This is a genomic window from Ligilactobacillus sp. JN-6 (Y).1, assembly GCF_058111525.1.
The window spans coordinates 1,672,473-1,787,815 of record NZ_CM176599.1; the positions used below are offsets into that span (position 1 = coordinate 1,672,473).

Annotated in this window: 100 protein-coding genes, 6 tRNA genes, 3 rRNA genes, 1 other RNA gene and 2 pseudogenes (2 of these 112 cut by a window edge); 98 read left to right on the top strand and 14 right to left on the bottom strand. The window is 39.8% G+C overall.

Annotation, left to right across the window (positions count from 1 at the left end):
* The 7 genes from AC3XNE_RS07685 to AC3XNE_RS07715 all read left to right on the top strand — a co-directional run.
* Positions 1–496, top strand: partial view of an IpaB/EvcA family protein gene (locus AC3XNE_RS07685; RefSeq protein WP_489831509.1) — the 3' portion only. It extends 458 nt beyond the left edge of the window; the window shows 496 of its 954 coding nt (coding positions 459–954); its start codon lies off the left edge, out of view; its stop codon occupies positions 494–496.
* A gap of 24 nt (positions 497–520) precedes the next feature.
* Positions 521–1,225, top strand: a complete 705-nt coding sequence (locus tag AC3XNE_RS07690) for an NAD-dependent protein deacylase (protein WP_489831510.1) — start codon at positions 521–523, stop codon at positions 1,223–1,225.
* Between the two features lie 162 nt (positions 1,226–1,387).
* A complete protein-coding gene (gene metG / locus AC3XNE_RS07695) occupies positions 1,388–3,403 on the top strand; it encodes a methionine--tRNA ligase (protein ID WP_489831511.1) in 2,016 nt (671 codons plus the stop codon).
* Positions 3,404–3,870: 467 nt separating this feature from the next.
* Entirely contained in the window at positions 3,871–4,638 is a 768-nt protein-coding gene (locus AC3XNE_RS07700; protein ID WP_489831512.1) for a TatD family hydrolase, read from the top strand.
* An 8-nt stretch (positions 4,639–4,646) separates the two neighbouring features.
* A complete protein-coding gene (gene rnmV, locus AC3XNE_RS07705; protein WP_489833393.1) occupies positions 4,647–5,210 on the top strand; it encodes a ribonuclease M5 in 564 nt (187 codons plus the stop codon).
* Complete coding sequence (gene rsmA, locus AC3XNE_RS07710; RefSeq protein ID WP_489831513.1) at positions 5,203–6,102, top strand: 16S rRNA (adenine(1518)-N(6)/adenine(1519)-N(6))-dimethyltransferase RsmA; 900 nt, start codon at positions 5,203–5,205, stop codon at positions 6,100–6,102. Before rnmV ends, rsmA begins: the two co-directional genes overlap by 8 nt.
* A 116-nt stretch (positions 6,103–6,218) precedes the next feature.
* Positions 6,219–6,458: a Veg family protein gene (locus tag AC3XNE_RS07715; RefSeq protein WP_489831514.1), complete on the top strand. Its 240-nt coding sequence runs from the start codon at positions 6,219–6,221 to the stop codon at positions 6,456–6,458.
* 89 nt (positions 6,459–6,547) lie between these two features.
* Here the strand turns inward: AC3XNE_RS07715 and ispE are convergent, their stop codons facing one another.
* Entirely contained in the window at positions 6,548–7,432 is an 885-nt protein-coding gene (gene ispE, locus AC3XNE_RS07720; RefSeq protein ID WP_489831515.1) for a 4-(cytidine 5'-diphospho)-2-C-methyl-D-erythritol kinase, read from the bottom strand.
* A 387-nt stretch (positions 7,433–7,819) separates the two neighbouring features.
* On the opposite strand from ispE, the gene purR reads away from it, so the two are divergent.
* From purR to AC3XNE_RS07740, 4 genes are all read left to right on the top strand, one after another.
* Positions 7,820–8,650 carry a pur operon repressor gene (purR, locus tag AC3XNE_RS07725; RefSeq protein WP_489831516.1) on the top strand — a complete coding sequence of 277 codons (831 nt, stop codon included), beginning with the start codon at positions 7,820–7,822 and terminating at the stop codon, positions 8,648–8,650.
* A gap of 543 nt (positions 8,651–9,193) precedes the next feature.
* Positions 9,194–10,048: a helix-turn-helix domain-containing protein gene (locus tag AC3XNE_RS07730; RefSeq protein ID WP_489831518.1), complete on the top strand. Its 855-nt coding sequence runs from the start codon at positions 9,194–9,196 to the stop codon at positions 10,046–10,048.
* A 325-nt stretch (positions 10,049–10,373) separates the two neighbouring features.
* Positions 10,374–11,783, top strand: coding sequence for a bifunctional UDP-N-acetylglucosamine diphosphorylase/glucosamine-1-phosphate N-acetyltransferase GlmU (glmU, locus tag AC3XNE_RS07735; protein ID WP_489831519.1), 1,410 nt, complete (start codon positions 10,374–10,376; stop codon positions 11,781–11,783).
* Between the two features lie 93 nt (positions 11,784–11,876).
* Positions 11,877–12,854, top strand: coding sequence for a ribose-phosphate diphosphokinase (locus AC3XNE_RS07740; RefSeq protein WP_489831520.1), 978 nt, complete (start codon positions 11,877–11,879; stop codon positions 12,852–12,854).
* 108 nt (positions 12,855–12,962) lie between these two features.
* Here AC3XNE_RS07740 and AC3XNE_RS07745 read toward each other — a convergent pair whose 3' ends face one another.
* On the bottom strand, positions 12,963–13,190 hold the full coding sequence (locus AC3XNE_RS07745) for a hypothetical protein (RefSeq protein ID WP_489831521.1): 228 nt from the start codon (positions 13,188–13,190) through the stop codon (positions 12,963–12,965).
* Between the two features lie 82 nt (positions 13,191–13,272).
* Positions 13,273–14,250: a biotin--[acetyl-CoA-carboxylase] ligase gene (locus AC3XNE_RS07750; RefSeq protein WP_489831522.1), complete on the bottom strand. Its 978-nt coding sequence runs from the start codon at positions 14,248–14,250 to the stop codon at positions 13,273–13,275.
* A gap of 162 nt (positions 14,251–14,412) precedes the next feature.
* Here AC3XNE_RS07750 and AC3XNE_RS07755 point away from each other — a divergent pair, with 162 nt between their 5' ends.
* The 3 genes from AC3XNE_RS07755 (at position 14,413) to AC3XNE_RS07765 (ending at position 16,795) form a co-directional block, all read left to right on the top strand.
* A complete protein-coding gene (locus AC3XNE_RS07755; RefSeq protein WP_489831523.1) occupies positions 14,413–15,525 on the top strand; it encodes a YibE/F family protein in 1,113 nt (370 codons plus the stop codon).
* The gene (locus AC3XNE_RS07760; protein WP_489831524.1) at positions 15,512–16,270 is read left to right on the top strand and encodes a YibE/F family protein; all 759 of its coding nucleotides are present in this window, start codon (positions 15,512–15,514) and stop codon (positions 16,268–16,270) included. Before AC3XNE_RS07755 ends, AC3XNE_RS07760 begins: the two co-directional genes overlap by 14 nt.
* Positions 16,271–16,429: 159 nt before the next feature.
* A complete protein-coding gene (locus AC3XNE_RS07765; protein ID WP_489831525.1) occupies positions 16,430–16,795 on the top strand; it encodes a hypothetical protein in 366 nt (121 codons plus the stop codon).
* A gap of 45 nt (positions 16,796–16,840) precedes the next feature.
* Here the strand turns inward: AC3XNE_RS07765 and AC3XNE_RS07770 are convergent, their stop codons facing one another.
* Entirely contained in the window at positions 16,841–18,166 is a 1,326-nt protein-coding gene (locus AC3XNE_RS07770; protein ID WP_489831526.1) for an HD domain-containing protein, read from the bottom strand.
* A gap of 571 nt (positions 18,167–18,737) precedes the next feature.
* Here AC3XNE_RS07770 and AC3XNE_RS07775 point away from each other — a divergent pair.
* The 8 genes from AC3XNE_RS07775 to AC3XNE_RS07810 all read left to right on the top strand — a co-directional run bounded on the left by AC3XNE_RS07775 (position 18,738) and on the right by AC3XNE_RS07810 (position 26,002).
* Positions 18,738–19,148: a YwiB family protein gene (locus tag AC3XNE_RS07775; protein WP_489831527.1), complete on the top strand. Its 411-nt coding sequence runs from the start codon at positions 18,738–18,740 to the stop codon at positions 19,146–19,148.
* Positions 19,149–19,192: 44 nt separating this feature from the next.
* A complete protein-coding gene (gene rpoE / locus AC3XNE_RS07780) occupies positions 19,193–19,774 on the top strand; it encodes a DNA-directed RNA polymerase subunit delta (protein WP_489831528.1) in 582 nt (193 codons plus the stop codon).
* A 205-nt stretch (positions 19,775–19,979) separates the two neighbouring features.
* Complete coding sequence (pyrG, locus tag AC3XNE_RS07785; RefSeq protein ID WP_489831529.1) at positions 19,980–21,575, top strand: CTP synthase; 1,596 nt, start codon at positions 19,980–19,982, stop codon at positions 21,573–21,575.
* 178 nt (positions 21,576–21,753) lie between these two features.
* Complete coding sequence (locus tag AC3XNE_RS07790; protein WP_489831530.1) at positions 21,754–21,960, top strand: LBP_cg2779 family protein; 207 nt, start codon at positions 21,754–21,756, stop codon at positions 21,958–21,960.
* A 190-nt stretch (positions 21,961–22,150) separates the two neighbouring features.
* On the top strand, positions 22,151–23,434 hold the full coding sequence (gene murA, locus AC3XNE_RS07795; RefSeq protein ID WP_489831531.1) for a UDP-N-acetylglucosamine 1-carboxyvinyltransferase: 1,284 nt from the start codon (positions 22,151–22,153) through the stop codon (positions 23,432–23,434).
* Between the two features lie 13 nt (positions 23,435–23,447).
* Entirely contained in the window at positions 23,448–24,740 is a 1,293-nt protein-coding gene (gene rho, locus AC3XNE_RS07800) for a transcription termination factor Rho (protein ID WP_489831532.1), read from the top strand.
* A gap of 149 nt (positions 24,741–24,889) precedes the next feature.
* Positions 24,890–25,138: a type B 50S ribosomal protein L31 gene (locus AC3XNE_RS07805; protein ID WP_489831533.1), complete on the top strand. Its 249-nt coding sequence runs from the start codon at positions 24,890–24,892 to the stop codon at positions 25,136–25,138.
* A 180-nt stretch (positions 25,139–25,318) separates the two neighbouring features.
* Positions 25,319–26,002 carry a DUF2238 domain-containing protein gene (locus tag AC3XNE_RS07810; protein ID WP_489831534.1) on the top strand — a complete coding sequence of 228 codons (684 nt, stop codon included), beginning with the start codon at positions 25,319–25,321 and terminating at the stop codon, positions 26,000–26,002.
* Between the two features lie 76 nt (positions 26,003–26,078).
* On the opposite strand, the gene AC3XNE_RS07815 is transcribed toward AC3XNE_RS07810, so the two are convergent.
* Positions 26,079–28,448, bottom strand: coding sequence for a helicase C-terminal domain-containing protein (locus tag AC3XNE_RS07815; protein ID WP_489831535.1), 2,370 nt, complete (start codon positions 28,446–28,448; stop codon positions 26,079–26,081).
* Positions 28,449–28,762: 314 nt separating this feature from the next.
* On the opposite strand from AC3XNE_RS07815, the gene AC3XNE_RS07820 reads away from it, so the two are divergent.
* From AC3XNE_RS07820 to cbpA, 12 genes are all read left to right on the top strand, one after another.
* Positions 28,763–30,073, top strand: coding sequence for an NCS2 family permease (locus tag AC3XNE_RS07820; RefSeq protein WP_489831536.1), 1,311 nt, complete (start codon positions 28,763–28,765; stop codon positions 30,071–30,073).
* Between the two features lie 192 nt (positions 30,074–30,265).
* Positions 30,266–30,796 (top strand): dihydrofolate reductase family protein, encoded by a 531-nt coding sequence (locus AC3XNE_RS07825; RefSeq protein ID WP_489831537.1) that lies wholly within the window; start codon positions 30,266–30,268, stop codon positions 30,794–30,796.
* A complete protein-coding gene (locus AC3XNE_RS07830; RefSeq protein ID WP_489831538.1) occupies positions 30,781–31,590 on the top strand; it encodes a TIGR02452 family protein in 810 nt (269 codons plus the stop codon). The genes AC3XNE_RS07825 and AC3XNE_RS07830 overlap by 16 nt, the downstream gene beginning before the upstream one ends.
* Before the next feature lie 101 nt (positions 31,591–31,691).
* Entirely contained in the window at positions 31,692–32,126 is a 435-nt protein-coding gene (locus AC3XNE_RS07835) for a GNAT family N-acetyltransferase (protein ID WP_489831539.1), read from the top strand.
* Positions 32,127–32,527: 401 nt separating this feature from the next.
* Positions 32,528–33,901, top strand: coding sequence for a UDP-N-acetylmuramoyl-tripeptide--D-alanyl-D-alanine ligase (locus tag AC3XNE_RS07840; protein ID WP_489831540.1), 1,374 nt, complete (start codon positions 32,528–32,530; stop codon positions 33,899–33,901).
* Positions 33,902–34,066: 165 nt separating this feature from the next.
* Positions 34,067–35,575, top strand: coding sequence for a degradosome RNA helicase CshA (gene cshA, locus AC3XNE_RS07845; RefSeq protein ID WP_489831541.1), 1,509 nt, complete (start codon positions 34,067–34,069; stop codon positions 35,573–35,575).
* A gap of 176 nt (positions 35,576–35,751) precedes the next feature.
* Positions 35,752–36,111 carry a holo-ACP synthase gene (gene acpS, locus AC3XNE_RS07850; protein WP_489831542.1) on the top strand — a complete coding sequence of 120 codons (360 nt, stop codon included), beginning with the start codon at positions 35,752–35,754 and terminating at the stop codon, positions 36,109–36,111.
* Positions 36,112–36,128: 17 nt separating this feature from the next.
* Positions 36,129–37,256 (top strand): alanine racemase, encoded by a 1,128-nt coding sequence (gene alr / locus AC3XNE_RS07855; RefSeq protein WP_489831543.1) that lies wholly within the window; start codon positions 36,129–36,131, stop codon positions 37,254–37,256.
* A 70-nt stretch (positions 37,257–37,326) separates the two neighbouring features.
* Positions 37,327–37,572 carry a hypothetical protein gene (locus tag AC3XNE_RS07860; protein ID WP_489831544.1) on the top strand — a complete coding sequence of 82 codons (246 nt, stop codon included), beginning with the start codon at positions 37,327–37,329 and terminating at the stop codon, positions 37,570–37,572.
* Positions 37,573–37,609: 37 nt separating this feature from the next.
* Entirely contained in the window at positions 37,610–37,987 is a 378-nt protein-coding gene (locus tag AC3XNE_RS07865; protein WP_489831545.1) for a type II toxin-antitoxin system PemK/MazF family toxin, read from the top strand.
* 102 nt (positions 37,988–38,089) lie between these two features.
* Complete coding sequence (locus AC3XNE_RS07870; protein ID WP_489831546.1) at positions 38,090–38,311, top strand: hypothetical protein; 222 nt, start codon at positions 38,090–38,092, stop codon at positions 38,309–38,311.
* 247 nt (positions 38,312–38,558) lie between these two features.
* Positions 38,559–39,194 (top strand): cyclic di-AMP binding protein CbpA, encoded by a 636-nt coding sequence (cbpA, locus tag AC3XNE_RS07875; RefSeq protein WP_489831547.1) that lies wholly within the window; start codon positions 38,559–38,561, stop codon positions 39,192–39,194.
* Positions 39,195–39,426: 232 nt separating this feature from the next.
* Here the strand turns inward: cbpA and AC3XNE_RS07880 are convergent, their stop codons facing one another.
* The gene (locus AC3XNE_RS07880) at positions 39,427–40,401 is read right to left on the bottom strand and encodes an L-lactate dehydrogenase (protein WP_489831548.1); all 975 of its coding nucleotides are present in this window, start codon (positions 40,399–40,401) and stop codon (positions 39,427–39,429) included.
* A gap of 281 nt (positions 40,402–40,682) precedes the next feature.
* Between AC3XNE_RS07880 and pth the strand changes: the two genes are divergently transcribed.
* The 28 genes and pseudogenes from pth to AC3XNE_RS08020 all read left to right on the top strand — a co-directional run bounded on the left by pth (position 40,683) and on the right by AC3XNE_RS08020 (position 72,466).
* On the top strand, positions 40,683–41,240 hold the full coding sequence (gene pth, locus AC3XNE_RS07885) for an aminoacyl-tRNA hydrolase (RefSeq protein WP_489831549.1): 558 nt from the start codon (positions 40,683–40,685) through the stop codon (positions 41,238–41,240).
* Positions 41,241–41,254: 14 nt separating this feature from the next.
* Positions 41,255–44,785, top strand: coding sequence for a transcription-repair coupling factor (gene mfd, locus AC3XNE_RS07890; protein WP_489831550.1), 3,531 nt, complete (start codon positions 41,255–41,257; stop codon positions 44,783–44,785).
* 26 nt (positions 44,786–44,811) lie between these two features.
* Positions 44,812–46,355, top strand: a pseudogene (locus AC3XNE_RS07895) (putative polysaccharide biosynthesis protein).
* Between the two features lie 37 nt (positions 46,356–46,392).
* Positions 46,393–46,662: an RNA-binding S4 domain-containing protein gene (locus AC3XNE_RS07900; protein WP_489831551.1), complete on the top strand. Its 270-nt coding sequence runs from the start codon at positions 46,393–46,395 to the stop codon at positions 46,660–46,662.
* Between the two features lie 172 nt (positions 46,663–46,834).
* Positions 46,835–47,239 carry an FtsB family cell division protein gene (locus tag AC3XNE_RS07905; protein ID WP_489831552.1) on the top strand — a complete coding sequence of 135 codons (405 nt, stop codon included), beginning with the start codon at positions 46,835–46,837 and terminating at the stop codon, positions 47,237–47,239.
* Between the two features lie 146 nt (positions 47,240–47,385).
* Positions 47,386–47,892 carry a S1 domain-containing RNA-binding protein gene (locus tag AC3XNE_RS07910; protein WP_489831553.1) on the top strand — a complete coding sequence of 169 codons (507 nt, stop codon included), beginning with the start codon at positions 47,386–47,388 and terminating at the stop codon, positions 47,890–47,892.
* Between the two features lie 111 nt (positions 47,893–48,003).
* Complete coding sequence (tilS, locus tag AC3XNE_RS07915) at positions 48,004–49,368, top strand: tRNA lysidine(34) synthetase TilS (protein ID WP_489831554.1); 1,365 nt, start codon at positions 48,004–48,006, stop codon at positions 49,366–49,368.
* 4 nt (positions 49,369–49,372) lie between these two features.
* Positions 49,373–49,915 (top strand): hypoxanthine phosphoribosyltransferase, encoded by a 543-nt coding sequence (gene hpt, locus AC3XNE_RS07920; RefSeq protein ID WP_489831555.1) that lies wholly within the window; start codon positions 49,373–49,375, stop codon positions 49,913–49,915.
* A 90-nt stretch (positions 49,916–50,005) separates the two neighbouring features.
* The gene (ftsH, locus tag AC3XNE_RS07925) at positions 50,006–52,087 is read left to right on the top strand and encodes an ATP-dependent zinc metalloprotease FtsH (protein WP_489831556.1); all 2,082 of its coding nucleotides are present in this window, start codon (positions 50,006–50,008) and stop codon (positions 52,085–52,087) included.
* A 228-nt stretch (positions 52,088–52,315) separates the two neighbouring features.
* The gene (gene hslO / locus AC3XNE_RS07930) at positions 52,316–53,203 is read left to right on the top strand and encodes an Hsp33 family molecular chaperone HslO (RefSeq protein WP_489831557.1); all 888 of its coding nucleotides are present in this window, start codon (positions 52,316–52,318) and stop codon (positions 53,201–53,203) included.
* A gap of 153 nt (positions 53,204–53,356) precedes the next feature.
* Positions 53,357–54,853, top strand: a complete 1,497-nt coding sequence (lysS, locus tag AC3XNE_RS07935; RefSeq protein WP_489831558.1) for a lysine--tRNA ligase — start codon at positions 53,357–53,359, stop codon at positions 54,851–54,853.
* 541 nt (positions 54,854–55,394) lie between these two features.
* Positions 55,395–56,959 (top strand): 16S ribosomal RNA (locus tag AC3XNE_RS07940).
* A 75-nt stretch (positions 56,960–57,034) separates the two neighbouring features.
* Positions 57,035–57,107, top strand: a tRNA-Ala gene (locus AC3XNE_RS07945).
* Positions 57,108–57,278: 171 nt separating this feature from the next.
* Positions 57,279–60,202, top strand: a 23S ribosomal RNA gene (locus tag AC3XNE_RS07950).
* A gap of 90 nt (positions 60,203–60,292) precedes the next feature.
* Positions 60,293–60,409: ribosomal RNA gene (gene rrf / locus AC3XNE_RS07955) — 5S ribosomal RNA — on the top strand.
* The 16S, 23S and 5S rRNA genes sit together here with 4 tRNA genes alongside, the layout of an rRNA operon.
* 9 nt (positions 60,410–60,418) lie before the next feature.
* Positions 60,419–60,491: transfer RNA gene (locus tag AC3XNE_RS07960), tRNA-Asn, on the top strand.
* Positions 60,492–60,522: 31 nt separating this feature from the next.
* A tRNA-Glu gene (locus AC3XNE_RS07965) sits at positions 60,523–60,594 on the top strand.
* A gap of 19 nt (positions 60,595–60,613) precedes the next feature.
* A tRNA-Thr gene (locus AC3XNE_RS07970) sits at positions 60,614–60,686 on the top strand.
* Between the two features lie 239 nt (positions 60,687–60,925).
* Positions 60,926–62,167: an ISL3 family transposase gene (locus AC3XNE_RS07975; protein ID WP_489831559.1), complete on the top strand. Its 1,242-nt coding sequence runs from the start codon at positions 60,926–60,928 to the stop codon at positions 62,165–62,167.
* A 749-nt stretch (positions 62,168–62,916) separates the two neighbouring features.
* Positions 62,917–63,810 (top strand): IS982 family transposase, encoded by an 894-nt coding sequence (locus AC3XNE_RS07980; protein WP_489831357.1) that lies wholly within the window; start codon positions 62,917–62,919, stop codon positions 63,808–63,810.
* Between the two features lie 82 nt (positions 63,811–63,892).
* On the top strand, positions 63,893–65,953 hold the full coding sequence (locus AC3XNE_RS07985; RefSeq protein WP_489831560.1) for a KUP/HAK/KT family potassium transporter: 2,061 nt from the start codon (positions 63,893–63,895) through the stop codon (positions 65,951–65,953).
* A gap of 578 nt (positions 65,954–66,531) precedes the next feature.
* Positions 66,532–67,998 (top strand): peptide MFS transporter, encoded by a 1,467-nt coding sequence (locus tag AC3XNE_RS07990; RefSeq protein WP_489831561.1) that lies wholly within the window; start codon positions 66,532–66,534, stop codon positions 67,996–67,998.
* Positions 67,999–68,303: 305 nt separating this feature from the next.
* Positions 68,304–68,558 (top strand): Gfo/Idh/MocA family oxidoreductase, encoded by a 255-nt coding sequence (locus AC3XNE_RS07995; protein ID WP_489831562.1) that lies wholly within the window; start codon positions 68,304–68,306, stop codon positions 68,556–68,558.
* Positions 68,559–69,247: 689 nt separating this feature from the next.
* A tRNA-Tyr gene (locus AC3XNE_RS08000) sits at positions 69,248–69,333 on the top strand.
* A 4-nt stretch (positions 69,334–69,337) separates the two neighbouring features.
* Positions 69,338–69,409, top strand: a tRNA-Gln gene (locus tag AC3XNE_RS08005).
* A gap of 284 nt (positions 69,410–69,693) precedes the next feature.
* Entirely contained in the window at positions 69,694–70,491 is a 798-nt protein-coding gene (gene proC, locus AC3XNE_RS08010; RefSeq protein ID WP_489831563.1) for a pyrroline-5-carboxylate reductase, read from the top strand.
* Positions 70,492–70,581: 90 nt separating this feature from the next.
* The gene (nagA, locus tag AC3XNE_RS08015) at positions 70,582–71,718 is read left to right on the top strand and encodes an N-acetylglucosamine-6-phosphate deacetylase (protein ID WP_489831564.1); all 1,137 of its coding nucleotides are present in this window, start codon (positions 70,582–70,584) and stop codon (positions 71,716–71,718) included.
* 46 nt (positions 71,719–71,764) lie between these two features.
* Positions 71,765–72,466 carry a GntR family transcriptional regulator gene (locus AC3XNE_RS08020; protein ID WP_489831565.1) on the top strand — a complete coding sequence of 234 codons (702 nt, stop codon included), beginning with the start codon at positions 71,765–71,767 and terminating at the stop codon, positions 72,464–72,466.
* Between the two features lie 121 nt (positions 72,467–72,587).
* On the opposite strand, the gene nrdF is transcribed toward AC3XNE_RS08020, so the two are convergent.
* The 4 genes from nrdF to nrdH form a co-directional block, all read right to left on the bottom strand.
* Positions 72,588–73,550 carry a class 1b ribonucleoside-diphosphate reductase subunit beta gene (gene nrdF / locus AC3XNE_RS08025; RefSeq protein WP_489831566.1) on the bottom strand — a complete coding sequence of 321 codons (963 nt, stop codon included), beginning with the start codon at positions 73,548–73,550 and terminating at the stop codon, positions 72,588–72,590.
* A gap of 106 nt (positions 73,551–73,656) precedes the next feature.
* Entirely contained in the window at positions 73,657–75,828 is a 2,172-nt protein-coding gene (nrdE, locus tag AC3XNE_RS08030) for a class 1b ribonucleoside-diphosphate reductase subunit alpha (RefSeq protein ID WP_489831567.1), read from the bottom strand.
* The gene (nrdI, locus tag AC3XNE_RS08035) at positions 75,818–76,189 is read right to left on the bottom strand and encodes a class Ib ribonucleoside-diphosphate reductase assembly flavoprotein NrdI (RefSeq protein WP_489831568.1); all 372 of its coding nucleotides are present in this window, start codon (positions 76,187–76,189) and stop codon (positions 75,818–75,820) included. Before nrdI ends, nrdE begins: the two co-directional genes overlap by 11 nt.
* Positions 76,186–76,416, bottom strand: coding sequence for a glutaredoxin-like protein NrdH (nrdH, locus tag AC3XNE_RS08040; protein WP_489831569.1), 231 nt, complete (start codon positions 76,414–76,416; stop codon positions 76,186–76,188). The genes nrdI and nrdH overlap by 4 nt, the downstream gene beginning before the upstream one ends.
* Before the next feature lie 277 nt (positions 76,417–76,693).
* Between nrdH and AC3XNE_RS08045 the strand changes: the two are divergent.
* The 13 genes and pseudogenes from AC3XNE_RS08045 (at position 76,694) to AC3XNE_RS08105 (ending at position 85,306) form a co-directional block, all read left to right on the top strand.
* Positions 76,694–77,297 (top strand): annotated as a pseudogene (locus AC3XNE_RS08045) (class I SAM-dependent methyltransferase).
* A gap of 1 nt (position 77,298) precedes the next feature.
* Positions 77,299–77,781, top strand: coding sequence for a tRNA adenosine(34) deaminase TadA (gene tadA, locus AC3XNE_RS08050; RefSeq protein ID WP_489831570.1), 483 nt, complete (start codon positions 77,299–77,301; stop codon positions 77,779–77,781).
* A 35-nt stretch (positions 77,782–77,816) separates the two neighbouring features.
* An RNA gene (gene ffs, locus AC3XNE_RS08055) (signal recognition particle sRNA small type) lies at positions 77,817–77,914 on the top strand.
* A gap of 178 nt (positions 77,915–78,092) precedes the next feature.
* Positions 78,093–79,901: a DNA polymerase III subunit gamma/tau gene (dnaX, locus tag AC3XNE_RS08060; RefSeq protein WP_489831571.1), complete on the top strand. Its 1,809-nt coding sequence runs from the start codon at positions 78,093–78,095 to the stop codon at positions 79,899–79,901.
* Between the two features lie 20 nt (positions 79,902–79,921).
* Positions 79,922–80,230, top strand: a complete 309-nt coding sequence (locus tag AC3XNE_RS08065) for a YbaB/EbfC family nucleoid-associated protein (RefSeq protein WP_489831572.1) — start codon at positions 79,922–79,924, stop codon at positions 80,228–80,230.
* 24 nt (positions 80,231–80,254) lie between these two features.
* A complete protein-coding gene (recR, locus tag AC3XNE_RS08070) occupies positions 80,255–80,854 on the top strand; it encodes a recombination mediator RecR (protein WP_489831573.1) in 600 nt (199 codons plus the stop codon).
* A gap of 16 nt (positions 80,855–80,870) precedes the next feature.
* Complete coding sequence (locus AC3XNE_RS08075; RefSeq protein ID WP_489831574.1) at positions 80,871–81,110, top strand: YaaL family protein; 240 nt, start codon at positions 80,871–80,873, stop codon at positions 81,108–81,110.
* A 93-nt stretch (positions 81,111–81,203) separates the two neighbouring features.
* Positions 81,204–81,833, top strand: a complete 630-nt coding sequence (gene tmk / locus AC3XNE_RS08080; RefSeq protein WP_489831575.1) for a dTMP kinase — start codon at positions 81,204–81,206, stop codon at positions 81,831–81,833.
* Positions 81,834–81,881: 48 nt separating this feature from the next.
* Positions 81,882–82,211 (top strand): cyclic di-AMP receptor DarA, encoded by a 330-nt coding sequence (gene darA, locus AC3XNE_RS08085; protein WP_489831576.1) that lies wholly within the window; start codon positions 81,882–81,884, stop codon positions 82,209–82,211.
* Positions 82,212–82,223: 12 nt separating this feature from the next.
* Positions 82,224–83,210: a DNA polymerase III subunit delta' gene (gene holB, locus AC3XNE_RS08090; protein ID WP_489831577.1), complete on the top strand. Its 987-nt coding sequence runs from the start codon at positions 82,224–82,226 to the stop codon at positions 83,208–83,210.
* A 16-nt stretch (positions 83,211–83,226) separates the two neighbouring features.
* Positions 83,227–83,571: a DNA replication initiation control protein YabA gene (locus tag AC3XNE_RS08095; protein ID WP_489831578.1), complete on the top strand. Its 345-nt coding sequence runs from the start codon at positions 83,227–83,229 to the stop codon at positions 83,569–83,571.
* The gene (rsmI, locus tag AC3XNE_RS08100) at positions 83,571–84,449 is read left to right on the top strand and encodes a 16S rRNA (cytidine(1402)-2'-O)-methyltransferase (protein ID WP_489831579.1); all 879 of its coding nucleotides are present in this window, start codon (positions 83,571–83,573) and stop codon (positions 84,447–84,449) included. Before AC3XNE_RS08095 ends, rsmI begins: the two co-directional genes overlap by 1 nt.
* Positions 84,450–84,565: 116 nt before the next feature.
* Entirely contained in the window at positions 84,566–85,306 is a 741-nt protein-coding gene (locus AC3XNE_RS08105; RefSeq protein WP_489831580.1) for an acyl-[acyl-carrier-protein] thioesterase, read from the top strand.
* Between the two features lie 452 nt (positions 85,307–85,758).
* Here the strand turns inward: AC3XNE_RS08105 and AC3XNE_RS08110 are convergent, their stop codons facing one another.
* Positions 85,759–86,733, bottom strand: coding sequence for an asparaginase (locus AC3XNE_RS08110; RefSeq protein ID WP_489831581.1), 975 nt, complete (start codon positions 86,731–86,733; stop codon positions 85,759–85,761).
* 201 nt (positions 86,734–86,934) lie between these two features.
* Between AC3XNE_RS08110 and tsaB the strand changes: the two genes are divergently transcribed.
* The 3 genes from tsaB to tsaD are packed head-to-tail and all read left to right on the top strand — an operon-like array spanning position 86,935 to position 89,249.
* The gene (gene tsaB, locus AC3XNE_RS08115) at positions 86,935–87,663 is read left to right on the top strand and encodes a tRNA (adenosine(37)-N6)-threonylcarbamoyltransferase complex dimerization subunit type 1 TsaB (RefSeq protein WP_489831582.1); all 729 of its coding nucleotides are present in this window, start codon (positions 86,935–86,937) and stop codon (positions 87,661–87,663) included.
* Complete coding sequence (locus tag AC3XNE_RS08120) at positions 87,638–88,225, top strand: GNAT family N-acetyltransferase (RefSeq protein ID WP_489831583.1); 588 nt, start codon at positions 87,638–87,640, stop codon at positions 88,223–88,225. Before tsaB ends, AC3XNE_RS08120 begins: the two co-directional genes overlap by 26 nt.
* Positions 88,218–89,249 (top strand): tRNA (adenosine(37)-N6)-threonylcarbamoyltransferase complex transferase subunit TsaD, encoded by a 1,032-nt coding sequence (gene tsaD, locus AC3XNE_RS08125; RefSeq protein WP_489831584.1) that lies wholly within the window; start codon positions 88,218–88,220, stop codon positions 89,247–89,249. The genes AC3XNE_RS08120 and tsaD overlap by 8 nt, the downstream gene beginning before the upstream one ends.
* 107 nt (positions 89,250–89,356) lie before the next feature.
* Here the strand turns inward: tsaD and AC3XNE_RS08130 are convergent, their stop codons facing one another.
* Positions 89,357–91,312 carry an ABC-F family ATP-binding cassette domain-containing protein gene (locus AC3XNE_RS08130; RefSeq protein ID WP_489831585.1) on the bottom strand — a complete coding sequence of 652 codons (1,956 nt, stop codon included), beginning with the start codon at positions 91,310–91,312 and terminating at the stop codon, positions 89,357–89,359.
* A 174-nt stretch (positions 91,313–91,486) separates the two neighbouring features.
* On the opposite strand from AC3XNE_RS08130, the gene AC3XNE_RS08135 reads away from it, so the two are divergent.
* A complete protein-coding gene (locus tag AC3XNE_RS08135) occupies positions 91,487–92,119 on the top strand; it encodes a redox-sensing transcriptional repressor Rex (protein ID WP_489831586.1) in 633 nt (210 codons plus the stop codon).
* 83 nt (positions 92,120–92,202) lie between these two features.
* Here AC3XNE_RS08135 and AC3XNE_RS08140 read toward each other — a convergent pair whose 3' ends face one another.
* Entirely contained in the window at positions 92,203–92,829 is a 627-nt protein-coding gene (locus tag AC3XNE_RS08140; protein WP_489831587.1) for a CPBP family intramembrane glutamic endopeptidase, read from the bottom strand.
* 181 nt (positions 92,830–93,010) lie between these two features.
* Between AC3XNE_RS08140 and groES the strand changes: the two genes are divergently transcribed.
* The 3 genes from groES (at position 93,011) to AC3XNE_RS08155 (ending at position 97,094) form a co-directional block, all read left to right on the top strand.
* Positions 93,011–93,295 carry a co-chaperone GroES gene (gene groES / locus AC3XNE_RS08145; protein ID WP_489831588.1) on the top strand — a complete coding sequence of 95 codons (285 nt, stop codon included), beginning with the start codon at positions 93,011–93,013 and terminating at the stop codon, positions 93,293–93,295.
* 47 nt (positions 93,296–93,342) lie between these two features.
* Positions 93,343–94,971, top strand: a complete 1,629-nt coding sequence (groL, locus tag AC3XNE_RS08150) for a chaperonin GroEL (protein ID WP_489831589.1) — start codon at positions 93,343–93,345, stop codon at positions 94,969–94,971.
* Positions 94,972–95,261: 290 nt separating this feature from the next.
* Positions 95,262–97,094 carry an APC family permease gene (locus AC3XNE_RS08155; RefSeq protein ID WP_489831590.1) on the top strand — a complete coding sequence of 611 codons (1,833 nt, stop codon included), beginning with the start codon at positions 95,262–95,264 and terminating at the stop codon, positions 97,092–97,094.
* Positions 97,095–97,156: 62 nt separating this feature from the next.
* Here AC3XNE_RS08155 and AC3XNE_RS08160 read toward each other — a convergent pair whose 3' ends face one another.
* Positions 97,157–97,813: a YigZ family protein gene (locus AC3XNE_RS08160; RefSeq protein WP_489831591.1), complete on the bottom strand. Its 657-nt coding sequence runs from the start codon at positions 97,811–97,813 to the stop codon at positions 97,157–97,159.
* Positions 97,814–97,871: 58 nt separating this feature from the next.
* Between AC3XNE_RS08160 and AC3XNE_RS08165 the strand changes: the two genes are divergently transcribed.
* From AC3XNE_RS08165 to AC3XNE_RS08240, 16 genes are all read left to right on the top strand, one after another.
* Positions 97,872–99,206: an ATP-dependent helicase ComFA gene (locus AC3XNE_RS08165; RefSeq protein ID WP_489831592.1), complete on the top strand. Its 1,335-nt coding sequence runs from the start codon at positions 97,872–97,874 to the stop codon at positions 99,204–99,206.
* Complete coding sequence (locus tag AC3XNE_RS08170) at positions 99,199–99,891, top strand: ComF family protein (RefSeq protein ID WP_489831593.1); 693 nt, start codon at positions 99,199–99,201, stop codon at positions 99,889–99,891. The genes AC3XNE_RS08165 and AC3XNE_RS08170 overlap by 8 nt, the downstream gene beginning before the upstream one ends.
* Before the next feature lie 230 nt (positions 99,892–100,121).
* A complete protein-coding gene (gene hpf / locus AC3XNE_RS08175; RefSeq protein ID WP_489831594.1) occupies positions 100,122–100,673 on the top strand; it encodes a ribosome hibernation-promoting factor, HPF/YfiA family in 552 nt (183 codons plus the stop codon).
* Positions 100,674–101,296: 623 nt separating this feature from the next.
* Positions 101,297–103,660 (top strand): preprotein translocase subunit SecA, encoded by a 2,364-nt coding sequence (secA, locus tag AC3XNE_RS08180; RefSeq protein WP_489831595.1) that lies wholly within the window; start codon positions 101,297–101,299, stop codon positions 103,658–103,660.
* A 121-nt stretch (positions 103,661–103,781) separates the two neighbouring features.
* Positions 103,782–104,901, top strand: a protein-coding gene (gene prfB / locus AC3XNE_RS08185) for a peptide chain release factor 2 (RefSeq protein ID WP_489831596.1) whose coding sequence is annotated in 2 segments (ribosomal slippage) — positions 103,782–103,853 and positions 103,855–104,901 — 1,119 coding nt in all. Because the reading frame shifts where the segments join, the coding sequence is not laid out codon by codon here.
* Positions 104,902–105,047: 146 nt separating this feature from the next.
* Complete coding sequence (ftsE, locus tag AC3XNE_RS08190; RefSeq protein WP_489831597.1) at positions 105,048–105,731, top strand: cell division ATP-binding protein FtsE; 684 nt, start codon at positions 105,048–105,050, stop codon at positions 105,729–105,731.
* Positions 105,724–106,617 carry a permease-like cell division protein FtsX gene (ftsX, locus tag AC3XNE_RS08195; RefSeq protein ID WP_489831598.1) on the top strand — a complete coding sequence of 298 codons (894 nt, stop codon included), beginning with the start codon at positions 105,724–105,726 and terminating at the stop codon, positions 106,615–106,617. The genes ftsE and ftsX overlap by 8 nt, the downstream gene beginning before the upstream one ends.
* A 316-nt stretch (positions 106,618–106,933) precedes the next feature.
* Positions 106,934–108,016, top strand: a complete 1,083-nt coding sequence (locus tag AC3XNE_RS08200) for a PDZ domain-containing protein (RefSeq protein WP_489831599.1) — start codon at positions 106,934–106,936, stop codon at positions 108,014–108,016.
* A 15-nt stretch (positions 108,017–108,031) separates the two neighbouring features.
* Positions 108,032–108,754, top strand: coding sequence for a response regulator transcription factor (locus AC3XNE_RS08205; protein WP_489831600.1), 723 nt, complete (start codon positions 108,032–108,034; stop codon positions 108,752–108,754).
* On the top strand, positions 108,732–110,123 hold the full coding sequence (gene pnpS / locus AC3XNE_RS08210; RefSeq protein ID WP_489831601.1) for a two-component system histidine kinase PnpS: 1,392 nt from the start codon (positions 108,732–108,734) through the stop codon (positions 110,121–110,123). The genes AC3XNE_RS08205 and pnpS overlap by 23 nt, the downstream gene beginning before the upstream one ends.
* Before the next feature lie 166 nt (positions 110,124–110,289).
* Positions 110,290–110,628 carry a PspC domain-containing protein gene (locus AC3XNE_RS08215; protein ID WP_489831602.1) on the top strand — a complete coding sequence of 113 codons (339 nt, stop codon included), beginning with the start codon at positions 110,290–110,292 and terminating at the stop codon, positions 110,626–110,628.
* Positions 110,625–110,972: a phage holin family protein gene (locus AC3XNE_RS08220; RefSeq protein WP_489831603.1), complete on the top strand. Its 348-nt coding sequence runs from the start codon at positions 110,625–110,627 to the stop codon at positions 110,970–110,972. Before AC3XNE_RS08215 ends, AC3XNE_RS08220 begins: the two co-directional genes overlap by 4 nt.
* A gap of 91 nt (positions 110,973–111,063) precedes the next feature.
* Entirely contained in the window at positions 111,064–112,020 is a 957-nt protein-coding gene (gene hprK / locus AC3XNE_RS08225) for an HPr(Ser) kinase/phosphatase (protein ID WP_489831604.1), read from the top strand.
* A gap of 94 nt (positions 112,021–112,114) precedes the next feature.
* Complete coding sequence (gene lgt / locus AC3XNE_RS08230) at positions 112,115–112,972, top strand: prolipoprotein diacylglyceryl transferase (protein WP_489831605.1); 858 nt, start codon at positions 112,115–112,117, stop codon at positions 112,970–112,972.
* A 76-nt stretch (positions 112,973–113,048) separates the two neighbouring features.
* The gene (trxB, locus tag AC3XNE_RS08235; protein ID WP_489831606.1) at positions 113,049–113,993 is read left to right on the top strand and encodes a thioredoxin-disulfide reductase; all 945 of its coding nucleotides are present in this window, start codon (positions 113,049–113,051) and stop codon (positions 113,991–113,993) included.
* A gap of 300 nt (positions 113,994–114,293) precedes the next feature.
* On the top strand, positions 114,294–115,343 hold the 5' portion of the coding sequence (locus AC3XNE_RS08240; RefSeq protein ID WP_489831607.1) for a phospho-sugar mutase. The gene runs 678 nt beyond the window's last position; only the first 1,050 of its 1,728 coding nucleotides appear in the window; the start codon lies at positions 114,294–114,296; its stop codon lies off the right edge, out of view.

Consider the following 115,343-nt stretch of genomic DNA (forward strand, 5'->3'; position numbering starts at 1 on the left):
GCGGACCGTTAAATTAGTTGATGCTTTAGTTTTGTTTGCAGGCGGACAAGCGGATGCTGAAAAAAGATTGCAGCAACTATATCCCCAAAGTTTTAAAGCCGCTCAAAAACTATACAAAACACTGACGGAAAAGAAAGTAGAAGGTCCGCAAAAAATTAGAGCTGCCATCGTTAAATTATGGCGCGGATTCGATGAACAACTAGAGAACTGGGGGCTTGCACCACTTGGCCTAAATGATTTTACTAGTCTGGAGCCGGTATTGAGCGAGCGGCAGATCCGCTTAGAGATCTCGCAGTTATTTGAAGTATATCACTCATCATTACAAGATAATCTTCACTTTAAACCAGCTTATATCGTGCGTTATAAGCCGGATCGGCAAAATTCTTTTGTGCTCCCAGAGCCAAAGCATGATAAAGAAAAGACCTTCCGTGGGTTTTATGCATCTAAAATCGGGGATATTTTACGACAGATGAATGTTGAATATTTGATAAGGTAAACACTTTAGGAAAGGAAGAAGAGAATGACTGAACTCAATGATTTATTAAATGGAGCACAGCATGTTGTATTTATGACTGGTGCAGGGGTTTCGACGGCTTCCGGCATACCAGATTATCGTTCTAAGAATGGACTTTATGCTGGGCGAGAGGCACCGGAATATTTATTAAGTGAAGAGTGCTTGCAAGAAGAGCCGCAAAAACACTATGATTTTGTGACGAAAAGTATGATCTATCCAGATGCTAAGCCTAATATTGTCCATGAAAAAATGGCAGAACTTGCGCAAAGGAAAGGTGCTACGGTCATCACTCAAAATATCGATGGTTTGCACGCTCAAGCGGGTACACCTACGGACAAGCTGGTAGAGTTTCATGGTAATTTGACCAATGTTTACTGCCAAAAATGCGGCAAATCAGCGACTTTGACGGAATATCAAAAAAGTATGTACCATCAGGGCTGTGGCGGCATACTGCGGACAGGGATCGTTTTATATGGCGAACAGATCAATGAAGATAATTTGCGCCGTTCATTAACTGCGATCGCAAATGCAGATCTGTTAGTTGTAGTTGGGACTTCATTTGTAGTCTATCCGTTTGCTGGTTTGATCTCTTATCGTTCACCACAGGCCAAATTGGTGGCGGTTAATAAACAACAGATCACTATCCCAGATAATGGGCTGATGATCCAAAATGATGCTACTGCAGAATTTTCTGCTGTCAATGTTGAATAGGCTAAAAAGCATGGGGTGAACCTCATGTTTTTGTTGTTTTCATGTTTAAATTGTTTGGAGCTAGTGAGAACATTGGCTTTAGTATGCTATAATATAAAGCATCGAAATTAAAAGTTTATAAAAAAAACCAACTTATATATGAAAAAAGGGGACAGAATTTATATGGCTGATAAACCAACCTTTTATATCACAACACCGATTTATTATCCATCAGGTAAATTGCATATCGGTAATGCTTATACGACTATCGCCTGTGATGTATTAGCCCGCTATAAGAGATTACAAAATTTTGACGTTTTTTTCCTTACGGGTACAGATGAACATGGACAAAAAATTGAAAAAAAAGCTGAAGATCTGGGGATGGACCCACAAGCTTACGTTGATCAGATGGTAGATGGCATCAAGGATCTTTGGCAAACACTAGAAATTTCTAACGATAAATTTATCCGAACAACAGATGATTATCATGAAAAAGCGATTCAGAAAATTTTCCAGAAACTACTTGATCAAGGGGATATCTATTTAGGGAAATATAAAGGCTGGTATTCCGTTTCAGACGAGGAATTTTTTACTGAATCACAGTTAGCTGAAGTTTATCGTGACGATCAGGGAAATATTACTGGAGGTAAAGCACCATCTGGACACGAGGTATCGTTGGTCGAAGAAGAAAGCTATTTCTTTAAGATGGGTAAGTACGCTAGTCGCTTAGTTAAATATTACGACGAGCATCCTGATTTCATTATTCCACAGACACGCAAAAATGAGATGCTAAATAATTTCATTAAACCAGGTCTTGAAGACCTAGCTATCACAAGAACTAGTTTCAATTGGGGCGTTAAAGTTCCAAATGATCCTAAACATGTTGTTTATGTTTGGATCGATGCTTTATGTAATTATATTACTGCTTTAGGTTATGGCTCAGATGATCCAACCTTGTTCAATAAATACTGGCCTGCTGATGTGCATATGGCGGGTAAAGAGATCGTCCGTTTCCACACGATCTATTGGCCGATTATTTTGATGGCGTTAGATCTGCCTTTGCCAAAACATATCGTGGGGCATGGTTGGCTTTTAATGAAAGACGGAAAAATGTCGAAGTCTAAGGGTAATGTCGTTTACCCGGAAATGTTGGTTGAACGTTATGGGCTTGACGCTTTACGTTATTATTTGATGCGTGCTGTGCCGTTTGGAAATGACGGAGTCTTTACACCTGAAGACTTTATTAATAAAGTTAACTATGACCTAGCTAATGATCTTGGTAACTTATTGAACCGGACGGTCGCTATGATCAATAAGTATCGCAAAGGAAAGATACCTGCACTGGTTAGTGACGTTACTGAATTTGATAAGGAATTGGAAGAAAGTGCGCAAGTCGCTGTCAAAGAGTTTGAAGAAGAAATGGATAACATGCATTTCTCTAATGCTTTAAGTGCTTTATGGAAATTTGTTTCGCGGAGTAATAAATATATCGACCAGACAGAACCATGGATGTTAGCTAAAGATGATGCTAAGACAAAAGAATTGGACAGTGTATTAGCTCATTTGGCAGCTTCTTTGCGAGTGATCGCGATTTTGTTACAGCCTGTTTTAACGCATGCTCCAAAAGAGATCTTTACTCAATTGGGCTTTGAAGCAGAAGATATGCAGATCAATAATGTTTCTTTCTTTGACCTCCCTGAAAATAGTCAGGTAGTCAAAAAAGGTACACCTCTTTTCCCTCGTTTAGATACTGATGAAGAAGTGGAATATATTAAATCTAAGATGACGAAAAATGAGAAAGCCAAGGGGCGTAAAGCGATGGCCGATAAAAATAATGAAGCTAAAGAAAATACTTTAACTTTGAATAAAAAAGAGATCCGTTTTGATAAATTTGACAAGGTTGAGCTGCGCGTTGCTTTGATCAAAGAAGTTAGTCGAGTTGAAGGTGCGGACAAACTTTTGAAATTTAGTTTGGATGCAGGTGATGAAGGTCCACGTCAGATTTTATCAGGGATAGCAGAATGGTACCCAGAGCCAGAAAAACTAGTTGGTAAAAAAGTGATCGCAGTAGTTAACCTACAGCCACGTAAAATGCGGGGTGAGACCAGCCAAGGTATGCTGCTCTCAGCTGAATATGGGGATCAGGTCCAACTGATCACTGTGCCGGATAACATTCCAGAAGGTTCAAGTATCAGCTAATGAATAAAAGAAAGAGGTTCGAGAAGAAAAACTTCTCGAGCTTTTTTAAAAACAGAGCGGAAACAAGCGGGAAGAAGTGAGCATCATCGAGCTCTGGCATTAGATCGCGTTTCTTAGCGAGGTGATGTCAGAGCTCGATGGGCGGAACTTCCTGCTTGTTGGAGCTCGACTACAAAAACAGAGCAGAGCAAGCCGGTTAGGTCTCGAGTATTATCCGAGTCAGAAACTATACGTCCTTTTCAACGGTGTAGCCCCTGGTTTGGATAAGCGGAAAGGCTTGGCATGCGCAGCGCGACTATAAACACAGAGAGCGGAATTTCTTGCCTCACGAAACTTCACTAAGAAATGGGTAAGACCGTGACACTTAGGAGCTCATCACCTCCAGACTTTATAGTCTTGACTTATTTTTTAATAACCGAGGCATTGAGTAAAGTTTGTTTTTAGCAGATTAGCAGAAAGGAAAAAACATGCAAATTTTTGATTCACATACACATATTAATTCTCCCGAATTTGATAACGATAGAGAAGATGCGGTCGAACGGGCAAAGGCTTTTGATGTTGGTTCAATGTTAGTCATTGGATATGACGGGCCAAGTACAAGCAAATTGAATTTTTTGCTGGAAAAATACTCGAATATTTATGGAGCTGTTGGCTGTCATCCAGAAGATAGTGCCAAATATGATTTAGAATTAGAAAATACAATGCGTGCTTTTTTAGGTAAAGAAAAAATGGTCGCGGTCGGTGAGATCGGTCTTGATTACCATTGTGATGTTGACCATGGCTTGCAAAAAGAGGTCTTTAAAAAACAGATCGCATTAGCACAGTCGCTTAAGATGCCCATTAGCGTGCATAACCGGGATGCCTTTGAGGATTGTTATACGATCCTCAAAGAAGCTGATGTCGAACGTTATGGAGGTATTATGCATAGCTTTAACGGGAACTGGCAGTGGGCACAAAAGTTTTTAGATCTGGGAATGGAACTTTCATATAGCGGTGTGGTAACATTTAATAATGCTAAAGAGGTTCAAGAGGCGGCGGTCAAAACACCACTTGATCATATGTTAGTTGAAACTGACGCGCCATATTTGACGCCAGTGCCTTACCGAGGTCAACAAAACGAACCAGCAATGACACGCTACACAGCAGAATTTATCGCCGCAACAAGGAAGATGTCTGTTTTTGATTTAGCGGTAGCTACTCATCAAAATACGAGAAGGGTTTTACAGATCGGATGAATAAAAAAATGAAGATCAAAGAAGTGGTCGTAGTTGAAGGAAAAGATGATACTAAACGGATCAAAATGGTCGTCAATGCCGATACGATCGAGACGCGGGGCTCAGCGATCAGCGAAGAAGTCTTGCAACAAATAAATGAATTAAATCAGCTAAGAGGAGTTATTGTCTTTACAGACCCTGATTTTTCTGGAGAAAAAATCAGAAAAACGATCCAGGCAGCAGTTCCGGGCGTCAAACACGCTTTTTTAAAGAAAAAAGATGCTGTACCTCATGGTCAAGGGAGCTTAGGTGTTGAGCATGCTAGCCCAGAAACTATTAGGGATGCTTTGCGTCATTTGTATACTGAAGTCCCTGAAGCAAAACCGATGATCACACAGACTGATTTACTGGCGGCTAAGCTGATTTCTGGTCCGAATGCCAAAAAGAGGCGAGAAAAGTTATGCGAATTTTTACGGATCGGCTATGTAAATGGCAAGCAATTATATAAAAGATTAAATTTATTTCAAATCACTCCAAATGAATTTAAGGAAGCTTTACTGCACGTTGAGAAGGTGGAAAAAAACAATGGGTGATAACAAAAGACCAGAAATTGGTTCTAGTACACGGACCAGAGCTATTATGGAAACTTATGGCCTGACATTCAAAAAAAGTTTGGGGCAAAATTTTCTGACGGATTTGGATGTACTGCAAAAAATCGTGTCCGCTGCGCAGGTCAGCATGGACGATGATGTCATTGAAATTGGGCCTGGGATCGGGGCTTTGACCGAACAGTTAGCAAAAAAAGCACATCATGTACTTGCTTTAGAGATCGATGAACGTTTGATACCTGTTTTAGGGGAAACGCTGGAAGATTATTCAAATATTACTGTTTTACACGGTGATATTTTGCAAACTCAATTATCACTTCTGATCAAAGAACACTTGGACGGTCAACATCCGGTCAAGATCGTTGCTAATTTACCGTATTATATTACGACTCCGATCGTTTTACATTTGTTGGATGAAGGGGCTGATTTTAAGTCGATCACTATTATGATGCAAAAAGAAGTTGCCCAACGTTTGACGGCTCGACCAGGAATGAAAGATTATGGTTCTTTGACAATTGGAGTAGCATATTCTACTGATAGTCAGATAGTTTTTAATGTCCCAAAAACAGTTTTCGTTCCTAGCCCTAAGGTTGATTCGGCGATCGTTTTAATGAAAAAAAGACAGCAAAAAATATACCGGCCACAAAGTGAAAGTGGTTTTAAAAAATTGGTTCGTGGAAGCTTTATGCATAAACGGAAAAGTTTGTGGAATAATTTATTGGGGTTCTATGGTAAGGAAGACGAAATTAAGAACAAATTAACTCATGCTTTGAAAAATTCACAAATCGATCCGGGGATCAGGGCAGAAAGGCTTAGTGTCGCGGATTTTGTCAGGCTCAGTGACAGTATGGAAGACCAAGGGCTGTTACCTAAGTAAAGACTAAATAAACGATAAAAAAATTATTATTTTTGTTGATGTCGAATTATTGCTGTGGTATAACTGCGGTTTTTGCGAAAAAGTGTTATTATTGTAGTTCAGAAGGAGTGGATCAAATGCCTGTTACTATAGCTACAATAAAAACCAAGTTAGATGACCAAATCGGCAATAATTTAACGGTCACGACTCAAGTCGGACGGAAAAAAGTTACTACAAGACATGGAAATTTACGTGAGACATTTCCTGCTGTATTCGTGGTTGATTTAGACCAAGATGAAAATGCGGTCAAACGTGTTTCTTTTAGTTATACGGACGTATTGACTAAAAATATTGAGTTAAATTTTGATAATGATTAAAATGCGCTTTGGTGTGAATAACATCAAAGGGCTTTTTTTAACAAAATGATCTTGCTCATTTTGAAAGATACTTTCAAGAATGAGCAAGATCATTTTGTTGTGTGTGTGTTTAAACCTTTCAAAGTGATCGATTTAACCAGATAGACTTCTTCACAAAAGCCGCGAAGACTGTTGTAAACACGTGCGGCTCGAGAATAATTTTGACAAACACCAAAAACGGTTGGTCCAGTCCCACTCATCAGAGCGGCTGAAGTTCCAAATTTCAACATTTTATGCTTGATCCGTGTTATTTCTGGATAACGTTTTGCTGAAATTGGTTCTAAGACATTTTTCATATTACTAGTAATCAAATCAAAATCCTGCTGATCTATCCCTGAAACAAGCAGTTCAACATTTAAATGTTGCAACTTATCGTAATTTATCTGTTTAAGGATAAAGGGCGTGGACACACTTGTGGGCGGCTTGGCAATAACAAACCACATCGCAGGTAATTCTCTTAAAGGTTTAATTATGTCACCTTGCCCCGTAACGAGTGCTGTTTGGCTATAAACACAAAAGGGAACATCAGAATCGATAGACAGTCCAAAATGAGCAAGCTCATCCGGGGATCGATCCAAGTTCCATAGTTTATTTAGTGCCCGTAAAACGGCGGCGGCATCAGCAGATCCACCACCCATCCCAGCAGCGACTGGAATATTCTTTTTGATCGTGATTTTAAGGCCAGTTTTAATTCCAAAATGATGTTTAACTTTTTTCGCAGCCTGATAGGTTAAGTTGCGCTGGTCACAAGGTAAAAAGCTGCTGTCTGTTTTAACTACGATTTTTTCGCTTTCGGGAACCGTTTCAATATGCACATAATCTGCCAGATCGATCGCCGTCATTACCATTTTCCATTCGAAGCTCCCATCTGAATGTCGAAATGGGGTATCTAAACACAAATTTAATTTGGCCGGGGCCTTTTCCGTGATCTCCAAGGTCTCACCTTATTTCTAAACGTTTATTAAAGTTAATTATATCTATAAAAATACAATTTTAAAAGCCTAACGGGCCAACTAAAAAGGTTAGCTTAGGATCGACCTGGAGTAGATGACCCATGACTGGCGTAAAGTTGTGGTTTGTGTGACGCAAAAAATTGACGTGAGTGTTTAAAAGTGGTACATTGATTTTTGCTGCTTTGTAATATGCGAACGTTAATTTGTTTTGTCGTAGACTGCGAAAATCCTTTGTTTTAAGAGCTTATTTTTTGCAAATGCGAACATTAATGCTGAAATACATAAAAAAACTACTAAATTTACTAAAGTTAGCGTATAATAACCAAGTGAAATTCAATTATAAGATAATTTGCTGGTGGAGGTTGAAATTTGAAAACAAGAAGAAGCGATCGTTTGATCGATATGACTAATTATTTAATGGAAAGGCCGCATACATTGATCTCTTTGACCTTTTTTGCGGATAGGTATGAATCTGCTAAGTCATCTATCTCAGAAGATCTAGCAATTATTAAGCGCACTTTTCAAAATAGAGGGATCGGCATCTTAGAAACGATTCCTGGTGCAGCGGGCGGCGCACGTTTTATTCCTTCGATGGATGAAGATGAAGCACGCGGGTTTATTAGTGAGATGGTTAAAGAAATGTCTTCAGAAACTCGTTTGTTGCCTGGAGGGTATGTATATCTATCTGATCTATTGGGTCGACCGGATGTATTACGTCGTGTTGGTCGCGTGATCGCTCGTCAGTACATTGATAAACAGATCGATGCTGTGATGACAGTTGCAACTAAGGGTGTGCCGATAGCCCAAAGTGTTTCTGAGTATCTGAATGTTCCATTTGTGATCGTACGCCGTGATTCTAAAATCACTGAAGGAGCGACTGTTTCGGTCAATTATGTTTCCGGCTCCAGTGAAAGGATCGAAAAGATGGAGTTATCTAAACGGAGTCTGAAGCAAGGGTCGCATGTGTTGGTCGTCGATGATTTTATGAAGGGCGGCGGCACGGTTAATGGTATGAAGTCTATGATCGAGGAATTTGATTCTGAATTAGTCGGAATAACTGTCTTTGCAGAGGGTTCATTTGCAGGGCAAAGAATGGTGGATGATTACACCTCGTTATTAAAAGTTGATCAAGTTAACGCTGAAGATAAGACGATCCATGTCGATGCCGGCAACTACCTGGAGAGGGTTTTTGAAAAATAAGTATCATTTTTACTGGAATGACAATATTGTTGTTCCAGTTTTTTGAAATTAACAGAGAAATATTATTTAGTAGAAAACTTACTTTGTTAAAAAGAAAAAAGTTTAAATTATTCAGCTTAAAATTTAGTTTCCTTGTTAAGCTAGACTGAGTTGCGAAAATGTATTTGTTTAGCAAAAGTAATGTGGCATAGTGGAAAAATATCCGAGCGTAATTTGATAATGCTTACAAGTTATTATTAAGCCGAGAATGTTTTACTTGACAATTACGTGATATTTAAAGAAAATTAAGCTAATGTTTAGGAGTGAAACGTAAAGTAGTTAATAATTTAGAATAGTTAAAAAGCAGAAGGTCAGATTTATAGATCTTATTCATTGCAATTTATCTAAAAATTGTTTAAACTTTTTAAGTATAGTAGTCATACTATTTGACAAATAGCTATAAACTATCTATTTTATAAAGTAGTGCTAGCTAAAAGTTTTAATTCAGCATTAAACTGTAATTAATAACTTAGAAAATGTACCTATTTAAGAGGGGAAATCGTTATGATAGATGGCCAAAAAATTAAAGATACACGAAAAAAGTTAGGTATCTCTCAGCAAGATCTGGCAAAAGGGATCACAACTCAAGGAACGATCAGTTTACTTGAAAGAAATTCTACTTCTCCTAGAGGGGATATTTTAGCGAAGATCATTGCACGTTTGGGTTTGAAACTCGAGGATGTTGTAGTTGACAATGAAGTTTTGACAGCACAGCGCTTTTTGGATGAGGCAGACAAATTTAGCATGAACAATGAGTATGAGCGAGCATTAGAAACGCTTGATCAGGTCGATGAGTTGAGCGATAATGAACAAGAGGCTCACTATCTTTTCTTAAAGACGAATGCCAAAATGTGGCAGACACGCGACTTTGAAGATGCACTGTTTGGATTTAATCGGATATTACAGATGCGTAACAAACAGGTCGATATTTTTACAGTGTTAGCTACCTGTGAACTTGGTGTAGTCTATTTGGAGAGAAAGGAAACGGATAAAGCCAGCTTTTATTTTGAGCAGGTCCCAGACTTGTTAGAAAATATCAAGCTTGATGATCATGTTTTCTGGACACTCTTTATTTGGAAAAACTTAACCGTGTATTATTATCGCATGATGGATTTTGACAAGTGTGCTGAGATCTTGGATCAGGCTGAGGAATTTTCGAACAGACACTTTACCCCAGTCTTTATTGATTCGTTGTATTACACAAATGCTTTAGTTCTTCATGATAAAAAAGGTGAGTGGACAAAGAACAGTATCAAATATTTGTTGAAATCTTGGGCCTTTGCTACGTTCACTGATAATAAGGAAAACATTAAAAAGGCAAGTAAGATTTTGACAGAATTAGGGTATTTACCACAATAGTTTCTTTAAGCTAGAATTTTGTTAAATTATAAGCTTCTTTAGTTGCTAGTTAGCTAGAGAGGCTTTTTTCTTTCCAAAATATAATCACATTACATCAAAACGAAATTATGTGATACTTTACTTAGGGTCAGAGCCATAGCTGGTTGCATACTGGCAAAAACTGGGTTATTATTCAAAAGAAGGCTTAATCTAAAAATTTATTATCTTGGAGCAAATCCCAATAATAGTGAAATTTTTTAGAACATTAACAGCCAATGGATCAGGCAATTTGGTTTAGCAAATCTAGTTGCTTGTTCGTTAATTTCAAAATAGAGGAGTAATATTGATGACTTCAAAATATGCTGTGATTTTGGCTGCAGGGCAAGGAACACGCATGAAATCTAAACTGTATAAAGTTCTGCATCCAGTATGTGGTAAACCTATGGTCGATCACGTGTTAACTCAGATCGAAAGAAATGATATGGACCAGATCGTGACCGTCATTGGCCATGGTGCTGAGATGGTCAAGAAAACTTTAAAAGAGCGGACAAATTATGTGGTCCAATCCGAACAACTTGGTACTGGACATGCAGTAATGCAGGCTGAAAAATTGCTAGGTGATAAAGATGGGATCACTTTGATCGCATGTGGAGATACTCCGTTATTTACTGCGGAAACTTTTTCTGAGCTATTTCAGTATCATCAGTCTAAGGGTGCCGTGGCAACTGTTCTTACAGCACACACTGATGAACCATTTGGTTATGGCAGGATCATTCGTAACGATCTAGGTATTGTTGAACGGATCGTAGAACAAAAGGATGCAACTAAAGAAGAAGAAGCAGTTCAAGAAATAAATACGGGTGTCTATTGCTTTAATAACCGTGAATTATTTGAAGCCTTGCATAAGATCAACAATGATAATGTCCAAGGTGAATATTACTTAACAGATGTAATGGAAGTTTTCCAAAAAGAGGGTAAAGTCATTGCTGCATACCAAATGAAAGATCTTGAAGAATCAATGGGTGTCAATGATCGGGTCGCTTTAGCCAATGCAGCAAAAATCATGCAGTTGCGGATCAACAAGGAACATATGCAAAATGGTGTGACGATCGTCGATCCAGATAATACTTATATCGACACAGATGTGCAGATCGGTTCAGATACTGTTATTGAACCTGGAGTCAGTATAAAAGGACAAACAACGATTGGCTCCGACTGTGTGATCGGCTCTCATTCTGAGATCATAGATTCAACTATTGGCAATTTTGTGAAGGTAACTTCATCTACGGTCGAACAGTCTGTGATGCATGATAACTCAGATATTGGTCCTTACAGTCATTTACGTCCCCAAGCAGACATCGGGGAATCCGCACATATTGGTAACTTTGTTGAAGTTAAGAAAGCAATTGTCGGCAAAAATACCAAGGTCGGCCATTTAACATATGTTGGCGACGCGACTCTTGGTCAAGAGATCAATGTTGGCTGTGGGACTGTTTTTGTAAATTATGATGGTATAAATAAACACCATACTGATGTTGGAGACTATTCCTTTATCGGTAGTGGCAGCAATGTTGTGGGTCCAATAGAGATAGGTGACCATGCTTACATTGCTGCTGGTTCAACAGTGACACAAGATGTCAAGCCGCATGATATGGCTATTGCTCGTGGTAGACAGGTAAATAAAGATGGGTACTATGATCGTTATCCGGTTGCAGAAGCAGCTAAAAAAACTGAAGCAGCTAAGAAAAATAATTAACAGTTTGAATAGCAAGGCTTGCTTTTAAGGCGGTAAATGCTTTAGTATTAATGTGAGAGGTAATAAGAATATTAAGGACTGATGGAGGCTGTTATGTCTGAACAATATAACGATTCAAAGTTAAGGATCTTTGCTTTGAATTCAAATAAACCGTTAGCACAGAAAATTGCCGATGCTGTTGGTGTACCGTTAGGAAAAACATCTGTTGATCGTTTTAGCGATGGTGAGATCAGGATCAACATTGAAGAGAGTATTCGCGGATGCGATATTTTTATCGTTCAATCGACTTCTGCTCCAGTCAATGATAATTTAATGGAGTTGTTGATCATGGTCGATGCTTTACGTCGTGCTAGTGCCCACACGATCAATGCCGTGATACCTTATTATGGTTATGCAAGGCAAGATCGCAAAGCACGTTCACGTGAGCCGATCACTGCAAAATTGGTCGCAGATATGCTCGTTAAGGCTGGTTGTGATCGTGTGATCGTATTAGATCTGCATGCAGCACAGATCCAAGGATTCTTTGACATCCCAGTTGACCATTTGATGGGTGCACCATTATTGGCTGACTATTTTATGAACAAGGGTGTCGATAAAGATGCTGTTGTTGTTTCACCTGATCATGGTGGGGTGACGCGCGCGCGCAAATTAGCAGAGTTTTTGAAGGCACCGATCGCTATCATTGATAAGAGACGCCCGAAGGCAAATGTTGCAGAAATTATGAATATTATCGGTTCGGTTGAAGGAAAGAAATGTATTTTGGTCGATGATATGATAGATACTGCAGGGACGATCACCTTAGCGGCACAGGCATTGATGGATGCAGGAGCCACTGAGGTATATGCTTCAGCAACTCATCCGGTTTTGTCTGGTCCTGCTATCGAAAGGATCGAAAAATCGCCGATCAAAGAATTGGTCGTGACAGATTCGATCAATTTACCTAAAGAAAAGCAAATCGACAAACTTGTTCAAATTTCCGTGGGTCCATTGATCGGTGATGCAATTAAGCGGATCCACGAAAACAAACCTGTTAGTCCATTATTTAAGAATCGTTTTCACTCGGATAATTAAGTTCAGACTCTTGAAAAAAGAAAAAGCAAAGCAATGATACTTCACATATCTTGCTTTGCTTTTTTATTGTTGGAAAATCATCAGAATTGTAGGACACTATCCAGCTAGTCAGTCGTCAACTCTTTTGATGATCGAATATTCAGAATTTTTATCTTCTTTCGTCGGTTGCACTGTTTGTTCATCAAAAATCAAGTAGGGCTGGCCATCCTTTTCTTGAACAACGACAACAGGCTTCTTAGATTTATCGTGATAAATTTTAGCAGCTACATAAGCTTTATCAAAATCATAATCACTGGAAACGGATTGTCCAGGGTTAAAAAATACATTTTCACTCATTACATCCACCTCGCAATTTTGTAATCGACATTCGTCTATATTTTAACATGGTAAGTGATCTATCAAAAGAAATTAGGATTTTTCAAGCTTTGTCGACCTCACTTCTGACTTTAGTGATCTCTCCTGAAGAAAATATTCTTCCATCGGATAAAACCAGCTCTCCGTTAGCGGTGATATTTTGAGCTGTGCCCATTGTGGCCTGCTTTCCTTGAGTAATTGTTACGTTTTTACCAAGTGTTGTACAATAGTTGCGATAATCTTGGATAAAAGAAGCACTGCTAAAGTCAGGGTACAAAATAAAAAATTCATCTAAAAATGCAGCAATAAAAGCATTTCTTGACATATTTTTATCTAAAACTGCTGGACGTAAAGATATCGCACGCTTTTGTAATTCTGGCGAAAAAGACTTAAGTTCGGTAAGATAGTTGATCCCGACACCGACTACGATCTGTTTGAGATCGCCTGTTTCCATATCGGTGATACCCTCAGTTAAGATCCCACTGAGCTTCTTATTTTTCCAGAGAACATCGTTGACCCATTTGATCCCTGGTTTGATCTTCAGTTTCTTTTCAATAGCACGACATAGCGCTGTTGCTGTAGCCGTCGTTAGTAAGCCGGCATTGAAATTTTTCTGCTCGTTTTGTAACAATATACTTAAATAGATCCCGGTGTTTTTAGGGGAACTGAAAGAGCGCCCATAACGACCGTAGCCCTTAGTTTGTTGATCACTAATTATGATCTGCGGTTCTTTAGTTTGGGGTAAGGCACCTAATTCCTTAGCCCGGGTATTAGTTGACTCCAAATTGTCATGAAGTTCAAATTTTAACGGGACTTTGGTCGTTAAATTTCTTTTGATAAAGGTTTCAGACAACATTGGTGGATCTAATAAAAGATAGCCGACATGCGGTTTGCTTTCAATTTCATTGCCATCTTCCTGTAAAGTTTTGATGGCTTTCCAAATAGCGGTCCGTGAGACATGTAAAGTATCAGCGAGTTGCTGCCCTGAAAGGTGAGTAGTATTACCTTCGAGCAATTTTAAGACTTTTTCAGTTGTTTTCATAGTTTATTATCATCCTTTTTATCTTTCACATAGATTATATCGTAAACTAAAACTTAAATCTATGTTGACCTTATTAGGTAAAAAGATATTTAAATCGTAAGAGTTATCTTTAAGTTATTAATACTTAGTGCTAAGCTTAAATAATCGAAAGAGAGTGATCAAATGTCTAGTAAAAATATGAGAAATTTGCTGACGATCCTGATATTGATCTTTGTGGGTCTTTTTCTTTACATATTTACAACACATGATGCTTTTATGTATGAGCGTGACATTGGTGAGATATCTCAAGTCAAAGACGGTGGATCTAAGAAAACGGAAGATGAGTTTAAAAATGTAGATAGACAACATTCACAAAAGCTTTCTATGGTTGTTAAAAACGGTAAATATAAGGGTCAAAAAGCATTTGCTACTAACACTTGGACAAATTCAGGGGCGTTTGACCAGAAATTTCATAAAGGACAGCAGGCATTTGTTGATCTGCAAAAAAAGAGTGGTCACCTTTCTGCTCAGATCTCAGATTATAAACGGGATACTTATTTAGTAATGCTGGGTTGGCTCGTAATTTCTTTGTTAGTTTTGACTATGAAATTTAAGGGACTTAAGACTTTATTTAGCGTTGCTCTAAATTTTGTAGTGTTTTTGATTTTTGTCGACTTAGATGTGACCTTGAACCTAACTAATTTCTTCTGGCTTTTTGTATTGAGTGCGGTTATCTTTACGGCTTTGTCGCTGGTGATCGTGATTGGTTGGAACAAACAATGTGCGGTAACTTTCGGGGCGATCGTCGCTGGTACGGCAGCCGGGTTGGTGATCGGCATTTTAGTTCTCAATTATACTGGTGATGATTTGCACTACGAGGCGTTAGATTTTGCGACCCAATCTCCTAAACAACTGTTTTTATCTGCTACAGTGATCGGTCTACTAGGCGCTGTGATGGATGCGGCCACGGATATCGTTTCAACTGTCTTTGAGATCCGCCGTGCTCATCCCCAGCTTGCTCAAAAACAGCTTTTTTCTTCGGGATTGGACGTTGGTCGTTCGATTTTAGGGCCATTGATAAATGTGTTGTTACTGATTTTTTTTGCAGAGACATTTTCAATGGGCGTTTTATTTTTTAGAACGGGCAATAGCATTGGATATACGTTTGAATGGACAATGTCACTAGGGATCGTTCAATCTTTGATCAGTGGGATAGGGATCGCCCTTGTTGTTCCCGCTGCAAGTGGGCTTGCCTCATTGTCCTTCAAAAGGAGGGGTAAAGTTGGAAACGATTAGTATTTTGACTGTGATCCTTGCTGTCTTGATGAGTTTGGTAGGTGGCAAACAAGGTTTTTCAGCTTTCTTTTCCATTCTGTTAAATTTTTGCTTGTTGTTTTTGACCATTATTTTGATCTCATCCGGTTTTCCACCTTTGTGGATCTCTCTTTTTAGTGGGGTCTGTATTCTGGCGATTACGATCTATATGGGAACTTCTGACGAAAGTTCTGCCAACGTTGCCTTTTTGGCGACGCTGTGTGTGATGATCGTCATGCTTCTCTTGATCATTCCCTTTGATCATTTGGTACAAGTCAAAGGCTTTGCCAACGAACAATCTGAAGAGATCGAGGCCTTCAATTTAATGATCGGTGTTGACTTTGAAAAAATCGCGATATCCACAACTATCCTGAGTACACTGGGAGCAATTGCTGAAGCAGCAATTGCTATTGCCAGCGGTTTAAACGAAGTGATTGAGCAAGACCCGCAGATCGACCAAGCTAGTCTGTATCAAAGTGGACAAAATATTGGTTTTCAAATAATGGGCATGACGTTTAACACCTTGTTTTTTGGTATGTTTGGTGGAGACCTTGCTCTTTTTATCTTACTGAATAAGCTCCATAATAGTTTTGGTTATTATTTAAATTCCAAGATATTTGTCAGTGAATGTATGTTGGTGTTATATTCTGCCATTTCTGTGATCATGGTGATCTTAGTCACTACTTGGCTAATGGGCAAAAAACTAGCTACCAAACAAAACAAATAAATATTTAGTTCTTTGGTTATATTTTTGATAAAAAGGACTAGGTGATCTAGCGGGTGAAAAATGTATTCGAATAATGGTATAATCTTAAATGAATTAAATTTAAGGCTGTGAGCATCGTTTTGACAGCCTCAATTTTGAAAAATGTGGTGTAAAAAATAAATGGCAAATTTTAAGAGTAAGATCATGACCAAGTTCGATCTATCTACGATTGGTATTACGATAATTATTGCGATAATTGGTTACTTATTGAAACAAACTATATTGATCTCTGATGTATTTTTTATGACCGGGTTACTTTTGCTGTGTTTGTCGATCGCAGATATTTTACTGCACGCTAGTTTAATGTCTGGTTGGTTTCAACATAAACACAAGGGTGAAACGGATGAAGAATATCAAGCAAGAAAGATCGATGTTCATGAAGTGGCTGATAAGAAAAATCAGCCGATCCACTTTGATCGTTTTTCTGTAAATAGCTTAATGATCTCTTTGTGGTTGATCGTTTGTGCTGTGTTGATCACAGGATAAATAGACAGAAAAAAGACAGCGTTCTTGTCCAAGATTGCTATCTTTTTATTTGGGAGTAACTACCTGATCATTATGAATATAACGTGCAAATTCAGCGTAGACAGGTAAAAAAAGATCGGTTTGCTTATTTTTGAGGAGCATTTCTTTAGGGAAAAAGAGCCTTTCATCACCTGAAACCTTGCCGGTGATCGATTTTACAAGCGGGCTAATGGTTGATAATTCTACTAAACTATGATCGTTTTGCATTAGTTCGATCTGAGTGCGTGGCTTTTGTGAACTTGGGTCATAAGCATCGTAAGGCAGATCATAACTATCATTAGTGTCCATATAATATTCAGCAAAATACCCTGCTTGAGTTACCAGTCTTTCCAGGGTAGGAATATACTTTCTGGTGCCTGGAGACAGACGGACAGACTTTAGTGGATGCCGGTCTAAAAAGCGACGCGCTAGGTCACTTAATATTTCATCACTTGAATCACGCCAAACTGCAAAACATGTGTTTAGTACGCCGTCGTCAAGGTTTAAATAATCATTCAAGCTATAATTTCCTGTTAGAAAAGGAACTAATAGGTCAGTAGCTCCGTTTAACTGAAGTTTATTAACGTTGTAAAGATACATAGCACGTTTTAAGAGACGGCTTAAAATAACTTCCATCGAACGGGAAACAGGGTGAAAGTATACTTGCTGATACATTTGAAAGCGACTGACGATGTAGTCTTCGACTGCATGCATTCCTGAAATATCAAACGTGATACCTGCTTGGTAAGGACGCATGACACGTAAGATCCTAGTTAAATCAAAATTTCCATACTTAGTCCCGGTGAAATAGGAATCACGCAGTAAATAGTCCATTCGATCAGCGTCGATTTGACTTGATATCATCTGGACGACTTGAGGATCAGGGTATGTTTTTTGAATTACACTTGCTACTTTTTCTGGAAAATCCGGGCCTACTTTTTGCAAGACCTGGTTCACTTCAGTTTGAGGTGAAGTGATGATATCTGTAGTCATTTGTTCGTGATCAGTTGAAAAAATGTGTTCAAAAGTATGTGAATACGGCCCATGGCCTAGGTCATGAAGTAAAGCAGCACAAAGAGCTACTATCCGCTCATTATCATCCCAAAGGCCATCGTTGGCTCTTAGTCTGGGATAATTTCGTTCAAAAAGGTCACATATCTGTCGTGTGATCTCATAGACACCAACAGAGTGAGAGAAACGTGAATGTTCTGCCCCATGAAAGGTATAGCTAGTCGTTCCTAATTGCTTGATCCTACGAAGGCGTTGAAATTCTCTAGTATTGATCAACCCCAGGATCACTTGGTGCTGAATATAAATATGATTATGGATCGGATCACGAAGGACTTTTTCCATAGGTAATTTTTGGATATTATATTGGGTGATGAGTAAAAACCTCCTTTAAAAAGAGAGCGGAGCATGGTGTTCAGAAGGTGAGCACTAGCAGACTTCCACACCATATTGCGTTTTTGGCAATGTGGTGTGGAAGTTGGCTAGGCACAAGCTTCTGCCATGCGGAACTCGACTATAAAAACAGAGCGGAAACAAGCGGGAAGAAGCGAGCATTATCGAGCTTTGACGTTATAGCGCGCTTTTCAGCGGTGTAGTAACTGTCTGGGATAAGCGGAAAGGCTTGGTTCGTGCAGCTTGACTAATAAAATAGCCCCATTTAACTCTCTGTTCGGTATTATAAATATTAAATAGTAATATGTTAATTTTCGGATTTAATTATAACATAATTGGGGTGAAAGACTTTTGTGTCTGAGCTTAAAAATATATAATATTAATGTAGATTCATTTTGGGATTAAAAAGAGTCTTAGTTCAGTTAGCTTTCTTTTGGTTTAGGCTAACCAAGAGCCTAGAGTAAATGGCAAAATTTAATTTTGGAAGGGACAGATAAAAACGGCAACTGAAAAATCAAATGTAATGATCCATTTGCAAACGCAAAGTGTTCAAGATGGAGAGGTCAATAATTTAGTTCAAGATGTTCCAGGGCAATTTTTTAACATGGGAAAAACGATTTATTTACGCTATCAAGAAAAATTGAAAGATCAAGACCCTGCCATGGTCACTTTTAAGATCAATGCGGAAGGTGAGGTTCAGCTTACGCGTCAACAAGGTCAAAACAGGTCCAAGATGTTTTTTGTCGTAAATAAAATGTTGGAAGCTCGCTACCAGACACCATACGGTGTTGTTCCATTAGTCACTGTGACTCCGAAAATGAACGTTACGCTGTCTGAATATCCTGTTAGTGGAAAAGTTTTGATCGACTATAGTTTGGTCTCGGACGGACAAGAGCTGGGGCAATACAAAATACGATTGCATTTTACTGCTTGATATTGTATGATAGACAGTAAACTGTGGAAAGGACGTGTACCGGTTTGGAGCTAGAAAAGTTCAAAGGTGCGAATAAAAAAGAATTATCAATGATCGAAGTTGCGCGTGCTATTTTAAACCAAAAGGGCGATGTAATGGGCTTCGCAGATTTGACGAATGAAATTCAAAAATTTCTTGGTAAAAGCGATGAAGAGATCCGTGATCGTTTGCCACAATTTTATACGGATTTAAACATTGATGGTAGCTTCATTTCATTGGGGGATAGTCTATGGGGCTTGCGTTCCTGGTATCCATATGAATCTATCGATGAAGCACTTGTCCATTCTGACGATGAAGATGAAGAACGTCCGAAACGTAAAAGTCGTAAAAGGGTCAATGCTTTTCTTGACGACCAAAGTGATGACGATGATGTGATCGATTATGATGATGATGATCCTGAAGATCAGGATTTTGATGAAGATGAAGATACCGATGATGATGAAGAATCTGCTGAATTAAAAGAATACGGTAAAGATTTAAACGATATTGGCGAGTCGACCGATGATGAAGATGACGATGAGTTGCCTGATGGGATAGAAGGTCAACTTTCGGAACTTGATGACGATGAAGACGACGAAGAAGAATGATTTTGGACAATATTTTTTGCTGGCTTATGAAATTTAAGCTTGACGAAGGGCAAATTATTCTGTATTATACGTTCTGGGCGCTTCAGTTGAATGCTGGAAACAAATGAACGGTAAGAACAAGCTCTCTATTCATAATAATGGATAGGGAGCTTATTTCTTTTTTAATATTCCCCATCAAACTTAATTCAGAGGAGAGGCATTTGCAATGACCAAATATATTTTTGTAACTGGTGGAGTTGTATCGTCTTTAGGAAAGGGCATCGTTGCTGCTTCCTTGGGACGTTTGCTAAAAAATCGCGGCTTAAAATTAACTATTCAAAAGTTTGACCCATATATTAACGTTGATCCAGGTACAATGAGTCCATATCAGCACGGAGAGGTTTTTGTTACTGATGATGGGACTGAGACCGATCTAGACCTTGGACACTATGAACGCTTCATTGATATTCGCTTGAATAAGTATTCTAATGTAACGACTGGCAAGATCTATTCGGAAGTTATAAAAAAAGAACGCCGTGGGGATTATTTAGGTGGTACAGTTCAGGTGATCCCTCACATTACCAATATGATCAAGGAAAAGATCATGCGTGCTGGTACTTCGTCAGATGCAGATGTAGTTATCACTGAAGTGGGCGGCACTGTTGGTGATATTGAATCCTTGCCTTTCCTAGAAGCGTTACGTCAAATGCGCTCTGATGTTGGTCCAGATAATGTTTTATATATCCATACTACACTGGTCCCATATTTAAAAGCTGCTGGAGAGATGAAAACAAAACCTACCCAGCATAGTGTCAAGGAATTACGTGGTCTGGGGATCCAACCCAATATCTTAGTATTGCGGACAGAAGAGCCGATCTCGCAGGGGATGCGTAATAAGATCTCGAACTTTTGTGATGTGGAACCTGAGGCGGTCATTGAATCTTTGGATGTACCAACATTATATGAGATCCCAATGAACTTACAAAAACAACATATGGATGACATAGTTTGCGAAAAATTACAATTGGATAAACCAGCTGCTGATATGACTAAATGGCAGGAGCTTCTGACAACAGTCAATAATTTAACTGGACAAGTCAAGATCGCTTTGGTTGGTAAATATACATCATTGCCTGATGCTTACATTTCTGTTAATGAAGCTTTGAAACATGCTGGCTATCAAATAGGTAAAAAAGTTAAGATCGATTACTTTGATGCTGAAGAATTAGATAGTGCCAATGTAGCAGAATGTTTAGCTCCCTATGACGGTGTTATCGTACCAGGCGGCTTTGGCGATCGCGGACTTGAAGGAATGATCCAAGCAATTAGGTATGCCCGTGAAAAAGATGTGCCATTTTTAGGTATTTGTTTAGGGATGCAGTTGGCTTGTATCGAATTTGCTCGTGATGTTGCTGGCTTAGAAGACAGTAATTCCACCGAAGTTGATCCACATTGCAAAAATAATATTATTGATCTAATGGCAGATCAAGCAAACATTCAAGAAATGGGAGGTACTCAGCGTTTAGGGCTATATCCATGTAAATTACGTAAAAATACTAAAGCCTCTGCTGCTTATAATGGAGAAGACGTAATTCAGGAACGTCATCGTCATCGCTATGAATTTAATAATGCTTACCGTGAAGTTTTAGCGGATAAAGGACTGACTTTTGCTGGTACTTCTCCAGATAACCATTTGGTTGAAGTCGTTGAACTGACCGACCATAAATTCTTTGTTGCTTCACAATATCATCCGGAATTTTTATCACGGCCACAACGTCCAGAAGGACTCTTCGCTGATTTTGTTAAAGTAAGTGCTGAATAAGAATAATAGGCATTATTGCTGTTTGCTAATAAAACTTATTGTTTGTAGTAATATCCGTAGGCTCGAAATGAGTTTGCGGATATTTTTTGGTTTAAGTCGAGTTAAATTTGAGTAAAATAAACTATTTGTGATATGCTAAAAGTGATAAAGGCTTACTCGATCAGGAAGGATGATTTAAATGCAAAAATCTGAAGGTTTCGATAACATAGCTTTAAGGATTATCGATTACCAGGAAAAGCATCATATGACTGATGCTGAATTTGCTTTAGCAAGTCACTTTACCGTTGAAAAGATCCATGGATTTAAATCTATGACTGGCAGTGCTCCTACACAGGAGGAAGAAACTGCCTTAGACAGATTTATGCGTTCCAATATTCGTGCTTAAACGTTTAAAAAATATTTTTTTGCTAAATTTAAGATAAGTTGTCAAAATCAATTGAAACAATTATTAGTATCTTGTATTATGAAATGAGGCACTTCGTTGTGTCTCTGTACGCTGAAACTAATTGGTGATTAAGCGTGCTTTTTGATGATATTAGACTAATAATTGTTTTTATTTGGTGAGGACTTATAAAATGAAAAAAATGATCGTAAAAGGCGGACAGAAAATGTCAGGAGAAGTGACGATCGGCGGTGCTAAGAACAGTACTGTTGCTTTGATACCAGCCGCAATTTTGGCTGACACTTCTGTGACATTTGATTCTGTCCCAGATATTTTAGATGTGCATAATTTAATGTTGATTTTGAAATCAATGAATGTTGAGTCACAATTTGGACATGGAGTTTTGCAGATCGACCCGACGCATATTGAACCCAACCCATTACCAGGCGATGCTATTAGAAGTTTACGAGCTTCATATTATTTTATGGGAGCTCTTTTAGGAAAATTCGGCCATGCTGAAGTTGGTTTTCCCGGTGGCGACAATATTGGTCCACGGCCGATCGACCAACATATTAAGGGCTTCGAGGCATTAGGAGCACAAGTTAAGAAGAAGAAAAACTCAGTTGAGATCACAACCGGTCCAGAGGGCTTGCATGGGGCTAAGGTCTTTTTTGATTTGGCTTCAGTTGGAGCGACTATTAATGTCTTATTGGCCGCTGTTAAAGCAAAAGGTACGACAGTTATGGAAAACGTTGCTCGTGAACCGGAAATAATAGATTTAGCTACCTTTTTAAATAATATGGGGGCTCATATTCGTGGTGCTGGAACTAACGAGATCCGCGTTGAAGGTGTCGGTCACTTAGAGGCAAGAAATACACATACAATAATTCCTGATAGGATTGAAGCTGGTACTTATATAGCCTTTGCTGCTGCTATTGGGCGCGGTGTTTTGGTTAAAAATGTTATTACAGAACATTTGGACCCCTTCCTTGCAAAACTGAGAGAAATGGGTGTTTCTCTAGAGATTGACGAGGATAGTGTTTATATCCCAGGAAATGATCAGTTGGCGCCGATCACGATCAAGACATCACCTTTTCCGGGCTTTGCAACGGACTTGCAACAGCCGGTAACTCCGCTTCTTATGAAAGCGCGTGGAAAATCTACCATTATTGACACACTTTATCCTAAACGGATCAAGCATATTCCTGAAATGAGTCGAATGGGCGGTAATATCAAGAGTGAAAATGGTGTGATCACTGTCGGGCCATCAGGTAACTTAGTCGGTACCACTGTAGAAGCGGATGAGATCCGTGCCGGTGTTTCTTTAGTCGGCTTAGCGATCATGTCCGAAGGTGTAACCACTATCTTAAAAGCGGACAATATTTTACGCGGGTATGACAGGATAGTAGAGAAATTTCGGGGATTGCATATCGAACTAAAGGTTGTAACTGTGCCTGATCCTGTGGAAACAAAGTGAAGGAGCGCAAAAAATGCCAGAAAATTTAACTTTGGCTGATTTAGAAGGTAAGACTTTAAAAGAGATTTATAGCTTTGCTCGTCAATTAAAGATCCCTTATTATAGTCAGATGAATAAAAAGGAGTTATCCGTAGCTATAATACGAGCTCAGGCTCAAGAAGAGGGCTTTTACTATATGAATGGTGTCCTTGATGTTGTTTCGCATGAGGAAGGTTACGGATTTTTACGCCCGATAAATTATGGCCATTCACAAGAAGATATTTATGTATCTGCTTCACAGATCAGACGTTTTGGATTGAGAAGTGGGGATTTTGTGGCAGGGAAGGTTCGTGCGCCTAAAACAAATGAACGTTATTATGGTATGATGCATGTCGATTCGGTCAATGGCAAAGATCCAGAGATAGCTAAAGCACGACCGCATTTTCCGGCATTGACCCCCTTGTTTCCTAACAAGCAAATGCATTTGGAAACTACTGGCTCTAAGCTAGCGACCCGTGTGATAGACGCGTTTGCACCTATTGGCTTTGGTCAAAGAGGATTGATAGTTGCTCCGCCTAAAACAGGGAAGACTAATTTGCTGGCACAAATAGCTCAAGGGATCTCACATAATTATCCCCAGGCAAAATTGATCATGTTGTTGATCGATGAGCGACCTGAGGAAGTTACTGATATGGAACGGACGATCGATGGTGAAGTGGTCTATTCAACATTTGACCAAAAGCCAGAAAATCATGTCAGGGTGGCAGAACTTGTTTTGCAACGAGCTGAGAGGCTGGTCGAAGAAAAAGAAGATGTTGTGATCTTGTTGGATTCTTTGACTCGGTTAACTAGGTCGTATAACTTAGTAGAGCCTCCGAGTGGAAGGACACTTTCCGGCGGCATCGATCCAGGTGCTTTGTTCAAACCGAAAAGGTTTTTCGGTGCTGCTAGAAATATCGAAGAAGGTGGTAGTCTAACTATCTTGGCAACCGCCTTAGTCGATACTGGCAGTCGCATGGATGATTTTATTTTTGAAGAGTTTAAAGGGACAGGTAACCAAGAACTTCAGTTAGATCGCGGGTTGTCCCAGCGAAGAGTTTTTCCAGCTGTTGACCTTAAGCGTTCGAGTACAAGGAAAGAAGAGCTGTTATTACCTGCTGATGTTTTAAACAGTATTTGGAAGTTACGCAAAATAATGAGCAGTGAGCCTGAGAATGATACGCCGCAGATATTAAGTATGTTGTGCAAAACCAAAAATAATCAAGAGTTTTATGATGAAGCTGCCAAATGGGATCTAACACGAAAAAACAAGAATGAGCGACACTGATCTAGCGCTTGAATAAGCAGCTTTGGTTTAATAATTAATAATTGCGTGAGGCGTGCTTTCATGTTACTATGTTATGTGTTGTGAATAAGTACAATATAAATATCAACTCTGTCTCAGCAAATGACCCAGGGCAAAGGAGAGTAACAATAATGAAAAAGAATATCCATCCAGAATATCATCAAGTTGTCTTCATGGATTCAGCAACAGGCTATAAGTTTGTTTCTGGTTCAACGAAGAGCTCGAGTGAAACAGTTGAATTTGAAGGTGAGACATACCCATTGATCCGTGTTGAAATTTCTAGTGATTCACATCCGTTCTATACAGGACGTCAGAAATTCAACCAAGTCGATGGTCGTATCGATCGTTTCAATAAGAAATACGGTTTCACACAAGAATAATAATTGTAGAAAATGGCGCTTGGTTCATGATGGATCAAGCGTTTTTTCTATGCCCTAAATTTGAGGCAGCAATTATTTAAAATATTTTTACATGTCGGTTGCATATTACTTTAGCTTCAACGAAAATCACGCTATCATTAACTTGTTAAGAGTTAATTTGACGGGTGGTGAGAAAGAAAAATGGCAAAAAAACAAGGGAACCTTTCTATTGGGCTTGTTTTTCTAGCGGTTTATGAAGCTTTGATGATGCTTGCATTGATTTTTAGTATTAAAGATCTTTTAACTGACAGTACCAGGGGTGATCCATTTTTACTCGTAGTAGAGATCATAGCTGGGATGGTTGTCGGTTACTTACCAGTTTGGCTCGCTAAAAAAATGCAGGTCGAGTTACCTGAGGAGCTATTTGTACTTTTTGTAGCTTTTCTTTTTGGAGCAGTTTATTTAGGAACATTGCGTCATTTTTATAGTTTGCCTTTATGGGACAAAATGTTGCACTTAGTCAGTTCAAGTTTGGAAGTCTGCTTAGGCTTAGCTATTTTTGGCTTTTTAGTAGATCGTGAAGTTCAGGCAAAGGTCTCGCGTACTTTTGTGGTTATATATGCGTTTTGTTTCTCTGTTTTTTGTGGCGTTTTATGGGAATTTTATGAATTTACCTGCGATAGTTTTGGTATGAATTTGCAGAGATATCTGTCACATGGGCAGCCGCGAGTCGGACGTGCAGCTCTCATGGATACAATGACTGATTTGATCGCTGACGTGGTCGGAGCATTGATTTTTTGCTTATATTTGTATTTTAAGTTTAAAAAAGAGCCTCAGTCCTTAAAGAATTTCTTTTTCCATAAAAAGAAAGCTCAAAAACGTTAGAAATAAACTCATTGAAGACCTCTTTGTATAATAGCTTGTAATACTAAGTTATTTTACAAATGCTCCAATGAGTTTTTTAATTATCATCTTGCCAAAATTGTGCTAATTGATCTTGTAATTGTTTACTAGAATAGACGGGCTGATAGTTTTTCCAGTGGGGCGGATAAAGATTCGTGTACCGGCGTTGGTTGAACCTGGCGTCAACAAGCATGACCACGCCAGTGTCGCTTTCATCTCGGATCACCCGGCCAGCTGCCTGAAAAACGTTGTTGATACCTGGCAATTGATAAGCGTATTGAAAGCCATCCTTGCCTTGTTTTGAATAATAGTTTTTAAGTGCTTCTAATTCTGGCTCGTTAGGTGGAAGGCCAACGCTAATTATCGCTACTCCGCTTAAACGGTCGCCTTTGAGATCGATCCCTTCACTAAAAATACCTCCCAAAACTGCAAACCCAAGAACTGGTTCAGAAAGATCACTTTGAAAAATCTCTAGAAATTGTTCGCGTTGTTGAGCATCCATTTCGTTTTTTTGGACAACGATCTTTTGTTGTGGGAACTCATTGCTAAAGGCTGCTGCAATCGTTGTTAAATAAGAATATGATGGTAAAAATGCTAAGTAGTTTCCCTTTTTAGCGGAAGTCATGCTTCGTATAGCCTGTATAATATTTTCCTGGTTTGCTGACCGTTGCTTATAAGTGGTCTGAATGTAAGCAGGAACAATGATCTCTAAGTTAGCAGGTGAAAATGGCGTGGGGAGCCGATAAGCAAGACTATTGTCTTTTCCCCCAAGTATTTCTTGATAGTAACCAAGAGGGGATAAGGTTGCAGAAAATAAGACGCTGGCCCCGCCTAGTTGCATTTGCTGATCGAGTAGATCACTGGGATCTAAACAAAATATTTTGACCAGTAAGTCTTCTTCGTTTTTACCATAAGTCAGTTTTGTTTTAAATTCTGGTCCATAAAATTCACTTATTTTTAAGTAACTATGACATTGGAAAAAATAATCTAGTAGATCATCGCGAAGTTCATCATCAGGGTGTTCTTGTAACCAGTCATTTAAATAGTCTGTAAAATTCTGAAGTTTATCCCTAAAGCCTTCCAATTCTTCGTCAATGATCAGTGCTTTTTGGTGATAATTCAGCATTGGTTCCTTTAACTTGTTGAATTGAGCCTGCAAATTTGTCATTTTTTTAACCAGGCGACCATTTTTTTTAGAACTGGATGAACATGCTTTTATCAGCAAGTTTAGCTGACCGGATGACATTTCTTTGGTATACATTGCTCTGGCACGCTGAACCAAATTATGAGCTTCATCGATCAAAAAGATGTTGCCATCATCTTTTTCTGAAAAAAAGCGTTGCAAATAAACCAACGGGTCGAACAAATAATTGTAATCGCAAATTACTGTGTCACAAAACATGCTGACATCTAAGGAAAATTCAAAAGGATCGATGGTGTATTTACTTGCGTATTTTTCAATAACTTCTCTAGTTATCAATGTCTCGTTGGTCAAAATATCTTTCATTGCAGGTTTGAGCCGGTCATAGTAGCCTAAAAAGTACGGATTTTCTGTGCTATCTAAGTCTTTTTCAGCTGCAAAGGTTATCTGGTCTTTGGCAGTTAGTGTGATGGAATGCATGGTCAGGCCGTGATCTTGCAGCAAGGCACAAGTCTCTTCGGCAACATGTCGTGTACTTTGCTTGGCGGTAAAATAAAAAAGACGCTCTGCTTGTTCTTCACCAAGCGCTTTAATAGCCGGAAATAAAGTAGAAATAGTTTTACCGGTCCCAGTAGGCGCTTCTGCAAAAAGCCGTTTATGGGAGTAGATCGTTTTGTATACAGCGGCAGAAAGTTCATGCTGATTTTGTCGATATTGTGCAAATGGAAAGGATAGATCCTTACATGAGAGATTCCTGTTAGAACGCATTTCTAATTTAAATTTTACCCACCAAGTAAATTCTTTTAATAAGCCGTCAAAAAATGCACTAGCTTCAGCCCATGTGTAATCAATAGTTTTGACGGTCAATTTCTCTGTAGTGGTCTGAAAATAATACAGTGATAATTTTAAATGGTCCAAATTTTCTTGTTTCATCAAAATGTAGGCGTAAACTTTAGCTTGCCCAAAATAAAGAGTCAGAGTGTTTTTGCTTAGTTCTTCAAAGTTTAAAGCAGAAGTTTTGATCTCACGGATCTCATCATATTTGTCTTCTTTCAGGTGTAATGCATCAGCACGTCCGTGAAGGAGCCACTTTTCCTTGGCTATTTCGAATTCGGTTTTTAAATAAACTTCTTTTTTTGTAGTTGTTTTCCATCCTTTTTGCAGTTTTCGATGGATCCTTGCACCTTCTAGGGCTGTGTTTTGTGAACCAGAAGAAGTAGGATCAAGGTCTCCGCCACGTAAAACAAATTCAACCAGTTGTCTGATCCCGATTGATTTTCCGTCCATTAATGGTCACCTTTCACATTAGTATTATTTCACTCTAATAGGTTATCATTTTTGTTGGATCTTTGCAGATATTATTTTACGGATGAACACGAACGATTTTATTTCAAATATTGGACATTTACATTTATTAGCGGTTGATGTATAGTATATATTGTTTCTTAAAAAGGTTGATCTAATTAATGTTCGTGTTTACGCAAAAAAGAACAGGACGGCTGGTGTATAAATAAATGTTCTATTTTTAAATGTGTCATGTTCATGAAAAGATAACTTCGCTATTTTTTACTACATAATTTAAAAGGACAGGGAGTTTCAAAATGAAAAATTCTATTACTTCGTTTTTTGGTATTGATAAGTTAAATTCAACGATCAAAAGGGAAGTACTTGCTGGTTTTACAACGTTTATTTCTATGGCTTACATCTTGTTTGTTAATCCGTCGATCTTAGGAGACGCGGGTATGGATAAGGGGGCAGTTTTTACTGCCACGGCTTTAGCCAGTGCCATAGGCTGTGTGTTAATGGGTGTTTTGGCTAAGTACCCGATAGCTACTGCTCCAAGTTTAGGGATCAACGCATTTTTTGCATATTCAGTCTGTGTTGGGATGAAAGTTCCGTGGCAAACAGCACTGGCCGGTGTTTTTATTGCTGCGTTACTTTTTATATTGATCACGATCTTCAAATTGCGGGAAAAGATAATTGACTCGATCCCGGCTGATTTAAAATATGCAATTTCAGCTGGTATTGGACTCTTTATTGCCTTTATTGGTTTGCAAGGCGGTGGGATCGTTGGTGCTGACAAGTCAACTTTAGTTACTTTAGGGTCGCTTTCCGGGTCGACCTGGGTCACGATCTTCGGTTTAGTAGTAACAGTGATCTTAATGGTTTTAAACATTCCTGGAGGTATTTTTATTGGAATGTTTCTTTCAGCGATTTTTGGGATCACGACAGGGTTTATTCCCATGCCTCATTCTATCGTTGCTGGTATTCCCAGCATGGCTCCGACGTTTATGGTAGCGATCAAACATGTTGGAGATATCAATTCTTTGCAATTGATCGTCGTTGTACTGACATTTTTACTGGTCACTTTCTTTGATACAGCGGGTACCTTGGTTGGTTTGGCACAACAGGGTGGTTTCATGAAGAACAATAAAATGCCTCGGGTCGGTAAGGCTTTGATCTCTGATTCAACGGCCATGTTGGCTGGGTCGTTGTTTGGAACGTCACCAGTTGGCGCTTACGTTGAATCATCAGCGGGTATTGCGGTTGGTGGTCGCTCTGGGTTGACTACTGTTGTGACTGGATTTTTATTTATTGTGGGTATGTTCTTTTCGCCTTTGCTCGGGGTAGTTACTTCCCAGGTCACGGCGCCAGCCTTGATCATTGTGGGAGTCTTGATGGCGCAAAACATGGCCAAAATAGACTGGCAGCACTTAGAGATCGCAATTCCATCATTTTTGATCATCTCGGGTATGCCTCTGACATACAGTATCGCTGATGGTTTAGCTTTAGGCTTTATTGCCTACCCGATCACGATGATCGCAGCTAAACGTGGTAAAGAGGTTCCTGCGTTAATGTATGTGATGTTCTTTGTATTCTTACTATTCTTGTGGATCTTGAATGTGGAATAATTTCTTAAAAATAATTGAATAAATATATGGAAGATGTTGGTTGAGGCCGGCATTCTTTTTTTGACCTTATAACAAGAACTCCCTGTTTTGTGTTGCTCAGTATCTTTTAAGATTCGTTACTATTTTTTTCTTTTATCTAGTGTAAAATTAGAGTTGCTTTGAAGAATATTACATAATATGGAGAAGATCATAATGTCAAAGGAGAAGATCATACTGTCAGTAATGGTCAGTGTAGATGGTTACGTATCTGCGATCAACGGCAGTATTTCACTATTACAACAGTATTATCAAGAATTTATTCCAGCTGGAGTCGAACTGGTCTTTCCGGCAGACTGCGGTGCAGTTTTGATGGGGAGAAAAACTTATGAACGATATCCAAAAGAAGTTGAATCACTTTTAAAGCGGGACTTGAAGTTAATAGTGGCTTCTAGGCAGGATGCAACTCCACTTACTAATGCTATTCGGATCAAAGGAGATCTTTCGTTGGCTTTAAAAAAGGTCCAAGACCAGTTAAAATGTAATATTTGGATCGCAGGTGGGCCTGAGATCATAAATCAACTAACGAGTAGTGATAGCGTTGATGAGATCCGTTTAACGACCATACCGGTACAGTTAGGTGGAGGGAAGCCTCTTTTTGATACGGATCTAGAAGCACCTAATGTTTCATTAACGAAGTTTGAGCAATATGGGGGGTTGACATATTCAGTATGGCAGAAGGGATAGTTGAAACTGACAGTTCAGATGAAAGTTTAACTAATTTTCGGAAAGCATTAGGACATAAGGCGATGAACCTTTACCAAATAGAAATGAATAGCCTCAAGCAAGATTCGATGTTGATCACTGCTCGGCAAAGTGAATCAGCTCCATTAGGCTCTGAGCCTCCAAGGATCAAGGTACGTGCGGAAAATGTGTTGTATCGGATCGCACATTTTTCAGGCCAGCGTTCGTTAGGTGTAATGAATTTTGCTGATCCGCTCGAACCCGGCGGACGCTTTCAAGATGGTGTTAATGCTCAGGAACAAACGTTATGTCGTAATTCATTTTTGTATCCTGAATTATTAAAATTTGAACAAACGTATTACGCAGAAAATAAACGAAATGATAATGGGTTTTATTACAGTCGGTCTCTGATATATTCTCGGCATGTCAAAATCTTGCGTGATGAAAAAGAAAAAGGGCTGGCTAATAATTACAAGTACCCCGATATAGTTTCGATCTCGGCACCTAATATAGCTGCAATGAAGACGGCTGGTCTGCCAGTCAGCAAACAGCACGTTGAAATTGATCTGTTCGATAAGATCTTGCGTACCTTACGGGCATTTAAAAATGAAAGAGTGCGGAATTTAATTTTAGGTGCCTTTGGTTGCGGAAGATTTCAAAATGATCCTAGATCAACAGCTAAATTATTTCTTGATATTTTATCACGTGATGAATTTTTAGGAGTTTTTGATGAAGTTTATTTTGATATCTATCACGATTCAGATACCTTAAATGCTTTTCAAGATATTTTGGTTTAAGTTCAGGCCGCAGAGTAACTGTAGCACTTAATTGCCTGTGAAAATAAGATATTATTTTTGTTCAGCATGAGTTATAATTTATGCTATAAGAGGTGGGCCAAATGATTAAATTTAAACAAACTAGTGCACTTGACAGTGATGTTTACCGTGATGCATTAAATCTCAGAAAAGAAGTCTTTATTAGAGAGCAAAATGTTCCTGAGTCTAGAGAGGTTGCTGATGAGGCAGGGGCACTTTATTTTGTTGGTTACGATAATAGTCAACCACTTGTAACTGCGCGGGTCCAAAAAGAAGATAGTAAGACCTGGCATGTACAACGAGTTGCTGTTAAAAAGAGCGCTCGTGGACAGGGACTGGGGAGTCAGATACTCATGGAAGTTGAAGATAGTGCGAGAAGATCTGGGATCACCCTTTTAACTTTAGGCGCCCAGGATCAAGCGCAAGAATTTTATAGCAAGTTGGGATTTAAAGTTCAGGGAGCAGGTTTTCTTGATGCTGATATCAAGCACCATAGAATGGATAAAGAAATTTGCTGACTGTAATTTTACTTGAAAAGGAAAGAAAAACCGGGTACAGTATATGTATGCGATGAGTCGAGATATAGCCGGACAATTTTAATTGTTGCGCTGTGGCGCCTAGCGGTTTGATCGAAACGGGACACGTTTTACTGCCGGATGCAGTGTGTCTGAACTAAAACATTGTGGAGTGTTTTTAGTTCTGTTTATTTTTAATAAACACCGTATATAGTCCTGGGTGAAAGTTATCTTTTACTCAGGCTTTTTTATTATGTCTTCATGATATAGTGCAGTCAACTCTTTTTTGTTTGTCATGTCTTGACGGATTGTTTCATTAGTCATAAAAACTGTGATACAATTGCGGTTGGTAAAGAACCGTGATGACTGAAGGTCACGATGACTTGAAGGGAAGAAAATATATTATGAAAATGCAATTAGCTGAAATTGCACAAGCACTGGATATTGAGCCAGAAAATGGTTGGGATGATATTACGGTTACAAGTGTCAGCTTTGATTCCCGTAAAATTTCTGCAGGTGCCTTGTTTGTGCCATTAATAGACGAAAATGATGGTCATCAATATGTGGAACCTGCAAAAGACAATGGGGCAGTTGCTACTTTGTGGCAGGCGGATCATCCGTCGACACCGACTGATCTACCATTTTTGACTGTAGAAGACACTTTAAAAGCTTTACAAAAATTAGGGCGTTACTACCTGCAAAAAATTAACCCAAGTGTTGTAGCTATTACTGGTAGTAATGGGAAAACGACGACCAAAGATATGGTTGCTTCGATTTTGAGTACCCAATTTCATGTAAAAAAAACACCTGAAAACTTTAATAATGAGATCGGAGTCCCAATGACTTGTTTAACAATGGAACCTAATACGGAAGTTTTAGTTGCTGAACTTGGTATGGATCGTTTTGGTCAATTGGATTATTTGAGTCGTTTAGTTTCTCCTGACGTTGCGGTGATCACAATGATCGGTGAGGCGCATATTGAATTTTTCGGTACAAGAGACAAAATAGCTGACGCCAAGATGGAAATTGTTAATGGTCTGAAAGAGGATGGCTACTTTATTTATAATGGTGACGAACCTTTGCTAACAAAACGTGCTCAGGACAAAATAATCCCGCAACTGACGTTTGGCGACAAAGAAGATAATGATATTGTTGCCACAAACATTGAAGGGCATGAAAACTCAACTTCCTTTAAAGTTGCAGCTTATCCTGAAACTTCTTTTAAGATCCCAATGATCGGCACGTATAATGTCAATAATGCTTTGGCAGCTATTAGTGTTGGTCAGGTTTTTCAAATTTCTGTTGAAAACATGTGTCAAGCATTGAAAAATTTTGAGATCACAAGGAATCGGGCTGAATGGGTCACCGGTAAAAAAGGTGAAAAGATATTGAGTGATGTTTATAATTCAAATCCAACGGCTGCTAAGAAAGTGATCGAAGCTTTTAGCCAGGTCAAAACTTCTGGCAAAAGGATCATCGTCTTGGGTGACATGCTCGAGTTAGGTGCTGAAAGTAGGCCAATGCATGCCGAATTATCTGAAGTCATTGATCCCGAAAAAATCGACAGTGTTTTTTTGTGCGGTGATTTAATGGAAAGTTTGGCAGAAGCTTTACAAGGTAAATTGCCAAGCAGTCAGATCCATCACTATGATATGGAGGAAAAACTGCAGTTGTTTGCAGACTTGGATGAAGATTTAAATTCAGATGATCTGGTTATGATCAAAGGCAGCCACGGGATAGCTTTAGAAAAAGTACTGGCAATGTTGCTTGATGATTGATTTTTATGGTTAAAGGTGCTAGTATTTGAAGGTTATGTGTTTTAGAGAGGAAAACTTTGCAAGGCAGAAGAAGGGAAATTCCAACTGACTGTATTGTGAAGTAGGTTTGTCTATTATGACAAATCATGAACAACTGTGTAAATACAGTTTAGGAGGAAATGTTAGTTGAAATTTAGTGAATTAGGTTTGGATGCTGATATATTAAAAGCAATCAAACGAAGCGGTTTTGAGGAAGCTACTCCAATTCAGGAGCAAACTATTCCGCTTGTTTTAAAAAATAAGGATGTTATTGGGCAAGCCCAAACAGGAACAGGTAAAACTGCAGCTTTTGGCTTACCTATCATCCAAAATATTGATACTTCAATACGTCAGATCCAAGCAGTAGTGATCTCACCGACTCGTGAGTTGGCTATACAAACGCAGGAAGAATTGTTTCGTTTAAGCAAGGATAAACGTGGCAAAGTTCAGGTTGTATACGGCGGGGCTGATATCAGACGTCAGATCCAAAACTTGAAGAATGCACCTCAGATCTTGGTTGGGACACCAGGACGTTTGTTAGACCATATTCGGCGCAAAACTGTTGATCTGAGTCAAGTTCAGACTTTAGTCTTGGATGAAGCTGATGAAATGTTAGACATGGGATTTTTAGAAGATATCGAGTCCATTATTTCTTCAGTTCCAAAACAAAGACAGACTCTTTTGTTTTCCGCCACGATCCCTAAGCAGATCTTAAAGATCGGTGAGAAGTTTATGACAGATCCGGCAGTCGTTAAAATTAAGTCTAAGGAATTAACGACAGATCTAGTTGACCAATTTTATGTTAAAGCACGTGAATTTGAGAAATTTGATACGATGACTAAGATCATCGATGTTCAAGCGCCAGAATTAACAATTATCTTTGGTCGGACAAAACGGCGGGTCGATGAATTATCCAAGGGCCTTGAAGCTCGTGGATACAATGCAGCCGGCATCCATGGTGATTTGACACAACAACGTCGGATGAGTATCATGAATAAGTTTAAGGCGGGTAAACTGGATATTCTGGTAGCCACAGATGTCGCTGCCCGTGGTCTCGATATTTCTGGTGTAACGCACGTTTATAACTATGATATTCCCCAAGATCCCGAGAGTTATGTTCACCGGATCGGCCGGACAGGACGTGCAGGGCATCATGGTGTTTCAGTAACCTTCGTCACACCAAATGAGATGGATTATCTGCGTGTGATCGAACGGCTAACTAAAAAGCGGATGCTGCCAATGAAGCCGCCAACAGAAAAAGAAGCGTTTATTGGACAGGTGTCGTCAGCGTTTGATAATGTTCAAGAATTGATCGATGATCCTGAATCTGCCAAATATGAAGATCAGGCGGAACAATTGTTGGAAAAATATGATGCTAAGCAGATCGCAGCTGCTTTGTTGAATGATCTAACTAAAGACGATGCACAAAATGTGCCTGTTAAGATCACTCCGGAACGACCATTACCACATAAAAAGGGACGTCGTTCTTCCGGTGGTTATCATGGGCATGGCGGCAACTATCATGGTCGTCAGCAGCATTCCGGCCGTAAAGGCGGCAATGGTAATGGCAACCGCTATAACCACAAAGATCGTGGACGTAAAAAATACGACCGTGGCCAGTCTGCTAAACGGAGATATACGATCAGAAAGAAATAAATAATAGCTAATTAGAAAGCAAGCATTTTGTAAGGTACTTCAATTGTTTGCTTTCTTTTTATCTTAAAGTTAAATAGATCCAGTAATTAAGTTTCCATTATTTTTGATTGTTACTAAACATCCCGCTGATTATTTGATAAAATAGAGTAAATCTTTGTTGTAGGTGGAGGCTAAGTGTGATAGTTGGATTAGGCGTTGATATAACTGACCTTTCACGGATCAAACGAGCTCAAGAAAAAAGTAGTCATTTTGCTAGACGTGTATTGACAGCGAATGAAATGCAGGCTTATGAGACTCTATCCGCAAGAAGGCAACTTGAATTTTTGGGCGGTAGATATTCTGCTAAAGAAGCATATAGCAAAGCATACGGGACAGGAATCGGTTCCAAGCTATCTTTTCAAGATATCGAAATTTTAAATGAAGACTCTGGTCAGCCTCAGATAGTTGCTTCCCCGTTAGGAGAAAGTGTTACTAGTTTAATTTCGATATCACATACGGCAGAGCTCGTTTTAACTGAAGTGATACTGGAAAAATAAGGAAGTCTGGTGAGATCATGGTCGTAGGTAGACATCGAGAAACTAAAGCGGTCATTGACTTGGGCGCCATCTATCATAATGTTAGTGAAGAAAAAGCTCGACTAAAAGAAGGGCAGGACTTATTCGCTGTTGTAAAAGCAAATGCGTATGGTCACGGTATCGTACAAGTCGCTGGAGCAGCTAGACAGGCAGGCGCAAGCGGTTTTTGTGTGGCCGTGATAGATGAAGGCTTGGCATTACGTCAAGCTGGCTTTACTGAGCCTATCTTGATCTTGGGTGTCAATAGCCCGCTAGAAGCCGTTGTGATGGCGCAAAATGATCTGGCAGTGGCTGTTGGTGATGAGTCGTTTATAAAACAAGCTGCGCCTATTTTGCAACAGGCCGGCTTAAAATTAAAAGTGCATTTAGCTTTAGATACAGGCATGGGCAGGATCGGTTTTCGCAGCGCATCAGACTTAAAAAATGCTGCAGACCTTTTAAGGTCGTTGCGCGAGAAATTTATTTTTGAGGGTTTGTTTACGCATTTTGCTAGCGCTGATTCGAAGCAGACTTATTATTTTGAACACCAGGCTTCTATTTTAAGAAAGATGCTACAGGTTATATCTCCTAAACCACGGTATGTTCATTTTGCAAATACTGCAACTGCTATGTGGCACTCAGAATTAGCGGGAAATGTTGTCCGCTATGGGATCGGTATGTATGGCTTAAATCCATCTGGTACTGAATTAACAGAGCCCGGTAGTTTGTATCCTGCACTGGAATTGATCAGTCAATTAGTTGCGGTCAAGTATGTTCCGGTAGGCTCGCCTATTGGTTATGGTGAAACTTATATTACCCAAAAAGGGGAGTGGATCGGTACGGTCCCGATCGGTTATGCAGATGGATGGCCGCGCAAGATGCAAGGCTTTTCTGTTTTAGTGGACGGGGCCTATTGTGAAATAGTCGGACGGGTCTGTATGGATCAAATCATGGTCAGGCTGCCACAAAATTTTCGGCTCGGCACAAAGGTTACTTTGATCGGTACTAATAACGGGAAGACTATCACTGCGCAAGAGGTTGCCGATCATGCAAAAACCATTCATTATGAGATCGTGAGTGCCTTGACAGAAAGAGTTGAGCGTATCTATGTTTGGGGTGACAAATGATCAGCATAGTTTAAATTTGAGCGTTTTAGTGGTATGATTTAAGACACTTGAATAAAGGAATGTGGTGGCTATGGTACAAGATAAAAACTTTGGAAATTCGGACAGGTCAATGAATGAGCAAGAACTCAAGTTATTTTGTGATTATTTTTCGATCGAGCCGCAGACCTTGTTAAATGACCAAGCAGTTTTTGATTATGCGTTGAAGAAGCGTTCTGAACTGTATGATCTGATCATTGGTTATTGTGAAATGGCAGAACTGAATGAAGAGATCTGCCATGAATTTTTGTCTTGCGAGAGCGATTTTTCTAAGTTTTAAAAATAAACATTGATGGTACGAGAAGAGGTGGTAGTATATGTCTGAAAAAGAAATTAAACGTGGCGATATTTATTATGCCGATCTGTCACCGGTCGTTGGTTCCGAACAAGGTGGTATGCGTCCCGTTTTAGTCATTCAAAATAACATTGGTAATAAATTTAGTCCAACCGTGGTGATCGCCGCGATCACCTCAAAAATTGCAAAGCCTAAGATGCCGACACATGTCGGTTTGAAAAAAGCAAAGGGCGGGTTGGAAAGGGATTCTGTTGTTTTATTGGAACAGGTCAGAACGATCGATAAGCAGCGGTTACGTGAAAGAATTATGCATCTTGACCCACATAATATGGAATTAGTTGATCAGGCTCTCAAGGTCAGTGTTGGCTTGTCTGTTGTACATAAAAAAAAGCGCCATTAAATTGTGAACACAGAATTACATATTTTTACTGATGGAATAAAGAGGGCATTTAGGTGTTGATGTCGGCTATAAAAAGCAAAGTACAAAGAGGAGGAGTCAGTCATGTTTCGTGCACAAATTAATTCTAATGCTCCGATCGTTAAGGGGTCCGGTAAAATGATGGTGGAGCTTCCATTTGTGCCTCATGTTGGTGATAATTTGATGCTTGGAGATAACCAGTCATTGTGGCAAGTTGTTAAGGTCACTTATATAATTCATGATGAATTTCATCCAAAAAGAGATTTTGTTGATCTGGTAGTTGAGGTTATTCAGTCTGAAAAATAGGCTGGTCTTGTTGAGCAAATTAAAATTGATTTTAATGAGAAAAAGTTTAACAAGTACTTTAAATTTGAACTTCTTTTTTATTGAATAGTTGGTTCCACAAAGCTTGTGAAGCCCACTAAATGTTCCCGTTACTTTCTTTGTTTGGCGGTTTTAAGTGGTGGCGATGGTATGTTTTATAGTGTTTTAGTTTAGTAATATGTTATCATTGATTTATAATAAATTATTTTTATAAAAGCGAGGAAATCATATGTTACTCAAGACTTTAATCAAACCAAAAAACGAATTAACTACTGTTCAAGAAGATTTTACCCTCCAACAAGCTCTGGATGTCCTTGAAGACTCTGGTTATCGTTGTGTGCCCATTTTAGATAAGACAGGTAAAATTTTCCGGGGAAATATCTACAAAATGCACATTTATCGTCATAAATCTCGTGGCGGAGATATGTCTTTACCGGTGACAAATTTGTTGAAAAATGCATCAAAATTTATTTCTCTGGATTCCGCTTTCTTTAGTGTTTTCTTTACTATCCGTGATCTTCCTTATATTACTGTTCTTGATGAAAAAAACAATTTTTATGGCATCCTGACTCATAACAGATTACTGGAAATGCTTTCACAATCATGGAACGTCAATATTGGTAGCTATGTACTAACTGTTGTTTCAAGTGATGAGCGTGGTGATTTGGTCGATATGGCAAGAATTATTACTAAGTATACATCGATCTCAAGCTGTATCACCTTAGACGTCCAAGCTGGTGAACTTGTGCATCGGACAATGTTTACTCTTCCTGCCGACGTTAGTCATGAGAAGTTAGATAAGATCGTTGCCAACTTGGAACGTAAGAACTTTAAAGTCTCAGAAATTGAGGATCTTCAGTCCTAAATTTTCTATAGTGGTATGGAGCATACGTTTTCCAAATTGTTAGACTTATAGTTGATGCAACAAATATACATTCTAAGAACCCTATTGGATAATCAACTCAAGAATTTAGCCTTCTGGTGTGAAACCAGGAGGCTGTTTGTGCTTGGAAGGCGTAACGTATAATATTTGGTTATAAAAAAGCAATGATCCGATTTGAATTGAGCGAATCATTGCTGATTAATTATTGTTTGATTTACTTCTTTTGGCTTTCCTCTAAGTTAGCAAAACCAGTTGTTAAGATCTCTCTCAGTGTTTTAGCAGAAGAAGTCATTTGATCGTGCTCTTTTTTGCTAAGGGGGACTTCAACGATTTGAACGACGCCACTTGCATTAACAACGGCTGGTGTTCCGATATAAATGTCATTTAAACCATATTGACCGTCCATGCACACAGAAACTGGCAAGACTGTATCTTCATCACGCAAAATGGCCCGTGAAATACGTGACAAAGCAGTAGCAACACCGTAGAAAGTAGCACCTTTCTTTTGAATGATCGTGTATGCCTTGTTACGGACGTCTTCTTCCATCTTATCTAATGTTTCTTGCGAGATGTTGTGTTCATTTGCCCAGTCTAAGAATGGGACACCACCAATAGTTGCGGAAGAATAAGCAGCGAATTCAGAATCACCATGTTCGCCCACGATATAAGCATGCATTGAACGAGGATCCTTGATACCTGTTAAGTCAGACATTGCAACACGTAAACGAGCAGTATCCAAGGAAGTGCCTGAACCTAAAACACGTTCCTTTGGGAAACCAGAAAATTTCCAAGTTGCATAAGTCAAGATGTCAACTGGGTTTGCGGCAACTAAAAAGATACCAGAGAAACCTGAGTCGACAACTGGTTTAACAACACTTGACAAAATTTTAAGGTTCTTATTGACCAAGTCAAGACGTGTTTCACCAGGCTTTTGTGCAGCGCCAGCCGTGATCACAACAAGATCAGCATCTTCACAATCTGAATATTCAGCGGAATAGATCTTCTTAGGATACGTATAACCAGTGGCATCGACTAAGTCTAATGCATCACCTTCAGTACGTTCCTTGATGACATCAACGATCCCGATCTCTTCGGCAATGCCTTGAATGGCCATGGCATAGGCGTAACTAGAACCAACAGCGCCATCTCCTACTAAAATAACTTTTTGATGATTTTGTGTAATTGACACAATAGATCGTCCTTTCTCAATTAAGTGACATTTTTAACACACTCATAGTATAACATGTTTTCTGAAAGTGTGATTATTAATTTCAAAAAAATGGCGCCTTTTTCAATAAGATATGAAAGATTCATGCTATAATAGGTTTTAAACAAAAGAAGGGCAGCTGAGTGTGATTTATGAACTCAGCCGCTTTTTGGCGCATAATATTGATGGAAACGTTTTTAAAGCCACTTTATAAAAGCTATATTGTGCACAAGTTAATATTTGAAAATAAGGGATGCAAAAACATGAAAATGATCGTTGGTTTAGGCAATGTTGGTAAGAAATATGAAAGCACACGTCATAATGTAGGCTTTTCAGTCGTGGAAGAATTAGCGCACCGTTATAATGTGGATTTCGATAAAGAAAAATTTAACTCACTGATCGCTACGGCTTTTATTGATGGCGAAAAGGTATTGCTGGTTAAACCAACAACTCTAATGAACGATTCTGGACGGGCGGTAGGTCCCTTGATGGACTATTTTAAGATCGCTGTTGAAGACTTGATAATTGTTCACGATGATATGGATCTTAACCTTGGGCGGATCCGTTTGCGTCAAAGAGGATCGGCGGGCGGACATAATGGGATCAAAAGTGTGATCGCACATGTCCATACCCAGGATTTTAAACGCGTCAAGGTCGGGGTCGATCACCCACAGCAAATGTCCGTTGTTAATTGGGTCTTGTCACGCTTTTCGTCCGATGAACGTCCTTTAATGAAGGATGCTATTTCTCAGGCTAGTGATGCGATCGAGTACTGGATAGCTGGAAATACTTTTATGAATGCAATGAATCGGTTTAATTAGGAGGCTATATAATAATGAAAGTCACGGATCTTTTTGGTCAGGTCCCAGAATATGACAACTGGCAAAAAAATTTAAATGGCGGGCATCATTTGTTGACAGGACTTAACGGCTCTTCAAAAACTGTGATGTTGGCGGAACTTTTTCTTGAAAAAGGAAAATCGGAAATTGTTGTTACTGATGACCTGTATCATGCCCAACAAGCAGCTGATGACTTAAGCAGTTTGTTAGGAGAGGAGACTGTCTTTTTATTTCCTGTAGACGAAATGATGGCTGAAGAGATAGCAACGAGCTCACCAGATTTTAAAAGTCAGAGAGTACGAGCATTAAATGCTCTGATTAGTAAACAACCGGCAATTATAGTAACTTCAACTGCGGGACTAACTCGTTTTTTACCGTCAACAGAGGTTTGGAAAAAGAGCCAGTTCAAACTTAAAGTTGGTAATGATATAGATCTGGAAGAAACTGCTCGTCTTTTAACCACGATGGGTTATACTAGGCAAAAAATGGTTGAACGACCAGGTGACTTTGCGATCAGAGGCTCGATCTTAGATATTTACAGCTTAAATGAGGAGTATCCACTGCGTTGTGATCTGTTTGACACAGAGATAGATTCACTACGTTCATTTGATTCAACAGATCAAAGAAGTATCAAAAACATTGATCAGGCTACTGTTTTACCTGCTACTGATTTTATAGCGTTCCAGGGTACTTTGCAAAAAGCTGCCAAGAAGATCGAGCAAAACTACCAAAAATATTTAAAAGATCTGCAAGACCTCGATGCTAAAAAACAGTTAACGCGTAATTTTGAAACAGTTATTGCTGACCTTGAAAAGGGTAATTTAAGTGATGCGTATCATGTTTTTGCTGCGGATATTTTTCCTGAGAAGAAGGGTTTGCTGGATTATTTGGCTCCGGATGCCTTCGTGATTTTTGATGACTACTCTCGCTTATTGGATAAAGAAAATGACTTGAACAACCAAAATGCTGAGTGGTTGACAGATAAGCTGAAACATCAAAGCGCTTTGCCAGATACCCAGTTAGCCGTTGATATCAGGTCCAGAGAGCAAAATGATAAGCACACGCAGATATTTTTATCTCTTTTTCAAAAAGGGATGGGGCGGCTTCGTTTTAACCAAATATTAGATATTAAAGCGCGTGCAGTTCAACAGTTTTTTGGACAGATGCCAATGTTGAAAACTGAAACGGATCGGTGGAGGAAACAGGGTCAAACAGTAGTTATTTTCATTCCGGATAATGAACGGATCGCAAAAATTTCGCAGACTTTAGATGATTTTGAGATACCGAGCATTATTACTAAAGATGACGGACTGCAAGAAAAAACAGTTCAAGTAGTGTCTGGTACTTTACGGACCGGCTTTGAACTACCACAAGCTAGGCTAGTTGTTCTGACTGAAAATGAATTGTTTGCAAAGGCAACAAAAAAGCAGCCTAAGCGGCAAACGATGAAAAATACCGAACGGCTAAAGAACTATACTGATTTAAAAAAAGGCGACTATGTTGTTCACGTTAATCACGGTATTGGACGTTTTATGGGTATGCAGACCATGGAAGTTGATGGTAAACACCAAGATTATCTAACTATTGACTATCAAAATGATGCGCAATTGTTTATTCCGGTCAAACAGTTAGATCGAGTGCAAAAATACGTTTCTTCGGAAGCGAAGACACCACATATCAATAAATTGGGAGGTAGTGAATGGACCAAGACGAAAAAACGAGTCGCAGGCAAGATTGAAGACGTTGCAGATGACTTGGTTGACTTGTATTCTAAAAGAGAAGCCGAGAAGGGCTTCGCCTTTTCAAAGGATAACAGCTACCAACGAGAATTTGAAGATGCGTTTCCTTACACTGAGACTCCTGATCAATTGCGGAGTGCCGATGAGGTCAAAAGAGACATGGAAAAAGAAAAGCCTATGGACCGGCTCTTGATAGGTGATGTTGGCTACGGTAAGACGGAAGTTGCGATGCGTGCGGCCTTTAAGGCTATTCAAGATGGCAAACAGGTTGCTTTTCTGGCGCCAACTACCGTTTTGGCACAGCAGCATTATGAGACTTTAGTTGAACGATTTACAGGTTTTCCTGTTGAGATTGGGCTTTTATCCCGTTTTGTGACAAAAAAACAAGCAGGTCAAACTATTAAAGATACACGAGAGGGAATGTGTGATATCTTAGTAGGCACCCACCGTTTGTTGTCTCAGGACGTTAAGTTTGCTGACCTCGGTTTATTGATCGTGGATGAGGAGCAGCGGTTTGGTGTTAAACACAAAGAGAGATTAAAGCAGCTCAAAGCTAACGTTGATGTATTAACTTTGACCGCTACACCGATCCCACGTACGTTAAATATGTCTATGCTTGGTGTCAGAGATCTCTCTGTGATCGAGACAGCTCCAATGAACCGCTATCCGATCCAAACCTATGTGATGGAGCAAAATTATGGTGTTGTGGTCGACGCGATCAGAAGGGAAATGTCTCGGGGAGGTCAGGTTTTTTACTTGCATAACCGAGTCATGGATATCGAAAAGGTAGCCGATGAATTGCAGGCATTGGTACCTGATGCGAAGATCGCGTATATTCATGGACGAATGAGTGAGAATCAAATGGAACGTATTTTGTATGATTTTATTGATGGTGAATATGATGTTTTAGTGACCACAACTATTATAGAGACTGGCGTTGATATTCCGAATGTTAATACGTTATTTGTTGAGAACGCAGATCGTATGGGGTTAGCGCAGTTATATCAGTTACGCGGTCGAGTTGGTCGTTCCAGTCGTGTTGCATATTCTTATTTTATGTATCAGCAAGATAAAATATTGAACGAAGTCAGTGAAAAAAGGCTGGAGGCGATCAAAGATTTTACTGAACTGGGCTCTGGATTTAAGATCGCCATGCGTGACCTATCTATTAGGGGAGCTGGAAACATTTTAGGTAAGCAGCAGCACGGTTTTATTGATTCTGTTGGTTATGATCTTTATACCCAAATGTTAAACGAATCAGTTGCCAAAAAACGTGGCAAAAAGGTTCAAGAAAAAACTGATACTGAGATCAATTTGGATGTTGAAGCATATTTGCCGGGAACATATATTGAAGATCCACGTCAGAAGATCGAAATATATAAACGTGTACATCAGTTGCAGTCTAAAGATGAGTATGTTGAAGTTCAGGACGACTTGATAGATCGTTTCGGTGAATACTCTCAAGAAGTTGCAACTTTACTGGATATTGGTTTACTAAAAATGTATGCCGATCAAGCAATGATCGACTCTATCAAACAAAATGACAAGAAAATTATAGTCGAACTAAGCCCGACAGCTACACAGAAATTTAATGCTAAGCAATTGTTGAAGGCTGTTGCACAGACAAAATTCAGTGCAACGTTGGAACCTGGAGAAAAGCAAATGAAGATCGCTTTGTTTATTCAGCCAAAAATGAAAGTGAGCGATGTCGTAGTTCAGTTACAAAAATTAACGCAAAGCTTGGCAGATGCATTAACTGTTCCTACTAAGAAAGCAGTTGAAAATTAGTGAAAAATGAGCAAGTAAAAAAGACGATGAATGGTGCACTGATCTTAACGATCTCGGCTTTGATAGCTAAATTTTTAAGTGCTGTTTATCGAATTCCATTTCAAAATATTGTCGGAAATACGGGCTTTTATGTCTATCAGCAAATATACCCGCTTTATGGGATCGGAATGACTTTTGCTTTAAATGGATTTCCGGTTTTTATTTCCAAACTAGTGGCACAAGAAAGCGATGAAAGCAAGCGGATGCGCTTGCTTTCAGTGATATTTGTTATCTTGTCTTCATTAGCGATATTACTTTTCTTTTTTTGCAATTAGGTGCGCAAAAAATCGCACAGCTGATGGGAGATACACAACTAGCACCACTTATTTCAAGTGTTTCTTGGATATTTTTACTGATGCCGTTTTTAGCGATAGCGCGCGGCTATTATCAAGGGACTTTTAATATGATCCCAACTGCTATTTCCCAGGTCAGTGAACAGTTTGTTCGTGTGGCTTTGATAATTGGAGCAGCATTATTATCGACGCACTTGCAATGGTCGGTTTATCAAACAGGATCAGTTGCAATGTTAGGATCAGTGGTCGGAGCGGTCGTTGCAGCGCTGACTTTTATAACTTTTTGGAAACACTTTTTTCGCAGACATGATTTTAATGCTTCCAAAGAGAAATATCGCATAGCGGGCCAACTTATCTTTAAGGATGGAATGATAATTTGCTTGTTTTCTTCATTGATGGTCCTCTTGCAGTTAGTTGATTCATTTACAGTGATGAGTTCCTTGCATAGTTTTGGCTTGTCGATCGATTCAGCTAAATTTACTAAAGGTATCTATGATCGTGGGCAACCTTTGGTTCAATTAGGCATGACACTTGCTATCAGTTTTTCTTCAACACTCTTGCCGTCATTAACAACGGCTTTGAAAAATAAAAAGGTGCAAACCTACAAACAGATCGCAACGACCATGCTGCATGTGGGTGTTGCCTTGTCTGTAGCAGCTGTTATAGGCATGATAACTTTGATGCCTCAAATCAACATCCTTCTGTTTGGTGATTCTAAGTTAAGTTTAACTTTAAGTATTTACGTTATAAGTGTACCTTTGATCTCGTTGATCAGTATCTACAACTCTATTTTGCAGAGTGGAGGTAATTTTACTGGAACACTGGCAGCTGTTTTGACGGCACTGATCGTCAAAGTTTTACTGAATAGCAGGCTGATCAAAATTTATGGGATAAATGGGGCATCATTGTGTACGATTTTAAGCTTAGGTGCTTCTTTGATAGTGTTAGTCTTGATCCTTCCAAAATCAGTCAGACAACCGCCCAGATCTTTGGCAAGATTTGCAGTAAAATTGACTGGATGTACGGTATTGATGGTTTTAGGTATCTGGTTACTGTTCACCGTGTGGTCATGGTACTTTGATACCACACGTCTTGCTTTGTTGGTTTTTGTTCCTGTGGCTGTTTTGTGTGGAGTATTTTTATTTTTAGGAAGCGCAATAAAAAGTAAGTTGTTTACTAAAGAAGAGTGGGCAACGCTTCCTGGTGGTAGTAAAATAATAACAAAGTTTAAAATGTAATAATATATTATGTCTGGATAATAAATGGGGTGAAAAGGTGAGGTTAGATAAGTTTTTGAAGGTTGCACGCATTATCAAAAGGCGTCCGGTCGCAAAGCAGATATCAGATCAAAAAAGGATCTCGATCAATGGTAAAACGGCAAAATCATCCAGTGATGTTGCTGTTGGTGATACTTTAGTGATCAATTTTGGCAATAAGACTCTTACTATTCGAATTCGTGACTTAAAAGACACGACGAAAAAAGGGGAAGCAGAGGAACTTTACGAGGTCGTTTCTGAAGATTACAAGGAAGATTATAGAATGTAGTTTTTCTGGTTGACACATTTGAGGCTGTTTCAAACTTGTTTTGCGAAATGAGGGTGAAACAGCCTATTTTTAAACCTATTTTAATATTACTTAATAGAATTTTACCAAGGTTCTTGTTATAATTGGTCTATCAGTGGAACTTATTACGGATAAATTTAGGGGGGCGCTTTTAATGGCGCGAAAGAAATCTAATGTTAAGGTCCTCAATAATGAATACTATCGTCAGCAAACTTCTGCCAATGAGAAGAGGCAAAAAGAATACTTAGTTGAGAGAAAGCATAGACGGCGCATGCATATTTTATTGGCTTTTGCCTTGATAGTAACACTTATTTGTTCTGTGCAGATCGTAAAAAATTACACTCAGGCGCGTCAGATCAATTCGCAGACGAGGGCTGCAAAAAAAGAATTAACTGGTCAAAAAGCTCAAAATGCTGACCTTAACTTGCAGGTCAAGCAGCTTAAAGATCCTGAATACCTTCAAAAGTATATTAGGGAACGATATTTCTACTCTAAGAAGCATGAAACGATCTACAATTTACCAGAGGACCGGTCTCAGAGTGTGACAAATGACGATTAGTCACGTTATTGGCTGAAAGTGGTCACCTTTGACGTAGTCATTGCTTTTCTTACAAAGGCAGGTATCTTTTTAATTTTTGTACAATTAACTTAAACGTCGTGGTATACTTGTTGTAGACATTTTCTTAGGAGGAACAAAAATTTTATATGTCAATTGAAGTAGGTTCAAAAGTAACTGGTAAGGTCTCAGGTATTACAAACTTTGGCGCCTTTGTTGATCTTGGTGAGCGTAAAAATGGTTTAGTTCACATTAGTGAGATTTCAGATGGATTTGTCAAAGATATTCATGATGTTCTTTCAGTTGGCGATGAGGTGACAGTCAAGGTCTTGTCTATTTCTGATGATGGCAAGATCGCTCTTTCGATCAGAAAGGCCAATGACTCTCATCAAGATCATGGCCATCAAGCTCATTCGCAGAATGCACATAATTCTAAGCCTCATACCCATAATAATGGCGGCAAGAATTACAATGAGCGGTCTAGTCATAATAATAATAAAAAGAGAGGTTTTAGTTCTCATAAAAATGACTCACACGAAAAAGATGATTTTGATTCTTTACTGGCTGGGTTTATGAAGCAGAGTGATGAACGGTTAACTTCATTGAAACGAAATACTGAAGGAAAACGGGGAGGACGCGGCGGACGTCGCAGTTAAGTCGTTTTTTATATAGTAATTTTAGGAGGCACAACATTGAAAGAACTTTGTTGTGCCTCCTACTTCATTAATTAGTGTTCGAATAAACATTTTGTGTTGGAGTGACAAAAGATGGAATTAAATTTAAAATTTAATCAAATTTGGCAACAACTCAGTATCGGATGTCAACCGATATTGGTGGCTGTATCTGGTGGAGTTGATTCTATGGTTCTGTTGGACTTACTGGGAAAACTTCCACGCACTGTTAGGCCACAGATCCACGTGGCCACAGTTGATCATTGTTTACGTTCAGAAAGCCAGCAAGAAACGGACTATGTCAAGCGGTATTGCTGCGCTAATGATCTTCGCTTTCATACCGCTTATTGGCCAAAAGATGCTCATCCTGATAGTGGGGTCGAAGAAGCAGGACGTCACTTTCGTTATCATTTTTTTGCAGATGTGATGTCCCATTATGGTATCAAGCATTTGTTAACTGCACACCATGCTGATGATCAAGTTGAAACATTTTTAATGAAACTTATGCGTGGCGGCGATCTCCGACAGTTATGCGGGATCCGTTTTCAGAGGCCCTTTGCAAATGATTTTTGCTTATCAAGACCACTCTTGTTTTTTTCAAAAGAAAGTTTGTATAGTTATGCAAAACAAAAGGACTTAATCTTTTTTGAAGATCAATCTAATAGGTCTGATGATTATTTACGTAATAGGGTCAGACATGCGGTAGTACCTTTATTAAAAGAAGAATCACCGCACTTGCTTGATCACTTAAATTCTTACCAGCAGCAACTGAGCGAATTATTTGAAGTAGCTCAAATTCACATTAGTGGTCTAGTAAATAAACTATCAACTCCTGACGGATACCTGACAGGAAGGTGGTTAGGGTATTCTTTTGCTGAGAGAAATGCATCTTTACGTTTTATCTGTGACCAAAATGTTGGACAGATCAATGAAAAGCAGCTAAATGAAATGAAGACACTCTTGGAAAATACTAGTCGTCCCCAAGGGCAGCTGGATGTGAAAGGAGACAAAGTTTTTTATAAAAATTATCGGCTTTTTGGATTTGGGTCTGCTGCGCAAAAACAAAGTCCGTTCGATTTCAGTTTCAGGCAAAACCTTATCTTGGATCAATGGCTCTCTTTGAGTCCAACTGAAAAAATCGGCCTTTTTTTGGCTGAGAAAAAAACAGTTAAGGATGACGATGTTTTAGAGTTATCAAGTGATCATTTACCTGTAGAGGTGCGTCACCGCATGCCGGGAGATAAATTTCTTTCTGCAGGCGGCAAACAAAAGGTAAAAAAAATTTTGATCGATGGTAAAATTCCGGCTGATCAAAGAGAAAAAGTTTGGGTAGTTAGTGATGATCATGATGATGTTTTGTGGGTCGTAGGGCATAAAAAATCTGATTTGTCACGACAAGATGTAAATGATAAAATTCATTACATAGTAATTTATAGGAAAATAAGCGGGGGAAAGAGGTAGCTTCATGAATGAAGATATTGAGAAAATATTATATAGTAAAGAGGATATCCAGCAAATTTCACAAAAACTAGGACAACAAATAACAAAAGACTATATAGATAAAGATCCGCTTGTTGTGTGTATTTTAAAGGGTGCGATCCTATTTATGTCCGACATTGTTCGTCAGATCGATACGTATTGTGAATTGGATTTCATGTCAGTTTCCAGCTATGGTAATGCGCAAGTTTCTTCAGGTTCTGTTAAGATCATCAAGGATCTCGATGTTTCGGTGGAAGGACGTAATGTTTTGATAATTGAAGACATTATCGATACGGGACGGACATTACAGACTTTGGTCGATTTATTTGATCACCGTCAGGCAGCGTCTGTCAAGATCTGTACTTTACTTGATAAAAAAGAGCGCCGAGTCGAAGGGGTCACTCCAGATTATGTTGGTTTTGAAGTTCCTAATGAATTTGTAGTCGGCTATGGTTTGGACTATTTAGGTCATTATCGTAACTTGCCATATGTCGGGGTTTTAAAACCAAGAATTTATTCTGATAATTAAACGTCAATATTAGTCAAAAAAGGTCAAATGTGTTATTATATTTTTAACGGCCGTCTTTTGACGTGTTGAAAAGGCTTAAGGAGGAAAAATATGAACAACAAGAAAAATGGACTACTTAAAAATAGTCTGTTTTACATTGTGATTTTCCTTGGAATAATGGGTGTGATGTATTACTTTTTCGGTAGCAAATCGAATTCGAGTACAGAGCAGATCCAGTCAAGTCAGTTCGTAACTCAACTTCAGAAGGATAATGTCAAAGACTTTAGTATGCAGCCATCGGGCAGCACTTATAAAATCACTGGTACTTATAAAAAGGCTCATGAGTCCAAAAATAAGTCTAACGGTTTTAATGGTCTGGGCAATGTTCAATCCCCTAAGGTTAAGTCATTTACGACTAATGTTTTGACTAACGATTCCTCGGTTGATCAAATACAAAAATATGCACAGAAAAATAAAGTCAAAAATGGAGCCAAAGAGGAAGAATCAAGTAGTATTTGGATCCAGTTGCTGGTTTACTTATTGCCAGTTGTCTTTATGATCTTCTTCTTTTATATGATGATCGGTCAAGCTGGCCAAGGCGGCGGCAATGGCAAAGTGATGAACCTTGGTAAGTCGAAAGCTAAGCCAGTTGAAAAAAAGAATAATAAAATTCGTTTTTCAGATGTTGCCGGTGAAGAAGAGGAAAAACAAGAGTTGGTCGAAGTTGTTGAATTCTTGCGTGATCCACGTAAGTTTCTTTCGTTGGGTGCTCGGATCCCTTCTGGTGTCTTGCTAGAGGGTCCTCCTGGTACTGGTAAAACTTTGCTGGCTAAAGCCGTTGCCGGTGAGGCAGGCGTTCCTTTCTTCTCGATCTCAGGTTCTGATTTCGTTGAAATGTTTGTCGGTGTTGGTGCAAGTCGTGTACGTGATCTTTTTGAAAATGCTAAAAAGAATGCACCTTCTATCATCTTCATCGATGAAATTGACGCTGTCGGACGTCAACGTGGCAGCGGCATGGGCGGCGGTCATGATGAACGTGAACAGACTTTGAATCAGTTGTTAGTTGAAATGGATGGGTTTCAAGGCGATGAAGGGGTCATCGTTATGGCTGCTACTAACCGTTCTGATGTTTTGGACCCTGCCTTGCTACGTCCAGGCCGTTTTGACCGGAAGATCTTGATCGGTCGTCCTGATGTCAAGGGACGTGAAGCTATTTTGAAAGTTCATGCAAAGAACAAACCTTTGGCTAAAGATGTGGATTTGAAGATGATCGCTAAGCAAACACCTGGGTTTGTCGGGGCTGATCTAGAAAACCTGCTTAACGAAGCTGCTTTATTAGCTGCACGTCGTAATAAAAAAGCGGTTGACGCTAGTGATCTTGACGAAGCAGAAGACCGTGTGATCGCTGGCCCTGCTAAACGAGACCGTGTTGTTAATAAAAAGGAACGTCAAACGGTGGCATACCATGAGGCTGGCCACACGATCATTGGTTTAGTCTTAAACGATGCTCGTGTTGTTCATAAGGTCACTATTGTTCCTCGTGGGCGCGCTGGCGGCTATGCGATCATGCTTCCTAAAGAAGACCAAGGTCTACTATCGAAGAAGGACGCAGAAGATCAAGTTGCTGGTTTGATGGGTGGACGTGCTGCTGAGGAGATCATTTTCCACGTTCAATCATCTGGTGCCTCAAATGATTTCCAGCAGGCTACCCAATTAGCTCGTGCAATGGTTGCTGAATATGGTATGAGTAATAAGCTTGGTCCTGTTCAATATGAAGGACAAAGCAGTATGGCTCCAGGCCCATACGGTGGTCAACCTAACTATTCCGGCCAAACAGCAAATGTGATCGACGATGAAGTTATCCGGATCTCTAATGAACAGATGGCAAGAGCTAAGAAGATCATTCAGGAACACAGAGAACAGCATAAGACTATTGCTGAAGCTTTGTTACAATACGAAACATTGGATGAAAAGCAGATCTTGAGCTTGTATAACACAGGCAAGATGCCATCTGATGAAACTGATGAATTTCCTAGCGAAAAGGAAGCTGCTACCTTTGAAGAGTCGAAAAAGGCACTTGAACGTAAGGAAGCAGAAAAGAAAGCTAAGAATCAGTCAGATGATGCACAAGATCCATCTTCGGATCAAACTGAAACCTTCTATCCCCGTGAAGATGAACATCATGAAAGCTAGAATTAAATTGAATCTGTAAGTTTAGAATAGTGAACAGTTTTTGTGAATAGCAAAACTGTTCACTATTCTTTTTAATTGTGAATCTCAATATGCTACAATTTGTAGAAACATTTCATCCGAAAATAGATTGTGTGATAAGTTTGTTTTTCAGCAATTAAGAGTATTTGATAGTTTTATTTAAAGGTAAAACGAGAACAATTTTATTGATTTGTATAAAGGAGAATTTCCATGAGTGATTATTTGGTTAAAAGTTTAGCTTGTGATGGTCAGTTGCGTGCCTATGCAGTTGACGCAACTGATACTGTAGCTTATGCGCAACGTGCCCATGATACTTGGAGTGCTGCTTCAGCGGCTTTGGGTAGAAGTGTTGTAGGGACAGTTTTATTGTCCGCAGCATCTTTATCTGGCGATGATAAACTGACGGTAAAGATCCAAGGCAATGGGCCAGTTGGGGGGATCGTTGTGGACGGTAATGCAAAGGGCACTGTCAAGGGTTATTTGCAACACCCTCATGTACATTTACCGTTAAATGATAAGCATAAAATTGATGTCAAAAAAGCGGTTGGGACCCAAGGTATGTTATCAGTTACAAAAGATATGGGGCTAAAAGAACCGTTTACAGGGCAGGTACCTCTTGTTTCAGGTGAGTTAGGCGAGGACTTCACTTATTATTTGGCTAAGTCCGAGCAGATCCCTTCTGCAGTTGGATTATCCGTCTTTGTTAAAGATGATAATTCGATCGCAACCGCGGGTGGTTTTATGATCCAAGTCATGCCTGGGGCTAGTGATGCAGTGGTGGATAATTTAGAAGAGAGCCTAAATGAGATCCCGATGGTTTCTGAAATGATGCGTGCTGGTCAGACACCAGAGGAAATATTGTATCGGATCTTGGGTAAAGAAAACGTCAAGGTTTTAGATACTTTACCAGTTAAATTTGAATGTGATTGCAGTAAAGAACGTTTTGCTGACATATTGGCTTCAGTCCCAAGTACACAGATCAATGAAATGATCGAACAAGATCACGGAGCAGAAGCTGTTTGTCATTTTTGCGGAACAAAATATAGTTTTTCAGAAGAAGAGTTAGTACAAATAGAAAAAGGGGCACGATCTGAGTAGTTTTACAAGCCTTCGTAGCGGAGAAAGTGGGTCTTAAAATAACTGTACGCAGACTATTTACCGTGCCATTTAATGGAAAAATGTTAGTTTATCTTTAAAAGCCTGTTGTGCTATACTGTTTTTGTATGTAAAAGTGGAAAGAGAGGGTAATCGATGGCTAATCAACAGTCAATGAATGACCAATTAAGGGTTCGACGTCAAAAAGTCGATGAATTACGTGACGAGGGTATTGCACCCTTTGGACATAGGTTTGATAGGGATTCATACAACGAGGATCTTCATCAAAAATATGAAGGGCTCACTAAAGAGGAATTAAATGATGAAGGTATCACAGCAACGATCGCTGGGCGGATGGTTGCTAAAAGAGGAAAAGGAAAAGTTGGTTTTGCTGATTTACAAGACCGTACCGGCAAAATGCAGTTGTATGTCCGTAAAGATATTTTAGGAGAAGATAATTATCATATCTTTAAGCGCTCAGATTTGGGCGACTTTTTGGGCGTGACTGGTGAAGTTATCAAGACGGACATGGGCGAGCTGACTCTACGTGTTACTAAGCTAACATTTTTGTCTAAGGCTTTGCGTCCACTACCTGATAAGTATCATGGCTTACAAAACGTTGAACAGATCTATCGTCAGCGTTATCTAGATCTGATCACTAATCGTGAAAGTTATGATCGTTTTGTACATCGTAGTCAGATCGTTGCTGCCGTTAGAAATTATTTAGATCAAGGAGGGTTCTTAGAAGTTGAAACTCCTGTATTGCACAATCAAGCGGGTGGTGCCTCAGCCAGACCTTTTAAAACGCATCATAATGCGCTAGATATTGAGCTTTATTTGCGGATCGCTTTGGAGCTTCATTTAAAACGTTTGATCGTTGGTGGAATGGAACGTGTCTATGAAATTGGACGTGTCTTCCGAAATGAAGGGATCGATACTAAACATAATCCTGAATTTACGATGCTTGAATCATATGCAGCTTACTTTGATTTTACAGATGTTATGAATGAAACAGAAGGAATCTTTAAGGCTGCTTGTAAAGTTGTTTCCGATAATAACAAAATAACATACCGAGGCAGTGAGGTCGATTTTAACAAGCCGTTTAGACGTGTTCATATGGTTGACATGATCAAAGAAGCAACAGGGATCGATTTTTGGCAGGAAATGTCTTTAGAAGATGCTCGCCAGTTGGCTGATGATAATAATGTACATTATGAGACCTATTGGCAGGTCGGCCATATCATTAATCAATTCTTTGAAGATTTTTGTGAGGATAAGATCGTTGATCCAACTTTCGTTTATGGTCACCCAGTCGAAGTTTCTCCGCTTGCAAAGAAAAATGCCGATGATCCACGCTTTACTGATCGTTTTGAATTGTTCATTTTGGGCAATGAATACGCTAATGCTTTTACTGAATTAAATGATCCTATTGATCAGCGTCAACGATTTGAAGCTCAGACAAAGGAACGGGCAGAGGGTAATGATGAAGCTGAAGGGATCGATGAGGATTACCTTGAAGCTATGGAATATGGAATGCCTCCTACTGGTGGATTAGGTATTGGTATTGATCGTTTGGTCATGCTTTTGACTGATGCGGATTCTATTCGTGATGTTCTTTTGTTTCCAACGTTGCGACCTGAGGAAAGCAATTAAGTTTAAAATATTTAAAGAGTATCGCTAGTTAAATGTAACTGGTGATATTTTTTTGGTTTTCGCAAGTTGGTGAATAGGAAAAATTTTAAAAAATTGACAATTCTTTTTTGTTCGTTTTTTTCAGTTTTTTCTTTGATCAAATCATATTTATAGGTCTTAATTTGTAGTTTAAGCCGAACTATTAAATTGAAAGGTGTATTTTAAATGGTTTTTTAAGACACTTATTCTCACATCCTGTCTAAAAGTTTCCTTGACGTTACCGCGGATACACTGTATATTTATATATGCTGATTGGTTGAGCGTAGGCGCTAGGTTATTTGTTAGTTCTTTTTTATTTTTAATTTGTAGTTGACATTTTTCTTGAGCGTGGTAGACTAATAAAGTTGTCGTTGTGGCAATACAGCAAGTAATAAGTAAGTAGATCTTTGAAAACTGAACAAAGTTTCGACAAATCAAATGTGTGAGGTCGCTTATCCTAGTGATAAGTGCAAACAACATTTGCGAAGTCAATTCGCTAGTAAAATTTATGAGTCACAAACTTTAAAATGAGAGTTTGATCCTGGCTCAGGACGAACGCTGGCGGCGTGCCTAATACATGCAAGTCGAACGCAAACTGCCGACACTGAATGCTTGCATTCAGCGTTGGCAGGGCGAGTGGCGAACGGGTGAGTAACACGTGGGCAATCTGCCCAAAAGTGGGGGATAACACTTGGAAACAGGTGCTAATACCGCATCGACCGGCTGACCGCATGGTCGGCCGGGTAAAGACGGCTTTTAGCTGTCGCTTTTGGATGAGCCCGCGGCGTATTAACTAGTTGGTAAGGTAACGGCTTACCAAGGTGATGATACGTAGCCGAACTGAGAGGTTGATCGGCCACATTGGGACTGAGACACGGCCCAAACTCCTACGGGAGGCAGCAGTAGGGAATCTTCCACAATGGACGCAAGTCTGATGGAGCAACGCCGCGTGTATGAAGAAGGTCTTCGGATCGTAAAATACTGTTGTCAGAGAAGAACACGGGATAAAGTAACTGTTGTCCCGCTGACGGTATCTGACCAGCAAGTCACGGCTAACTACGTGCCAGCAGCCGCGGTAATACGTAGGTGGCAAGCGTTGTCCGGATTTATTGGGCGTAAAGGGAACGCAGGCGGTCTTTTAAGTCTGATGTGAAAGCCTTCGGCTTAACCGGAGAAGTGCATTGGAAACTGGGAGACTTGAGTGCAGAAGAGGAGAGTGGAACTCCATGTGTAGCGGTGAAATGCGTAGATATATGGAAGAACACCAGTGGCGAAAGCGGCTCTCTGGTCTGTAACTGACGCTGAGGTTCGAAAGCGTGGGGAGCGAACAGGATTAGATACCCTGGTAGTCCACGCTGTAAACGCTGAATGCTAGGTGTTGGAGGGTTTCCGCCCTTCGGTGCCGCAGCTAACGCACTAAGCATTCCGCCTGGGGAGTACGATCGCAAGATTGAAACTCAAAGGAATTGACGGGGGCCCGCACAAGCGGTGGAGCATGTGGTTTAATTCGAAGCAACGCGAAGAACCTTACCAGGTCTTGACATCTTTTGACCATCTGAGAGATCAGCATTTCCCTTCGGGGACAAAATGACAGGTGGTGCATGGCTGTCGTCAGCTCGTGTCGTGAGATGTTGGGTTAAGTCCCGCAACGAGCGCAACCCTTATTGTCAGTTGCCAGCATTCAGTTGGGCACTCTGGCGAGACTGCCGGTGACAAACCGGAGGAAGGTGGGGATGACGTCAAGTCATCATGCCCCTTATGACCTGGGCTACACACGTGCTACAATGGACGATACAACGAGTCGCGAGACCGCGAGGTTCAGCTAATCTCTGAAAGTCGTTCTCAGTTCGGATCGTAGGCTGCAACTCGCCTACGTGAAGTCGGAATCGCTAGTAATCGCGGATCAGCATGCCGCGGTGAATACGTTCCCGGGCCTTGTACACACCGCCCGTCACACCATGAGAGTTTGTAACACCCAAAGCCGGTGCGGTAACCAGTTGGAGCCAGCCGTCTAAGGTGGGACAGATGATTGGGGTGAAGTCGTAACAAGGTAGCCGTAGGAGAACCTGCGGCTGGATCACCTCCTTTCTAAGGAAAAATTACGGAAACTCACACGATTTGTACAGAAACTTTGTTTGGTTTTGAGAGGTCTACTCTCAAAACGGGGGTTTAGCTCAGCTGGGAGAGCACCTGCTTTGCAAGCAGGAGGTCAGCGGTTCGATCCCGCTAACCTCCATTGATGGCAACAGCCATCATGGGTCCGTTCTTTGAAAACTGAATAACATTTATTTCTTGATCAATAATTTTATTAAACCGAGAACACCGCGTTTGAAAGAGTTTCAAACAAGAATTCAAAAATGAAGTAGTAAACGCAAACTCATGACCCATTTATCTACGATAAATGTCAGGTCAAGTTAGGAAGGGCGCATGGTGGATGCCTTGGCACTAGGAGTCGATGAAGGACGTGACTAACTGCGATATGCTTCGGGAAGCTGTAAGTAAGCAATGACCCGGAGATCTCCGAATGGGGCAACCCGATGACTGTAACGAGTCTTGATCGCTGGCTGAATACATAGGTCAGGCGAGGACAGACGCAGGGAACTGAAACATCTAAGTACCTGCAGGAACAGAAAGAAAGATCGATCCCCTCAGTAGCGGCGAGCGAACGGGGGACAGCCCAAACCAAGAAGCTTGCTTCTTGGGGTTGTAGGACTGGACATTTGAGTTAGCAAGAAGCACTGTAGCTGAACGGCTTGGGAAAGCCGGCGAAACAGGGTGACAGCCCCGTAAGCGAAACAGTCCTTCCTCAGTCCAGGATCCTGAGTACGGCGGAGCACGTGAAACTCCGTCGGAATCCGGGAGGACCATCTCCCAAGGCTAAATACTGCCTAGTGACCGATAGTGGACCAGTACCGTGAGGGAAAGGTGAAAAGTACCCCGGGAGGGGAGTGAAACAGTTCCTGAAACCATGTGCCTACAATTAGTCAGAGCCCGTTAAGGGGTGATGGCGTGCCTTTTGTAGAATGAACCGGCGAGTTACGTTAACGTGCCAGGTTAAGGTGGAAAGACCGGAGCCGCAGCGAAAGCGAGTCTGAACAGGGCGACTGAGTACGTTGACGTAGACCCGAAACCAAGTGACCTACCCATGTCCAGGTTGAAAGTGCGGTAAAACGCACCGGAGGACCGAACCCGTGTATGTTGAAAAATGCTGGGATGAGGTGTGGGTAGCGGTGAAATTCCAAACGAACTTGGAGATAGCTGGTTCTCTCCGAAATAGCTTTAGGGCTAGCCTCGGGAGTTAAGGATCGTGGAGGTAGAGCACTGTTTGGACTAGGGGCCCGTCTGGGGTTACTGAATTCAGATAAACTCCGAATGCCACTGATCTTGTCCCGGGAGTCAGACTGCGAGTGATAAGATCCGTAGTCGAAAGGGAAACAGCCCAGACCACCAATCAAGGTCCCTAAATATGTGTTAAGTGGAAAAGGATGTGGGATCGCACAGACAACTAGGATGTTGGCTCAGAAGCAGCCACCATTCAAAGAGTGCGTAATAGCTCACTAGTCGAGTGATCCTGCGCCGAAAATGTAACGGGGCTAAACACATTACCGAAATTGTGGATCCGACCTTCAGGTCGGGTGATAGGAGAGCGTTCTAAGGGCGCAGAAGCCGGACCGTGAGGACCGGTGGAGCGCTTAGAAGTGAGAATGCCGGTATGAGTAGCGCAAGGTCAGTGAGAATCTGACCCACCGTAAGACTAAGGTTTCCTGGAGAAGGCTCGTCCTCCCAGGGTCAGTCGGGACCTAAGCCGAGGCCGCAAGGCGTAGGCGATGGGCAACAGGTGGAGATTCCTGTACTGGACCGGTCTGTTTGAGCGATGGAGGGACGCAGGAGGCTAACGGAGCGTGCAGCTGGAAGTGCACGTCCAAGCAGCGAGTTGCAGGACGAGTCAAATGCTTGTCCTGGCGGAAGATGAGCTGTGATGGGGAGCGAAATTTAAGTAGCGAAGGAAGTCAGGTCACACTGCCGAGAAAAGCTCCTAGCAAGGATCGGTCCACCCGTACCGCAAACCGACACAGGTAGTCGAGGAGAGTATCCTCAGGTGAGCGAGTGAACTCTCGTTAAGGAACTCGGCAAAATGACCCCGTAACTTCGGGAGAAGGGGTGCTGGTCTGACGACCAGCCGCAGTGAATAGGCCCAGGCGACTGTTTATCAAAAACACAGGTTTCTGCAAAATCGTAAGATGATGTATAGGGGCTGACGCCTGCCCGGTGCTGGAAGGTTAAGAGGATGAGTCAGCGTGAGCGAAGCTCAGAATCGAAGCCCCAGTAAACGGCGGCCGTAACTATAACGGTCCTAAGGTAGCGAAATTCCTTGTCGGGTAAGTTCCGACCCGCACGAAAGGCGTAACGATCTGGGCACTGTCTCAACGAGAGACTCGGTGAAATTATAATACCCGTGAAGATGCGGGTTACCCGCGACAGGACGGAAAGACCCCATGGAGCTTTACTGTAGCTTGATATTGGGTGTTGGTGCAACTTGTACAGGATAGGTAGGAGCCGTAGAACACGGGACGCTAGTCTCGTGGGAGGCAGTGGTGGGATACTACCCTCGTTGTATGAACACTCTAACCCGCGCCGGTTGATCCCGGCGGGAGACAGTGTCTGGTAGGCAGTTTGACTGGGGCGGTCGCCTCCCAAAAGGTAACGGAGGCGCCCAAAGGTTCCCTCAGAATGGTTGGAAATCATTCGCAGAGTGTAAAGGCAGAAGGGAGCTTGACTGTGAGACTGACAAGTCGAGCAGGGACGAAAGTCGGGCTTAGTGATCCGGTGGTCCCGCATGGAAGGGCCATCGCTCAACGGATAAAAGCTACCCTGGGGATAACAGGCTTATCTCCCCCAAGAGTCCACATCGACGGGGAGGTTTGGCACCTCGATGTCGGCTCATCGCATCCTGGGGCTGTAGTCGGTCCCAAGGGTTGGGCTGTTCGCCCATTAAAGCGGTACGCGAGCTGGGTTCAGAACGTCGTGAGACAGTTCGGTCCCTATCCGTCGCGGGCGTAGGAAATTTGCGAGGATCTGTCCTTAGTACGAGAGGACCGGGATGGACACACCGCTGGTGTACCAGTTGTCTTGCCCAAGGCAGCGCTGGGTAGCTAAGTGTGGTCGAGATAAACGCTGAAAGCATCTAAGTGCGAAACTCACCTCAAGATCAGATTTCCCATTCCTTTCTGGAAGTAAGACCCCTGAGAGATGATCAGGTAGATAGGATGGCAGTGGAAGTGCCGCGAGGCATGGAGCGGACCATTACTAATCGGTCGAGGACTTGACCACAGAGTGGCGCAGGACTCGGTGAAAGCAGCGAGCAAGGATGAATGTTAGTCAGTTTTGAGGGAGCGGATCTCTCAAAGAAAGAAATACGAGTGCGGTGGTGAGGGCACGAAGGCTACACCTGTTCCCATGCCGAACACAGCAGTTAAGCTTCGTCACGCCAAGAGTAGTTGGGGGATCGCCCCCTGTGAGGGTAGGTAGCTGCCGCGCTTGTTTTATTCCGGCATAGCTCAGTTGGTAGAGCATCTGACTGTTAATCAGGGTGTCGACGGTTCGAGTCCGCCTGCCGGAGTTGGTTAAATGATGGTGTGTGACACTGTTCTGACCCGTTGGTCAAGTGGTTAAGACACCGCCCTTTCACGGCGGTAACATGGGTTCAAATCCCGTACGGGTCACTTAGCTGGATTTAATTTTGCCGGCTTAGCTCAGTTGGTAGAGCATCGGTATCGTAAACCGAGGGTCACAGGTTCGACTCCTGCAGCCGGCATAAAATAGTGGCTTTGAGCCTTGATATAACAGCATTCTTAAAATAACATTGCAACAAAACTGCAACAAGTATCTATTTTACAATTTGTTTTGTAGGATGGGTGCTTTTTTTATGGGTCTACACTTTTTAGTGTTGATGAGTAAAATCATCAGCACTATTTTTTTGGCAAAGAAAAAGGACATCATCGTCCCTCAAGTGCTACGATTAAAGCGTCGAAACCAAATCAAAGCGAGGTATAAATGATGTCCCAAGAAAATTCTATCCTAAATCTCTTAAATATCCAAGACCCAAATATCAAAATTTCCGGCTGTGCCGATGCGGTCGAAGGTGCTTTACATACGAAAGAACTGACCGGTGTCCTGTCTTACCGGATTGAAAAGTGTCTTTTTTGTAAGTCGACTAACGTTGTAAAAAATGGGAAAAGACCTACAAAATTAAAACTACCCAGTCTATCTGAACAACCGCTCCGTTTCCGCCTGTATAAGCAACGCTATTTTTGTCGTGAGTGCCACCGAACTTTTAGTGCTAAAACTGAGCTGACACAGCCTAACCGTTCGATCACCCTTCGGGCAAGGCAAGTGATCCATAGTTTGGCTAAAGAAGCGATCCCAGTTAAAAAGATCGCCAAAATAGTTGGCGTCTCAGCTTCTTCAGTACAACGGATCCTCTATGCAAATAAAACAGCTTATGTGACTCCACATGGCTTGCCCCAGACGCTCTGTTTCGATGAGTTTCGCTCTACCGGAGGCAGATTTTCTTTTATTTGTATCGATGTCAAAACGCATGACTTACTGCTCTTACTTGAAAATCGCTTGTCTAAGACGATCAAGGAATATTTTCTCAATAATTACTCTTTAGCCCAACGGCAAAAAGTTCAGGTCGTGACCATGGACCTAAATGCGCAGTATCAACAATTTGTGCATTATTTATTCCCCAATGCGATCATCGTGTTTGACCGTTTCCATATTGTTCAATTAGCTAGTCGTGCTTTAGATCAAGCTCGGATCAAAGCTTTCAAGGAGATCTCAGACCCAGCTCACAGTCGTATCTACAAAGCTTTAAAGAAACAGTGGAAACTGTTTCACGTAGACGAGAAAGCGTTGAATGATTCCGAGGTCAAATACTATTTCGGCCTGAATGAATATACCACTGCCCAAAATATTGTAGATCTCGGGTTGGATGGTTTCCCGGCCCTCAAAAAGGCTTACGCAGCTTACCAGGCTGTCCTGCATGTGATCCGCGAGCGCGATCATGTGGCGCTACAGAAACTGGTGCTGACCTATAAATACTCTAATACTGAAATGGATACCGTGATCAAAACTATCAAGGACAATTATGCAGGGATCCGTAATGCTTGTTTGTATAACTATTCCAACGGGCCTTTAGAAGGCTTTAACCGTAAGATCAAAGAGTTGAAACGCGGCTGTTATGGCTTTAGGGATCTTCATCATTTCTTTGTTAGGATCCAACTGATCGCATAACCGACATAAAAAAGTCTGGCAGTGGGCAATTCACTCCGTTCATTACCCACTGCCAGACAAAAACCACCACTTGAGCTAGCACTTAAAAACAAAAAAAGATCCTACCTTTACGATAGGACCCTAAAAGTGAAATCAACACTATTTGACAAAGACCCTTTTTTATTGCCTAAATCGTCTAATAATTCTTCGATGCGGTCACCTGATTTGGCTTTATATTCGTCAATAAGATAAGCGTATTGCTTAGATGTGGTCGTCATGTTGCGTTTGCTAATTGCGTATGAGTCATACGTTTGCCCTTGTGGGAGCAGATAAGCCACAGAGGGGTGTGTCTTAAACTGTGAAAGATCTATACCACATTTGCTTAAAACTCCTCTGAGTGTTTTATTCACAGAGTTAGAAGTAGGAATAGTGTTATTGACTGGTAAAAGCTATTTTAAAGTCGTAGATCTTGAACTGTTTCAACAAATCAACCGATCCTTGATCAATTCTATCCTATTAGCTTACGAATTTCAGCCGCTTTAAATTTATTAGTCCGCTTGTCCCGCGATTTATTTATCTTGATATTTTTCTACTTAAAATTAATATCTTTCCAGCTGTTACAGTAGATGCCTTTATATAAAAATATATTTTAATCTTTTTTTATGACGCGTGGTGCTAGTTCGTAACATTCAACTATTTAGTACAAAATTTTACAAAAAAAGCCCAACAAGGTTAGACTCTTAAGTGACTTAAACAAAGGAGACCTGATCTTGTTGGACCACTTAAAGTTTAAACAAAAACGACATAATTTACAAGTCAATTTAGCTCAACTTAAAGTTCTTTGTGCTGAGCTTTATCAAAAATACTGCCCGCGCTATATTTCGCAACGCCGTAACACCACTAAGTCTCGTGTTTCTGATGTGCAGATCTTAGCCTTACTGTGTTTACAGGTCATTACACAGATGCACTCCCAGCGTAAATTCTTTGCCTGGGCACAGACCTTCATCCCACATCAATTGAACATTGAGCGCTCCCGTTTTAACCGACGAGCACAACGTCTTCTCCCAGTGGTCATGGCCATGCGGCAGGGGTTGACTCGCGACTATGCGCAAACAGGACAGTTTGCGATCATTGATAGTTTGCCTAACCCTTTATGCCAAAAAGTTAGAAATAAGCGGGCCAAGGTTTTCCGCGGCATAGCTGACCTAGGCTACAATGCGACCAAAGACATGTATTTTTACGGGTTTAAGACTCATTTTGAGACCTCGCTCAGCGGTTATATCTTAAATTACACTGTCACCGAGGCCTCTAAACATGACACCCAAGCGGCGTCAACTTTGATCGCAGGCTGTCCGTGTCCCTTTGTTTTAGCGGATGTCGGTTATGTGGGACAGCCCTTACAAGAAGATTTTGGCGAGCTAGGTTATGAGCTCTGGACACCTTACCGTTCAAACATGAAAGGAGCCAAACAGCACAATGTTCCGGCTTTGAAAGATCTCCGGCGCACGATCGAATCCCGTTTCTCGATCCTAGTTGAAGATTATGGAATCGAAAAAAATCTCACGCGGTCAGTGGTAGGCTTTTGGTTAAAAATTGAATTGACCGTCTTTATTTATAATTTAGGCTTTTTTGATTTTACAGAAAATAGAATTATTACGAACTAGCACCACGCGTTTTTTTATGGTACAATGTTCCGAAATGTTAGCTGTTGATATTTTTTATTTTATTATGTAGGAGAAGAATAAAATGGAATTCGATTTAAAAAAAGCTACTGCTGCTGGAATGTTAGTCACACTGGGAATAGTTTATGGTGATATTGGTACATCTCCACTATACGTAATGAATGCAGTTATCGGTGAGGCTGGTTCCATGAAAGAAGTCAACATTAACTATATATTAGGTACGCTATCACTAATTTTCTGGACTCTAATGCTCATTACAACTTTTAAATATGTAATCATTGCTATGCAAGCTGATAATCGAGGAGAAGGAGGGATATTTTCTTTATATGCCTTGATCAGAAAGCGGGCAAAATGGCTTGTTTGGCCAGCCTTAATTGGTGGGGCAGCTTTGCTGGCAGATGGTACTTTGACGCCGGCGGTCACTGTAACTTCAGCAATTGAGGGCTTAAAAACGCAGCCCCTGGGAGACGGAACATTGCTTCACTCTCAAAGTACAGTACTGTTAATTGTCACCGTTATTTTAAGTATCTTGTTTTTGATCCAACGGTTTGGAACTCATCTTATTGGTCGTGCTTTCGGACCTATTATGTTACTCTGGTTTCTTTTCTTAGCTATTATAGGGATCGAAAATTTAAGTAGTTGGCCGACAGTTTTAAAAGCAATTTCTCCAATATATGGGATTGAAATTTTATTTAGCCCAGATAATAAAGTGGGACTTCTTATTTTAGGCAGTATTTTTCTAGCCACGACTGGTGCTGAAGCACTTTATGCAGATATGGGACATGTGGGAAAGAAAAATATTTACGCTACTTGGCCTTTGGTGTTTTTGGCATTGATACTGAATTACTTTGGACAAGGTGCGTGGATAATTAAGCACATGCAAGATCCCAAATGGGCTGATCAAGCAAATGTAAAGCCTTTTTATGACATGATCCCCAATAACTTAAATCTTGTCGGAATTGTTTTAGCAACTTTAGCTGCTATCATCGCTTCTCAGGCATTGATTACTGGATCATACACATTAGTGCGCGAAGCAATTGGGTTAAAATTTTTGCCAAGGATGATGAGCGTTCACCCTAGCAATATTAAAGGTCAACTTTATCTCCCGACAGTTAATTGGATCATGTACCCTATCACACTAGGGATCGTTTGGTATTTTCGTGACTCACATCATATGGAAGCAGCATACGGTTTAGCAATTACGCTTACGATGCTAATGACGACCCTACTGCTTAATGTGTTTTTAATGCACAAATGGAAAGCTTTTACGAGGCGTGTCACAATTACCATTTTTATATTAATTGAAACTATTTTTCTGATATCTAGTTTGGCAAAATTCATTCATGGCGGATATGTTACACTTCTGATTATGTTCTTACTTCTTTCGATTATGGTTATCTGGTATTTTGGCAATCGACGTCGACAAAAGATCGAGCTTGCTAATGAATATGTTTCACTTAACGCTTATAAAGGGCAGTTGCAAGCGCTTAGTAATGATAACCGGTATTCCTTAACAGCGACTAACTTAGTTTATATGACAAAGGTTTGGCCAAACTATCAAATAAAACGTAATACGCTTTATTCCATTTTAGATAAGGGGCCAAAAAGAGCAAAAGTCTATTGGTTTGTAACCGTTAATGAAACAAATCAACCGTTTGAGTGTGAGTACACTGTTGATATGTTAGGAACGAATAACATAGTGAATGTCCAGCTATTTTTAGGTTTTAGGACACAGCAAAATGTTAGTGTCTATTTACACCAGATCGTCAGAAATTTGGTAAAGCAAAGGGTCTTACAAAAACAAGTCCCTTATTATTCGTCTGAAAAAGACCGTCGTGTTGGTGATTTTAAATTTGTTATTATTAACGAGGAACCTACTGAACGTATTTTCTCGGAGACGATCAGTGGGTTAGATAAATTTTTGATCGGTGGTAGGATTTTTCTACAGCATATTACAACCTCACCTGTTTCCTGGTATCGTTTATCATTTAGTGACGTTATTGAAGAAAGTACCCCATTATTTTTTAAAAAGCGTGCACAAGAAAAAGAAGACTTGCGACAACGCGGAATAAAAAATAAATCTACAAGAAGACTAAAGATAACACCCAGGAAAAAGAAAAAATAAAAACAGGCAGTATAAGACCCATAAAGCTATAATAATCAGTTTTTGAGAGTTTATTATTAAATAATAGGTTCGAACACGATAACCAAGATCGTTTTTGAAATTACTCTAAAATTACCCATACTTTATTATTTTTGATGCTTTCTAATGTCTTTAAAATTAAATTGCAACAAATGTCCATTTTACAACTTGATTTGTAGAATGGGTATTTGTTAGGGGTCACAATATTGATTTAGTAACTAATTAGTATGCGAAAGAAGGAGATCCCAGCAAAATGATGAGTAAGGTCGTTGACTTAACTTAAAAAGCGCCTTTATCCAGTGGAGAAACATTACAAGAAAGTGTACCTTGATTAAAATACAATTGTCTAAATAAAGAGAAAATTGCGGGCTATTATTTTTTATTATAGAAAGGTAATAGTGTGATTAAGTTAAAATGGCAAGTTATGCTGGCTACCATTAATAATCAGTGAGTTTTATTGACGAGAAAATCATTCAATTTTATAATAGTTATCGTTGTTTAATTTATTTAAATGAATAATAATACCCTCTGTGGGGTAAAGTATGGAGGAATCATATCTAATGAGTGGTAGTAAAGAACCATCATTTCTTGGACACCCACGTGGTCTATCTACGCTGTTCTTTACTGAAATGTGGGAAAGATTCAGTTACTATGGTATGCGTGCCATTTTGCTGTATTATATGTATTTTGCTGTTAGTAAAGGAGGGCTTGGTTTTGACAAGCCTACTGCAGCTTCGATCATGTCGATCTATGGTTCGCTAGTTTATCTTTCTAGTGTCCTTGGTGGGTTCATCAGTGACCGTCTATGGGGACCACGCCGAACAGTATTTATCGGTGGTATCTTGATCATGTTTGGTCATATTGTTTTGGCAACGCCATTTGGAAAAGCTGCCTTGTTTATTTCGATTGCTTTGATCGTTATTGGGACTGGTTTATTAAAGCCGAATGTTTCTGAAATGGTCGGCGGACTTTATTCTGAGAATGACACTCGTCGTGATTCTGGTTTCAGTATTTTTGTTTTCGGGATCAATATGGGTGCATTTATTGCTCCTTATATCGTCGGTTGGATGGGCCAAAACGTTAACTTCCATCTTGGTTTTTCACTTGCTGCGATCGGTATGTTCTTTGGTTTAGTCCAGTATTCCCTTGATGGTAGAAAATATCTTTCAAAAGACAGTTTGTACGCATCAGATCCAATTCAACCGGATGAAATCAAATCTTTAGTTAAAAAAGTATCAATTGGTGTTGTGGCAATTATTTTGATTTTTGTTATCATGGCTTTATTCAAGATGTTCAATATCAATAATGTTATTAACATCTTGAGTATCTGCGCAGTTTTGATACCTGTTGTTTACTTTGTTGCCATGTTGACCAGCAAAAAGGTCGACAAAACTGAACGTTCTCGTGTTTGGGCATATGTCCCATTATTTGTCGCTTCGATCTTATTCTGGTCAATTGAAGAACAAGGTTCAGTTGTTCTTGCGTTATTCGCTGAAGATCAGACTAGATTGTCAATAGCTGGTTTTAATTTCCCAGCAAGTTGGTTCCAAAGTGCTAACCCGTTATTTATTATGCTATACACACCGTTTTTCGCAATGTTATGGAATAAGCTTGGTAAAAGACAACCTTCATCAGGAAAGAAGTTTTCCTACGGATTATTCTTCTCTGGTGCATCATTTTTGTGGATGATGATTCCGTTGTTACTGCATGGTACTCATACGAGAGTCAGTCCATGGTGGCTGATCGCTAGTTGGGCTTTGGTTATCATTGGTGAAATGTTGATCTCACCTATTGGTTTATCAGTGACGACTAAGTTGGCCCCAAAGGCATTTCAGTCTCAAATGATGAGCATGTGGTTTTTAGGTGATGCAGCTGCTCAAGCTATTAACGCTCAAATCGTACGCCTCTTTACACCAGCTAATGAAGTAATGTACTTTGGACTAATTGGTGGCATTACCGTCATTTTTGGGTTCATTTTATTATTCTTTGTTCCGAAGATCCAAAAACTTATGGCTGGCGTTAAGTAGTCAAAAAGCTTTATGTTGTCTTTGTAGTGTAGGATCACTACAGGTAATATAGGGCTTTTTTTATGGCTTCTAATTTTGCTGTTTTAACCAGTTTTATTATTATTGAGGGCTTTCGTAAATGGTGATAATTTCAAACTAACGTGGCACTTAAAACTGTATACTGTCAAAGGCATATTTGTGTATATGTTCACCTAATAACATGGGGAGGTTTAAATGAAGGATTATCGGGCTTGGCAACATTGCACAACGATTTATTCGCGGACTGAGTCATAGTGAGGAAAGTTATTTGTGTGCGGGAGCTTCGCATGATCCTGTTAAACGGGCCCAGTTTCAGAAAAAAGCACTCAACGGCTAAGGTTTATGAACAGTTGTTAGATGATCCTACAGTTTACGCAGTATACATCGCAGTGCGGCATGCCGATCATTATCGCTTTGCCGCTAGTGCTTTAAATAACAAAAAAGCAGTTTTATGTGAAAAACCAGCAACTTTAAATACAGCAGAGACACGAAAGCTTTGTTCGTTGTCTGAAAAAACCAGGTATTTTTTATGGAAGCACTGAAAACGAGTTTTGTCCCGTTAATGAATGAAATTGCTAAGCTAGATCTAGGTCAGATCAATAGGGTGGTGACCTCTTTTTGTGGAAAACAAAATTATGACCCTAATAAATATTTATTTGATCCTAACAAGGTGGAGTTTTGTTTGACGTAGGAACTTATAATATTGGTACGACTATTTGATGGATCAAATCTCAATTAAACGGTGTACAGGTCAGCAGTAAGAAAAACTATGGAGTAGATACAGATGGATTCGGTCGAGCTAAGATTTGCTAGCGGGCAAATGGCTTCTATAGAAATTAGTATGAGTAGAAACGAACCACGAAAAATGGTAGTTTATGGTTCGAACGGTATGTTGGAGGCCGAACCGTTTTATAGTCCAGGAAGGGCCACGGTTACTATGAAAGACTCAAAACTATGAATAATTCAGAATGATTATTTGTATGATGACTTCTATACCGAGATCGTGGAGGTATAGAAGTGTCTCAAACACGGGGAAGTTCAGAGTGCAAAAATGACTCATGCAGATAGTATTTTATGCGCAGAATAATTGATCATATCAGAGATCGGATGTAATTATATGGCGGTGCACTTTTTTGGATTTATATTTTTTTATATTTTGGGCAAAATAATTGTTGCAATTTTTTGCCAAAGAGGTTATCATAAATAGGTCGGATGTTAAAGACGTCTTTTTGGAAGGGTAGCGAAGTCTGGCTAAACGCGGCGGACTGTAAATCCGCTCCTTCGGGTTCGGTGGTTCGAATCCACTCCCTTCCACCATTATTGGGGTATAGCCAAGCGGTAAGGCATCGGGTTTTGATCCCGTGATTCGCTGGTTCGAATCCAGCTATCCCAACTTTTATAAACAGTGGCTCTCAATTTTTCGCAAGATGAAGATTGGGAGCTTTTTTATGGACTGTTGTCAAACAGCTTAAAGCAATAAACACCAAGATCGTCGTCACGATCATGATCTTGATGTCTATTATTATACTTAAAATGATGCCGAGGGTCCTAAAACCGGTGGAATAATAATTTCGAGTGGCAAATAGTGTTGCACTTAATTTGACAATTCAAGTTTTAAACTTTCGTACTTTTGTTATAATCTAATCATAGAAAATAAAATGTTAGGAGTTCAAATATATGAAAATAGGCTTTATTGGTGTTGGAAATATGGCTAAAGCAATTATTGAAGGAATCTTAGAGGCAGGCAAGGTCCAAGCTAGTGATATTTTTGTCCATAGTGCGCACCCTGCCAATTATGAACAATACGCTCAACAAAAAGGCTTGGTAGCTTGCGCTGATAATAGAGAGGTTGCTTTGCAAGCTGATTTTGTTTTTCTGGCGGTCAAGCCTTTGGCAGCAGGGAAGATATTACAAGAGATAAAAGATACTGTTTTAGAGAAAAAACCAGTCCTGATCTCAATGTTAAGCGGTGTTAGCTTAGCAGACTTGGAGCAATACGTTGGAGACAAGAGTGTGGAGATACTGCGTATTATGCCAAATGTTAACGTTGCGATCGATCAAGGGATCACTGCTTTGGTCGGCAACGATTCTTTGAGTTCCAATGACCTTGAAGAAGCACGGTCACTGTTAAACGGTTTAGGGCAAACTATTTTCTTGGGTGAACAAGATTTTAGCAGCTTTGTTGCTTTGGCAGGCAGTTCACCAGCCTTTGTTTATTATTATATTGATTCAATGGCCAATGCTGGGGTCAAACACGGATTGGCTAAGAACACTGCAGTTAAAATTGCTGCACAGGCGGTTTTGGGAAGTGCGGCTAATGTCTTACAAAGTAAAAAAACTCCTCGGAGTCTGATGGATGATGTTTGCTCTCCAAGTGGGACAACGATTGCCGGCTTGCTTGCGATGGAAGAGGCTGGCTTTACGAAAACGGTAGTTGAGGGGATCGATGCAACTATTGCTAAAGACCAGGAATAGGGTCCAAAATTAATTGGCTGTTCAGGAAGGCTTGTTTTTTTGGTATATACCGATTATGATAGAGATATCGAATCCGAATGAGGTGTAAAAATGAGTAAAGTACTTAAGCATGTATTAATATATACAGGTGAAGAAAAAATTAGTGATGGGTATCTACGTTTTTCCAATAGAATTGAAAACGTTGGACCGATGTCTGAATTTATTCCTCAAGCTGGTGATAGTGAAGTCGTTGACCTTGAAGGCCAGGTCGTTGTTCCGGGATTTATTGATGTGCATAGTCACGGCGGTTATAGTTTTGATGCTATGGATGGGAATGCTGATCAGCTCAACGAAATGGTCACAGACATGATATATGAGGGTATTACAGGTTATTTTGCGACAACAATGACCCAGTCAAACGAGAACATTGATAAATCGATGATCGCGATCAATAAAGCTATGCAAGAAAATCCGGTTATTTTAGGGGCGCATCTTGAAGGGCCATTTGTTGCTATGGATTTTAAGGGCGCACAGCCACCAGAATATATTAAAGACCCTGATGCTAAACTATTGGCACACTGGAACGAGCTTGCCGGTGGTAATATTAAGATGATCACCTATGCACCTGAACATGAGGGAACGGCTGAATTTGAGGATTATTGTTTAGCTCATGGTATTGTTCCTTCTGCAGGGCACAGTAATGCTACAAGAGCTCAAATGAAAGCTTCTAAAGCTAGCCATGTTACTCATTTGTACAATGCTCAAAGAGAATTTAAACATCGTGAGCCAGGAGTCACTGGGCACGCTTTGCTGGAAAATAATATTTATTGTGAGATCATTGCCGACGGTTTCCACGTTGTTCCGGATATGATCAAATTGGCTTATGAATTGAAAGGACCAGATAAACTAGAATTAGTTACTGATTCGATGAGAGCAAAAGGTATGCCGGAAGGTATTTCTGAACTCGGTGGCCAAAAGGTGATCGTTAAAGACAAACAGGCTCGTTTAGAAGCCGGTAATTTAGCTGGTTCAGTTTTGGAATATGAAGATGCTTTTGTGAATATTATGAAGTTTACAGGTTGTGGCATTGAAAAAGCGGTCAAGATGACTTCTGTTAACCAAGCAAAAGAGTTTCATTTGGACTCTAAGGGCGGTTTACAGGTCGGAAAAGATGCAGACCTAAATGTTTTTGATAAAGACTTACATTTACAGAGGACTTATAGTTTTGGGCGTCTTTTTAAAAAGTAGACAATTTCGTTGAGAGATAAAATACGATAGGGAGTAGGGTTGCCAAGTGGGTTCGCCAATATATATACAGATTCATAACAAAATTAAACAGACCATCCAATCTGGCAAGTGGAAAATAGGGGATCGGATCCCTGCAGAAAGGGAGCTAGCAGTTCAGTTTGGTGTCAGTCGTATGACTTTACGTCAAGCTGTTCAAACACTAGTCGATGAGGGGATCTTAGAGCGTCACGTTGGTTCCGGAACGTTTGTGGCACGTCAAAAGGTCCAAGAAAGAATGTCTTCTGGTGTTACTAGTTTTACAGAGATAATTGAATCTCAAGGTAAAAAGGCGGCCAGTAAGACTATCTCGTACCTTGTGACTACTCCTTCGATCTCTGAAAGTGAGAGATTGGATCTATCAGAGGGAGAAAAAGTATTACGAATGGAACGGATCAGGTATGCTGATAAGTTGCCGATTTGTTTTGAAGTGGCGACTTTACCTTATGATCTTGTAAAGGATTATGATCGGTCTCAAATTTCTGCTTCACTGTATAGGACGTTAGAGGAAAACGGGCTAACTATTGGTCATGCTGAACAGACTGTTTCGGCGACGCTTGCGCCCGAACGTATCGCTGATTACCTAGAAATTAAAAGAGGCGCAGCCATTTTACGTTTACGTCAAACAACTAGTTTAAAGGACGGTCGGCCGTTTGAATATGTTCGTACGCAGTATGTCGGTGAGCGTTTTGAATTTTATTTAGCAAAGTGAGCATGTTTGGCTAGCTCAGTTAAGTTTATTTGAATAACTTAGCTGGGCTTTTATTTTGAATTAAACTAGCAAAAAGCAGTCCGTTTATTAACAAAACGGGCTGCTTTTGTGAGTAATAATGTTAAAATTTAAAATCATAGTCGCTATCTTTCATAGCTTCCACATTTCCCAACAAATAACCATTGCCAACTTGAGAAAAGAAGTCATGATTAGAAGTTGAAGTAGAGATACCATTCATAACGACAGGATTGACGTCTTCTGCTGTATCTGGAAAAAGAGGGTCCATTCCAAGATTCATCAAGGCCTTGTTGGCATTATAACGCAGGAAGGTCAAGACATCTTCTGTCCAGCTAACTTTATCATATAAAAGATGGGTGTATTTTTCTTCGTTTTCATATAAATCATAGAGCAGATCGTACATCCAGCCGGTCATGTTCTCTTGTTCTTCATCTGTCAGCTCGTTAAAACCAAGTTGAAATTTATAACCGATATAAGTACCGTGCACTGATTCGTCTCGTAAGATCAACTTAATGATCTCACCAACATTAGGCAGCTTATTATGACCCAGCCAGTACAAAGGAGTGTAAAAACCTGAATAAAACAAAAAGGTTTCTAGAAAGACAGAAGCCACCTTTTTTTGCAAGGGAGCGCTGTTCTGATAAATATCGTTTATTTTTTGCGCTTTGTATTGCAAAAATTCATTATTATTTGTCCATTCAAAAATATCGTCGATCTCCTTAGGTGTGTTTAAGGTCGAAAAAATCGAAGAATAGCTTTTTGCGTGTACTGATTCCATGAATTCAATATTATTCAATACCGCTTCTTCTTGTTGAGTACGGATATCTTTCTTTAAAGAAGCCATCCCGTCTTGAGATTGTAAAGTATCAAGTAAAGTCAAGCCACCAAAAACTTTGTCAACAACATCTTTGTCATTTTCTGATAGTGAACGCCAATCGCTCAAGTCATTTGACAAGGGGATCCGGGTATCTAGCCAAAATTGTTCGGTCAGTTTTTCCCAAGTTGCTTTGTCGATTTGATCCTCCAGCACATTCCAATTGATGGCTGTGTAATTTTTATTATCCATTGTGATTACTCCTTAAAATGAAGGGGCACCAAAGCAAAAATTAAAATATTTTTGCTTTAGTATCCTCTTTTCTATCAGTTACTAGTTACTGACTGCTAAAGGTAAGTTAAATTGAGCAACTTTCACATTCATTTGCCCCAACAACGCCGTTGTCATCTGTAAAAGTCCGAATGTAATAAATAGACTTGATGCCTTTAGCATGAGCATAGTTCCTTAAAATAGAAAGGTCACGTGTAGTTAATTTTTCTGATTCAGCGTCTTTCCATTCGTACATTCCTTTTGGTAAAGTTGAACGAACAAAAAGAGTCATACTTAAACTTTGATCCACATGAGTTTGTGCTGCCGCGTAAGTGTCTATTACTTTGCGCATGTCCATATCGTAAGCAGATGTATAGTACTTGATCGTGTCGTTAGAAAGATATGGGGCAGGGTAGTAGATCTTACCGATCTTTTTTTCTTGCCGTTCTTCGATCCGGTTAATGACCGGCTGCAATGAAGCAGTCGTATCATTAACATAGGAGATCGAACCTGTTGGCGCCACGGCCATTCTGTTTTGATGATAGAGACCATCTTTTTGGACTGCTTCTTTGAGTTTTTTCCAATCTGCAGGGCCAGGAACAAAAATATCTTGGAAAAGTTCTTGGACCTTCTTTGTTTCTGGGCCAAAATCTTTTTCTAAATATTGATCAAAATACGAACCGTCTGCGTATTTACTTTTAGAGAAGCCGACGAAGGTTTCTTGCCGTTCTTTAGCTATCTCGTTTGAAGCAGTCAATGTCCAGTAATTTAATAACATGAAGTAAACACTTGTAAAATCAATGGCTTCCTTAGATCCATATTCAATATGATTTTTTGCAAGATAGCCGTGTAATCCCATAGCGCCTAGACCGATAGTGTGAGCTTGTTCATTGCCATGCTGGATCGATGGAACAACGTCTATCGCTGAATGGTCCGTTACAAATGTTAGTGCACGAGTCATTGCTTCGACTGATCTACCAAAGTCTGGTGACTCCATCAGATTAGCAATATTTGTTGAGCCCAGATTACAGCTAATGTCGTTTCCTAGTTGATCATACTCTTGTCTGTTATTGATGTCTGACGGTTTTTGCACTTGCATGATCTCTGAACAAAGGTTACTCATGATGATCTTGCCATCGATCGGATTAGCTTTATTAGCAGTATCAATGTTAATAATGTATGGATAACCGGATTCTTGTTGCAATTTGGAGATTTCTTCTTCGAGTTCACGAGCTTTGATCTTTTTCTTCGGGATATCAGTATTGGCAACCATATTGTCGTACTCTTTGGTAATGTCTACGTAAGAAAATGGCTCGTGATAAGCACGTTCAACGCCCCAAGGGTCAAAAAGATACATGTCTTCATTATTTTTGCTCAATTCATAAAACTTATCGGGTACGATCACACCTAATGAAAGTGTTTTGACCCTAATTTTTTCATCTGCATTTTCTTTTTTAGCTGAAAGAAAAGAAACAATGTCCGGGTGAAAAACATTCAAGTATACGACACCAGCGCCTTGGCGTTGTCCAAGTTGGTTTGAATAAGAAAAGCTATCTTCTAGTAATTTCATGACAGGGACAACACCGGAGGCTGCTCCTTCGATCCCCTTGATCGGGGCACCAGCACCACGGAGGTTGCTGAGCGTGATCCCAACACCGCCACCGATCCGTGATAATTGTAAAGCTGAGTTGATGCCACGACCGATGGAGTTCATATCATCGGTAAACTGCAGTAAGAAACAAGAGACCAGCTCTCCACGACGCTTGCGTCCCGCATTCAAAAAACTAGGAGTAGCTGGCTGATAACGTTGATGGATCATTTCATCTGCTAGATCAAGTGCGAGCTCTTCATCTCCGTCGGCAAAGTACAACGCATTAATAGCTACACGGTCTATGTAACTTTCCAAATATGAATCATTATCATTAGTTCTTAAAGCGTATTGGGCATAAAATTTGTAAGCAGCCATAAATGTTTTAAATTGGAAATTTGTGTCTTGTAGTTGACGATATAATTTTTCTATGAAAGACATTGTGTATTTGGATAGGAATTTCTCTTCCAAGTAGTCATTATCTACCAAATACTTAAATTTCTCCTGTAATGAATTGAATTTTACCATGTTAGGAGTTACGTTTTCTTCTAAAAATGCAGTTAAGGCTTCCTTATCTTTATCTAGCTGGATCTTACCATCTAAAGGAATATTCACCTCATTATTTAGTTCATAATAACTAACATTATTGCCATCTAATTGTTTAAGACTCAATTTCTTTCACCGCTTTCTCAAAATTCGCAACATCTTTTGTCGTGCCGTTAAACTCGAAGCTACATAGTAGTGGGACTTGGAACTCAGTAGAGATGTCTTTTGCCGTAAAGACAAATAATTCAGCAAAATTACGGTTACCGGTCCCAGCGACACCTTTCAGTTGTTCTTGATTACTACCGTAATATAAAAAGTCGGTGACCGGCTCAGTAATGTCTTTCTCGTATGTGGGTACGACTAAGACAAAGGGTTCACCAACTTCAATTTCAGGATCGATCGGATCGATCTCGTATGTGTCGTTTAATGAAAGCTTCTTGACAAATCTTTTTGTTTGTCCAGTTACGCTAAAATAAACTATTTTCATTGCGCGATCAACTTTTTCAACAAGTCTGGTCTAAAACCATTGATGATCGGTTGGTCGTTATCTTCTAAAACCGGAACACTACGAAATCCCTTGCTTTTTAAATAGTCAATGTATTCTGGAGTTTCGGTAATGTTTTTTTCTGCGAAATTAATATTATGCTCATTTAGGAATTTTTTTGTCATTTTGCACTGAATGCAGTTGTTTTTAGTATAAAGTTCTAAGCTCATCTTATTGTCCTCCTAGATTGATCTACTTGATTAAGTATACAACAATATTTGGCGAATTCAAGCAAAAAACACCAGATATAGTATAAAGTTTTGCAAAATCGACCGATATATGGTGTTATGGCAGTATTAAATAATTTTAAAAATTTAGTTTAGAAAAATTTTTCGACAGTCATATAAATTGATTGATAGTCTTGTAAACTTCATTTAAGATTAAGAGGTAGGTTTCCAAAGAACAGTAAAATTTAATGAATTTCAAGCGAGAGAAAGAGGAGAAAATTTGTCAGATCACTATTATACAAAGAACCCCAGTGCTAAACATGCGCAAAAATCATGGAACTTTTCACTATATGGACATGAATTTCTTTTTGATACTGACAGTGGTGTTTTTTCTAAGAATACCGTTGATTTTGGTTCAAGAACTTTGTTAGACGCGATCGAAAATACTGAGATCCCCGCAGGGAAAATAATAGACGTTGGCTGTGGTTATGGGCCGCTCGGTTTGGCTCTTGCGTATCGTTATCCTGAAAGGCAGATAGATATGGCAGATATCAATGAAAGGGCACTCGAGCTAGCAAGAAAAATGCTTCTTTGAATCAAATCGATAATGTTCATGTTTTCAGTTCAGATGTTTATTCTAACGTTACAGAGACTCAGTATGCAGCTGTGATCACCAATCCGCCGATCCGTGCAGGTAAAATGGTGGTCCATTCTATCCTGAGCGAAGCAAAACAGCACTTGATGACTGCTGGAGTCTTGTTTGCAGTCATTCAAAAAAGCAAGGGGCACCATCTGCCCAGACCAAGATGGAAGAAGTCTTTGGTAATTGTGAAGTAGTTTTAAAACGCAAGGGCTATTTTATTTTAAGAAGTGTGAAAAATTAGTATGACAGAATATTCGCAACAGCAACTGATTTTTTTTATGGGCCAGGCTTTAGCAGAAGCAAAAGAAGCTGCTAGCTTGCATGAAGTGCCAATAGGATGTGTAGTGGTAGAAGCTGGAAAAGTCATTGGTCGTGGTCATAATTTACGTGAATCAAGCCATGATCCTACAGCGCACGCAGAGATCTTTGCTCTCAGTCAAGCCAGCCAACTTAAACATGAATGGCGTTTACAAGATGCGACTTTATTTGTCACACTAGAACCATGTCCAATGTGTGCGGGAGCGATAGTTAATTCTAGGATAAAAGCAGTGTATTATGGCTGTGCCGATCTTAAAGCGGGCTGTGCAGGAACATTGATGAATTTGCTAACTGAGCCGCGTTTTAATCACCAGGTCAAAGTAGATAAGGGGCTATGCAAAACTGAATGTAAACAAATATTAAATGAATTTTTTTCAAAAATCAGAGAAAAACAAGAAAAAGACTAGCATTTTAGGGTAGATTCATGTAATATAGTAGGTGCCGCAAGGCCTTGAGGCAATGTTGTCCTTATGAAGCGTGTCAGGTCCGGAAGGAAGCAGCACTAAGTTTGGTTCGGCATGTGCCTTAAGTTTTTATGATATTAAACCCCGGTCTTTTTCGAGATCGGGGATTTTTTGTAAAGATAATGTGAATGCAGGTTAATAATGATAAATGTTTACTAAACTATTTCGATCTATGAAGAGGCCGTGGTTTAAAAGTACTTTGCATATGTGTTAGACGAGAATGGATAACTGCAATTATTAAGGAGGAGACGGAGATGAGTTACCAAGCTTTGTATCGTGCTTGGCGTCCACAAAAATTTGATGACCTTGTGGGACAGGAATTAGTTACGAAAACTCTTAAAAATGCTTTAAAGACCAAGCAAACGTCTCATGCGTATTTATTTACTGGTCCCCGAGGAACGGGAAAAACCTCTGCTGCTAAGATTTTTTCGAAAGCAATTAATTGTCATTTTCAAAAAGATGGCGAACCTTGTAATGAATGTGATACATGCACTTCGATCACGGCTGGAAGACAAAATGATGTGATAGAGATCGATGCTGCTTCAAACAACGGTGTTGAAGAGATCCGCGATATTCGGGACAAAGTAAAATATGCGCCAACTGAATGTGATTATAAAATATATATTATTGACGAAGTTCACATGCTTTCAACGGGTGCTTTTAATGCCTTGTTAAAAACATTAGAAGAACCACCAGGAAATGTAGTTTTTATTTTGGCAACGACAGAGCCTCATAAAATTCCAGCGACGATCATTTCAAGAACGCAACGCTTTGATTTTCGCCGGATCCAACCAGCCACTATTTTACAGCGGATGCAATATATTGTTGAACAAAAGCAGTTAAAGTGTGATCAGGCTGCATTAAAAGTAATTGCCAAGGCTGCAGAAGGTGGAATGCGCGATGCTTTAAGCATTCTTGACCAAGTGATCTCATTTGGTAACGACGAAGTGACTTTAGAGAATGCGTTGATGGTTACCGGCAGCGTTCAAAATGACGAATTGTTACAGTATTTGAAACAGGTTACGTATCAAGATACTTCAAAAGCCTTAGAAACTTTACACCAGATTTTGAATGACGGCAAAGATGCTGCCCGTTTTATCGAAGATTTGATCAGTTTTTGCCGTGATCTGTTGTTATATCAGCAAGATCCGGCGACGATCGAAAACAATGAACTTGAAGTCGTAAATGATGATTTTCGTAATTTTGCACAGGAGATCAAACCAGAAGAGATCTATCAGATGATCGATCTTTTAAATGAGCAACAAGAAAATATGCGGTTTACATCGCATGCTTCCATCTATTTGGAGGTTTTAACTGTTAAACTAGCAACTAGACGACCAACAACGTCTCTTTCTAGCGCACAAAGCGTAAAGCAACCGCAGGTAACAGAACAGAACTTGGATCCTAAAGACACTGTAAAAGTCGAGAATTTAACGCGGCAGGTCAAACAATTACAGCAACAAGTCGACCAGTTGCTTCAAGCGCAGCAAACAGAACAGTCAACTGCTGGGGCAAATGAAACTCCTGTAAGAGCAACCACTACAAATCACCAAGCCCAACCAAGAAGAACTTCCTCAACTACCAAAGTTGATCTCCAACAGATTTATAGCGTTTTGGATGAAGCTACCCGAGCAAATCTTAATGAATTGCAAGAAGTCTGGGATGATCTAATGAATATGCTGACAGTCGCTCAAAGGGCTGTTATGCATGTGAGTTCGCCAGTTGCTGCAAGTCCTGATGGAGTGATAGTTACTTTTCAATTTGATTTTTTGTGTCAACGGGCGCGTGACGATCAGCAATTGATAGACACCCTGGAAAATGGGTTGGATCGTTTGATCGAACATGTTCCTCGATTGATTTTTATGCCGCAAGAGCAGTGGCCGCAGGTCCGAAGTGATTATTTAAGTGGACAAAAAAAGCGAGAGAATAGTACAACAGCTCAGGAAGAACAGCTTACGCAAGAAAAAACGACGGAACCAAAACAAGCGACTCAAGAAGATCCAGTAGTCGATAAAGCACTTAAATTATTTGGAAATGAAGTAGTAGATATTAAAAATGATTAAAGTAAAAGGAGAAAATTGTTATGATGCCAGGAAATATGCAGGGTATGATGAAAAAAGTTCAGAAGATGCAAAAACAAATGCAAAAAGATCAAGAGGAGCTTAATCAGACAGAATTTACAGGTAAAGCTGCAAACGATGAAGTGGTCGTTAAATTTACGGGTGATAAGAAGATGCAAGATGTTACGATTAAAGAAGAATTGATCGATCCTGATGACCCTGATATGTTACAAGATCTGATCATTATGGCTGTAAATGATGCGATGGACCAAATCGACAAGAAAACACAATCGACCTTAGGTAAATATTCCCAAGGAATGCCTAGGATGTAATTAGAAGCAAGAGGAGTTTTTGTCATGCAGTATCCAGAACCGATCGCAAAATTGATCGATAGTTATATGAAATTACCTGGGATAGGTAATAAAACAGCGATCCGTTTAGCTTTTTATACGATAGATATGGATGAAAAAGATGTCGTTAATTTTTCTTCATCTTTATTAGCAGCTAAGAGAGATCTGCATTATTGCAGTATTTGCGGTAATATTACTGAAAGTGATCCGTGTGTTATTTGCGCTGACAAGGCGCGTGACCGCTCGCAGCTGATCGTGGTTGAGCAACCCAAAGACGTGATGTCACTCGAAAAAATGCGTGAGTATCACGGCTTGTATCATGTTTTGCATGGAGTATTGTCACCGATCGAAGGTAAGGGGCCCGAAGACATTAATATTAAAAGTTTGGTCAAACGTCTTCAGAAAAATGAAGGTATCAAAGAAGTGATCATTGCTACTAACGCAACGCCGGAAGGAGAAGCGACAGCGATGTATCTCTCTCGTCTTATCAAACCAGCTGGGATCAAAGTTACCCGTTTAGCATCTGGTTTAGCAGTGGGCAGTGATATTGAATACGCAGATGAGATGACACTTTATAAAGCGATAGAAGGACGTCAAGAAATTTAGATAGGATGGCTGAAAGATGTTTGGCAAAAAGAAGAATAATTTAAAAAATAAATATGATGAGGCCTTGTTAGCTGATATCGACCAGGCTTTCTCAGATTGGACTAATGCCAAAAAAAATCAAGAAACAGTTTTTGAGGCTGATGAAGAAATGGTAGCTCAAACTAAAGCGGCTAAAGCACAGTATGAATTTTTGTATCGTGAAGCGCGTCTTCGCAGAGTTAAGGGACACGTTCAGTCATCCGTTATAAGTAGATAGAAATTTTTTGATTGCGTGGAATGGCGTAAACATGGACAGTGAACTAATTTTTAAGTACAATATAACTAATTAAATATAATTGAGGTTTTGTAAGTGGCTGGAAAGTTTGTAACATTTGAAGGAACCGATGGCTCAGGTAAAACCAGTGTCATCAATGGGTTGCTTGCTCGCTTAGATCAAATGGGCCTGCACGATAAATATCTTGTTACCAGAGAGCCTGGTGGCAGCAAAATATCGGAGGCGATACGTAAAGTTATTTTAGATAAAAATAATGTTGGGATGGATCAAAAAACAGAGGCTCTGCTTTATGCAGCGTCTCGACGACAACATTTAGTTGAAAAGATCTTGCCGGCTTTAGCTGCTGATAAGATAGTCTTATGCGACCGTTTTGTTGACAGTTCGTTGGCATATCAAGGTGCTGGTCGTGGTGTTGGAGTCAAACAAGTTGCCGAAATAAACCAGTTTGCAACGGATGGTTTAAGTCCAGAGCTAACTTTTTATTTTGATTTGGACCCTGTGATCGGCTTGAACCGTATCAAGAAGAATCGGCAAGATGAAATTAATCGACTCGATGAAGAACAGATAAGTTTTTATCAACAGATCAGAGCTGAATATTTGGAGTTAGCACGCCAGGATCCAGTCAGGATCAAAACGATTGATGCTTCACAGCCGGAACTACAGGTGGAAGCAGAAGTTTTTTCTCAATTAAAAAAATATTTGTAGTGAATGTAAGCTAAATACTTTGGTATAGAAATTTTGGGGGTAAAGACCATGAAATTGATTATCGCGATTATTCAGGATAAAGACAGTAACCGACTAAGTAACGCCTTTATAGAAAAAGATATTCGGGCAACTAAACTTTCATCGACAGGAGGATTCCTGCGGTCAGGTAACTCCACTTTTTTAGTTGGTGTTGAAGATGAAAAAGTTGACGATGTATTGGATCTAATCAAGACAACTTCAAAAACTCGGAAACAGTTTATGGCGCCGCCAGTAAACTTAGACTCCCCAATGGAAGCCGCTGGAGCATATCCCGTGGAGGTCCAAGTTGGCGGAGCAACGGTATTTGTTCTACCGATCGAAGCTTTCCATCAATTCTAAGAGTGAGAGATAATGAATATTGGAGAAGCGCAGCCGCAATTGACTGCTCACTTTGCTGACCTTATTGCACATAAACACTTAGCACACGCTTATTTGTTAGCGGGAGCGTCTGGTTCGGGGAAGAAAGAATTGGCACTGTGGATCGCGCAACTATTATTTTGTGAACATCCAAGTGAAAAGGGTCCGTGTGGTCATTGTTCTGAGTGTACTAGGATCAGTGAACATGAACATCCTGATGTTGTTGAAGTTGCCCCAACAGGTTTGTCTATAAAAATCGATCAGATCCGCTTTTTGAAGTCTGAGTTTGCTAAAAGTGGCGTCGAGGGAGCTCAAAAAGTCTTTATTATTGAAGATGCTGAAAAAATGTCGACGAGTGCGGCCAATGGTTTATTGAAATTTTTGGAAGAGCCAAGCGGGACTGTAACGGCATTTTTGCTGACAAGTGAACAAAATAAAATTTTACCGACGATAGTTTCACGTTGTCAGTTGCTAGAGCTGAGCGCTCCTAAACTTGCATATCTGGTAAGAAAGTTAGAAACAAAGGGGATCTCTGAAGATCAAGCTATTTTGCTTGCAAATTTGACAAAAGACGCTGACCAAGCTGAAAAAATGGGAACTGATGAAGATTTTCAGCAGTTGCTAGACAAATTGTGGAATTGGTATAGCGCAATCTTAAGTGATGATTTAATCGCTTTTGTTAAGGTGCAAACAGAACTAGTACCCTTGGTTGATGATCGAGAAAAGCAAGATCAATTGTTATTTTTAATCGCTTTGTTGGCTCGTGATCTGATGCTGTTTGCTAATGACCTTGAGCAAAAGTTTGTTTTTACAATGTTTAAAAAATATTTCAGTTCAAAAATGGCACATATTTCTGCCATGGCAGCAACCGAGGCGTGTGAAGTTGTTTTAAAAAAATGGCAGGCACTGTCAAGTAACGTTTCGATCCAAAATGTTTTAGAATCGTTAACGTTGGAGTTGTGTGATTGTTATCATCAATAAGCGAAGGTGAATTGTTTTGGAGAAACGTGAGTTGTATGACAATTTTGATCAATTAGGCCAAAAAGCAGATGAACTGCGTCTATTGATCGGTAATACACAGGATTCATTGTCGTCTTTGGTTGAAAAAAATGCCGAACTTGAAATCGAAAACCAGCATTTACGTGAACGATTGCAGGAACTTGAAGATAAGACAACAACTAAAGGCACAACTGCTGGTTTATCCAAATCACGGCGGAATCTAGAAAAACTCTATGAAGAGGGGTTTCATGTTTGTAATGTGGACAACATGTATGGTTCAAGACGGGTCAATGATGAGCCTTGCGTGTTTTGTCAAGATGTTATATACGGGGAGAGAAGCTAATGAGTATTCAGATCATCAGCAATTTTCAAGGTGAAAGGACTAATGGAAGTTTATTCTTAGTACCAACACCAATTGGAAATTTGGGCGATATGAGCCCACGAGCAATTGAAATTTTACAGCAAGTCGATTTGATTGCGGCTGAAGATACTCGAAAAACGCAAAAGCTGTTAAATTATTTTGAGATCAATACTAAACAGATCAGCTTTCATGAGTATAATACAAAAGAACGCCTCCCACAGCTACTTGAAAAATTACGGCAGGGGCGAAATATTGCTCAGGTCAGCGACGCCGGAATGCCGTCTATTAGCGATCCCGGCTCAGAGTTGGTTGAGCAGTGTGCTAATGAAGGTATCAGAGTAATTCCGATCCCCGGTCCAAATGCTGCTTTAACTGCCTTAATAGCGTCTGGTATATGCCCACAGCCTTTTTTGTTCTTTGGCTTTTTATCTCGCAAAAATACTGAACGAAAAGAGCAACTGCAGGATTTAAGAAAAAATAGTGTTACTTTGATTTTTTATGAGGCACCACATCGCTTATTGAAAACACTTAAAAGTTTGCGTGAGGCTTTCGGTGCCACACGCCGGATCGTTTTATGCCGAGAATTGACTAAGCGTTATGAGGAGTTTTTGCGAGGGACGATCGCAGACGCGGTAGAGTGGGCAGAGGCTGCGGTTATTAAGGGTGAATTTGTATTGATCGTTGAAGGCAGTCAAGAACCACTGCAAGATGAGCCTAAGGCAGCGTTACCCTTAGAGGAGCAGGTCGATTTATTGATCAAAAGCGAAAATTTAAAAACGAATGATGCGATAAAACGAGTCGCCAAGCAAAATAAACTGAAAAAGCAGGTCGTTTACAATAAGTACCATCATTTGAAATAGTCTTTGTTGACTGTTCTTGTCATTAAATTAACGTAGCATTGATGGGAGACCATTGAGCTTCGTTTTTTTATTAGTTTATAAAGTTTTGCAATACTAAAGTGGAGGTTAGTAAAAAAGTGAGTGCCAAAAGATATAGTGAAGATCATCGTGTTGTTTATTATGAAACGGACGTAACCGGTTCTTTGGGTATCGGTCGCTTAGTAGATCTAATGATGTTGACATCTGAAGATCAAAGTGATGAATTAGGTGTTACCAATGAAAAAGTAGGTCAGCGCGGTTTGGGCTGGGTAGTGACACAGCATATTATCAACATTAAACGTTTACCTAAGGTCGATGAAATTATCACTCTTTCGACCCAGGCTAAGAGTTATAATCGGTTTTTCTGTTATCGTGATTTTGTGGTAAATGACCAAAAAGGAAACGAGTTGGTAACGATGCACAGTGTTTTTGTCTTGATGGATCGTGTAAAGAGAAAGATAGTTCGCCTACCTGAAGATATAATCGCGCCATATGAATCTGAATATACTAAGAAGATCGAACGTTTGAAAACTCCGCTGGCGGTTCAAAATATCAGTGAACAAAAAGAATACAGGGTTCGTTTTATGGATATCGATGCCAATCATCATGTTAATAATGTGCATTATTTCGATTGGATGTTAGATGCTTTGCCGGCGGACTTCTTGCTTGAGCACCGTTTGACGACCATGAACATTTCATACCGGCAGGAAGTTTATTATGGTGATCAGGTCAATAGCGAAGTGGAGATCGATAAAAACAACTTGTTAACGAAACACACAATTACGACTGGCGACCAGCAAAATTGTCTTGCTGAATGTCAGTGGAAAAAAATCAAATAATTTTTAGTGTTAGTGATTATTTCGCTGACACTTTTTTATATCGGAAGCAAGAGAAGTTGGTTTCAAAATGTCATTTTTATGAGAAAGGCTAGTTTTGTGACAGCTTTTGTTGTTTGTTGTTTTGTCCTGACAGAAATTTGGGAAGTAAATATCTGGTCGATATGTGACTGGCCCGAAGTTTCGTAAGGGAAGGTCCAGTCGAGGTGTGACCGGCCCAAAGTCTCGGACAGGAAGGTCCGGTCGATGGCTGACTGGTCCAAAATATGGTAAAGGAACGCCCAGTTAATGGATGTGGACTGCGACCGATCTCAAGTCCATGCAAGGGGTTCCTGGTTAAAACGTGATCGACCAATAGGAAAGAAAGGCGTTACTAAATTTATTATCACTATATTTGTGCAAAAAAACATCGACCAGTTTGGTTCGATGTTGGAATTAATTAAGTTACTGTTAGTTCAAGAAACAGCGTCACTGACAAATGAGGATAGGGTCTCAGCGGACATGTTTGCGCTCAAGCCAACTAATAACTTGATCCGTGCCTTTTGTCCATTTAATCCGTGACAAAAGATCATACCCAATTTTTCTAGTCGGACACCGCCGCCTTCGTAATCATAAACACTTTCAGCTGTTCCATTAAAACAGCGAGAGACTATCACAACTGGGATGTGTTGCTCTAGTAATTTTTGTAAACCGGGTAAAGTTTCAGGTGGAAGATTGCCGGCTCCAAGAGCTTCTATTACGAGTCCCTTGATTTTTTGTGATGCGAGCATTTCGAATAAGTCTGGACCCATTCCGGCAAAGGCCTTTAGCAGGTAAACCTCATTAACGACATGATCGATCGGGACGTAAGTTTGACGGATCAATTTTGAGAAGAAAGTGACCCTTTCCTTCGAAACCAAACCAACAGGGCCAAATGATGGAGTTCGGAAAGTAGCAACATTTGTAGTGTGAGTTTTGGTCACGTAACGAGCAGTGTGGATCTCATCGTTCATGACTACTAAAACACCTTTGCCATGGGCTTCGTCACTTGCTGCTGTCTGGATGGCGGTTTGGAAATTATGCAGACCGTCGGACCCGATCTCATTGGCAGATCTCATAGCACCGGTTACCACCACTGGGACCTCCGCTGGTAAGGTCAAGTCTAAGAAGAATGCTGTTTCTTCTAATGTGTCCGTCCCATGAGTAATAACTACACCATCGATCCCTTCACTCTCTGCCTGCATGATCTCGTTTCTTAAAGTCAGCATTTCCGTCGGCCGGATGTGGGGAGAAGGAAGATTAAACGGGTTTCTAATATCTAAGTTGATCTTTCCTGTAAAAGGGTTATTAAAGCCATTGAGTGGATTTTGTTTACCTGGGACGATCGCGCCGTCTTTTCCTTCGGACATAGCAATTGTTCCTCCGGTATGTAATACTAAAATTGTTTTCATTGTCTCACTCCGAATACTTGTATTTAGTTACTTGAATTTAACTACTTCACAATTATAATGAAGTTTGGTACCGTATTACAACATCCTCTGGTAGATTTTCATGAAAATATTAACCATTTTTTCTTTTTGTGAAAAGCGTGTAGGGGTTTGTGTTACACTATGTAAGTAAAGTACAGCATAAAAAGAGGAATGAATGGAATAATGAAAATACTTGCAATTGATACCTCTAATCGTCCCTTAAGCGTGGCGCTTTTAGAAGATCAAACTTTGTTAGCGGAAAACACTACCACTGTCAACAAAAATCACAGCAGTGCCTTGATGCCCGCGATCGAAGGAATTTTTAAACAGAGTCTTTTAAAACCTTCTGAGATCGATCGTGTTGTGGTCGCTCAAGGACCAGGTTCTTACACAGGTTTACGGATCGGAGTTACTACCGCTAAGACTTTAGCATATAGTTTAAAAAAAGAGATAGTCGGTGTTTCAAGTTTGGCTGTTTTAGCTCAAGGAGTTCATTCAGATGATAAAGCACTGCTGCTTCCACTATTTGACGCACGCAGAACTAACGTTTTTGCTGGAGGTTATGTGTGGAACGGTAACAGGTTACAAAATGTTTTACCTGACCAACACGTTTCTTTTTCAGACTTGTGTAAACAGATCAAGGGGAAAAAGGTGTGTTTTATCGGAGCAGATGTAGCCAAATTTACTGACCAGCTCGAAGAGTTAATGGCTGACCAGGATTATGAGATCGCTCCAGCTGATACATCTATACCACGAGCGTTTAACTTGGGAATACTAGGTCTCACAAAAGAAACTGAAAATGTCAGTGATTTTGTTCCCCAATATTTACGACTAACACAAGCAGAATCACAGTGGTTGGAAAAAAATCCGCTAGAAGGGAAAAAACATGTTCCATTCGTTAAAAAATATTAAACGGCGGCTAGCTAATAAGATCAAATTGGTTTTTCAGGACAAGACTTTGGAATTTGAAAATAAGGATATCACTATTGATGGTGCAGATTATTTTTTATGTCGCACTGTGATCTCCACTATTCCTGAAATGGTGGCACTTGAAGAAAGGTCTCAGCATGAAGAAGATGTGTGGAATGACAAAACTTTTCAGCTACAGATGAAAGAGCAAAATAAGTCTTTATATATCGGTTTACGTCAAGCTGATCAGTTGGTCGGCTTTATCGGGTGTCGGGTCAATACTCAAATGACAAGGATGCGAATAATGAGGTTGACCATCTTACCTAGTACCGATGCTGAAAAAATTGCGGCGACCTTGGTCAACGTTTTGTTTAAAAAAGGAGGAGAAATTGGTGTTCGATCTATTTTTGCGCAAGTAAGGCTAGACCAGGAAAAATTAGGTAAATTCTATCATAATATGGGCTTTAGAAAAGCTGGGGGAGCAAAGTCTTCTGAACGTAAAAAAGAAGTTACTGAATACCAATTTTTAGTTAGTGAAAATAAGGAAAAGATAAAAAATGGATGAAAAAAAAGATACGATAATTTTAGCATTTGAGACAAGTTGTGACGAAACAAGTGTTGCACTTGTGAAAAATGGTGATCAGCTTTTAGCCCAATCAACTGCAACGCAAATTAAGAGTCATCAGCGGTTTGGAGGGGTCGTTCCTGAGGTTGCTAGTAGGCACCACATTGAACAGATCATTGGTTGTTTGGACGATGTGTTTCAAGAAACCGGGCTCGATTATGCTGACCTCTCCGCCGTTGCCGTTACTTACGGTCCTGGTCTCGTGGGCGCACTTTTGGTGGGAGTTTCAGCAGCCAAGGCTCTAGCTTTCGCACATGATCTGCCGTTGATCCCTGTAAATCACATGGCAGGGCACATTTATGCCGCCCGTTATACTGCACCTATCCAGTTTCCAGCGCTGGCTCTTTTAGTTTCAGGAGGACATACGGAATTAGTTTATATGCAACAGGAAAATAATTATCAAGTTATCGGTGAAACACGTGACGATGCTTGTGGTGAAGCATTTGACAAAATTGGTCGAGTGTTAGGGATAAACTACCCGGCCGGTAAAGAGATAGACGAGTTGGCACAGCGGGGAAAGGATACTTTTAAGTTTCCACGTGCAATGGAAAAAGAAGACAACTACGATTTTAGTTTTAGTGGTCTTAAAAGTGCCTTTATTAATACCGTTCACCATGCAGATCAAGTCGGAGAAGAGCTATCACATGCCGACTTAGCAACAAGTTTTGAACAAAGTGTCGTAGATGTATTAACGGAAAAAACTGTGCGGGCTTTGCATAATTACCCGGTCAAACAGCTGATCTTAGCGGGAGGTGTTGCTGCTAATAGTAGTTTACGTACTCGTTTGGAAGTAGAGTGTGACCAATTCAAGGACACCGAGTTACTTGAGGCGCCCTTAAAGTATTGTGGTGATAACGCAGCGATGATCGGAGCTGCCGGGTATGTTGGTTTCAAACACGGGGCCCGTGCTGGAATGACACTCAACGCCGAACCAGGCCTTGAATTTCCTTGGCTTGCGGTTTAATTCGGACCGAAATATATGCTAGATAGCTTTAGAAAATAATTATGAAAAAACAGCAGGCAACTATTTAAATTTCTAATAGTCGCCTGCTGTTTTTGGCCCTGCTAATATCAAGCCATAAAGTTTTCTAATTTAACTGAACTTTGTTCCCACTGTTCTTCAGTTGTACTTAGTTCTTGGCTTACTGATTCAAGCTGTTGTTGCAATTCTTGCATTCTAGCCGGATCATTAAAAATGTCAGGTTGAGACATTCTAGTTTCGATATTAGTTTTTTCTTCGTCTAAATTATCAACTTTTTCCTCTAAGCGTGTAACTTCTCTTTCTAATTTACGTTGTTGTTTTTGTCTAGTTTTACTTTGATCGTAGTTGTTTTTCGCCGTCGAGTCACTATTAGTAGTGGCTACTTGTTTTTTAGTCTCATTTTCTTGGTTTTTTTGTTCAGCTATCAATCGTTGTTCTTCTTTTTTCTCAATATAATAATCATAATTGCCTAAATACAATGTACTGCCTGACGGAGAGATCTCAATGATCTCATTAGCAGTTTGATTAATAAAATAACGGTCATGTGAAACGAAAAGAACTGTTCCAGTAAAGTCTTGGATAGCTTTTTCAAGAACTTCCTTACTGTTGATATCTAAGTGGTTCGTTGGTTCGTCTAAGATCAACAAATTATCATGCTGCATAGCTAACTTAGTCAAAAGAAGACGCGCTTTTTCACCGCCAGACAAATTCCGGACAATTTTTTTTACATCTTCCCCTCTGAATAAAAAGCCACCTAAGAGAGAACGGATATCTTTTTCTGGTGTAGTTGGATGTTCATCCCACAGTTCATTTAGGACTGTTTTTTGCGCATGCAAACCTTGCTGTTCCTGATCGTAGTATCCGTATTGAACATTAGCACCAAACTTTGCGGTACCTGAAACGAAAGGGATCTGTCCAATAATACTTTCTAATAAAGTTGATTTACCGATCCCGTTTGGGCCGACGACCGCTAAAACTTTATTTTTGCGCAATTCAACATTGATCGGTCCAGAGATCGTGTGGGCATCATGGCCAATATAACCATCGGAGACTGTTAACACAACAGAACCACTTTTTAAGCTTGGAGTGAAAGAAAAGTGTGGTCCTTTTTCATCACCTTCTGGCCTTTGAAGACGTTCCATCTTGTCCAATTGCTTCTGGCGGCTTTGAGCACGTTTACTGGTTGTAGCACGAACTAAGTTTTTGTTAACAAAATCTTGCAGCTTGTTGATCTCAACCTGCTGTTTTTCATAATCCTTCCAAGCTTGTTTTTGATCTTCTTTTTTTTGCTTCACAAACGAAGTGTAATTTCCAGGGTATGTTTTAGCTCGCTTGTGACTAATGTTGCAGACTTCTGTAACGATCTTGTCAAGGAAATAACGATCATGAGAAACGAGTAACAAAGCTCCTGGATATCCTTGGAGATAATTTTCCAGCCACTGTAATGTTTCAATGTCTAGGTGGTTTGTTGGTTCGTCCAAGACCAGTAGATCTCTTTTTTCAAGAAGCAAACGAGCCAAAGCGAGGCGTCTCTTTTGCCCACCTGACAAAGAAGATATTTTTTTGTCAAAATCTGCTTCTTCAAAATTAAAACCGTGAAGTACCGAACGGATCTCTGCTTGGTAGCCATAACCATTTTGTGCTTCAAAATCGTGCACCGTTTGGTCATATTGTTTTAATAAAGATTGATAAGTTCCAGAAGTATGATCTTTACTTTTGGCGATCTTATTTTCTAATTCATGGATCTGTTGTTCCATTTTGATCAAGCCCGAGAAGACTTTTAACATTTCATTGTAAATGGTATCTTCAGATTCTAAGCCGGTATCCTGGGCTAAGTAACCGATGGTCAATCCTTTTCGTCCAACGATTTGTCCTTCGTCAGGTTCATTTTCACCAGTGATCATTTTGATCAATGTAGATTTACCAGCTCCGTTCGGCCCGACAAGAGCGATCCGCGAATTGTCTTGGATATTCAGGTTTACGTTTTGAAAAAGTGGATCTCCAGCAAAAATACGAGCTACTTGTTGGACTTGTAATAAAAGCATAAAAATTTCACCTGCCTATTTTTATTCTACTAAACCATTTTAGCATACCTTGCAATATATCGTTGTAAATTTAAATTTTTCCAATTAAGTTGTGAACTAATGAACTTTTTGTTTGATTGTGAAATTTTATATGGTAAAATTACTTACGTGAGTATTTGTGAAAGGGGCATAAAAATGGTGAATGCAAAAATACCTAGAGCAACGGCTAAAAGATTGCCAATTTACTATCGCTATTTAGGTATATTATTTAATTCCGGTAAGAAAAGGATCTCTTCAACTGAATTAGCTGAAGCAGTTAAGGTTGATTCTGCAACGATCAGACGTGATTTTTCGTATTTTGGTGCACTAGGGAAAAGGGGTTACGGTTATGACGTTAAAAGTCTCTTAGACTTCTTTAAGAAGACGTTGAACCAAGACAAGTTGACTAATGTTGGGCTGATCGGTGTAGGTAATTTAGGACACGCGTTGTTGAATTATAATTTCCATGGCAGTAACAATGTAAGGATCAGTGCAGCTTTCGACATTGATGACCGGATCACCGGCACTATTCAAAGCGGTGTTCCAATTTACCCCATGAGTGAAATGAAGGAACAATTAGTTGAACAACAGATAGAAGTTGTTATTTTAACCGTCCCTTCTCCAGTCGCACAACGTGTTACTGATGAACTTGTTTCTGCTGGTGTTAAAGGTATTTTGAACTTTACGCCTTTACGTGTGACTGTTCAAGATAATGTACGGATCCAAAATGTCGATTTAACCAATGAATTACAAACTTTGATTTATTTCTTAAATCATGTCGATCAATAATTTAGAAAAGTGAGACCATTGATGGAGACAGTTTTAAAAAAATCGTAGAGACCTACTAGCTATAGCAAATCTCTACGATTTTTTTAGTGGATAAATAAAACAAAAAGGTTCATTAAAATATGCGAAAGCATGGAAGTCTGGATCCTACCTGTCTTTTGGTAAATGAAACAGAGTATCAAACCAATAGCGGTATAGGTCAAAAAATGACCATCCCCATGACCTAATGCAAAAAGTAGGCTGGAAAGTATTGCTGTTTGCCATGGCCTAAACCAAAAGACAAAATTTCCAAATAAAACCTTACGGAAGATCAGTTCCTCGATAAGTGGTTCTGTGATCACAATTACCAGTATATAGTACGGATACTTGGCGGCTACTGCCATTAATTGGCTAGTGTTTTCGGAAACTGCCGGCTGATGAAGGATAGCAGCCTCAAACCAAAGGAAGATCCTTTGAGTAATTAAAAGTCCGACCGTGCCGCTAAGCGACCATAGAAGCGACTTCCAAAAACCAGTTTTCTTATCTTCCAATAGATTAGTATATTTGAAATGATGCATTGACCAGATCAAACCAAGTGCTCCGAGAAGACTAAGGGTGGTCTGCACTGGATATAAAATATCATTATTGTGAATAAAGTGGAAGGCTACTTGTTGGATAAGGACTAAGATGAAATACCCTAAAAAAAGACTTAATGAATTAGATTTTAGTTTCAATTAGATGACTCCTTTGTACTGCTTCAGACATTATAGCATATTTTCTAAGAAAATTAGCACTCAGACAAAGAGAGTGACAAAAAGTACTTGCAATTTAGAAATAAAGTGTTTATTATAATAATTGTAATTGAATTAGCACTTAAGTGTGTTGAGTGCTAAAAATATATTGGAGGGATCTAGAGTGCTGAAACCGTTAGGAGACAGAGTTATTCTTGAAGTTCAAGAAGAAGAAGAACAAACAGTTGGTGGGATCGTTTTAGCAAGTAATGCTAAAGAAAAACCTCAAACTGGTAAAGTCGTTGCTGTGGGTGCTGGTCGAGTCCTGGACAACGGTGAAAAGAGTGTACCAGAAGTAAAAGCTGGGGACTCAGTAATCTACGATAAATATGCAGGTACTGAAGTAACATATGAAGGTGACAAGTATTTGGTCGTTCGTGCCAATGACATTGTTGCCGTGATCGAATAAATTCTTTCATAAAGCATAGAACTCTAATTTTTGATGAGGTGAAATTAATGGCTAAGCAAATTAAGTTTTCAGAAGATGCACGAGCAAAAATGCTTGCTGGTGTAGATAAATTAGCAAATACAGTAAAATCAACACTTGGACCAAAAGGTCGCAACGTAGTTTTGGAACAATCATACGGTTCTCCGACTATTACTAATGACGGTGTTACGATCGCTAAAGACATTGAGTTGGAAGATCATTTTGAAAATATGGGTGCAAAGTTAGTTTCTGAAGTTGCATCTAAAACAAATGACATCGCCGGTGACGGTACAACAACAGCTACGGTTTTGGCTCAAGCAATCGTTGCAGAAGGTATGAAAAATGTGACAGCCGGTGCTAATCCTGTTGGTATCAGAACTGGTATCGATAAGGCTACTAAGGCTGCCGTTGAAGCATTACATGAAATGTCCCATGACGTTTCTTCCAAGAGTGATATTAGCCAAATCGCCGCAGTTTCATCTGCCAGTGAAGAAACTGGTAAGTTGATCGCGGAAGCTATGGAAAAGGTCGGTAACGATGGTGTTATTACTATTGAAGAGTCAAAGGGTATCGAAACTTCCTTAGATGTTGTTGAAGGAATGCAATTTGATCGTGGTTATCTTTCTCAGTATATGGTAACTGATGAAGATAAGATGGAAGCTGACTTGGATAATCCTTATATTTTGATCACCGATAAGAAGATTTCAAACATCCAAGACATTTTGCCTTTGTTGCAAAATATTGTTCAACAAGGTCGTCCATTATTGATCATTGCTGATGATATCGAAGGTGAAGCTTTACCTACATTGGTCTTGAATAAGATCCGTGGAACATTTAACGTAGTCGCTGTTAAGGCTCCTGGTTTTGGTGACCGTCGTAAAGAAATGTTACAAGATATTGCTGTCTTAACTGGCGGTACAGTCATTACAGAAGACCTTGGTTTGCAACTTAAGGACACTACGATCGACCAGTTAGGTACAGCCGGCAAGGTTACTGTAGACAAAGAAAACACGACTATTGTTGAAGGTTCCGGCGATAAGGATCAAATTTCAGAACGTGTTGCACAGATCAAGAAACAGATCGGTGAGACAACTTCTGACTTTGACCGTGAAAAACTTCAAGAACGTTTAGCTAAATTGGCCGGTGGCGTTGCTGTTGTTAAAGTCGGAGCTGCAACTGAAACTGAACTGAAAGAACGCAAATATCGGATCGAAGATGCTTTGAACTCAACTCGTGCTGCTGTTCAAGAAGGCTTTGTTCCCGGTGGTGGAACAGCTTTGATCAACGTTATTGATAAGGTCGCTGCTTTGAAAGAATCCGGCGACGTTCAAACAGGTATCAACATCGTTAAACGTGCTTTGGAAGAACCAGTTCGTCAGATCGTATTTAATGCTGGCTTAGAAGGTTCTGTCATTGTAGAAAAACTGAAGGCTGAAGACCAAGGTATTGGATTTAACGCTGCTACTGGTGAATGGCAAGATATGGTCAAGGCCGGGATAGTTGATCCAACTAAAGTCGCTCGTTCAGCCCTGCAAAACGCTGCTTCTGTTGCTGCTTTATTATTGACAACTGAAGCTGTTGTTGCTGATAAACCTGAAGAAAAAGATGATTCTGCTGCACAGCAACAGCCAGGTGCCGGTATGGGCGGTATGATGTAAAAAATATAAAAACAAATTTTTGAACCAAGGGCTTGTGTACCTTGGTTTTTTTGTTGTGAAAATAATGGCTTTGGTAGTTGGTGTTTCTTGCGGTTTTATTAATCTACCTGAATTTTTTTAAAGATTTGCTTGCAAGATATGCATAGAATGGAGTAACATAAGATACGCTAAATTGGCCATTTGAAGATCAAAGTTAATGAACAATGGTGATATTTTGCAACTACTAATGTTGCGAAGTTAGGCGCTTAAATTATTAATAAAACTTTTTAATGTCTAAAGGAGTAAAAAATATGTGGCGTTACTTAAAACGACTGTTGATCGGTAAACCACTAAAAACAGCCGATGAAGGTGCCCAGTCATTGACCAAGTTTAAAGCACTTGCTTTGCTTTCTTCTGATGCGTTATCGTCAGTCGCATACGGGACTGAACAGATCACATCAACTTTAATAATTCTATCTGCAGCTGCGGTTTGGTATTCAGTGCCAGCTGCTGCTATCGTCTTAATTTTATTATTTGCTATTACGATGTCATATAGGCAGATCATTCATGCATACCCCTCAGGCGGGGGTGCTTATGTCGTTGCGACAAAAAACTGGGGTTCAAATGCTGGCTTAGTTGCCGGCGGTTCTTTGTTAGTTGATTATATGCTAACAGTTGCGGTTTCTATTACTTCAGGAACAGAAGCGATAACCTCTGCTATCCCTGTTTTGCGCCCGCATGCGATATTGATCTCAGTTTTGATCGTATTTTTTATTATGACTTTGAATTTAAGAGGGATGCGAGAGTCTGCCTCTTTTTTAACAGTACCAGTCTATTTGTTTGTGATCATGATCGCTGTGATGATCATTTGGGGCTTGATCAATATTGCTACTGGCCATATTGACTACAATGCTACTGCTAGTATAGGTGCTCCAGTTAAGGGAATGACGCTGGTTTTATTTCTCCGTGCATTTTCGGCTGGGTCTTCTTCATTGACGGGTGTCGAAGCTATTAGTAACGCTGTACCTAACTTTAACCGTCCAAAAAGGAAGAATGCCGCCAATACGTTGGCGATCATGGCATTGATATTGGCTGTATTTTTCGCAAGCATTACTTTTCTGAGTTACTACTTGGGTATTTTACCTAATGCTCATGAAACTGTGTTATCACAGATCGGGGAAACTATTTTCGGGCATGGAGCGATGTATTATTTGTTACAGTTGTCCACGGCAATGATTTTGGCAGTCGCTGCTAATACGGGCTTTTCTGCTTTTCCGGTCTTAGCTTATAATTTGGCAAAAGATAAGTATATGCCACATATGTTCATGGACAAAGGGGACCGATTAGGCTATTCTAACGGGATAGTTGCTTTAGCGTTTGGGGCGATCGTGTTGATCTTTATTTTCCACGGTCAAACTAATTTGTTGATACCTTTGTATGCAGTTGGTGTTTTTGTGCCGTTTACCTTATCACAGTCGGGGATGATCATTCATTGGTTCCGCGAACGCGGTAAACATTGGATCTTAAATACAAGTTTCAACTTTTTAGGCGCCGTAATTTCATTGGCCTTAGTAGTCTTCTTGTTCTGGCTGCATTTTCCAAATGTTTGGCCTTACTTGATTATTATGCCATGTTTGATTTTAATGTTTTATCGTATCAAAAAGCACTATCAGCATGTAGCAGAGCAATTACGTGTTAATTCTCAAGCACAACAGCTGCATGACTATAGTGGTGCGACTGTGATCGTCTTGGTCAGCTCAGTCACTCATGTTACGACCGGTGCGATCAATTATGCTCGTTCGATCGGAGACAACGTGATCGCCATGCACGTTTCCTTTGATACAGATCCGAAGAAGGAACATGAAACTGCTAAGGAATTTAAACAGGCTTTTCCAGAAGTTAGGTTTGTAGACCTACACTCCTCGTATCGTTCTGTTGTAAGTCCTGTTATTCGTTTTTGTGATGTGATCGCTAAAAATTCTGCTGATCGCAATGATTCTGTGACGGTCCTAGTACCGCAATTTGTTCCACGTAAACCGTGGCAGAACTTCTTGCATAATCAGACTGCTTTAAGGCTGAGGAACTCCCTGAATACCAGAGAAAATATAATTGTTGCCACTTACAATTATCATCTGAAAAAATAAATAAATTAAGAAAGCTATGTAACTGACTCCCACAAGGTGTGATGATCAGTTACATAGCTTTTTTAGTAACGAGTACTTTTGTTTTCAAGGTCGTAAGGAAGTTCTTGGTATATTTCAGGTCCTTTAGTAATAGATACTTGAGCATTTAAAAAATCGTTGATCATTGCAGCCTGTTTTTTGTATTCAGACGTATCTAAAACGACTTTTAGAGCAACTTTATCAGTATATTGCGTGTCTAAGGTATAAATGTTTTGTTCTTCCAAAAAATGTTCTAGCTTACCTTGTAAGGGGTATGTGATAGTTAAGGTCGCTTCAGTTTGAGGGAGACGGTTGACTACACCGATGTGCTCGACAGCTTTTGACGTTGCGTTACTATATGCTCGGATCAAACCGCCTGCACCTAACTTGATACCGCCAAAGTATCTAGTCACGATGGCGGTCACATTTCTCAGTTCTAGTTGTTCTAAGACGTTCAATATCGGTGCGCCCGCTGTGCCAGATGGTTCTCCGTTATCGTTTTGTTTCACTGCTTCGTTTTTCATACCTAAGACGTACGCGTAACAGTTATGTGTAGCGGAAGAATGTTCATTTTTGATTTGGGTGATAAAATCTTCTGCTTCTTGTTTGTTCTCTGTGCGCGCAATATTGCAAATAAATTGAGACTTTTTAATATCAATTTCGAAATTTCCTGCTTGTTTAATGGTTAAATAAGGTTCCATTAAAAATTTCCTCCCTAAAAATATAATATTTTGCGTATATATGTATGAGGTGAGTTAGATGGAACTTAACGAATTATATGGAAGATCGTTGCTAGATACGGAAGTGTCTACAGAACTAAAAGAGACGCTTACTAAAAAGGCGCGACCAGCATTGATTCAACATGAAAACTATATCGAATGTCAGCGTTGTTTGTCAAAAACTTTGAAAAGTAAAGTGCGCTTGCCAAATGGGGAATTTTATTGTCCAGAGTGCATTTTACTTGGCAGGGTCTCTTCTACCAATAAACTATATCATCTTCCGGAAAAAAATTTATTCGTAAGTTTAAGTCGGAGTCCGTTAGTATGGCAAGGGAAACTGTCGTCTTTTCAAGAACGTTGTTCTGATCAACTAAAAAGGGCGCTAGACCAAAAAGGTGAGTATTTAATGTGGGCTGTCACAGGAGCAGGCAAAACTGAAATGTTATTTCCAACTTTAGAAAAGGCCTTGATGCAGAAAAAGCGGATTTGTTTGGCCTCACCTAGAGTTGATGTGTGTAATGAACTTTATCCGCGAATATCGGCTGCATTTAGCACAATAGATCCGGTGATCATACATGGCCATAGCAAAGATCCGTACCGTTACAGTCAATTGACGATTTGCACGACACATCAACTTTTACGATTCCTAGCTGCTTTTGACCTGTTGATAATCGATGAAGTTGATGCTTTCCCTTTTGTGAATGATGACGTTTTAGAGTCGGCGACAAATAGGGCGCTTAAACCTAATGGAACTTTGATTTATCTGACAGCTACACCTACAGAAAAAATGCTTGTTCGTATCAATCAACGTCAATTGCCAGTCAGTTATTTACCGCTTCGATTTCATCGTCATTTATTGCCTATTCCCCAAGTTTGTCTATGTCATGGATGGTCGGAAAGAATATATCAACATAAATTACCCCTGAAGTTGACAAGGATATTATCCCAATGGGCCAATAAGGGTTTTCCATTTTTAGTCTTTGTTTCACGTTTAGAATTATTGTCTCCAGTTTTGCAGGCCATTGAGGCAAGCTTGCCTAAAAAAATTAGAGGAGATTCAGTTTATTCTGCTGATCCAAAGCGGATAAGTAAAGTTCAACAAATGCGTGAGCGCAAACTGAATTATTTAGTTACTACTACGATTTTGGAAAGAGGGGTAACGTTCCCTGATTTGAATGTCATTATTTTGGGTGCAGATGAAAAAACATTTTCAACGACAGCATTAGTGCAGATTGCTGGTCGGGCAGGACGAAGCGCGGCAAGGCCATTTGGAGATGTCATCTTTGTTTGTACTGATCATGTCAAAAATGTGAAAAAAGCGATCACACAAATTAAAGAATTAAACAAAAAAGGAGAGCGGTTGTTAAATGAATGAATGTTTGATGTGTGGTCGACAAATAAAAGTAAACTTAGATTTAAAATGGCTTTTTTCTTTGCAACCATTGAATGAACCTGTGATTTGCCGGACTTGTGAAGGCAGCTTTATAAAAATTGATGGTAAAGAAAGTTGTCCGGGTTGCGGAAGATCGCAAAGTGGTCAGTTAACGTGTAAAGATTGCCAACGATGGCTGAAAATGGGCGAACATTCGCTTTTAGCCAACCGAGCTTTATATGATTATGATGAAGCAATGAAGTCTTATATGCAGCAGTACAAATTTAGCGGTGATTATCAATGGCGATTGATTTTTCAGCAAAAATTTACCGAATTTATACTTGAATGTTATCCCAAAAATATTTTATATGTTTTGATACCAGTTGATCAGGAAACTTTTGAAACAAGAGGATTTAATCAAGTTGCAGGGCTGTTGAAAAATATTGAAATTTGCGATCTGCTTGCTTTTAAAACCGACAAAGCCCATATAAAACAGTCCACAAAGTCGCGTAAAGATAGAATGGAAACTGCTCAACCATTTGAATATTGTGCTGCACAAAAATTGACAGGGCAAAAAGTAGTACTAGTAGATGACATTTATACTACAGGACGTACACTGTACCATGCAAAACAGGTGCTGGAACAAAATGGTGCTGGTGTGGTCAGATCCGTGACCCTGGCTCGCTGAAATAGACATGTATCATCTCTTCCAAAACAAAATAATTGCTTGAATTTAAAATTTCACATATCATAAACAAATATAAAGGGAGGCCTTTTGTTAATTTGGGCCAATATGAATAGAAAAATTTGTTTATTTAACCGCTTTCTATTATAATTGAGTTGTAGATGAGATATTTAATTTATTAAATATCCACCCACCAGGATACCAAGTTCTGGTTGTGAAAGGAGAGGTTAACCATGTTAAAAATCAACGTACGTGGTGAGAATATTGAGGTTACAGCTGCTTTGAGGGATTATGTCGAAAAGAAACTGACAAAACTTGAAAAGTATTTTGAAGATACCTCTAATTCCACTGCCCATGTCAATTTGAAAGTTTATTCAGATAAAAATGCTAAGGTTGAAGTAACGATCCCGTTACCTTACCTGGTTTTACGGGCAGAGGAAACATCGCCTGACATGTACGCAAGTATTGATCTGGTGACCGATAAACTTGAGCGTCAAATCAGAAAACATAAGACTAAGATCAACCGGAAATCCCGTGAAAAAGGATTTAAGGGGTTGGAATTCGCTTCTCAGGTCCCAGAAAGTGATAATTCAAAAGACGATGATATTGAGATCGTTCGGACTAAGAATATTGCTTTGAAACCAATGGATAGTGAAGAAGCTGTTTTACAAATGGAAATGTTGGGACACAACTTCTTTATCTATGAAGATGCTGAGTCTCAAGGTGTTAATATCGTATATCGCCGCCGTGATGGGCGTTACGGTTTGATCGAAGCTGGTCAGTAGTGGACCAGGCTGAGGGCTGATCGTGGTCTGAAGTGGGGTCAAAATTATTTTAGTTTGCTAAAAATAGTACGTGAATTTTCGCAATTTGGAAATTTGCGTACTATTTCTTTGTTGTTTTTTTATCGGTGGTGATCGGTCCAAAATTGGGGTGAGGTAGGGCCGAAAAGGTAGTAACCGACCCAAAGTTTACGGAAGAAGAGTCTGGTCGGCAAGTGACTGGCCTAAAGTTTAGTAAAGGAACGTCCGGTCAACGTGTGACTGGTCCCTAATTTGGCAAAGAATGGGCCAGTTGTTGCTTGACTGGCCCAAAGTTTATAAAAGAAGCGTCCGGTGCTTGATCTTGAAATATTTTTGATGCGAAATGGGCGCTCTTTTTATTAAGGTATCAGTGAAACAAAAGTCTCTCAAAAAATCAACTCCATTACAACATGGATCTTTAGTAGTAAAACTGCATGACAGTGGTGGGAGTCAAATTATTTTTTGAATTAAGATAAGTTCTTTCTTTAAATTTGTTTTTGTTTTATTTTGTAATTAAGAATGCTAAAATATAATTTAGTGTATTGTATCTTGAAGATGGAAAATAGTTAAAATTAAAGTGTTTTGTTAAAGAAGGGAATTATTTCATGGCAAATGTCCTGAAAAAATGGGTCGAAAGTGACAAGCGAGAATTAAAGCGATTAGACAAGATCGCTGATAAGGTAGAGGCGTTTGCATCCGATATGGAGGCTATGTCTGACGAAGAGTTGCAGGCTAAAACACCTGAGCTCAAAACTAGGATCCAAGAAGGTGCTACCTTGAACGATGTTTTACCTGAAGCATTTGCAGTTGCTCGTGAAGGTGCACGGCGTGTCTTGGGTTTATATCCTTTTCACGTGCAAATCATTGGAGCGATCGTACTGCATGAAGGTAATATTGCTGAAATGAAAACTGGTGAAGGTAAAACTTTGACGGCGACTATGCCTGTTTACTTGAATGCTTTAGCGCAAGAAGGTGTTCATGTCGTAACTGTTAATGAATATTTAGCTTCTCGTGATGCGGTCGAAATGGGCGAATTGTACAAGTGGCTGGGTTTAACAGTCGGACTGAATGTTAATGGGATCTCTGCAGAAGAAAAACGTGAGGCTTACAATTCTGATATTACGTATTCCACTAACAGTGAGTTAGGCTTTGATTACTTGCGGGATAACATGGTCGTATATAAAGAGGACATGGTTCAACGTCCTTTGAACTTTGTGATCGTCGATGAGGTCGATTCGATCTTGATCGATGAGGCACGGACTCCTTTGATTATTTCTGGTCAGGCACAGGGGTCTACTAAACTTTATATTAGGACTGACCGTTTCGCTAAGACTTTAACTAAAGACGATGATTTCAAAGTTGATTTAGAATCGAAAACAGTTTCTCTGACTGAACAGGGGATCCAAAAGGGTGAAAAATATTTTGGATTAACTAACTTGTTTGATCCAGATAACACGGCCTTAAATCATCATTTAGATAATGCTTTGCGTGCTAATTATATCATGATCAATGATAAAGACTATGTTGTCCGTGACGGTGAAGTTTTGATCGTTGACCAGTTTACCGGACGGATAATGGAGGGTCGTCGTTATTCAGATGGCTTGCATCAGGCGATCGAAGCTAAAGAACGAGTTAAGATCGAAGAAGAAACAAAGACTATGGCTAATATCACCTACCAGAACTTCTTTAGAATGTACAAGAAGTTAGCTGGGATGACTGGTACAGCCAAGACAGAACAAGAAGAATTTCGTGAGATCTATAATATGGAAGTCGTTGGGATCCCTACGAACAAACCCGTTATTCGTGATGATCGACCAGATTTACTTTACCCGACTTTGGTCAGCAAATTTAATGCGGTCGTAGAAGATATCAAGACACGTCATGAGTCAGGACAGCCGATCCTAGTCGGGACTGTGGCCGTGGAAACTTCTGAATATTTATCAAACCTATTGGATAAGGCTGGAGTTCCCCATGCTGTTTTGAACGCCAAGAATAATGCTAAGGAAGCTGATATTATCACTAACGCCGGGCAACGCGGTGCTGTTACTATTGCTACCAACATGGCCGGCCGGGGTACTGATATTAAATTAGGCCCTGGTGTAACTGATGTTGGTGGTTTAGCCGTGATCGGTACAGAGCGACATGAGTCACGACGGATCGATAACCAGTTGCGTGGACGTTCTGGACGGCAGGGTGACCCTGGTGTCACTCAATTTTATCTTTCATTGGAAGATGATCTGATGTTACGTTTTGGTTCTGATCGAATTAAAGATCTTCTTCATCGCATGAAAGTTGAAGATGATGATGCGATCATTCAATCGAAAATGATCTCCAAACAAGTTGAGTCAGCTCAAAAACGGGTCGAAGGTAATAACTATGATACCCGTAAACAAGTTTTGCAGTATGATGACGTGATGCGTGCTCAACGTGAGGTGATCTATGCTCAACGTCAGCAAGTGATCATGGAAGATAATTCCTTGAAGTCGGTCATTATGCCGATGATCAAGCGCACTGTCGAACATAATGTACAGATCCACACTCAAGGTGAGAAGAAAGATTGGGATCTCCAAGCGACCGTTGACTTCGCAGTTGCTGTGATGGTCAATGAAGACAGTATTTTTGTAAATGACCTAGCCGGCAAAAAGCCTGAAGAGATCGTAAATTACTTGATATCTAGGGCTGAAGCCAACTACCGTTTGAAAGAAAAACAGCTGTATGATCCTAGCCAGATCTTGGAATTTGAAAAGGTGGTCATCTTGCGTGTTGTTGATTCACGTTGGACTGATCATATTGATGAAATGGATCAATTGCGTCAATCGATCGGATTACGTGGTTATGGACAGCTAAATCCGTTGGTAGAATATCAATCAGATGGATATCGGATGTTTGAAGAAATGGTCGGTAATATCGAATATGATGTGACCCGTTTGTTCTTGAAGGCTGAGATTCGTCAAAATATTAAACGTTAATAAGTCTGAAACGGGCGAGGCTACGTGATATTTGCACGCCTGCGTCCGTTTTTAGTCAGACGAATAGTTGCTTAAGGGCTCCTTGTTCAGAGTGCAATTATTCGTTGAGGAGGAATGAAAAATGGAATTTAACGATTATCATCGAGAAATTGAACATTTGAAACAACAACTCACAGACTTTAGGGGGTCTCTTTGACCTTGAAGGTCTGCAGGAATCGATCGCAGAAAGCGAATTAAAAATGTCTGATCCTTCGTTTTGGAATGATAGTAAAAATGCCCAAACTATGATCGATGAAAATAATGCTTTAAAAACAAAGTATGATAATTTTAATTCATTGCAAGAAAATGTTGATGACCTCGAAGTATTGTTAGAGCTAGCTGAAGCAGATCCAAGTGATAATGAGATCACTAATGATTTGGCTGAAAAGTACGAAAAGGTCCAAGAGCAAATGAAAAAATACCAACTAACTTTGCTTTTTAACGGCCAATATGATGAAAATAATGCGATCCTTGAGATCCACCCGGGTGCTGGTGGGACTGAGTCGCAAGATTGGGGCTCAATGTTATTGCGGATGTATGATCGTTGGGCGGAACAACATGACTTCAAAGTTGAAACCGTTGATTATCAGGAAGGCGACGAGGCTGGCATTAAAAGTGTCACCTTACTGATCTCGGGGGCCAATGCCTATGGTTATTTGCGAAGTGAAAAAGGTGTTCATCGTTTAGTTCGGATCTCTCCGTTTGATTCTGCAGGTCGGCGACATACTTCATTTGCCTCGATCAATGTTATGCCGGAATTGAGCGATGATGTTGAGGTGGACCTACGTCCTGAAGATGTTAAGATGGAAGTCTTTCGCTCTTCCGGTGCTGGTGGACAGCATATCAATAAAACTTCTTCAGCTGTGCGTTTGATCCATATTCCAACAGGGATCGTGACTTCGAGTCAAGCGCAACGGTCACAGTTTCAAAACAAAGCAACTGCAGAAAAAATGATGAAAGCTAAATTATATCAAATGGAAATGGAAAAGAAAGAGCAAGAAAAAGCTGATATCCAAGGAGAACAGCTAGATATTGGCTGGGGTTCTCAGATCCGTTCCTATGTCTTTCACCCTTATTCTATGGTCAAAGATCACCGTACTAACTATGAAACTGGCAATATATCAGCGGTAATGGATGGCGAACTAGATGGATTCATCAATGCTTATCTTCAATGGAAACTACAACAAGATAATCCACAGTAAAAAATAACAAAATTATTTTATATTAACAGGCAATTTGGTCTGTTATTTTTTTCGCAATCTTTTTGTAACAATAATGTTCTGTTAATCGTTTATTAAGTAATGGTATACTAGTTCAGTATGAAAAATATTTTGGAGGAATAGTTCTCTTGATCGAATTTAAAAATGTAGTGAAAGACTATGGCAATGACGTCCTTGGTGTTGATCATTTGTCTATCAAGATCAACCAAGGCGAATTTGTTTATGTAGTAGGCCCAAGTGGAGCAGGAAAATCCACATTTGTTAAGCTGATGTATCATGAAATAGGTGTGACATCAGGTGAGATCCAAGTTAATGATTATAATGTTAGTACGATCACTAACAAAGAAGTTCCCTTTTTGCGTCGTGAACTGGGAGTTGTGTTTCAAGACTTTAAACTGTTGCCCCGACTGACTATTTTTGAAAACATTGCTTATGCTTTACAAGTCATTGAAAAGAAATCAGAGGATGTTGAAAAACGCGTTAATGAGGTCTTAGCTGAAGTTGGTTTAACGGATAAGTCACAAAGTTTTCCTAACGAGATCTCTGGTGGTGAACAACAACGCGTGGCAATTGCACGCGCGATCGCCAACCATCCGGGGATCTTGATCGCAGATGAGCCAACTGGGAATTTGGACCCAGAAACTTCAGAAGGTATCATGAGGATTTTGGAAAAAATCAATTTAGACGGGACAACTATCGTGATGGCAACACATAACAGCAATATGGTCAATGAACATAAACACCGTGTTTTAGAGATCTCTGCCGGAAAAATCATTCGTGATCAAGAAGGGGGAGGTTACGAAAATGAGTAAGTTAACTTTTAAACGTCATATAACTGAAAGTTTGCGGAATTTAAAAAGAAATGGGTGGATGACAACTGCGGCTATTGCAGCTGTGACGGTTACATTACTCCTGGTCGGAGGCTTGCTTTCCGTTTTACTTAACGTAAATAAAATTGCTAATGATGTGCAAAATGATGTTGAAGTCAGAGTTTTTATTGATCGCAAAACGACTGCTATTCAACAACAAGACCTCAAAAATAAATTAGCTAAGATCGACGGTGTTCAAAGCATTAGTTATTCTAGTCGAAAAAAGGAATTAAATAATGTAGTCGGCGCTTATGGTAAGGAATTTCGCTTGTTTTCAGGGGATGAAAATCCTTTATATGATGTCTATGTCGTGAAAACAAATGAACCTAAAGATACTATCAATGTAGCAAAAACCGCCAGAAATTATCAGCACGTCTACCAGGCTCAATATGGCGGTGCATCAGCCAAAAAGTTATTTAATATTGTTTCAGGGATCAGACGATGGGGTGTGATCATTAGTATCTTGCTCTTGTTTGTCGCCGTTTTTTTGATCTCTAACACTATTAGGTTGACGATACTGTCACGGGAAGACGAAATTTCGATCATGCGTCTAGTCGGTGCTACTAACAGTTATATTAGATGGCCATTTATTTTGGAAGGCGCTTGGACTGGATTCTTTGGCTCGATCATTCCGATCTTGTTAGTCGATTTCAGTTATGGTTGGACATACAATGTAATTTCGCAATCTTTACGGAATACAAACATGTCCTTATTAACACCGCATACCTTTCTGGTAGAAATCGATTTTTTGTTGGCTCTGATCGGTATTGGGATCGGTGCACTTGGGGCCGGATTATCGATGAGTCGTTTCTTAAAGCTGAAAAATTAAAATATATTTGTAAAAAACTTGGCTTTGTGATAAAACAAGCCAAGTTTTTTGATAAAAATTGATTTTAAAGCGATTTAAGTCACTGACTTTTTTGTCTTAATTAGGTTAAATTGATATACTTAAAGCATAAAATACCTAGTGTGATCGAGCTTAATAGCAAAAACAGCTATCTTTATACATTTTGGCGCTAATTCATTGGCAGTCGAAAAGTTTTAAGCAGCAGGTCACATTTTGTTTACGAGGGGGTCTGGTCGTGGAATTTTGGAAAATCATATTAACATATTTTATACAACCTATAGTTTGGGTAGGGCCCATAATGGCGGTTATCATATACCGACAGCGACTTTCTAAGGAAAGACGTTTTTTCAGGATAGCGATCGAACGTGATTTTTATGAAGGTCGGCATTTTCTGAAAACTGCAGTATTTGGTTTGTTGGCTGGTGGGGCTATTTCTTTATTGGCAGGAGCAATGTTACCGCTAGATGTGATAGGAATGATAGAAGTACTAGGTATCATAGCGGTACTTTTGTTACCAGTTGCTGATTTTAGTTTAGTTATTTTATGGCTTGCTAGCATACTGATATGTACTTTGAACTTATTAAATTTCACACGTTTCTCTCTAGGAGACATTGAATTTTCATTTGCAGGCAATACAGTCCCTGCTAATATTATGCTGTTATTGGGGATTTATTTCTTAGTTAGAAGCTTTTTATTGCATTATAAAAAAAGTACTTGGTTTACTCCAAGAGTTCAAAGTGGTAATCGAGGGAGAAGAGTGGCGTCTTATAACTGGAAAGAACTTAGTGTCGTTCCGTTAGTCATTCTTGTGCCGACAAATGTGTTTAATAGTCAATGGGACTTCTGGCCTGTATTTTCATTTAATGGTCATTCGTTTGGACTGTTTGTTTTCCCTTTGCTAGTTGCAGCTTCTCTAAAAGTCTTTAAAGAAGAGCCGCAGGTCGTTTTAGATAAATTCTATAAACAATCTATTATCCTGGGTAGTTGCAGCACTTTCATTGCGGTAGTGAGTGTATTTTATTCGGTAGCTGCTCTTGTTGGAGCGGTCGTGATCGGTTTTTTGGCTGTTTTTTACTATCTACAACGCAAACGTTTGGATGACAAGGGCAAACGTTGGTATGTTGAAACTAGTGATGGTGTTAGGGTGGTCGCTGTAATGCCGGATACTCCAGCTGCTAAAATGGGGATCCAAAAGGGTGATGTTATTTTAGATTGTAATTATGAGGAAGTAAAAAATGAACCGGAGTTATATGCTGCGCTGCAAAAAAATTCTGCTTATTGTCATTTGCGGGTCAGAACATTTGAGGGCGATCTAAAGATCACACAGAGTGCAATATATGCTGATGGACCGCATGAGATCGGGTTAGTATTGTTTCAATAAAAAGGAGAACTTATATTGAAAAAAATATTAGTTGTTGATGATGACCAAGCTATTTTGACATTGCTTGAATATAATTTAAATAAAGAGGGCTTTGAAGTTCACACTGCGACTGATGGACAGGAAGCACTAACAACTGCACTTGCTGCTAAATTTGACTTTATTTTGTTGGATATTATGCTGCCTAAACTTGATGGGATCGAAGTTACTAAAAAATTGCGTCAAGAAAAGGTTTCAACTCCGATCATCATGCTGACGGCTCGCGATGAGGAAACAGATAAAATCATTGGACTTGAACTTGGAGCGGATGATTATATCACTAAGCCTTTTTCTCCTAGAGAAGTTATTGCCAGGATAAAAGCAATCAGTCGAAGAGTCGGACCTCCAGAAGGTCAGAAGGATGAGGAGCCTAGTCAACTGTACCGTTTTCAAGACTTTTCGATCGATCTATCCAACTATACAGTCAGTGTTGGTGGTGAACAGATCTCTTTGACGCCTAAGGAATTTGAACTGCTAGCATATTTTGTTAAACGGCCGGATCGTGTATTAAGTCGAGAAAAACTTTTGAACGGAGTTTGGGGCTATGACTATGTCGGTCAAACAAGAATGGTCGATATGCATGTTAGTCATTTGCGAGAAAAAATCGAACATGATCCTAGTCATCCGGTAAACATTCAAACAGTACGGGGATTTGGTTATAAATTTGAAGGGAAATTAAATGAGGATCAGACAAGTTTTTGACCGGTTGTTAGTGGGGGCACTAGCATTATTGCTAACGTTGGTATTTTATGCAAATTTTGCAGGTAAGACGTTAAGGAGCTCAGCGGTTGATCTGCACTTTGTATGGCTCGTTTTGGCTGTTTTTATGGTCATCTTATTTGTTATATTATGTGAGTATTTTGAAAGACGACATTCAAAGAAATTGGTCGAACTTTTTATTAAAAAATTAGAAGAGGTTACTCACCAGCAAAAAACTGGTCATGTACTTGTGGACAAAAAAGACGATCTTTATGATTTAAGTCAAGCGATCAATCATGTACAAACTATGAGCCAGTCTGTATTTAAAGACTATAATAGGCAAAAAAGAGGTTATTTAGGCCTGTTGGAGTATGTACCTATTGGCGTAATGGTCATTGATCAGGAGCGTGAAATTTATCTTAGTAATCATTATTTAAATGATGTTTTGGAGCATGAGCTTGATTTGGTCCATGAATTATACTACTCCGCATTGGCTGAATTTGATATTGTGAAAATCATTGAGGAAACATTCCGCACTAAAAGTGATCAGCAAGCTGAAATCAAGGTTAGTTTGTCTGAACAAACAAAGATCTTGGATGTTAATGTGGTTTTTATTCCTGTCAGTGCTCATCATTTTTTTGTCATGCTGCTGGTCAATGATATTACTGAACGAAAGAATATCGAACGCATGCAAAAAGATTTTGTCAGTAATGTCAGTCATGAGTTAAAAACGCCGGTCACCTCGATTGCAGGTTTTAGTGAAACTTTGAAAAATGGAGCGCTTGAAGACCCTCAAGCAGCTAACAAATTTGTTGATATAATCTATAACCAGAGTTTAAGACTGACCGAGCTGATCGATGATATTTTGTCACTTTCAAGGATCGAAACCAATATGGAACTTGATTATAAAGAGGTCGGTGTTTCCAAAATTATTTCTGAGTGCGTTTCGGCCTATGATTCATTGCTGTCTGAACGGCAGATAGTTGTTTTAAATCGGGTACCGGAAGATCTAAAAGTACATTCAGATCCAAGAAAACTGAAATATATTTTGAGTAATCTGATTCAAAATGCCATTAAATATAATAAGCATGCGGGAAAAACAACAATATCTGCTAAAAAATTTGCAGAAACTTGGCAGTTTAAGGTTGCCGATACTGGGATCGGTATGACTAGCGAGCAGCAGAGCCGAATTTTTGAGAGATTTTATCGGGCAGAAACTTCGCGAAGCAAAGAAGTAGACGGGACTGGCTTGGGTTTGGCGATCGTAAAAGAATATGTCGATGTTTTATCCGGTCAAATAGAGGTTGACAGTCAATTAGATATTGGGACTGAGTTTACGGTAACCTTGCCTCTCTCCATAAAAAATAACTAATTATTTCTTAAATGTGAGCCGCATAGGAACACAAGGTTTGCGGTATTCATGATACGCATGTAAAATCTACTCTAGGTATATTTAAGAGCTTGACTATGATTGAATAGTCTTTTAGAGTTTTTGAAAAGTTAAAATGATTTTTTATAATTTTCTGGAGGAATGATTCTTGAAGAAAAAAATACGTCGTTCATCGTCAGATCGTTTCTTAGCTGGTGTCTGTGGGGGGATCGCTGAATATTTTGGTTTACCGTCAAAATACGTGCGGATCGGATATTTGATATTTACTCTCATCTGTTCTTTTATTCCGCGCTTAGCAATTTTGCCAGTAGGTATCTACTTGATCTTATATTTGGCAATACCGCAGGAAACAGTTGGAGGAACATGGTCTTCGTTTTTCCATGACTTTAATTCTGGTAACAAAATGAATAATGATCCACACACTACTAAGCGAAGCCAAAATGGTCGTAAGGTCTTACGTGATGCACATGAAAGGAAGAGCAATTGAATTTCGCTAAACGTGTTTTAGTCAATGCTTTGATTTTTGTTGCTCTAGCAGGACTACTTCCTAATCAGTTTAGGGTCGCTAATTTGTGGGTCGCCTTGTTAGCAGCGGTAGTTTTAAGTTTATTAAATGCCTTTGTGAAACCCATTTTAGTGATCCTATCGTTGCCGATCACGATGTTGACATTGGGTGTTTTTTATCTGTTTATCAACGCTTTTATCTTGGAGATGACGTCATATTTTGTCGGAAGTGCGGTTTTCAGCTTCTCGAGTTTTGGCAGTGCATTTCTGATTTCGTTGATCATAAGCTTAGTAAATTTGATCATCACCGATCGAATTTATCATTAAAAACTGTATAATGGTTATAGCAAAATTTGGTCTATAATTTTAGTAAGGAAAAGCGCGGGTCTTTTCCTTGCTTTTACATAATTGTTAATAGATGTCTTTAGGAGGTTTCGCTTTGAATAAAGTCAGTGTACAAGAATTGGTCGATGAATGTGACTTAGTGGTATATAGCGGAGGAGTTAATTTGGATTCTCGTTATATCATGACTAGTGATATTTCGCGTCCTGGATTAGAAATGACAGGCTACTTTGATTATTATCCAGCTGAACGAGTACAGTTGCTGGGCATGACTGAAATCTCTTATTCACATAAAATGAAGGAAGACGAACGTGCACGCATCATGGATAAGATGTGCGGTCAAAATACACCATGTTTCTTAGTTTCTCGCTTTTTGCCTGTGCCCCTTGAACTGGAAGAGGCTAGTAAAAGACACAATATTCCAATTTTAAGGTCGAAATTATCAACAACGCGTTTATCTTCACGGTTGACTGATTTTCTCCAAGCTAGGCTTTCAGAACGCCGCTCAGTTCACGGCGTGTTAATGGATATTTATGGCTTAGGAGTTTTGATAACGGGTGATTCAGGAGTTGGTAAGTCTGAGACGGCTTTGGAACTTATCAAACGTGGTCATCGTTTGATCGCTGATGACAGGGTAGAGATCTACCAACAAGATGAACGCACTTTAGTTGGTGAAGCACCTGAGATCCTCAATCACTTGCTTGAGATCCGTGGAGTTGGTATCATTGATGTCATGAATCTTTTTGGCGCGGGTTCAGTTCGGCAAAATACTAATATCTCAGTGATCGTTAACTTGGAAAACTGGTCTGCTGATAAGCAGTACGATCGTTTGGGTAGTGGGGAACAGGATCATGAATTATTTGGTGTTTCTTTGCCTAAGATCAACATTCCAGTTAAAGTCGGGCGGAATATGGCCATTATAGTTGAATCGGCTGCCATGAATTTCCGCGCTAAATCAATGGGCTATGATGCTACGAAGAAATTTGAGGATAATTTAAATCGTTTGATCAAAAAGAATTCTATTCAAAATTAATTTGGTTCAATAAAATTCAAATATTCACTTTAAGGCTAAATTATGACTGCAGAATAGTTTAGCCTTGATCTGTTATTAAGGAGATAAATAGTATATGGATCTTGTGTTGGGTGCTTTAAATCCGATCGCGCTTAAATTTGGACCCTTTGAGATCCGTTGGTATGGTGTGATCATTGCGTGTGGTGTCATCTTGGCTGCGACTCTTTCTGTGAAGGAAGGGCAAAAACGCGGTTTGAAGGACGATTATTTTTACGATTTTCTTTTGTGGGCTCTACCGTTTTCGCTGATCGGTGCACGCCTTTATTATGTGATTTTTGAGTGGCCATATTATGTAGCCAATCCGAGCGAGATATATCGAATATGGGATGGTGGGATAGCGATATATGGCTGCCTAATCGCCGCTGCGATCGTCTTGTTAGTTTATTGTCGCCATAAACAGATCTCCAGCTGGCTTTTTTTGGATGTGATCGCACCGAATGTGATCTTAGCTCAAGGGATAGGTCGCTGGGGAAACTTCATGAACCAAGAAGCACATGGACGAGTTACCAGTTTAGCCTTTTTGCAAAACTTGCATTTACCACAGTTCATTATCGATCAGATGAACATTAGTGGTACCTACTACCAGCCAACGTTTTTGTATGAATCGCTTTGGGATGTTTTAGGCTTCGTTGTTTTAATATTGTTAAGGCGAAGAACTCACTTATTTAAGCAAGGAGAAGTCTTCTTCTCTTATGTGATCTGGTATTCATTTGGTCGTTTTTTTGTTGAAGGCATGAGAACGGATAGTTTGATGCTTGGACCATTGCGTGTTTCGCAGTGGCTGTCATTAGTGTTGTTTGTTGGGGCAATTTTATGGTTATTGCACCGTAGGTACTGGCAACCGTATGCTCCATGGTACTTAGATGGGCAGCAGGCTTTTGCAGAGGAGAAAGACGAAGAGTTGGAAAAATAAAAGAGTTTTTCGTTGGACAACTTACAAAAAGTAAGTTAATATAGATGTAAGGTAAAAGAGAAGGAAGGAATGGCCAATGGCAAAAAATTATGACGTGATCGTTATCGGTGCCGGACCGGGTGGGATGACAGCAGCCTTGTATGCATCTCGGGCAAACTTATCTGTTTTGATGTTAGACCGTGGTATATATGGCGGTCAGATGAATAATACTGCAGAAGTCGAAAATTATCCAGGCTTTAAGTCAATTTTGGGTCCCGATTTAGCGGAAAAAATGTATCAAAGTTCTACTCAATTTGACGCGGAATATGGTTATGGTAGTGTTGAAAGTGTATCTGTTGCTGATGATGGTTTAAAGACTATTACAACAGATAGTGATGTTTATGAAACACATGCATTGATTATCGCTACAGGATCTGAATACAAGAAGCTGGGTGTTCCTGGTGAAGATGATTACAGTGGTCGTGGTGTTTCATATTGTGCAGTTTGTGATGGTGCATTCTTTAAGAACAAACCGGTCGCGGTCGTCGGCGGCGGTGATTCTGCCGTTGAAGAAGGTGGCTATCTTGCCCAAATGACGTCTGGCGTAAATATTATTCATCGCAGAGATCAATTACGTGCGCAGAAGATCTTACAAGATCGTGCTTTTGCTAATGATAAGATCGATTTCACTTGGGACACGATCGTTACTGAGATCTTGGGTGATGGTCAAAAAGTCACCGGAGTGCAGACTCATAACAAAAAGACTGGCGAGGATAGCACCGTGGCTGTCGATGGTGTCTTCATCTATGTCGGTAATCAACCGATGACTGCCCCATTTGCGGACCTTGGTATCACTGATGCCAAGGGTTGGATCCAAACTGATGAAAATATGAAGACAAGTGTTCCTGGTGTTTTTGCGGTAGGCGATGTTCGTCAAAAGAATCTTCGTCAGATCGCTAATTCTGTAGGTGATGGCGGGATCGCAGGACAAGAAGCCTTTAATTATTTACAGTCATTACAAGACAAAGTACTAGCTAAATAACAATTTGATAAAGCAGGGGGAGATGCTCTTGAGGGGGCATCTTTTTTCGTGTCGTTACTCCGACGTGTTAGCATCACGAGCAGAGAAAATGAATTTCTTCTAAACTTTGGAAAAGATTGCTCCAAGATTCACACAGTGTGCTACAGTATAATTGAATAGTTCTTTTTGTGACAATATTTTGTCACAAAGGCTTAGATTGCTAGTAGTCGGGTAAGAAAGCGCCTTGTTTTTTAGTGGTAATAAAGGTTATGAGTAGTTATACTTATACTTGAGGAATAAATTTTGTGAGGAGTGAAAAATATGAGCTGGGAAGATACTTATGAAGTTTGGAAAAATAATAGTGATTTAGAACCAAGCTTGGAAAAAGAATTAGACAGTTTATCAGGGGATAAGAATGTGTTAGAGGATGCCTTTTATGCTCCGCTTGAATTTGGTACTGCAGGAATGCGCGGTGTCTTAGGCGTAGGTATCAATCGTATGAATATTTACACTGTCCGGCAGGCGACTGAAGGACTTGCATCTTTCATGGATACTTTAGACGACGAGGTAAAACAACGTGGAGTTGCTATTAGTTATGATTCTAGACATCATTCACAAGAATTTGCTTACGAAGCAGCTAAGGTTTTGGGAGCGCATAATATCAAGTCCTTTGTGTTTGAAAGCTTACGGCCTACTCCAGAGTTATCCTTTACGGTCCGCTACCTGCATTCTTATGCGGGCATCATGATCACGGCCAGCCATAATCCTAAAGAATATAATGGCTATAAGATCTATGGTGAAGATGGAGCCCAAATGCCGCCGAAGGAATCAGATATGATCACTAAATATATCCGTCAGGCATCTGATCTTTTTGCAATTAAAGTAGCCGATACAGACCAGTTGAAATCTGCTGGAATGTTAAAAGTGATCGGTGACAACATCGATCAAGCTTATTTAGCAGAGATCAAAAACGTGACTATCGATCAGGAATTAGTCGCAAAAGAGGGCCAAACAATGAAACTGATCTTTAGTCCTTTACACGGAACTGGTGCAATGCTTGGGGAAAAAGCTCTGAAACAGGCAGGCTTCAAGAATTTCACTATGGTCCCAGAACAAGCGATCACTGATGGAGATTTTCCAACTGTTAAAAAACCAAATCCAGAGGATGCGGCCGCCTTTGATTTGTCGATCAAATTGGGCCAAGAACAAAATGCTGACCTATTGATCGCTGTTGACCCAGATGCTGATCGCTTAGGGGCAGCTGTTCGTCAACCGGATGGTGATTACCAGTTATTGACTGGAAATCAGATTGCTGCATTGATGTTGAATTACATCTTGGTTGCCCATGAAAAAGACGGCAGCTTGCCAGAC

What these genes read in the sequence shown, in the direction of transcription:
- AC3XNE_RS07690 (WP_489831510.1), top strand. Translation starts at nt 521, where the DNA reads ATGACTGAACTCAATGATTTATTAAATGGAGCACAGCATGTTGTATTT.
- metG (WP_489831511.1), top strand. Translation starts at nt 1,388, where the DNA reads ATGGCTGATAAACCAACCTTTTATATCACAACACCGATTTATTATCCA.
- AC3XNE_RS07700 (WP_489831512.1), top strand. Translation starts at nt 3,871, where the DNA reads ATGCAAATTTTTGATTCACATACACATATTAATTCTCCCGAATTTGAT.
- rnmV (WP_489833393.1), top strand. Translation starts at nt 4,647, where the DNA reads ATGAAGATCAAAGAAGTGGTCGTAGTTGAAGGAAAAGATGATACTAAA.
- rsmA (WP_489831513.1), top strand. Translation starts at nt 5,203, where the DNA reads ATGGGTGATAACAAAAGACCAGAAATTGGTTCTAGTACACGGACCAGA.
- AC3XNE_RS07715 (WP_489831514.1), top strand. Translation starts at nt 6,219, where the DNA reads ATGCCTGTTACTATAGCTACAATAAAAACCAAGTTAGATGACCAAATC.
- AC3XNE_RS07730 (WP_489831518.1), top strand. Translation starts at nt 9,194, where the DNA reads ATGATAGATGGCCAAAAAATTAAAGATACACGAAAAAAGTTAGGTATC.
- glmU (WP_489831519.1), top strand. Translation starts at nt 10,374, where the DNA reads ATGACTTCAAAATATGCTGTGATTTTGGCTGCAGGGCAAGGAACACGC.
- AC3XNE_RS07740 (WP_489831520.1), top strand. Translation starts at nt 11,877, where the DNA reads ATGTCTGAACAATATAACGATTCAAAGTTAAGGATCTTTGCTTTGAAT.
- AC3XNE_RS07745 (WP_489831521.1), bottom strand. Translation starts at nt 13,190, where the DNA reads ATGAGTGAAAATGTATTTTTTAACCCTGGACAATCCGTTTCCAGTGAT.
- AC3XNE_RS07750 (WP_489831522.1), bottom strand. Translation starts at nt 14,250, where the DNA reads ATGAAAACAACTGAAAAAGTCTTAAAATTGCTCGAAGGTAATACTACT.
- AC3XNE_RS07755 (WP_489831523.1), top strand. Translation starts at nt 14,413, where the DNA reads ATGTCTAGTAAAAATATGAGAAATTTGCTGACGATCCTGATATTGATC.
- AC3XNE_RS07765 (WP_489831525.1), top strand. Translation starts at nt 16,430, where the DNA reads ATGGCAAATTTTAAGAGTAAGATCATGACCAAGTTCGATCTATCTACG.
- AC3XNE_RS07770 (WP_489831526.1), bottom strand. Translation starts at nt 18,166, where the DNA reads ATGGAAAAAGTCCTTCGTGATCCGATCCATAATCATATTTATATTCAG.
- AC3XNE_RS07775 (WP_489831527.1), top strand. Translation starts at nt 18,738, where the DNA reads ATGATCCATTTGCAAACGCAAAGTGTTCAAGATGGAGAGGTCAATAAT.
- pyrG (WP_489831529.1), top strand. Translation starts at nt 19,980, where the DNA reads ATGACCAAATATATTTTTGTAACTGGTGGAGTTGTATCGTCTTTAGGA.
- AC3XNE_RS07790 (WP_489831530.1), top strand. Translation starts at nt 21,754, where the DNA reads ATGCAAAAATCTGAAGGTTTCGATAACATAGCTTTAAGGATTATCGAT.
- murA (WP_489831531.1), top strand. Translation starts at nt 22,151, where the DNA reads ATGAAAAAAATGATCGTAAAAGGCGGACAGAAAATGTCAGGAGAAGTG.
- rho (WP_489831532.1), top strand. Translation starts at nt 23,448, where the DNA reads ATGCCAGAAAATTTAACTTTGGCTGATTTAGAAGGTAAGACTTTAAAA.
- AC3XNE_RS07805 (WP_489831533.1), top strand. Translation starts at nt 24,890, where the DNA reads ATGAAAAAGAATATCCATCCAGAATATCATCAAGTTGTCTTCATGGAT.
- AC3XNE_RS07810 (WP_489831534.1), top strand. Translation starts at nt 25,319, where the DNA reads ATGGCAAAAAAACAAGGGAACCTTTCTATTGGGCTTGTTTTTCTAGCG.
- AC3XNE_RS07815 (WP_489831535.1), bottom strand. Translation starts at nt 28,448, where the DNA reads ATGGACGGAAAATCAATCGGGATCAGACAACTGGTTGAATTTGTTTTA.
- AC3XNE_RS07820 (WP_489831536.1), top strand. Translation starts at nt 28,763, where the DNA reads ATGAAAAATTCTATTACTTCGTTTTTTGGTATTGATAAGTTAAATTCA.
- AC3XNE_RS07825 (WP_489831537.1), top strand. Translation starts at nt 30,266, where the DNA reads ATGTCAAAGGAGAAGATCATACTGTCAGTAATGGTCAGTGTAGATGGT.
- AC3XNE_RS07830 (WP_489831538.1), top strand. Translation starts at nt 30,781, where the DNA reads ATGGCAGAAGGGATAGTTGAAACTGACAGTTCAGATGAAAGTTTAACT.
- AC3XNE_RS07835 (WP_489831539.1), top strand. Translation starts at nt 31,692, where the DNA reads ATGATTAAATTTAAACAAACTAGTGCACTTGACAGTGATGTTTACCGT.
- AC3XNE_RS07840 (WP_489831540.1), top strand. Translation starts at nt 32,528, where the DNA reads ATGAAAATGCAATTAGCTGAAATTGCACAAGCACTGGATATTGAGCCA.
- alr (WP_489831543.1), top strand. Translation starts at nt 36,129, where the DNA reads ATGGTCGTAGGTAGACATCGAGAAACTAAAGCGGTCATTGACTTGGGC.
- AC3XNE_RS07860 (WP_489831544.1), top strand. Translation starts at nt 37,327, where the DNA reads ATGGTACAAGATAAAAACTTTGGAAATTCGGACAGGTCAATGAATGAG.
- AC3XNE_RS07865 (WP_489831545.1), top strand. Translation starts at nt 37,610, where the DNA reads ATGTCTGAAAAAGAAATTAAACGTGGCGATATTTATTATGCCGATCTG.
- AC3XNE_RS07870 (WP_489831546.1), top strand. Translation starts at nt 38,090, where the DNA reads ATGTTTCGTGCACAAATTAATTCTAATGCTCCGATCGTTAAGGGGTCC.
- cbpA (WP_489831547.1), top strand. Translation starts at nt 38,559, where the DNA reads ATGTTACTCAAGACTTTAATCAAACCAAAAAACGAATTAACTACTGTT.
- pth (WP_489831549.1), top strand. Translation starts at nt 40,683, where the DNA reads ATGAAAATGATCGTTGGTTTAGGCAATGTTGGTAAGAAATATGAAAGC.
- mfd (WP_489831550.1), top strand. Translation starts at nt 41,255, where the DNA reads ATGAAAGTCACGGATCTTTTTGGTCAGGTCCCAGAATATGACAACTGG.
- AC3XNE_RS07905 (WP_489831552.1), top strand. Translation starts at nt 46,835, where the DNA reads ATGGCGCGAAAGAAATCTAATGTTAAGGTCCTCAATAATGAATACTAT.
- AC3XNE_RS07910 (WP_489831553.1), top strand. Translation starts at nt 47,386, where the DNA reads ATGTCAATTGAAGTAGGTTCAAAAGTAACTGGTAAGGTCTCAGGTATT.
- tilS (WP_489831554.1), top strand. Translation starts at nt 48,004, where the DNA reads ATGGAATTAAATTTAAAATTTAATCAAATTTGGCAACAACTCAGTATC.
- hpt (WP_489831555.1), top strand. Translation starts at nt 49,373, where the DNA reads ATGAATGAAGATATTGAGAAAATATTATATAGTAAAGAGGATATCCAG.
- ftsH (WP_489831556.1), top strand. Translation starts at nt 50,006, where the DNA reads ATGAACAACAAGAAAAATGGACTACTTAAAAATAGTCTGTTTTACATT.
- hslO (WP_489831557.1), top strand. Translation starts at nt 52,316, where the DNA reads ATGAGTGATTATTTGGTTAAAAGTTTAGCTTGTGATGGTCAGTTGCGT.
- lysS (WP_489831558.1), top strand. Translation starts at nt 53,357, where the DNA reads ATGGCTAATCAACAGTCAATGAATGACCAATTAAGGGTTCGACGTCAA.
- AC3XNE_RS07975 (WP_489831559.1), top strand. Translation starts at nt 60,926, where the DNA reads ATGATGTCCCAAGAAAATTCTATCCTAAATCTCTTAAATATCCAAGAC.
- AC3XNE_RS07985 (WP_489831560.1), top strand. Translation starts at nt 63,893, where the DNA reads ATGGAATTCGATTTAAAAAAAGCTACTGCTGCTGGAATGTTAGTCACA.
- AC3XNE_RS07990 (WP_489831561.1), top strand. Translation starts at nt 66,532, where the DNA reads ATGAGTGGTAGTAAAGAACCATCATTTCTTGGACACCCACGTGGTCTA.
- AC3XNE_RS07995 (WP_489831562.1), top strand. Translation starts at nt 68,304, where the DNA reads ATGATCCTGTTAAACGGGCCCAGTTTCAGAAAAAAGCACTCAACGGCT.
- proC (WP_489831563.1), top strand. Translation starts at nt 69,694, where the DNA reads ATGAAAATAGGCTTTATTGGTGTTGGAAATATGGCTAAAGCAATTATT.
- nagA (WP_489831564.1), top strand. Translation starts at nt 70,582, where the DNA reads ATGAGTAAAGTACTTAAGCATGTATTAATATATACAGGTGAAGAAAAA.
- nrdF (WP_489831566.1), bottom strand. Translation starts at nt 73,550, where the DNA reads ATGGATAATAAAAATTACACAGCCATCAATTGGAATGTGCTGGAGGAT.
- nrdI (WP_489831568.1), bottom strand. Translation starts at nt 76,189, where the DNA reads ATGAAAATAGTTTATTTTAGCGTAACTGGACAAACAAAAAGATTTGTC.
- nrdH (WP_489831569.1), bottom strand. Translation starts at nt 76,416, where the DNA reads ATGAGCTTAGAACTTTATACTAAAAACAACTGCATTCAGTGCAAAATG.
- tadA (WP_489831570.1), top strand. Translation starts at nt 77,299, where the DNA reads ATGACAGAATATTCGCAACAGCAACTGATTTTTTTTATGGGCCAGGCT.
- dnaX (WP_489831571.1), top strand. Translation starts at nt 78,093, where the DNA reads ATGAGTTACCAAGCTTTGTATCGTGCTTGGCGTCCACAAAAATTTGAT.
- AC3XNE_RS08065 (WP_489831572.1), top strand. Translation starts at nt 79,922, where the DNA reads ATGATGCCAGGAAATATGCAGGGTATGATGAAAAAAGTTCAGAAGATG.
- recR (WP_489831573.1), top strand. Translation starts at nt 80,255, where the DNA reads ATGCAGTATCCAGAACCGATCGCAAAATTGATCGATAGTTATATGAAA.
- AC3XNE_RS08075 (WP_489831574.1), top strand. Translation starts at nt 80,871, where the DNA reads ATGTTTGGCAAAAAGAAGAATAATTTAAAAAATAAATATGATGAGGCC.
- darA (WP_489831576.1), top strand. Translation starts at nt 81,882, where the DNA reads ATGAAATTGATTATCGCGATTATTCAGGATAAAGACAGTAACCGACTA.
- holB (WP_489831577.1), top strand. Translation starts at nt 82,224, where the DNA reads ATGAATATTGGAGAAGCGCAGCCGCAATTGACTGCTCACTTTGCTGAC.
- rsmI (WP_489831579.1), top strand. Translation starts at nt 83,571, where the DNA reads ATGAGTATTCAGATCATCAGCAATTTTCAAGGTGAAAGGACTAATGGA.
- AC3XNE_RS08110 (WP_489831581.1), bottom strand. Translation starts at nt 86,733, where the DNA reads ATGAAAACAATTTTAGTATTACATACCGGAGGAACAATTGCTATGTCC.
- tsaB (WP_489831582.1), top strand. Translation starts at nt 86,935, where the DNA reads ATGAAAATACTTGCAATTGATACCTCTAATCGTCCCTTAAGCGTGGCG.
- AC3XNE_RS08120 (WP_489831583.1), top strand. Translation starts at nt 87,638, where the DNA reads ATGTTCCATTCGTTAAAAAATATTAAACGGCGGCTAGCTAATAAGATC.
- tsaD (WP_489831584.1), top strand. Translation starts at nt 88,218, where the DNA reads ATGGATGAAAAAAAAGATACGATAATTTTAGCATTTGAGACAAGTTGT.
- AC3XNE_RS08130 (WP_489831585.1), bottom strand. Translation starts at nt 91,312, where the DNA reads ATGCTTTTATTACAAGTCCAACAAGTAGCTCGTATTTTTGCTGGAGAT.
- AC3XNE_RS08135 (WP_489831586.1), top strand. Translation starts at nt 91,487, where the DNA reads ATGGTGAATGCAAAAATACCTAGAGCAACGGCTAAAAGATTGCCAATT.
- groL (WP_489831589.1), top strand. Translation starts at nt 93,343, where the DNA reads ATGGCTAAGCAAATTAAGTTTTCAGAAGATGCACGAGCAAAAATGCTT.
- AC3XNE_RS08155 (WP_489831590.1), top strand. Translation starts at nt 95,262, where the DNA reads ATGTGGCGTTACTTAAAACGACTGTTGATCGGTAAACCACTAAAAACA.
- AC3XNE_RS08160 (WP_489831591.1), bottom strand. Translation starts at nt 97,813, where the DNA reads ATGGAACCTTATTTAACCATTAAACAAGCAGGAAATTTCGAAATTGAT.
- AC3XNE_RS08165 (WP_489831592.1), top strand. Translation starts at nt 97,872, where the DNA reads ATGGAACTTAACGAATTATATGGAAGATCGTTGCTAGATACGGAAGTG.
- AC3XNE_RS08170 (WP_489831593.1), top strand. Translation starts at nt 99,199, where the DNA reads ATGAATGAATGTTTGATGTGTGGTCGACAAATAAAAGTAAACTTAGAT.
- hpf (WP_489831594.1), top strand. Translation starts at nt 100,122, where the DNA reads ATGTTAAAAATCAACGTACGTGGTGAGAATATTGAGGTTACAGCTGCT.
- secA (WP_489831595.1), top strand. Translation starts at nt 101,297, where the DNA reads ATGGCAAATGTCCTGAAAAAATGGGTCGAAAGTGACAAGCGAGAATTA.
- ftsX (WP_489831598.1), top strand. Translation starts at nt 105,724, where the DNA reads ATGAGTAAGTTAACTTTTAAACGTCATATAACTGAAAGTTTGCGGAAT.
- AC3XNE_RS08200 (WP_489831599.1), top strand. Translation starts at nt 106,934, where the DNA reads ATGGCGGTTATCATATACCGACAGCGACTTTCTAAGGAAAGACGTTTT.
- pnpS (WP_489831601.1), top strand. Translation starts at nt 108,732, where the DNA reads ATGAGGATCAGACAAGTTTTTGACCGGTTGTTAGTGGGGGCACTAGCA.
- hprK (WP_489831604.1), top strand. Translation starts at nt 111,064, where the DNA reads ATGTCTTTAGGAGGTTTCGCTTTGAATAAAGTCAGTGTACAAGAATTG.
- lgt (WP_489831605.1), top strand. Translation starts at nt 112,115, where the DNA reads ATGGATCTTGTGTTGGGTGCTTTAAATCCGATCGCGCTTAAATTTGGA.
- trxB (WP_489831606.1), top strand. Translation starts at nt 113,049, where the DNA reads ATGGCAAAAAATTATGACGTGATCGTTATCGGTGCCGGACCGGGTGGG.